The 113,581-nt window shown below is 43.8% G+C and carries 127 protein-coding genes, 4 pseudogenes and 2 riboswitches (1 of these 133 cut by a window edge); of the genes and pseudogenes, 10 read left to right on the forward strand and 121 right to left on the reverse strand.

The annotated features are described in order from the left end of the window. Positions 1 to 11: 11 nt before the first annotated feature. Both SC79_RS05915 and SC79_RS05920 read right to left on the reverse strand, forming a co-directional pair. The gene (locus SC79_RS05915) at positions 12 to 383 is read right to left on the reverse strand and encodes a YppE family protein (protein WP_039074542.1); all 372 of its coding nucleotides are present in this window, start codon (positions 381 to 383) and stop codon (positions 12 to 14) included. A 45-nt stretch (positions 384 to 428) separates the two neighbouring features. Further along, entirely contained in the window at positions 429 to 674 is a 246-nt protein-coding gene (locus tag SC79_RS05920) for a DUF5446 family protein (RefSeq protein ID WP_039074286.1), read from the reverse strand. A 198-nt stretch (positions 675 to 872) separates the two neighbouring features. On the opposite strand from SC79_RS05920, the gene sspM reads away from it, so the two are divergent. Next, entirely contained in the window at positions 873 to 977 is a 105-nt protein-coding gene (gene sspM, locus SC79_RS05925; protein WP_010330550.1) for an acid-soluble spore protein SspM, read from the forward strand. A 24-nt stretch (positions 978 to 1,001) separates the two neighbouring features. On the opposite strand, the gene SC79_RS05930 is transcribed toward sspM, so the two are convergent. Continuing rightward, a complete protein-coding gene (locus tag SC79_RS05930) occupies positions 1,002 to 1,964 on the reverse strand; it encodes a DUF2515 domain-containing protein (RefSeq protein WP_082022574.1) in 963 nt (320 codons plus the stop codon). Between the two features lie 40 nt (positions 1,965 to 2,004). On the opposite strand from SC79_RS05930, the gene recU reads away from it, so the two are divergent. Then, positions 2,005 to 2,625, forward strand: a complete 621-nt coding sequence (gene recU / locus SC79_RS05935; protein ID WP_010330548.1) for a Holliday junction resolvase RecU — start codon at positions 2,005 to 2,007, stop codon at positions 2,623 to 2,625. A 21-nt stretch (positions 2,626 to 2,646) separates the two neighbouring features. Continuing rightward, a complete protein-coding gene (locus SC79_RS05940; RefSeq protein ID WP_039074288.1) occupies positions 2,647 to 5,385 on the forward strand; it encodes a transglycosylase domain-containing protein in 2,739 nt (912 codons plus the stop codon). A 67-nt stretch (positions 5,386 to 5,452) separates the two neighbouring features. Here the strand turns inward: SC79_RS05940 and SC79_RS05945 are convergent, their stop codons facing one another. The 18 genes from SC79_RS05945 to SC79_RS06025 form a co-directional block, all read right to left on the reverse strand. Next, entirely contained in the window at positions 5,453 to 5,947 is a 495-nt protein-coding gene (locus SC79_RS05945) for a YpoC family protein (RefSeq protein ID WP_039074289.1), read from the reverse strand. Next, on the reverse strand, positions 5,944 to 6,603 hold the full coding sequence (gene nth, locus SC79_RS05950) for an endonuclease III (protein ID WP_039074290.1): 660 nt from the start codon (positions 6,601 to 6,603) through the stop codon (positions 5,944 to 5,946). The genes SC79_RS05945 and nth overlap by 4 nt, the downstream gene beginning before the upstream one ends. A gap of 18 nt (positions 6,604 to 6,621) precedes the next feature. Next, positions 6,622 to 7,320 (reverse strand): DNA replication protein DnaD, encoded by a 699-nt coding sequence (gene dnaD, locus SC79_RS05955; protein WP_039074291.1) that lies wholly within the window; start codon positions 7,318 to 7,320, stop codon positions 6,622 to 6,624. 94 nt (positions 7,321 to 7,414) lie between these two features. After that, positions 7,415 to 8,707 carry an asparagine--tRNA ligase gene (gene asnS / locus SC79_RS05960; protein ID WP_039074543.1) on the reverse strand — a complete coding sequence of 431 codons (1,293 nt, stop codon included), beginning with the start codon at positions 8,705 to 8,707 and terminating at the stop codon, positions 7,415 to 7,417. 143 nt (positions 8,708 to 8,850) lie between these two features. Then, the gene (aspB, locus tag SC79_RS05965) at positions 8,851 to 10,032 is read right to left on the reverse strand and encodes an aspartate transaminase AspB (protein ID WP_039074292.1); all 1,182 of its coding nucleotides are present in this window, start codon (positions 10,030 to 10,032) and stop codon (positions 8,851 to 8,853) included. A 23-nt stretch (positions 10,033 to 10,055) separates the two neighbouring features. Next, on the reverse strand, positions 10,056 to 10,541 hold the full coding sequence (gene tseB / locus SC79_RS05970; RefSeq protein WP_039074293.1) for a cell wall elongation/penicillin-binding protein regulator TseB: 486 nt from the start codon (positions 10,539 to 10,541) through the stop codon (positions 10,056 to 10,058). A gap of 8 nt (positions 10,542 to 10,549) precedes the next feature. Then, positions 10,550 to 10,720, reverse strand: a complete 171-nt coding sequence (locus SC79_RS19885) for a YpmA family protein (protein ID WP_010330540.1) — start codon at positions 10,718 to 10,720, stop codon at positions 10,550 to 10,552. 143 nt (positions 10,721 to 10,863) lie between these two features. Further along, complete coding sequence (dinG, locus tag SC79_RS05975; protein ID WP_039074294.1) at positions 10,864 to 13,659, reverse strand: ATP-dependent DNA helicase DinG; 2,796 nt, start codon at positions 13,657 to 13,659, stop codon at positions 10,864 to 10,866. A gap of 125 nt (positions 13,660 to 13,784) precedes the next feature. Further along, the gene (gene panD / locus SC79_RS05980; RefSeq protein WP_039074295.1) at positions 13,785 to 14,168 is read right to left on the reverse strand and encodes an aspartate 1-decarboxylase; all 384 of its coding nucleotides are present in this window, start codon (positions 14,166 to 14,168) and stop codon (positions 13,785 to 13,787) included. A 1-nt stretch (position 14,169) separates the two neighbouring features. After that, positions 14,170 to 15,030 (reverse strand): pantoate--beta-alanine ligase, encoded by an 861-nt coding sequence (gene panC, locus SC79_RS05985; RefSeq protein ID WP_010330538.1) that lies wholly within the window; start codon positions 15,028 to 15,030, stop codon positions 14,170 to 14,172. A gap of 1 nt (position 15,031) precedes the next feature. Further along, entirely contained in the window at positions 15,032 to 15,865 is an 834-nt protein-coding gene (gene panB, locus SC79_RS05990; RefSeq protein WP_039074296.1) for a 3-methyl-2-oxobutanoate hydroxymethyltransferase, read from the reverse strand. A gap of 243 nt (positions 15,866 to 16,108) precedes the next feature. Then, complete coding sequence (locus SC79_RS05995; RefSeq protein ID WP_039074297.1) at positions 16,109 to 17,086, reverse strand: bifunctional biotin--[acetyl-CoA-carboxylase] synthetase/biotin operon repressor; 978 nt, start codon at positions 17,084 to 17,086, stop codon at positions 16,109 to 16,111. After that, positions 17,071 to 18,264: a CCA tRNA nucleotidyltransferase gene (locus SC79_RS06000; RefSeq protein ID WP_039074298.1), complete on the reverse strand. Its 1,194-nt coding sequence runs from the start codon at positions 18,262 to 18,264 to the stop codon at positions 17,071 to 17,073. The genes SC79_RS05995 and SC79_RS06000 overlap by 16 nt, the downstream gene beginning before the upstream one ends. A 4-nt stretch (positions 18,265 to 18,268) precedes the next feature. Beyond that, positions 18,269 to 19,402: an N-acetyl-alpha-D-glucosaminyl L-malate synthase BshA gene (gene bshA, locus SC79_RS06005; protein ID WP_039074299.1), complete on the reverse strand. Its 1,134-nt coding sequence runs from the start codon at positions 19,400 to 19,402 to the stop codon at positions 18,269 to 18,271. Then, positions 19,399 to 20,109: a bacillithiol biosynthesis deacetylase BshB1 gene (bshB1, locus tag SC79_RS06010; protein WP_039074300.1), complete on the reverse strand. Its 711-nt coding sequence runs from the start codon at positions 20,107 to 20,109 to the stop codon at positions 19,399 to 19,401. Before bshB1 ends, bshA begins: the two co-directional genes overlap by 4 nt. Next, a complete protein-coding gene (mgsA, locus tag SC79_RS06015) occupies positions 20,102 to 20,515 on the reverse strand; it encodes a methylglyoxal synthase (RefSeq protein WP_039074301.1) in 414 nt (137 codons plus the stop codon). The genes bshB1 and mgsA overlap by 8 nt, the downstream gene beginning before the upstream one ends. A 15-nt stretch (positions 20,516 to 20,530) precedes the next feature. Then, positions 20,531 to 21,334 (reverse strand): 4-hydroxy-tetrahydrodipicolinate reductase, encoded by an 804-nt coding sequence (dapB, locus tag SC79_RS06020; protein ID WP_039074302.1) that lies wholly within the window; start codon positions 21,332 to 21,334, stop codon positions 20,531 to 20,533. A gap of 11 nt (positions 21,335 to 21,345) precedes the next feature. After that, positions 21,346 to 21,681, reverse strand: coding sequence for a nucleotide pyrophosphohydrolase (locus SC79_RS06025; RefSeq protein ID WP_039074303.1), 336 nt, complete (start codon positions 21,679 to 21,681; stop codon positions 21,346 to 21,348). Between the two features lie 139 nt (positions 21,682 to 21,820). Here SC79_RS06025 and SC79_RS06030 point away from each other — a divergent pair, with 139 nt between their 5' ends. Further along, positions 21,821 to 22,693 (forward strand): YitT family protein, encoded by an 873-nt coding sequence (locus tag SC79_RS06030; protein ID WP_039074304.1) that lies wholly within the window; start codon positions 21,821 to 21,823, stop codon positions 22,691 to 22,693. A gap of 231 nt (positions 22,694 to 22,924) precedes the next feature. Here SC79_RS06030 and ypjB read toward each other — a convergent pair whose 3' ends face one another. The 36 genes from ypjB to SC79_RS06210 all read right to left on the reverse strand — a co-directional run bounded on the left by ypjB (position 22,925) and on the right by SC79_RS06210 (position 54,739). Further along, on the reverse strand, positions 22,925 to 23,719 hold the full coding sequence (gene ypjB, locus SC79_RS06035) for a sporulation protein YpjB (protein WP_039074305.1): 795 nt from the start codon (positions 23,717 to 23,719) through the stop codon (positions 22,925 to 22,927). Between the two features lie 68 nt (positions 23,720 to 23,787). Next, positions 23,788 to 24,381, reverse strand: coding sequence for a DUF1405 domain-containing protein (locus tag SC79_RS06040; RefSeq protein ID WP_039074306.1), 594 nt, complete (start codon positions 24,379 to 24,381; stop codon positions 23,788 to 23,790). A gap of 111 nt (positions 24,382 to 24,492) precedes the next feature. Then, positions 24,493 to 25,260, reverse strand: a complete 768-nt coding sequence (locus SC79_RS06045) for a menaquinol-cytochrome c reductase cytochrome b/c subunit (RefSeq protein WP_010330526.1) — start codon at positions 25,258 to 25,260, stop codon at positions 24,493 to 24,495. Positions 25,261 to 25,294: 34 nt separating this feature from the next. After that, positions 25,295 to 25,969: a menaquinol-cytochrome c reductase cytochrome b subunit gene (gene qcrB, locus SC79_RS06050; RefSeq protein ID WP_003225560.1), complete on the reverse strand. Its 675-nt coding sequence runs from the start codon at positions 25,967 to 25,969 to the stop codon at positions 25,295 to 25,297. A 1-nt stretch (position 25,970) separates the two neighbouring features. Further along, positions 25,971 to 26,474 (reverse strand): ubiquinol-cytochrome c reductase iron-sulfur subunit, encoded by a 504-nt coding sequence (locus SC79_RS06055; protein WP_039074307.1) that lies wholly within the window; start codon positions 26,472 to 26,474, stop codon positions 25,971 to 25,973. Positions 26,475 to 26,616: 142 nt separating this feature from the next. Continuing rightward, positions 26,617 to 27,063: a YpiF family protein gene (locus SC79_RS06060; RefSeq protein WP_010330525.1), complete on the reverse strand. Its 447-nt coding sequence runs from the start codon at positions 27,061 to 27,063 to the stop codon at positions 26,617 to 26,619. A gap of 54 nt (positions 27,064 to 27,117) precedes the next feature. Next, positions 27,118 to 27,657, reverse strand: a complete 540-nt coding sequence (locus tag SC79_RS06065; protein WP_010330524.1) for a ReoY family proteolytic degradation factor — start codon at positions 27,655 to 27,657, stop codon at positions 27,118 to 27,120. Positions 27,658 to 27,728: 71 nt separating this feature from the next. Then, positions 27,729 to 29,000 carry a tetratricopeptide repeat protein gene (locus SC79_RS06070; RefSeq protein ID WP_039074308.1) on the reverse strand — a complete coding sequence of 424 codons (1,272 nt, stop codon included), beginning with the start codon at positions 28,998 to 29,000 and terminating at the stop codon, positions 27,729 to 27,731. Between the two features lie 349 nt (positions 29,001 to 29,349). Then, positions 29,350 to 30,636, reverse strand: a complete 1,287-nt coding sequence (aroA, locus tag SC79_RS06075) for a 3-phosphoshikimate 1-carboxyvinyltransferase (protein ID WP_039074544.1) — start codon at positions 30,634 to 30,636, stop codon at positions 29,350 to 29,352. Positions 30,637 to 30,646: 10 nt separating this feature from the next. Beyond that, positions 30,647 to 31,762, reverse strand: coding sequence for a prephenate dehydrogenase (locus SC79_RS06080; RefSeq protein WP_039074309.1), 1,116 nt, complete (start codon positions 31,760 to 31,762; stop codon positions 30,647 to 30,649). A gap of 48 nt (positions 31,763 to 31,810) precedes the next feature. Continuing rightward, positions 31,811 to 32,893: a histidinol-phosphate transaminase gene (gene hisC / locus SC79_RS06085; protein WP_039074310.1), complete on the reverse strand. Its 1,083-nt coding sequence runs from the start codon at positions 32,891 to 32,893 to the stop codon at positions 31,811 to 31,813. 11 nt (positions 32,894 to 32,904) lie between these two features. Next, a complete protein-coding gene (gene trpA, locus SC79_RS06090) occupies positions 32,905 to 33,708 on the reverse strand; it encodes a tryptophan synthase subunit alpha (protein WP_039074311.1) in 804 nt (267 codons plus the stop codon). After that, positions 33,701 to 34,903, reverse strand: a complete 1,203-nt coding sequence (trpB, locus tag SC79_RS06095) for a tryptophan synthase subunit beta (RefSeq protein ID WP_039074312.1) — start codon at positions 34,901 to 34,903, stop codon at positions 33,701 to 33,703. The genes trpA and trpB overlap by 8 nt, the downstream gene beginning before the upstream one ends. Continuing rightward, a complete protein-coding gene (locus SC79_RS06100; protein WP_039074313.1) occupies positions 34,884 to 35,531 on the reverse strand; it encodes a phosphoribosylanthranilate isomerase in 648 nt (215 codons plus the stop codon). Before SC79_RS06100 ends, trpB begins: the two co-directional genes overlap by 20 nt. Before the next feature lie 4 nt (positions 35,532 to 35,535). Beyond that, entirely contained in the window at positions 35,536 to 36,288 is a 753-nt protein-coding gene (trpC, locus tag SC79_RS06105) for an indole-3-glycerol phosphate synthase TrpC (protein ID WP_039074314.1), read from the reverse strand. Beyond that, positions 36,281 to 37,297 (reverse strand): anthranilate phosphoribosyltransferase, encoded by a 1,017-nt coding sequence (trpD, locus tag SC79_RS06110; protein WP_039074315.1) that lies wholly within the window; start codon positions 37,295 to 37,297, stop codon positions 36,281 to 36,283. The genes trpC and trpD overlap by 8 nt, the downstream gene beginning before the upstream one ends. Continuing rightward, positions 37,269 to 38,816, reverse strand: coding sequence for an anthranilate synthase component I (trpE, locus tag SC79_RS06115; RefSeq protein ID WP_039074316.1), 1,548 nt, complete (start codon positions 38,814 to 38,816; stop codon positions 37,269 to 37,271). Before trpE ends, trpD begins: the two co-directional genes overlap by 29 nt. Before the next feature lie 213 nt (positions 38,817 to 39,029). Next, positions 39,030 to 39,413: a chorismate mutase gene (aroH, locus tag SC79_RS06120; protein ID WP_039074317.1), complete on the reverse strand. Its 384-nt coding sequence runs from the start codon at positions 39,411 to 39,413 to the stop codon at positions 39,030 to 39,032. Next, on the reverse strand, positions 39,410 to 40,498 hold the full coding sequence (gene aroB / locus SC79_RS06125; RefSeq protein ID WP_039074318.1) for a 3-dehydroquinate synthase: 1,089 nt from the start codon (positions 40,496 to 40,498) through the stop codon (positions 39,410 to 39,412). The genes aroH and aroB overlap by 4 nt, the downstream gene beginning before the upstream one ends. Continuing rightward, on the reverse strand, positions 40,498 to 41,670 hold the full coding sequence (aroC, locus tag SC79_RS06130; protein ID WP_010330511.1) for a chorismate synthase: 1,173 nt from the start codon (positions 41,668 to 41,670) through the stop codon (positions 40,498 to 40,500). Before aroC ends, aroB begins: the two co-directional genes overlap by 1 nt. 74 nt (positions 41,671 to 41,744) lie before the next feature. Continuing rightward, positions 41,745 to 42,515: a protein-glutamate O-methyltransferase gene (locus tag SC79_RS06135; protein WP_039074319.1), complete on the reverse strand. Its 771-nt coding sequence runs from the start codon at positions 42,513 to 42,515 to the stop codon at positions 41,745 to 41,747. Positions 42,516 to 42,749: 234 nt separating this feature from the next. Then, positions 42,750 to 43,199 (reverse strand): nucleoside-diphosphate kinase, encoded by a 450-nt coding sequence (gene ndk / locus SC79_RS06140; protein ID WP_082022576.1) that lies wholly within the window; start codon positions 43,197 to 43,199, stop codon positions 42,750 to 42,752. A 110-nt stretch (positions 43,200 to 43,309) separates the two neighbouring features. Further along, positions 43,310 to 44,272: a heptaprenyl diphosphate synthase component II gene (hepT, locus tag SC79_RS06145; protein ID WP_010330508.1), complete on the reverse strand. Its 963-nt coding sequence runs from the start codon at positions 44,270 to 44,272 to the stop codon at positions 43,310 to 43,312. Between the two features lie 25 nt (positions 44,273 to 44,297). After that, complete coding sequence (gene menG, locus SC79_RS06150; protein ID WP_039074321.1) at positions 44,298 to 44,999, reverse strand: demethylmenaquinone methyltransferase; 702 nt, start codon at positions 44,997 to 44,999, stop codon at positions 44,298 to 44,300. A gap of 6 nt (positions 45,000 to 45,005) precedes the next feature. Then, positions 45,006 to 45,758, reverse strand: coding sequence for a heptaprenyl diphosphate synthase component 1 (gene hepS, locus SC79_RS06155; protein ID WP_039074322.1), 753 nt, complete (start codon positions 45,756 to 45,758; stop codon positions 45,006 to 45,008). A gap of 163 nt (positions 45,759 to 45,921) precedes the next feature. Further along, positions 45,922 to 46,149, reverse strand: a complete 228-nt coding sequence (gene mtrB, locus SC79_RS06160; RefSeq protein WP_010330505.1) for a trp RNA-binding attenuation protein MtrB — start codon at positions 46,147 to 46,149, stop codon at positions 45,922 to 45,924. Positions 46,150 to 46,170: 21 nt separating this feature from the next. Continuing rightward, on the reverse strand, positions 46,171 to 46,743 hold the full coding sequence (gene folE / locus SC79_RS06165; protein ID WP_010330504.1) for a GTP cyclohydrolase I FolE: 573 nt from the start codon (positions 46,741 to 46,743) through the stop codon (positions 46,171 to 46,173). A 187-nt stretch (positions 46,744 to 46,930) separates the two neighbouring features. Next, positions 46,931 to 47,209 (reverse strand): non-specific DNA-binding protein Hbs, encoded by a 279-nt coding sequence (gene hbs, locus SC79_RS06170; protein WP_003153447.1) that lies wholly within the window; start codon positions 47,207 to 47,209, stop codon positions 46,931 to 46,933. 372 nt (positions 47,210 to 47,581) lie between these two features. After that, positions 47,582 to 49,060: a stage IV sporulation protein A gene (spoIVA, locus tag SC79_RS06175; protein WP_010330503.1), complete on the reverse strand. Its 1,479-nt coding sequence runs from the start codon at positions 49,058 to 49,060 to the stop codon at positions 47,582 to 47,584. Between the two features lie 182 nt (positions 49,061 to 49,242). Continuing rightward, on the reverse strand, positions 49,243 to 49,977 hold the full coding sequence (locus tag SC79_RS06180; protein ID WP_039074323.1) for a hypothetical protein: 735 nt from the start codon (positions 49,975 to 49,977) through the stop codon (positions 49,243 to 49,245). A gap of 21 nt (positions 49,978 to 49,998) precedes the next feature. Then, positions 49,999 to 50,202, reverse strand: coding sequence for a DUF2768 domain-containing protein (locus SC79_RS06185; RefSeq protein ID WP_039074324.1), 204 nt, complete (start codon positions 50,200 to 50,202; stop codon positions 49,999 to 50,001). A 337-nt stretch (positions 50,203 to 50,539) separates the two neighbouring features. Continuing rightward, the gene (locus tag SC79_RS06190; RefSeq protein WP_039074325.1) at positions 50,540 to 51,577 is read right to left on the reverse strand and encodes an NAD(P)H-dependent glycerol-3-phosphate dehydrogenase; all 1,038 of its coding nucleotides are present in this window, start codon (positions 51,575 to 51,577) and stop codon (positions 50,540 to 50,542) included. 17 nt (positions 51,578 to 51,594) lie between these two features. Beyond that, a complete protein-coding gene (der, locus tag SC79_RS06195) occupies positions 51,595 to 52,905 on the reverse strand; it encodes a ribosome biogenesis GTPase Der (protein WP_039074326.1) in 1,311 nt (436 codons plus the stop codon). Positions 52,906 to 53,058: 153 nt separating this feature from the next. Beyond that, positions 53,059 to 53,253, reverse strand: a complete 195-nt coding sequence (locus SC79_RS06200) for a capping complex subunit for YIEGIA (protein WP_010330498.1) — start codon at positions 53,251 to 53,253, stop codon at positions 53,059 to 53,061. Beyond that, positions 53,250 to 54,143: a YIEGIA family protein gene (locus SC79_RS06205; RefSeq protein ID WP_039074327.1), complete on the reverse strand. Its 894-nt coding sequence runs from the start codon at positions 54,141 to 54,143 to the stop codon at positions 53,250 to 53,252. Before SC79_RS06205 ends, SC79_RS06200 begins: the two co-directional genes overlap by 4 nt. After that, positions 54,140 to 54,739, reverse strand: coding sequence for a YphA family membrane protein (locus SC79_RS06210; protein WP_039074328.1), 600 nt, complete (start codon positions 54,737 to 54,739; stop codon positions 54,140 to 54,142). The genes SC79_RS06205 and SC79_RS06210 overlap by 4 nt, the downstream gene beginning before the upstream one ends. 77 nt (positions 54,740 to 54,816) lie before the next feature. Here SC79_RS06210 and SC79_RS19890 point away from each other — a divergent pair, with 77 nt between their 5' ends. Continuing rightward, on the forward strand, positions 54,817 to 54,948 hold the full coding sequence (locus SC79_RS19890; protein WP_010330496.1) for a YpzI family protein: 132 nt from the start codon (positions 54,817 to 54,819) through the stop codon (positions 54,946 to 54,948). Between the two features lie 42 nt (positions 54,949 to 54,990). On the opposite strand, the gene fni is transcribed toward SC79_RS19890, so the two are convergent. From fni to SC79_RS06290, 17 genes and pseudogenes are all read right to left on the reverse strand, one after another. Next, complete coding sequence (gene fni / locus SC79_RS06215) at positions 54,991 to 56,040, reverse strand: type 2 isopentenyl-diphosphate Delta-isomerase (RefSeq protein WP_039074545.1); 1,050 nt, start codon at positions 56,038 to 56,040, stop codon at positions 54,991 to 54,993. A 12-nt stretch (positions 56,041 to 56,052) separates the two neighbouring features. Continuing rightward, positions 56,053 to 57,201 (reverse strand): 30S ribosomal protein S1, encoded by a 1,149-nt coding sequence (rpsA, locus tag SC79_RS06220; RefSeq protein ID WP_039074329.1) that lies wholly within the window; start codon positions 57,199 to 57,201, stop codon positions 56,053 to 56,055. Between the two features lie 232 nt (positions 57,202 to 57,433). Continuing rightward, positions 57,434 to 58,111, reverse strand: coding sequence for a (d)CMP kinase (gene cmk, locus SC79_RS06225; RefSeq protein ID WP_039074330.1), 678 nt, complete (start codon positions 58,109 to 58,111; stop codon positions 57,434 to 57,436). A gap of 79 nt (positions 58,112 to 58,190) precedes the next feature. Beyond that, on the reverse strand, positions 58,191 to 58,367 hold the full coding sequence (locus tag SC79_RS19895) for a YpfB family protein (protein ID WP_052245575.1): 177 nt from the start codon (positions 58,365 to 58,367) through the stop codon (positions 58,191 to 58,193). Positions 58,368 to 58,411: 44 nt separating this feature from the next. Beyond that, on the reverse strand, positions 58,412 to 59,065 hold the full coding sequence (locus SC79_RS06230) for a flagellar brake protein (RefSeq protein WP_039074331.1): 654 nt from the start codon (positions 59,063 to 59,065) through the stop codon (positions 58,412 to 58,414). 93 nt (positions 59,066 to 59,158) lie between these two features. Then, positions 59,159 to 60,511: a germination protein YpeB gene (gene ypeB, locus SC79_RS06235; RefSeq protein WP_039074332.1), complete on the reverse strand. Its 1,353-nt coding sequence runs from the start codon at positions 60,509 to 60,511 to the stop codon at positions 59,159 to 59,161. A 36-nt stretch (positions 60,512 to 60,547) separates the two neighbouring features. After that, positions 60,548 to 61,459 carry a spore cortex-lytic enzyme gene (gene sleB / locus SC79_RS06240; protein WP_039074333.1) on the reverse strand — a complete coding sequence of 304 codons (912 nt, stop codon included), beginning with the start codon at positions 61,457 to 61,459 and terminating at the stop codon, positions 60,548 to 60,550. 152 nt (positions 61,460 to 61,611) lie between these two features. After that, on the reverse strand, positions 61,612 to 62,268 hold the full coding sequence (prsW, locus tag SC79_RS06245) for a glutamic-type intramembrane protease PrsW (RefSeq protein WP_039074334.1): 657 nt from the start codon (positions 62,266 to 62,268) through the stop codon (positions 61,612 to 61,614). Positions 62,269 to 62,386: 118 nt separating this feature from the next. Then, on the reverse strand, positions 62,387 to 63,361 hold the full coding sequence (locus tag SC79_RS06250) for a YpdA family putative bacillithiol disulfide reductase (RefSeq protein WP_039074335.1): 975 nt from the start codon (positions 63,359 to 63,361) through the stop codon (positions 62,387 to 62,389). Between the two features lie 109 nt (positions 63,362 to 63,470). Beyond that, on the reverse strand, positions 63,471 to 64,745 hold the full coding sequence (gudB, locus tag SC79_RS06255) for an NAD-specific glutamate dehydrogenase (protein WP_039074336.1): 1,275 nt from the start codon (positions 64,743 to 64,745) through the stop codon (positions 63,471 to 63,473). A 147-nt stretch (positions 64,746 to 64,892) separates the two neighbouring features. After that, on the reverse strand, positions 64,893 to 65,477 hold the full coding sequence (locus SC79_RS06260) for a genetic competence negative regulator (RefSeq protein ID WP_039074337.1): 585 nt from the start codon (positions 65,475 to 65,477) through the stop codon (positions 64,893 to 64,895). 158 nt (positions 65,478 to 65,635) lie between these two features. Then, positions 65,636 to 66,415 (reverse strand): metallophosphoesterase, encoded by a 780-nt coding sequence (locus SC79_RS06265; protein WP_039074338.1) that lies wholly within the window; start codon positions 66,413 to 66,415, stop codon positions 65,636 to 65,638. Positions 66,416 to 66,499: 84 nt separating this feature from the next. Beyond that, the gene (locus SC79_RS06270; protein WP_010330483.1) at positions 66,500 to 66,943 is read right to left on the reverse strand and encodes a YpbF family protein; all 444 of its coding nucleotides are present in this window, start codon (positions 66,941 to 66,943) and stop codon (positions 66,500 to 66,502) included. 66 nt (positions 66,944 to 67,009) lie between these two features. Further along, a pseudogene (locus tag SC79_RS06275) lies at positions 67,010 to 67,737 on the reverse strand (LysM peptidoglycan-binding domain-containing protein). Then, the gene (locus SC79_RS06280; RefSeq protein ID WP_039074339.1) at positions 67,688 to 68,290 is read right to left on the reverse strand and encodes a CPBP family intramembrane glutamic endopeptidase; all 603 of its coding nucleotides are present in this window, start codon (positions 68,288 to 68,290) and stop codon (positions 67,688 to 67,690) included. Before SC79_RS06280 ends, SC79_RS06275 begins: the two are co-directional and overlap by 50 nt. A gap of 26 nt (positions 68,291 to 68,316) precedes the next feature. After that, positions 68,317 to 69,807 (reverse strand): RecQ family ATP-dependent DNA helicase, encoded by a 1,491-nt coding sequence (locus SC79_RS06285; protein WP_039074340.1) that lies wholly within the window; start codon positions 69,805 to 69,807, stop codon positions 68,317 to 68,319. Beyond that, positions 69,800 to 70,858 carry a helix-turn-helix domain-containing protein gene (locus SC79_RS06290; RefSeq protein ID WP_039074546.1) on the reverse strand — a complete coding sequence of 353 codons (1,059 nt, stop codon included), beginning with the start codon at positions 70,856 to 70,858 and terminating at the stop codon, positions 69,800 to 69,802. The genes SC79_RS06285 and SC79_RS06290 overlap by 8 nt, the downstream gene beginning before the upstream one ends. Positions 70,859 to 71,123: 265 nt before the next feature. On the opposite strand from SC79_RS06290, the gene SC79_RS06295 reads away from it, so the two are divergent. Further along, a complete protein-coding gene (locus tag SC79_RS06295; RefSeq protein WP_039074341.1) occupies positions 71,124 to 71,372 on the forward strand; it encodes a ferredoxin in 249 nt (82 codons plus the stop codon). Positions 71,373 to 71,670: 298 nt separating this feature from the next. Here SC79_RS06295 and fmnP read toward each other — a convergent pair whose 3' ends face one another. Continuing rightward, positions 71,671 to 72,243: a riboflavin transporter FmnP gene (gene fmnP, locus SC79_RS06300; RefSeq protein ID WP_010328399.1), complete on the reverse strand. Its 573-nt coding sequence runs from the start codon at positions 72,241 to 72,243 to the stop codon at positions 71,671 to 71,673. 153 nt (positions 72,244 to 72,396) lie between these two features. Then, a riboswitch (FMN riboswitch) is annotated at positions 72,397 to 72,530 on the reverse strand. A gap of 206 nt (positions 72,531 to 72,736) precedes the next feature. Between fmnP and serA the strand changes: the two genes are divergently transcribed. Beyond that, positions 72,737 to 74,314: a phosphoglycerate dehydrogenase gene (serA, locus tag SC79_RS06305; protein ID WP_039074342.1), complete on the forward strand. Its 1,578-nt coding sequence runs from the start codon at positions 72,737 to 72,739 to the stop codon at positions 74,312 to 74,314. A gap of 42 nt (positions 74,315 to 74,356) precedes the next feature. Here serA and aroD read toward each other — a convergent pair whose 3' ends face one another. The 15 genes and pseudogenes from aroD to scpA all read right to left on the reverse strand — a co-directional run bounded on the left by aroD (position 74,357) and on the right by scpA (position 88,239). Continuing rightward, positions 74,357 to 75,124 (reverse strand): type I 3-dehydroquinate dehydratase, encoded by a 768-nt coding sequence (aroD, locus tag SC79_RS06310; RefSeq protein ID WP_039074343.1) that lies wholly within the window; start codon positions 75,122 to 75,124, stop codon positions 74,357 to 74,359. A 112-nt stretch (positions 75,125 to 75,236) separates the two neighbouring features. Further along, positions 75,237 to 76,342 (reverse strand): annotated as a pseudogene (locus SC79_RS06315) (sigma-X negative effector). After that, complete coding sequence (sigX, locus tag SC79_RS06320) at positions 76,278 to 76,862, reverse strand: RNA polymerase sigma factor SigX (protein WP_039074344.1); 585 nt, start codon at positions 76,860 to 76,862, stop codon at positions 76,278 to 76,280. The pseudogene SC79_RS06315 and the gene sigX overlap by 65 nt, the downstream one beginning before the upstream one ends. A gap of 204 nt (positions 76,863 to 77,066) precedes the next feature. Beyond that, on the reverse strand, positions 77,067 to 78,836 hold the full coding sequence (gene resE, locus SC79_RS06325; RefSeq protein ID WP_039074345.1) for a sensor histidine kinase ResE: 1,770 nt from the start codon (positions 78,834 to 78,836) through the stop codon (positions 77,067 to 77,069). Beyond that, positions 78,833 to 79,555 (reverse strand): DNA-binding response regulator ResD, encoded by a 723-nt coding sequence (gene resD, locus SC79_RS06330; protein WP_039074346.1) that lies wholly within the window; start codon positions 79,553 to 79,555, stop codon positions 78,833 to 78,835. Before resD ends, resE begins: the two co-directional genes overlap by 4 nt. A gap of 81 nt (positions 79,556 to 79,636) precedes the next feature. Continuing rightward, entirely contained in the window at positions 79,637 to 80,812 is a 1,176-nt protein-coding gene (resC, locus tag SC79_RS06335; RefSeq protein WP_039074347.1) for a cytochrome c biogenesis protein ResC, read from the reverse strand. 37 nt (positions 80,813 to 80,849) lie between these two features. Further along, a pseudogene (gene resB / locus SC79_RS06340) lies at positions 80,850 to 82,459 on the reverse strand (cytochrome c biogenesis protein ResB). Further along, entirely contained in the window at positions 82,456 to 82,995 is a 540-nt protein-coding gene (resA, locus tag SC79_RS06345; protein WP_039074348.1) for a thiol-disulfide oxidoreductase ResA, read from the reverse strand. Before resA ends, resB begins: the two are co-directional and overlap by 4 nt. A gap of 93 nt (positions 82,996 to 83,088) precedes the next feature. Beyond that, positions 83,089 to 83,823, reverse strand: coding sequence for a 23S rRNA pseudouridine(2605) synthase RluB (gene rluB, locus SC79_RS06350; protein WP_010328152.1), 735 nt, complete (start codon positions 83,821 to 83,823; stop codon positions 83,089 to 83,091). A gap of 91 nt (positions 83,824 to 83,914) precedes the next feature. Next, positions 83,915 to 84,451, reverse strand: coding sequence for a spore maturation protein SpmB (gene spmB / locus SC79_RS06355; RefSeq protein ID WP_039074349.1), 537 nt, complete (start codon positions 84,449 to 84,451; stop codon positions 83,915 to 83,917). Positions 84,452 to 84,455: 4 nt separating this feature from the next. Further along, a complete protein-coding gene (gene spmA, locus SC79_RS06360) occupies positions 84,456 to 85,046 on the reverse strand; it encodes a spore maturation protein SpmA (RefSeq protein ID WP_010328154.1) in 591 nt (196 codons plus the stop codon). Then, the gene (locus SC79_RS06365; protein WP_039074350.1) at positions 85,034 to 86,182 is read right to left on the reverse strand and encodes a D-alanyl-D-alanine carboxypeptidase family protein; all 1,149 of its coding nucleotides are present in this window, start codon (positions 86,180 to 86,182) and stop codon (positions 85,034 to 85,036) included. Before SC79_RS06365 ends, spmA begins: the two co-directional genes overlap by 13 nt. A 126-nt stretch (positions 86,183 to 86,308) precedes the next feature. Then, positions 86,309 to 86,845, reverse strand: coding sequence for a YpuI family protein (locus SC79_RS06370; RefSeq protein ID WP_039074351.1), 537 nt, complete (start codon positions 86,843 to 86,845; stop codon positions 86,309 to 86,311). Positions 86,846 to 86,900: 55 nt separating this feature from the next. Then, the gene (gene scpB / locus SC79_RS06375) at positions 86,901 to 87,494 is read right to left on the reverse strand and encodes an SMC-Scp complex subunit ScpB (RefSeq protein ID WP_039074352.1); all 594 of its coding nucleotides are present in this window, start codon (positions 87,492 to 87,494) and stop codon (positions 86,901 to 86,903) included. Further along, positions 87,484 to 88,239, reverse strand: coding sequence for a segregation/condensation protein A (gene scpA, locus SC79_RS06380; RefSeq protein ID WP_039074353.1), 756 nt, complete (start codon positions 88,237 to 88,239; stop codon positions 87,484 to 87,486). The genes scpB and scpA overlap by 11 nt, the downstream gene beginning before the upstream one ends. A 264-nt stretch (positions 88,240 to 88,503) precedes the next feature. Here scpA and SC79_RS06385 point away from each other — a divergent pair, with 264 nt between their 5' ends. Beyond that, complete coding sequence (locus SC79_RS06385; protein ID WP_039074547.1) at positions 88,504 to 89,028, forward strand: DUF309 domain-containing protein; 525 nt, start codon at positions 88,504 to 88,506, stop codon at positions 89,026 to 89,028. A 13-nt stretch (positions 89,029 to 89,041) separates the two neighbouring features. Here SC79_RS06385 and ribT read toward each other — a convergent pair whose 3' ends face one another. From ribT to SC79_RS20460, 8 genes are all read right to left on the reverse strand, one after another. Further along, positions 89,042 to 89,416, reverse strand: coding sequence for a GNAT family N-acetyltransferase RibT (gene ribT, locus SC79_RS06390; RefSeq protein WP_039074354.1), 375 nt, complete (start codon positions 89,414 to 89,416; stop codon positions 89,042 to 89,044). Positions 89,417 to 89,529: 113 nt separating this feature from the next. Beyond that, positions 89,530 to 89,994, reverse strand: a complete 465-nt coding sequence (gene ribH, locus SC79_RS06395) for a 6,7-dimethyl-8-ribityllumazine synthase (protein WP_003223915.1) — start codon at positions 89,992 to 89,994, stop codon at positions 89,530 to 89,532. A 32-nt stretch (positions 89,995 to 90,026) separates the two neighbouring features. Beyond that, positions 90,027 to 91,223 carry a bifunctional 3,4-dihydroxy-2-butanone-4-phosphate synthase/GTP cyclohydrolase II gene (locus SC79_RS06400; protein ID WP_039074355.1) on the reverse strand — a complete coding sequence of 399 codons (1,197 nt, stop codon included), beginning with the start codon at positions 91,221 to 91,223 and terminating at the stop codon, positions 90,027 to 90,029. Positions 91,224 to 91,237: 14 nt separating this feature from the next. Continuing rightward, a complete protein-coding gene (gene ribE / locus SC79_RS06405; protein WP_039074356.1) occupies positions 91,238 to 91,885 on the reverse strand; it encodes a riboflavin synthase subunit alpha in 648 nt (215 codons plus the stop codon). Between the two features lie 10 nt (positions 91,886 to 91,895). Next, entirely contained in the window at positions 91,896 to 92,981 is a 1,086-nt protein-coding gene (ribD, locus tag SC79_RS06410) for a bifunctional diaminohydroxyphosphoribosylaminopyrimidine deaminase/5-amino-6-(5-phosphoribosylamino)uracil reductase RibD (RefSeq protein ID WP_039074357.1), read from the reverse strand. Between the two features lie 130 nt (positions 92,982 to 93,111). After that, positions 93,112 to 93,256, reverse strand: a riboswitch (FMN riboswitch). Positions 93,257 to 93,376: 120 nt separating this feature from the next. Then, positions 93,377 to 93,721, reverse strand: coding sequence for a hypothetical protein (locus tag SC79_RS06415; protein ID WP_010328168.1), 345 nt, complete (start codon positions 93,719 to 93,721; stop codon positions 93,377 to 93,379). Positions 93,722 to 93,953: 232 nt separating this feature from the next. After that, a complete protein-coding gene (gene sipS, locus SC79_RS06420) occupies positions 93,954 to 94,505 on the reverse strand; it encodes a signal peptidase I sipS (protein ID WP_039074358.1) in 552 nt (183 codons plus the stop codon). A gap of 96 nt (positions 94,506 to 94,601) precedes the next feature. Then, positions 94,602 to 94,859: a hypothetical protein gene (locus SC79_RS20460; protein ID WP_082022582.1), complete on the reverse strand. Its 258-nt coding sequence runs from the start codon at positions 94,857 to 94,859 to the stop codon at positions 94,602 to 94,604. 15 nt (positions 94,860 to 94,874) lie between these two features. On the opposite strand from SC79_RS20460, the pseudogene SC79_RS20465 reads away from it, so the two are divergent. Next, positions 94,875 to 95,112 (forward strand): annotated as a pseudogene (locus tag SC79_RS20465) (hypothetical protein). Here the strand turns inward: SC79_RS20465 and SC79_RS06430 are convergent. Beyond that, positions 95,055 to 95,261, reverse strand: a complete 207-nt coding sequence (locus tag SC79_RS06430) for a zinc ribbon domain-containing protein (RefSeq protein ID WP_003236703.1) — start codon at positions 95,259 to 95,261, stop codon at positions 95,055 to 95,057. The pseudogene SC79_RS20465 and the gene SC79_RS06430 sit on opposite strands and share 58 nt — an antisense overlap. 269 nt (positions 95,262 to 95,530) lie before the next feature. Continuing rightward, positions 95,531 to 95,962 (reverse strand): peptidylprolyl isomerase, encoded by a 432-nt coding sequence (locus tag SC79_RS06435; RefSeq protein WP_039074548.1) that lies wholly within the window; start codon positions 95,960 to 95,962, stop codon positions 95,531 to 95,533. 258 nt (positions 95,963 to 96,220) lie between these two features. Between SC79_RS06435 and SC79_RS06445 the strand changes: the two genes are divergently transcribed. Further along, positions 96,221 to 97,093 (forward strand): DUF1002 domain-containing protein, encoded by an 873-nt coding sequence (locus tag SC79_RS06445; protein WP_039074360.1) that lies wholly within the window; start codon positions 96,221 to 96,223, stop codon positions 97,091 to 97,093. A 98-nt stretch (positions 97,094 to 97,191) separates the two neighbouring features. On the opposite strand, the gene lysA is transcribed toward SC79_RS06445, so the two are convergent. The 21 genes from lysA to nhaC all read right to left on the reverse strand — a co-directional run. Next, positions 97,192 to 98,511: a diaminopimelate decarboxylase gene (gene lysA / locus SC79_RS06450; RefSeq protein WP_039074549.1), complete on the reverse strand. Its 1,320-nt coding sequence runs from the start codon at positions 98,509 to 98,511 to the stop codon at positions 97,192 to 97,194. 106 nt (positions 98,512 to 98,617) lie between these two features. Beyond that, positions 98,618 to 100,099, reverse strand: coding sequence for a spore germination protein (locus tag SC79_RS06455; RefSeq protein ID WP_039074361.1), 1,482 nt, complete (start codon positions 100,097 to 100,099; stop codon positions 98,618 to 98,620). Then, positions 100,044 to 100,661, reverse strand: a complete 618-nt coding sequence (gene spoVAEA, locus SC79_RS06460; protein WP_039074362.1) for a stage V sporulation protein SpoVABEA — start codon at positions 100,659 to 100,661, stop codon at positions 100,044 to 100,046. The genes SC79_RS06455 and spoVAEA overlap by 56 nt, the downstream gene beginning before the upstream one ends. 7 nt (positions 100,662 to 100,668) lie before the next feature. Next, complete coding sequence (gene spoVAE / locus SC79_RS06465) at positions 100,669 to 101,019, reverse strand: stage V sporulation protein AE (RefSeq protein WP_010328177.1); 351 nt, start codon at positions 101,017 to 101,019, stop codon at positions 100,669 to 100,671. Position 101,020: 1 nt separating this feature from the next. Then, entirely contained in the window at positions 101,021 to 102,037 is a 1,017-nt protein-coding gene (gene spoVAD / locus SC79_RS06470; protein ID WP_039074363.1) for a stage V sporulation protein AD, read from the reverse strand. Positions 102,038 to 102,049: 12 nt separating this feature from the next. After that, complete coding sequence (spoVAC, locus tag SC79_RS06475) at positions 102,050 to 102,502, reverse strand: stage V sporulation protein AC (RefSeq protein ID WP_014114265.1); 453 nt, start codon at positions 102,500 to 102,502, stop codon at positions 102,050 to 102,052. 12 nt (positions 102,503 to 102,514) lie between these two features. After that, on the reverse strand, positions 102,515 to 102,940 hold the full coding sequence (spoVAB, locus tag SC79_RS06480) for a stage V sporulation protein SpoVAB (RefSeq protein ID WP_003223948.1): 426 nt from the start codon (positions 102,938 to 102,940) through the stop codon (positions 102,515 to 102,517). Continuing rightward, complete coding sequence (gene spoVAA, locus SC79_RS06485) at positions 102,930 to 103,550, reverse strand: stage V sporulation protein SpoVAA (protein WP_039074550.1); 621 nt, start codon at positions 103,548 to 103,550, stop codon at positions 102,930 to 102,932. The genes spoVAB and spoVAA overlap by 11 nt, the downstream gene beginning before the upstream one ends. A 125-nt stretch (positions 103,551 to 103,675) precedes the next feature. Beyond that, positions 103,676 to 104,443 (reverse strand): RNA polymerase sporulation sigma factor SigF, encoded by a 768-nt coding sequence (sigF, locus tag SC79_RS06490; protein ID WP_039074364.1) that lies wholly within the window; start codon positions 104,441 to 104,443, stop codon positions 103,676 to 103,678. Between the two features lie 11 nt (positions 104,444 to 104,454). Continuing rightward, positions 104,455 to 104,895 carry an anti-sigma F factor gene (gene spoIIAB, locus SC79_RS06495; protein ID WP_010328182.1) on the reverse strand — a complete coding sequence of 147 codons (441 nt, stop codon included), beginning with the start codon at positions 104,893 to 104,895 and terminating at the stop codon, positions 104,455 to 104,457. Beyond that, positions 104,892 to 105,245, reverse strand: coding sequence for an anti-sigma F factor antagonist (gene spoIIAA / locus SC79_RS06500; protein ID WP_010328183.1), 354 nt, complete (start codon positions 105,243 to 105,245; stop codon positions 104,892 to 104,894). Before spoIIAA ends, spoIIAB begins: the two co-directional genes overlap by 4 nt. A gap of 95 nt (positions 105,246 to 105,340) precedes the next feature. Beyond that, entirely contained in the window at positions 105,341 to 106,510 is a 1,170-nt protein-coding gene (dacF, locus tag SC79_RS06505) for a D-alanyl-D-alanine carboxypeptidase DacF (RefSeq protein WP_039074365.1), read from the reverse strand. 151 nt (positions 106,511 to 106,661) lie between these two features. Beyond that, positions 106,662 to 107,477, reverse strand: a complete 816-nt coding sequence (locus tag SC79_RS06510) for a purine nucleoside phosphorylase I, inosine and guanosine-specific (protein ID WP_039074366.1) — start codon at positions 107,475 to 107,477, stop codon at positions 106,662 to 106,664. Positions 107,478 to 107,489: 12 nt separating this feature from the next. Next, positions 107,490 to 108,674 (reverse strand): phosphopentomutase, encoded by a 1,185-nt coding sequence (gene deoB, locus SC79_RS06515; RefSeq protein ID WP_039074367.1) that lies wholly within the window; start codon positions 108,672 to 108,674, stop codon positions 107,490 to 107,492. 160 nt (positions 108,675 to 108,834) lie between these two features. Next, positions 108,835 to 109,725, reverse strand: a complete 891-nt coding sequence (gene xerD / locus SC79_RS06520; protein WP_039074368.1) for a site-specific tyrosine recombinase XerD — start codon at positions 109,723 to 109,725, stop codon at positions 108,835 to 108,837. Between the two features lie 7 nt (positions 109,726 to 109,732). Next, positions 109,733 to 109,960: a YqzK family protein gene (locus SC79_RS06525; protein WP_003223970.1), complete on the reverse strand. Its 228-nt coding sequence runs from the start codon at positions 109,958 to 109,960 to the stop codon at positions 109,733 to 109,735. Between the two features lie 123 nt (positions 109,961 to 110,083). Continuing rightward, positions 110,084 to 110,533, reverse strand: coding sequence for a ferric iron uptake transcriptional regulator (fur, locus tag SC79_RS06530; protein ID WP_010328189.1), 450 nt, complete (start codon positions 110,531 to 110,533; stop codon positions 110,084 to 110,086). Positions 110,534 to 110,645: 112 nt separating this feature from the next. Then, positions 110,646 to 111,290 (reverse strand): stage II sporulation protein M, encoded by a 645-nt coding sequence (gene spoIIM / locus SC79_RS06535; protein ID WP_039074369.1) that lies wholly within the window; start codon positions 111,288 to 111,290, stop codon positions 110,646 to 110,648. Positions 111,291 to 111,392: 102 nt separating this feature from the next. After that, positions 111,393 to 111,605, reverse strand: coding sequence for a hypothetical protein (locus tag SC79_RS06540; RefSeq protein WP_039074551.1), 213 nt, complete (start codon positions 111,603 to 111,605; stop codon positions 111,393 to 111,395). 93 nt (positions 111,606 to 111,698) lie between these two features. Next, the gene (locus SC79_RS06545; protein ID WP_039074370.1) at positions 111,699 to 113,027 is read right to left on the reverse strand and encodes an NAD-dependent malic enzyme; all 1,329 of its coding nucleotides are present in this window, start codon (positions 113,025 to 113,027) and stop codon (positions 111,699 to 111,701) included. A gap of 17 nt (positions 113,028 to 113,044) precedes the next feature. Then, on the reverse strand, positions 113,045 to 113,581 hold the 3' end of the coding sequence (nhaC, locus tag SC79_RS06550; protein WP_039074371.1) for a Na+/H+ antiporter NhaC. It continues 870 nt past the right edge of the window; the window shows 537 of its 1,407 coding nt (coding positions 871-1,407); the start codon falls outside the window, past its right edge — the gene reads right to left on this strand; its stop codon occupies positions 113,045 to 113,047.

Here is a 113,581-nt window from a genome sequence, read left to right on the forward strand (position 1 = left end):
GAAGACAGCCTTTACCGGCTGTCTTCTCTTGCTATTTCATCCTTTACTGCATGCAATGTATAAAGGACAGACTCAGTGATGTCCTTGAATCGTTTTTTATGAATATGGTGAACATAGGATTGAAGGACCATTTCCAGGAAATTATCCTTTACGGTCTCAATTTGTTCTTTATGCACATATTTCGGACGGCGGGCTTTTATCCATTCAAGTGCCCCTTTGGCCCAGCGAGCCGCCAGATCATCATTCTCTTCAACGGCAGGCTTTATCGTCTCAAAAAAATCATATGAAAGATCACTGTCTTTTCCTTTCTGGTATCGATCAGCGCCATTTTCAGCAGCTTCAATCATTTGCTCGGTCATTTCCAGCAATGTTTGTGATTGCAACATTCTTCACCTCAATGGATATCGTACCAAATTTCACACGCAAATTCAGCCGATACGGTATACCTTTTCAAATGCATACCTGTGTACAGGTGATTGATGCAGCTCGTCAATACAAATTTGAAGGTCCATGATTTCTTCTTCCAGCACACTCAGGCGACCGTTTTCCGTTTCCCGCATCTCAGCCTCACATGCGTTTAAGGAATGATTCAGGCTTTGCTCAGCTCGGGTCAATTCATCTTCTATATCAGAAAGCATACGGAGAATATCTGTCTTGCTTACGTAACCGGACATTCGTGTACCTCCCTTTCCTCATCTCTCCCGGTTAAGATTCTTTGCTCTTCAAGCTCTTTCCTTCCTCATGACAAAACTAGAAGCAAATCGCCAAACAAACAGGTATTCCACGAAAAGCTGAAGTTTTCGACAAAAACACCCGCAAAAATTGTATGATCCGCCCCCTTAATGCAAACGATATTTGTGAGGAGGTGCCGTATGAAAACCAGACCGAAAAAAGCCGGCCAGCAAAAAAAGAATGAATCAAAAGCAATCGATTCTTTAGATAAAAAATTAGGCGGTCCAAACCGTCCTTCTACGTAAGAAGCAAGGAAATTCCTTGCTTCTTTATTTTTTCAGCCAATGCTCCACCGCAAAAAGCGCATGAAGCTGGCGTTTTTTATGCAGATACCAGTCTGTCAATTCAATCTGCTTCGGCAATTCCTCACGCCTAAAGAACGCTTTCTTCATCTTTCCATGAAACCAATCCGTTTTCTTTCCGTCTAATGAGTGGATGAACTCAAGGTAGCATGTCCTTAACATAGGAGATGTTCTCTTTGTGATCCCAATCATTTTTTCCATATCAAAACGGGAGCCTGTGTGCGGCACTGTGTGCAAATAGTGATAAAAAGAAGAGAACAATTCCGGACTGAACAGCAATTCAGATAGCTGCTTTCCCAGCCGTATCCTTTCCGTTGTTTTAGAAAAGCGTTTTACTGAAATGCCGTAAAGAAACCCGTCTGAAGAAGGAAAAATAACAGTGTTAAAATGAAACCAGTCACTTAAATAAAAAGGAATCGTGTCAAAAACGTTCTTTTTAAACGAAGGATTTTGTATAATAGGTGTTTGGATAGTGTTTTGTTCATTTATAATGAGGGCATACATCAGCCGCTCCGTGTTTCTCTCATGCCAAAAACGGGCCCATTCTTCCGCCATAAATCGCGAGACGCCAAACACATGGAGATGATGGAACAGCGGTTTCCCAATATTTTTTGACCAGTGGTACAAAAGAAGCTGCGGATAGGCATCCGAAAAAATAAGCCAGTTCGCTCTTTCATAGGCTAAAAAAAACCACTTTTGCTGTCTCTCACGGAGTCCAAGCTGAAACAGGCTGCCTTTTAAGTCAGTCATTGACCAGCCGGCATTGCGAGAAACAAAAGATGCCAAGAGCGACCATTTGATTTCCGGATGACGGTCATAAAATGCTTTATATGCGTTCGTTCTTGAAATGTTATCTGCGTTTTTTGCTTTTGTCTGCCGCTCAATCCCGCTCAGAAGCTTTCTGATCGCCTGTTGTTCTTGCATGTTCATTCACTTCCGTCACGAATAGTTTAATAAGGAGGATGAGAAAATGATTCGGTATCCTAACGGAAAAACGTTTCAGCCGAAACATTCGGTTTCATCCCAAAACAGTCAGAAAAGGGCCCCGTCCTACAGTAATCGCGGAATGACCCTCGAAGATGACTTAAACGAAACGAATAAGTATTATCTGACAAACCAAATTGCCGTCATACACAAAAAGCCGACACCTGTTCAAATTGTAAATGTCCATTATCCAAAAAGAAGTGCCGCAGTGATAAAAGAAGCTTACTTCAAACAATCATCAACGACAGATTATAACGGGATTTACAAAGGGCGGTATATTGATTTTGAGGCGAAAGAAACAAAAAACAAGACCTCTTTCCCCTTGCAGAATTTTCATGATCATCAAATCGAACATATGAAGCAGGTAATGGCTCAAGACGGTATTTGTTTTGTTATTATATCCGCTTTCGACCAGGTTTATTTTTTGGAAGCCGATAAACTGTTTGATTTCTGGGAAAGAAAAGAAAAAAACGGCAGAAAATCAATTCGAAAAGATGAATTAGAGGAAGCGGCGTATCCGATTTCTCTTGGATACGCACCTAGAATTGATTATATTAGTATTATAGAACAGCTTTATTTTTCGCCGTCATCTAGTGCGAAAGGTTGATTAACGAAAGGTTGAGATGTTATGTCAGATCAATTTACCAGCCGTGAAGCTCGACGAAAAGCGAACAGCAAATCGAGTCCTTCACCGAAAAAAGGCAAGAAACGAAAAAAAGGCGGATTGTTTAAAAAGACCCTTTTTACTTTACTCATTCTATTTGTTTTAGGCGTAGTCGGTGGTGCCGTCACATTTGCCGTCATGGTTTCAGATGCGCCAAAGCTTGACGAAAATAAATTAAAGACGCCTTATTCTTCGACAATATATGATAGAAATGGAGAAGAAATCGCTGAGTACGGCTCCGAAAAACGGACCTATGTCTCGATAGATGAAATTCCCGATACTGTAAAAGAAGCCTTTATTGCGACAGAGGATGCCCGTTTTTATGAACACCACGGAATTGACCCTGTCCGTATCGGCGGCGCCTTAGTCGCCAATTTTACAGACGGATTCGGTGCTGAAGGCGGAAGTACGATCACCCAGCAGGTCGTCAAGAACTCCCTTCTTTCTCATCAGAAGACGCTGAAACGGAAGGTGCAGGAAGTATGGCTTTCGATTCAGCTGGAGCGCAATTACTCTAAAGATGAAATTTTAGAAATGTATTTAAACCGGATTTATTTTTCTCCTAGAGCATATGGAATCGGAAAAGCGGCGGAAGAATTTTTCGGCGTCACAGATTTAAGCAAATTGACTGTAGAACAAGCGGCAACACTTGCGGGCATGCCGCAAAGCCCGACAGCGTACAATCCCGTTAAAAACCCGGATAAAGCGGAAAAAAGACGGAACATCGTACTCAGTCTGATGAAAAAACAAAAATTTATTTCTGATTCTGAATATAATAAAGCCAAAAATGTGGCGATGAAAGACGAAGGCGTTGTATCACAACAGGAATATGAAAAAAACAATTCAAACAAATACAGCGCGTTTGTTGAAGAAGTCATGAAAGAAATTGAAGACAAATCTGATGTCAATCCAGGAACTGACGGATTAAAAATTTATACGACATTAGATACAAAAGCACAAGACAAACTAAATGAATTAATGGACGGAGACACCGTCGGATTTACTGAAGGCATGCAGGGCGGCGTTACTCTTCTCGATACAAAAAACGGAGAAGTCCGCGCGATTGGTGCTGGAAGAAATGCTACGGTTGGAGGCTACAATTTTGCGACTCAAGCTCAGCGACAGCCTGGTTCTACCATTAAGCCTATTCTCGACTACGGTCCAGTGATTGAAAATAAAAAATGGTCCACTTATGAACAAATTGATGACTCAGCTTATACGTATTCTGATGGAACACCGATCCGTGACTTTGACCGTTCTTATAAAGGTCCCATGTCTATGCGTCAAGCACTTGCGCAATCTCGAAACATCCCAGCTTTAAAAGCATACCAAGCAGTAGGTAGAGATGCGGCGGTAGACTTTGCCAATGGACTTGGGCTGGGATTAAACAAAGATACCGTATATGAATCCTATTCAATCGGAGGATTCGGAGATGGCAATGTTGGTGTCTCTTCACTGACGATGGCAGGCGCATATAGCGCGTTTGGAAATAACGGAACATATAACGAACCGCATTTTGTGAAGTCCATTGAATTCAACGATGGCACAAAGCTTGACTTAACACCGAAATCAAAATCAGCCATGAGCGATTATACTGCGTTTATGATTACAGATATGCTGAAAACAGCTGTTAAGGCAGGTACTGGACAGCTCGCTCAAGTCTCTGGAGTAGAGGTAGCCGGAAAAACTGGGACTACAAACTTTGATGAAAAAGAAGTCCAAAGGTACAATATCGCAAGCGGCGGTGCTCGAGATTCTTGGTTCGTCGGGTACACACCGCAATATACTGCAGCCGTCTGGACGGGTATGGAAGAAAACGAGGCTGGAAAGAAATCACTTTCTGCTGAAGAACAAAAGGTCGCAAAACGAATCTTCGCCCAGCTCATTGCCGATGTCGATGACGGAAGCGGGTCGTTTGAGAAGCCTGACAGCGTAGTCGAAGCCACTGTAGAAAAAGGTTCTAACCCGGCGAAATTGGCAGGGCCAAATACGCCGAGCGACAAAAAGCTTACGGAGTACTTTGTCAAAGGCACTGCCCCTTCTACTGTTTCTAAAACTTATGAAAAAGAAGAAACAGATAAACCGACTGGCTTAAGCGTGAAATATGACAAAGACAATCAATCTCTGACTTTAAGCTGGAAATATGACGGTGATGCCACCTTTGAAGTGAAGCAGTCTGTCGATGGCGGCAGCTATTCAGAGATTCAGAACAGTTCTGCAAAAGAAGCCGTCATATCCGGTGTACAGCCTGGATCTGTGTATAAATTTCAAGTAACAGCCATCAGTGACGATGTCCGCAGCGATACAGCTGCCACTTCTTATGAAGTGCCAAAGGATGAAGATGAAGAAGATAAAGACGACGAAGAGAAAACCGATGATGAAAAGCAAGATGAAGATAAATCTCAGGATGATACACAGACTGATGATTCGCAAACAGACGACAGTCAGACAAATCAAGATCAGACAGATGATTCAACGAACAATCAAGACAAAAAACAAGACAACACGAATACCAATCCGTCCGACAACAGCAATCAAGACCAAACCAATGATAACAGCAACAGCAACAACAATCAGGGTACGTCGGGTGGTGATTCAAACTCAGATACAAATGATTCATCAGGATCTGATACAAATAAAAACAAAACGAACACGTCTGACAAAAAACAAACAAATTCATCATCAACTGATAAATCAAATTAAACAAAAAGCCGTCACCTTGGGTGATGGCTTTTTTCATCATAAAAAAACCTCCCCTTGAAGGGAGGTTTCAGCGATTCATCGCAGCATATTTATAAAAATGCTTTTTCATTTCAGCAAACAGCTCATCAAGCTGTATAAAGCAATGGTATTGGGTCGGCTTTAGAAGAATAAATTCTACTCGTTCAGGCCAATTGATCGGCTTTACGGGAAATGATTTCTCTGTCAGTTCTGGCCAATCGAGCGATTTTACACGCTCACCCGCTGTCCAGTGGAACGAAGCCAGCAAACACACAATGCCCTTCAACATGTCGTTTTGGTCACATCTCGATTTTCGTGTTTGAAAGACTGGGAGAAGTGATTCCTTAATGTCTTCCCACACTTCAAATAAAATTGGAACGTATTTGCCGCTGTCTTCCCATGGAAAAACGTCTTGAGATTCCATGCAGAGGTCAACATACACGGGGTTGATTCGCAAGGCTTCTGTGATATCCAAGGCGTTCATCTGGTCAAGATTGCTCAAGTACTGCTCATAGGAAGCCAACACTTCTTTGGCTTGCGTCATCGTTTCACCAATCCTTTTTTATCTCTTTTCTGCCCTTCTCTGCACAGAGACAGCAGCGGACATTCCGCACAGCGCGGAGATTGGGCCTTACAGTGATATCTGCCAAAGAAAATAAGCCGGTGATGCGTAACAGACCAGTCTTCTTTTGGAACCTTGCGCATCAGCGTCTTTTCCACTTCCAGCACCGAGTCCTTCCATCGGCAGATTCCCAGACGTTTGCTGACTCTCTCCACATGGGTATCTACGGCAATGGCCGGCACGCCAAAAGCAACAGATACTACGACATTGGCGGTCTTTCTTCCGACACCAGGCAGTTTGACAAGCTCATCGCGGTCTTCCGGCACTTCCCCGCCGTAATCTTCAATAATCATTTTACTCAATTTTTGAATATTCTTGGCCTTATTGCGATACAAACCGATCGATTTAATATCTTGCTGAAGTTCTTCCAGCGAAACAGCCAGATAGTCTTCAGGCCGTTTATATTTTTGAAATAATGTTTTGGTCACCCTGTTTACAAGTGCATCTGTGCATTGCGCTGATAAAGCGACTGCCACCACTAATTCAAAAGGATTGGAATGAACCAGTTCACACTCTGCGTGGGGAAACATGTCGCCTATCTTGTCTAGACAGCATTCAATTTGTTTTAGATTTAACACGATTGTCACCTTTTCACTTTATTGTTCAAGCCAATTGTAAAAAGGAACCTGCCTTTTATACTCTTTTTGGGGTTCAGTCTGCTTTGTTTGTACCCGCCGGAATTTCTGGCTGTGGATTTTTGCCTGCTCCACAGTTTTCAGCCCGTTTTTCTTCCACTCAAACAAAATCCGGTCAATGTAACGGAAACTGAGTTTCCCTGACAGTACCGCCTCTTTTAAGGCGTGTTTGATCAGCTGTGCGTCATGCTGATCTTGATCCTGCCAAATGGCCAATGTTTCACACTCCAAAGGTGATAACGGCCTTGCGAACTCCTCCTCAAAAATCGTATAAAGGCTTTTTTGTTCCCCTTCTGCTTTTCTTTCCTGCGTTTGATTCTGTGCAAGCTGTATATACTCGTACAGCTTGGCCCATAAAGGCTGAAGAGAATATTTCTCAAATTTGATGCCGTTTTGGTCCTCGCATTCTTCAATAAACAGAAAACCTTTTTGAATAAACATCCGCAATCTGTTTGTGCATTCTTCAACAGAAATTGACATACCTTCCTGCAGCTGATTCGGTGTAGGAAAATAAGAACCTTTTTCTAAATGCATTTTAATTTTCAATAGCAGTATAAGTTCTGTTTCATTGAGCCCAAGCTGTTTATAATTCGTAAGCAGAAGATTGGGGATTGTTGAGGTTCCCTGTTCCTGCATATCAATAAATTGCTGTTTTTTCATCGTCACACCTCTTACTGTAAAGGATCGTGATGTCGCCTTTACTGTAAAAAGTCTCCCTTGCAGGAGACTCTTTTTCTTGTTTCATTTGAATGTATTATGGATATAGACGGTTTAACAGTCTTGGGAACGGAATGGTTTCACGAACGTGAGGCGCTCCGCTAATCCAAGCTACTGTCCGCTCTAATCCAAGGCCGAAGCCTGAATGAGGAACTGATCCATATTTTCTAAGTTCAGCATACCATTTATATGCGTCAGAATCCAGTCCATGTTCTTTAAGACGCGCTTCCAGAAGCTCCATATCATGAATCCGCTCAGATCCGCCGATAATTTCTCCATAGCCTTCCGGCGCAATCAGGTCAGCGCACAGCACGACATCGTCACGGTCAGGAGCCGGCTGCATATAGAATGGCTTTAAGGACGTCGGGTAGCGAGTGATGAACACCGGTTTGTCGTAGTGTTCGGCAATCGCTGTTTCATGAGGCGCCCCGAAGTCGTCTCCCCACTCGATATCGTCAAAGCCTTTTTCTTTAAGAAAATCAATTGCTTCATCATACGTAATTCTTGGGAACGGGGCTTTCATTTGCTCAAGTTTTGATGTGTCTCTTCCTAATGTGTTTAATTCAATTTTGCAATTCTTAAGAACCGATTGCACGATGAAAGAAACGTAATTTTCCTGTACTTGAAGGTTCTCTTCAAACTCCACAAACGCCATTTCCGGTTCGATCATCCAGAATTCGATCAAGTGGCGCTTTGTTTTAGACTTTTCCGCTCTGAATGTCGGCCCGAAGGAGAATACTTTTCCTAAAGCCATCGCCGCAGCTTCCATGTAGAGCTGACCGCTCTGGGACAGGTACGCATCTTCATCAAAGTACTTTGTCGCAAAAAGCTCTGTTGTTCCTTCAGGTGCGCTTCCAGTCAGAATCGGCGGATCCACTTTTACAAAGCCTTCGTTATTAAAGAATTCGTAAGTCGCGCGAATGATTTCATTACGGATTTTCATGATCGCGTGCTGGCGTTTTGAACGGAGCCATAAATGTCTGTGGTCCATCAAGAATTCTGTGCCGTGTTCTTTTGGCGTAATTGGATAATCAGTCGCTTCGTGAATGACTTCAATACCGGTTACAGCTAGTTCATAACCAAGCGGAGATCGCTCGTCCTCTTTTACAATCCCTTTTATATAGAGTGACGTTTCCTGTGTCACTGATTTAGCTGTTTGGAAAATGCTTTCTTCCACTTCCGCTTTGACTACGACACCTTGAATAAACCCGGTACCGTCCCGCAGCTGCAAAAACGCGATTTTCCCGCTTGAACGCTTATTAGCGACCCAAGCTCCGATCGTTACTTCCTCACCTACGTGCTTATACACTTGGTTGATTGTTGTTTTCAACATATTTCCCTCCAAAACAAGAAAGACATTCGGAAGCCCATTGCCCCGCGAACTCTTTTATCATCACTTTATTATACCCGCTCTTAACTAGCCGGGTCAATGCAGATAAAAAGCGGCTTCTCAGTCAGCCGCTTTTTGATCTGTTAGCTATGTTTTTCTACAAATCGTTTGATTCTTTCAACCGCTTTTTCAAGAAGCTCTAGCGATGTGGCATAAGAAAGACGGACATTATCAGGAGAGCCAAAACCGGATCCTGGAACAATCGCAACTTTCTCCTCCTCAAGAAGCGCTTTTACAAATTCATCTACATCATTGAAACCGCAAGATTGAGCCGCTTCTTTTGCATTCGGGAAAAGGTAAAAAGCACCTTCCGGCTTCACACAGCTGAATCCGGGGATTTCCGCAAGCTTCGGATAGATTGTATTTAATCTATGTTCAAATGCTTCTCTCATTTCTTCCAGCGGCTCAGCAGGCCCATTATAAGCAGCAATCGCTCCGTACTGTGCGATTGATGTCGGATTTGACGTGCTGTGGCTTGCGAGGTTCGTCATCGCTTTAATAATGTCTTCTGCCCCAGCCGCATACCCGATTCTCCAGCCCGTCATGCTGTGTGACTTCGACACGCCGTTAATAATAACCGTTTGCTCTTTCAGGCTGTCAGACAGCTCGGCAATGGAAACGTGTTTCTTTCCGCTGTATGTAAGTTTTTCATAAATTTCGTCAGACACAATCAGGATGTCATGTTCAAGGCATACTTCACCGAGCGCCGCCAGTTCGTCTTCCGTATACATAACACCAGTCGGGTTGCTTGGAGAATTAATGACGATCGCTTTTGTTTGATCCGTGATCGCATATTTCAGCTGTTCAGGAGAAATTTTGAAATGATTTTCCTCAAGCCCCTCTACATAAACAGGTTTTCCGCCAGCGAGTTTTACCTGTTCTGGATAGCTCACCCAGTAAGGCGTTGGTATAATGACTTCATCTCCTTCATCCAAAATCACTTGGAAAAGGGTGTACAGCGCATGTTTAGCACCAGTGCAGACAATGATTTGAGACGGTTTGTATTCAATATTCTGGTCACGTTTAAATTTCTCAGCAATGCTGTTTTTGAGTTCAGCCAGACCACCTGAAGGCGTGTATTTCGTATGGCCTTCATTCATAGAACGCAAAGCGGCATCAATAATGTGCTGCGGTGTATTGAAGTCAGGTTCGCCTGCTCCTAAGCCGATGACATCATGGCCTGCCGCTTTCAGTTCCTTCGCTTTTGCTGTGATAGCCAGTGTGGTAGACGGTGTTAATGCGGATACTCTTTTTGCCAGTTTCAACTTGAACTCCCCCTAATTCGTCTTTAAGGCGTCATATTCTTGAGAATCTTTCCAGTTGTAAAGTCCACATAACTTAAACTGTATTGGCCTTCCTTGTCTAAGTAAGTTACTTCCCAAAGCAGAACATTTTCCTCTCTTGCCAAATGAACCTCTTTTCGCTTTGAAACCAGCCCTTCATCCTGTATGATTTTCGCCGCTTTGTCTTCCGAGATTCCCTCTTTTGCTTCTTTTGAGAGAATTTTTGCTTTTTTATCAGCAGGAACCCAGACATAAAATTTGCTTCCTTTTTTGTCCGTTCCTTTTACAATATAATATTTTTCTTTTCCGACAAATGTTTCGACTTGATCAACGTTGGCGAGATCGGTTTCTTTTTTAGCTTCAGCAGCTGCTGCTTCGTGCCCCTCTTCCTTTTGTGCCATGGCTGATCTATAGATGCTTGCCGAGACAAGAAGTACTGCTAAAAAAATAATACCAAAAATGGCGGTAAATATTAATGCTTTTTTTCTCATCTTCTCACCTACGTACGATAAATGGTAAAAACGGCTTGGTTGTTGTTTTCCTCATCCAGTGCAAGGCCGAACATCAGATTATCTCTTTTCAGTGTCCGATTCAATGTGTCTACAATTTTATACAGGTCGTCAGAATGCTCTACATTAATTGTTGATAAAATCTCGATTTTGCTTTCCATTTTTTCATCCTCCAGTTTGAACAAATATTGTTAGTCATACTCCATTTCAGGACACGCCATACTAGTATCACAGAGCGGCAATACCCGCTTTTAAATAAAACACCATCCTACTCCCACACCGCCAAAGCCGCTTTATGCGGCTTTTATCCATTTTCCCCTGAAACATATGCCTCAAGCTCGCTGTCAGTCACTTCATGTACGGATGTTGTCGGCAAAGCCTCAAGGAACAGCCGGCCATAACCAGCCGTCTTAATTCGTCTGTCCAAGATGACAATCGTTCCTTTGTCTCCCGCTGCCCGGAGCAAGCGGCCGATTCCTTGTTTGAAGGTCAGCACAGCTTCCGGAAGTGATACGGTTTGAAACGGGTTTTGCCCTTGCTTTCGGGCAAGCTCGCATTTCGCAGCATGAAGCGGATGATCAGGGGAGCGGAATGGAAGCCTCACGATCATTACCGTTGTCAGCTCATCACCAGGAAAATCAACGCCTTCCCAAAAGTGATTTGTACCTAGCAGGATCGCCTGGTTTGATGTTTTAAAAGTTTTCATCAGTTTGCCGGGACTTCCGCCTGTAATCCCTTGCGCCAAGAGCTGAATGCCGGAAGCACTCATTGCGTGCTTAAGCTCCTGATGAACTTTTTTCAGCATATCATGGGATGTAAACAGCACAAGGATTTTAGGCTGTTTTTCCTTTGCCATCAGTTCGATGTAACGGGCTGTATCCTGTATAAATTCAGTTTGCCCCGTATCTTGGATTGATTTCATTTCTTTTGGAATCATCACCCGCATGCGGTCATCGTAAGAAAAAGGCGGCTCAATTCTCATGGTCCGCGGGAAAAAGTCATCCAGACCGAGACGTTCAATCATAAATTGAAAAGAATCTTCGACAGCAAGGGTTGCAGATGTCAGAACCACACTGTTTTTGCGAGCGAAAAACTGATCAGCAAGGAGTTCACCTGGTTCAAGCGGCTGTGCGTAAATGGCCACCGCATTTTTTGCTCCCTTTGCGTCTATTTCAATCCAAACGGCTTCATCGTCATCAGAGTCAAAGAACAGCTGCTGCAACGTTTGACAATAAAGCTGCAAGCCTTTCATGACCTTTTGGTATTCATCGGCTAAAAAGGCGGTTTTGCTCTTCATACTCGTCAGATGTTGTTGCATCAGGACCGACTGTGCCTCAAAAAGCTGGTGCAAATGTGTCAGCATGGAACAAAGCCTTTCAGCTCCATCCGTTAACATCAGCCAGCTGTTATCTTGGCTTTCTTTGTTCACCTTATAGACTAGACGGTTTAAGTCTTCTTTAGGTTTTCTTCGTTTGACAAAAGAATGCACAGAGCTGAAGAAAGCATCACTTTCTGCCTGGATATGCTGAATCCACTCTTCCAATTCGAAAAAAGAATCAACTGGCAGACTGTTTCGCTGGAATAGCTGTCTCAACTTTTTTAGAAGCCCCTGTTCCTTCAGGGTGCCGATTCGGTTCAATTTAGAATGTAATTCTATGTACGTGGCTCTTCTCCCTAAATGTTCGCTCGCCGCACGCTCAAAATGATGCGCTTCATCGATAATAAATGTGCCGCTTTCAGGGAGTCTTTTTTTCTGGCTGCCTTCATTGGTCAGCAGAAGGGAATGGTTGGTAATCACCAAATCGGACCGCATGGCAACCTGCTTGGCGCGCTCATAAAAGCCGGTTACACTCTCATGACGGCTTCTTTTATAGGAATCATCGTCATAAGCCAATCTGTCCCACAGCAATTTCCCGCCAGAAGGCAGATTCAGTTCAGCTACATCTCCTGTGTTTGTTTCTGTCAGCCAAACGAGGAGCTGTGCCTTTGTCAGTACGGCATCATAATTATCATCTTCTTCGTGAAGCACTTGCTCGAATTTATACAGGCATACATAATGCGATTGCCCTTTTAGGATCGCCGCTGTTACCGGAAATGGAAACAGCTCTTGGACTATCGGCAAATCCTTTGTCAAAATCTGCTGCTGTAAAAGCGTTGAATACGTGCTGATAATGACCGGCTTTTTTGATTTCTTGGCAAAAAGCGCAGCCGGAATAAGGTAGCCAATTGTTTTTCCGATCCCCGGAGGAGCTTCAATCAGCGCATGCTCACGATTGGCAAACGCTTCAGCCACCTCTTTCATCATCATCATTTGGCCTGCTCTTTTTTCATACCCGGGCATTAACTCTGACAGCGCTTTTTCATTGCCTGCTTCCCAATTTTCCAACTCAAATGAAAAATTCCCGTTCTCATCGGCACGTTCATCGATTGATTCTGGTTCTCTGACAGAAAAGGAAGAAAAGCGCGCATAGCCCGGTATTTGAGTATGTTTGTTTTCATAAATGAACATATCCAACAAATGCGTCAGATCACTGATAAAATGCTGCGAAAGCCTTCTTAACTGTTTTAACGTCGGATAAGGAAGCTGCCGCAGCTTTTCAAGGATTTTCAAAAAAATAAGCCCAGTTACTTCAGCGTCGCTGTCAGCCCGATGCGGCTGATCATGCCGCAGTTGAAGCTCCTCGCTTAATTCGGTTAGCTTATACCCTTCAAACCCAGGAAAAACAATACGGGAGAGCTCGACAGTATCCAGCACTTCACAATCTGGCAGCTGAAAGCCCGCTTTATGTAACTCATACTTGACAAACCCAAGATCGAAATGGATATTGTGGGCGACAAAATAAGAGCCGTCAAGCAAATGAAACACTTCCTCAGCGACAGCCTCAAACGGCTGTTCATGCTCTACCATTTGATTCGAGATTCCTGTAAGCTGCTCAATAAAAGCAGGAATGGATTTATTTGGATTGATGTATTTTGAAAACCGCTCAGTAATTTGTCCATTTTCGATTACAACCGCTGCGATTTGTATGATTTTATCGCCTTTTTTTGGCGAATTCCCTGTTGTTTCTACATCTATAACAACGAACCGTTGCTTATTCATTAAAATGGACACCTCAATTCTTGCATACGACAAAAGTGTAACACGTTTTGTACGGAAATGGAGCGGCAAAACCGTTTTACCCTTGAAATCTTAAAAGAAAACCCCCGATAAAGGGGGCTTTTCTTCTACAAAATTGTACGGGCCGGTTCGTTCCCCAGCATTTGTTCAATTTTGTTTTGATCATTCAAAACAGCCACTTTCGGCTCATGGCTTGCCGCTTCTTGATCAGACATCATTTTGTAGGAGATGATAATAACCTTATCTCCTTCCTGCACAAGGCGCGCGGCTGCACCATTTAAACAGATGACGCCGCTTCCGCGTTCACCAGGAATAATATACGTTTCCAAACGTGCTCCATTATTATTATTCACAATTTGCACTTTTTCATTAGGAAGCATTCCCACCGCATCAATGAGATCTTCATCAATTGTAATGCTTCCCACATAGTTCAGATTTGCTTCAGTAACGGTTGCCCTGTGAAGCTTGCCGTTCATCATCGTGCGATACATATTATATTCTCTCCATTTCTCGAATATCAATAATAATATTATCTATTAAACGCGCTTTTGAAAAAGCAACTGCAACTGCCAGAATGATCTTTCCTTCTATATTGTTCACAGGTTCAAGTTCCGGATAGGAATATAGCTCCACATAGTCAATGGTCCCGCTTGTCGTTTCAATGATTTCTTTCGCAGCTTTTATCACAGCTTCAGGGTCTCTTTCACCGGCTCTGATCAGTTCCGCACTTGTTTGAAGGGCCCGATATAGCTTAGGCGCTTCTTTTCTTTCCTCAGCTGTTAAGTATACATTGCGGGAGCTTTTGGCTAAGCCGTCTTCCTCTCTGACTGTATCAACAGCAACCAGTTCAATATTCATGAAGAAATCGCTGATTAAGCCATCAACAACTGCCACCTGCTGTGCATCCTTTAAACCGAAATAGGCGCGGGTCGGCTGCACAAGATTGAACAGCTTTGTCAATACAATTGCAACACCGTCAAAATGTCCTTCTCTTGAGCGTCCGCATAAAACGTCTGTGCGTCTTTCGACGTGAATCGTGACATTCTTTTCGCCGGGATACATATCATGAGCACTAGGCGTAAACAGAATATCGACTCCAGCGTTTTCTGCAAGGGCCGCATCACGCTCAATATCGCGCGGATATGCCTCAAAATCCTCATGAGGGCCGAATTGCGCGGGATTTACAAAAATACTCATAACGACGGCGTCATTTTCTTGTCTTGCTTTGTCTGCAAGGGTTAAATGCCCTTCATGCAGAAAGCCCATCGTCGGTACAAATCCGATTGACTTCCCCTCTGACTGATATTGTCTTATGGCTTCTTTGAGCTGTGAAATATCTGTAATCTGTCTCATCTTATTTTCCTCCGTACAAGCCGTCCAGCACTGTCTGATTCATTTGAAAGGAATGCTTTTGTTCAGGGAAAGCACGCTGTCTTACATCCTGGACATATCCGCTGATTGCGTTTTCGATTGTTTCGTCAATTTGCGTATATTGCTTTACAAATTTAGGTGTTCTCTCTACACCGTGGCCGATAATATCATGATAAACGAGAACTTGTCCGTCCGCTTTCACACCGGCCCCGATTCCGATGACAGGTATGCTTAGCATCTCTGTAATTTTGGCTGTGAGTTCTGCAGGGACACATTCCAGCACAAGCATCATGGCTCCCGCTTCTTCGCATTTTATACTGTCTTCTATTAATTTTTTAGCGCTTTGTTCATCTTTTCCCTGTACTTTATATCCGCCCAATACACCGACTGACTGTGGTGTGAGGCCTAAGTGACTGACTACCGGAATGCCCCCAAGCGTCAATGCGCGAATGGATTCAAATACGCCTTCTCCGCCCTCAAGCTTCAGTGCGTCAGCCCCGCTTTCCTGAACGATAGCGGTTGCATTTTTCAGCGTATCCTCCTTGGACAGGTGATAAGACATAAATGGCATATCCGTTACGATAAATGTATGTGGTGCGCCCCTTTTAACGGCTTTCGTATGATGGATCATGTCTTGAACCGTCACGCCGACAGTTGAATCAAGGCCAAGGACGACCATTCCGAGTGAATCACCGACTAAAATCATGTCAACTCCCGCTTGTTCAGCAAGCTTAGCTGCCGGATAATCATAAGCGGTCAGCATCACAATCGGTTCTTCAGTCTCCTTCATTTTTAGAAAATCGAGCTTTGTTTTCATGTTTTCTCCTCCTCATGTTTAGAGGAGATGAGCTGCCTACTTCTTATACAAGCCAAAAAACCTTCCGTTACACGAGAAGGATTCTTCACTTTCTAAAGTTCGGCGAGTTTCATCCCTCTGTCCCAGTCCTTTTTGGATCAAGGCAGACTGCTGCAATGACTATCTATTTTTATAATAGGTGCAGTTCGCAGGCGATACTGCCCAATGGAAGTATATCAAAATCAACGGGCTTCTACCAACACATTAACCCAATTCTATATCGGCAGAATAGATTTTTTTAATGCCTTCCGTCGTTTCTAGAAGGAGGACGCCTTCATCATCAATACCTAACGCCTTCCCATAAAAGGTTCCGTTTAACGTTCTTGCTCTCATATGTGTGCCGATTCCCAGCGCATAGCTCTCCCATAAAAGCTTAATCGGCGTAAAACCGTGTGTCATATAATCACGGTACCGTTTTTCGAAGGAAAGCAAAATATGCTGGATGACACCGGCCCGGTCAACTTTTTTTCCGGCGGCTTGGCTGAGGCTTGTCGCGATGTCCTTCAATTCATCCGGAAAGTCGGCTGGCTGCTGGTTCACGTTAATGCCGATCCCGATAATGACCGAACGCACGCGGTCTTCCTCAGCCTGCATTTCTGTTAAGATGCCGACAGTTTTTTTTCCGTTAATCAAAATATCATTAGGCCATTTTATATCCGTTTGGATGCCTGCTGCCTCTTCTATCCCTTGCACAACGGCTACTGCGGCTAACAGTGTGAGCTGCGGTGTTTTTTGGAGGGGAGTATCAGGCCGCAAAATCAGGCTCATCCAAACACCGTTTCCCTCTTGTGAATGCCATACCCTTGACATTCTCCCCCTGCCGGCTGTTTGTTTGTCAGCCACTACAAGAGTGCCCTCCGGTGCGTTATTATTCGCAAACTCATGCGCCGTTTTTTGCGTGCTTGCTAGAACGTCATGATAAATAAGATGCTGGCCCATCACTTCCGTTTTCAGACCGAAGCGAATTTCACTTTCACTGAGTTTCCCCGGCTTTTTGATGAGCCGATATCCTTTTCTTGTAACAGCTTCAACTTCATAGCCCTCTTTTCGAAGCTCTTCAATATGCTTCCACACAGCAGTCCTGGAACAGCCAAGGACATCACTGATTTTTTGGCCTGAAATAAATTCACTTCCTGCTTGAGAAAATAATTCAATAAGGTCTTTTCTTAATGTTGACCGCATGTCTTCAGCCACTCCTCTATGTGTTTCTTTTGATTGGAGAGCTTTCCTGTTACAACCGCCTGCTCGATCCGCTGTAATTCTTCCGACACCCATTTTCCGGCAGGCCGGTTTCGCAGCGCAAGCAAATCCTTACCTGTGAAATCAAGATCCTTAAGGCTTTTTATCGGCAGCCTTTGATAAGTCTCTTGAATGGCTTTCAATTTTTCTTTATCAAGTTTTCCGTTTTGCCGAAGCTGCGATATTTTGGCGGCTGAAAGAAGCGCTTTTTCCCCAGCCTTGTACATTGACATAGCGTTAAGGCGCTCGCCATATGTGTGCGCAATGTGAATAGCTTCCTTCATCACTTTTCCTGGAAGCTTCCAGGCTTTCAGGAAAAGCGGGGCATCTTTCCAGGCTATATCAAGGTCAATTAAAAGCGCAGCCCAGAGTTCCTCACGGGATGTTAAAGAGTAAAACGGAAACTGACTCGCTTCAATCAGATTCTCTCTTTTATGATATAGTCCAGGCAGTTCCTCATACAGCCCCGTTTGAACAAGTGTCTGAATCGCCCGGCGGGATGCACTTCCCTGCAACAGCTTCTCGAACTCTACTGTTTTTCGTTCGACTGAAATATGGGACAGCAGTGTTTTTTCCTTCGTGATTGCTTCTTCTGTATCAGGTGAAAGTGTGAAGCCGAGTTGGCTCATAAAACGCACAGCTCTCAGCATACGAAGCGCATCCTCTTGAAATCTGTCCTCAGGCTTTCCGACGGTTCGAATCAGTTTCTGATCAATATCTTTTTTGCCGCCAAAATAATCGAGCACCTGCGCTTCCGCAGTCATGGCCATCGCATTGATCGTCAAATCCCTGCGTTTTAAATCCTCTTCTAAAGATGTGATAAATTGCACGTCTGACGGCCGTCTATAATCTTCATACTCTGATTCAGTCCGGAATGTCGTGACTTCATAGGTTTCATTTTCCCAGAGCACAATAATGGTTCCGTGCTCTTTTCCTACATCAACGGTCCGCAGAAACAGCCGTTCTACTTGATCCGGTGCCGCATCGGTTGCGATATCGACATCCCCGATCTTTCGTCCCATATAGCTGTCTCGTACTGCGCCTCCGACAAAATAAGCTTGGTGCCCCGCTTCGATTAAGGTGCACAGCACGGGAAGCGCTTTGATAAAAACTTGTTCCATATGATCACTCCGGTTCTGCTAAATCGGCATAAATCTGTTCATACTGGCTGACAATTTTTCGTGAGGAAAATTCATTTTTCAGCATCTCCATTGCCGCCTTTGTAAAACAGGTGCTTAGCTGTTCATCCTCTAAAATTCGCAGCGCGCAGGCTGTTGCCGCTGCAACATCGCCGACATCTACCAAAAATCCGCTCACATTGTTCTTAATAACCTCCGGAATGCCGCCAATGTTCGTTCCGATACAAGGCACCCCGCAAGCCATCGCTTCAAGCAGCACAAGGCCGAAGCTTTCTTTTTCAGACAGCAGCAGTTTCAGGTCGCTAATAGAATAAAGCTCCTCAACACGGTCTTGATTTCCAAGCATTAAGACTTGGTTTTCCAATCCATATTTTCTGACAAGCTCACAGGCCGTCGACTTCTCCGGTCCATCCCCGACTAAAAGCAGCTTCGCTTTCGTTTTGCCGGCGATATTCCGGAACACACGGATGACATCCTGTACACGTTTGACCTTTCTGAAGTTGGACACATGGATGACGACTTTTTCGTCTGGTAAAATACCATGTTTCTCTTTAATCACCGCTGTGTTTTTCTTCAAATATACGCGCTCGTCTATAAAGTTATAAATCGTTTCTATTTTTTTCTCCGGCTTAATTAAATCGTACGTTTCGGCTGCAAGCGCTGAGGAGACAGCAGTCACCCTGTCTGATGCCTCAATGGCAAAACGGATAAGATCTTTTAGAGACGGATCATAGCCAAGCACCGTAATATCCGTGCCGTGCAATGTTGTCACAATACCAATGTTGCGTTTCAGCATCTGCTTTGCAAGATAGGCGCAAACCGCATGCGGCAAAGCGTAGTGAGCATGGATAATGTCTAAATTCTCCCGTTCCGCCACTTCGGCGATTTTGCTTGCCAATGTCAAATCATACGGTGGGTACTTAAAAACAGCATACTGATTAACCTCAACCTCATGAAAATGAATATTGGGGTGATATGTATTCAATCTAAACGGAATGCTTGACGTAATAAAATGGATTTCATGTCCTTTTTCAGCAAGCTGCTTCCCCAGTTCTGTCGCAATGATCCCTGAGCCTCCGACGCTCGGATAGCATGTGATCCCTATTTTCAGTTTTTTCATTGTTCGCCCCCAAGCACATCATGATCGAGCATCAGCATCCGTTTTGAAAAGAAACCTTCCGCATACCCCACACCCGCTTCTTTACCGTAAAGCTTTTCTCTGGCTTCAACGATCTCGATATAGCCATTGGTCAAAGGCGTTGAAACGGAATCCTCAGACGGCATAAACTGGCTTTTGTAGGCATTAAGGCTCTGTTTCTTGGCCTCTATTGTATCCGAAATATCAATGACAAAATCAGGCTGATGAAAACCATTTATCATATAGTAGTAAACCTTGCTTACTTTATGTGCGGGAAGGCTTTTTTCGTCTTTATATTTGTGGATTCCTGCGGAAAAGATTGCTTCTTCCACCAGTGCAGCGGCGTTGCCGTGATCCGGATGGCGATCCTTTTTATATGGCATAAAGACCGCTTTGGGCCGGCAGGTTCTGATCACACTGACAATCGCCCGAATGGCCTGGTCACTCATCATCAGGCCGCGGTCTGGAAACGTTAGTTGCATTCTTTTTTCTGCACCTAATATACGGGCTGCTTCAGCTGCTTCCTCTTTCCGCAAACTGACCGTTCCGTTTGAAGAGAGTTCCGCTTCAGTCAAATCGCATATCATTACTTTTTTTCCCTGTTTGACAAACTTTGCGATTGTGCCGCCCATTCCAATCTCGACATCATCACTGTGGGCGCCAAAAGCAAGAACGTCAGCATTATACATTCGGCTCTTCTCCCCTTAGAAGATTGCGGAATTCAAAAACACCTTCATCAAGTGTGCGGACTAGAATCTCCGCAGTACCCATATTAGTGGCGAGCGGAATGGAATACACGTCGCATAACCGGATTAATGCCGAGACATCCGGTTCATGCGGCTGCGCGGTCAGCGGGTCGCGCAAAAAGATGACAAGGTCGAGTGCGTTGGCCGCGATCAGTGCGCCGATTTGCTGGTCTCCCCCTAAAGGACCGGATTGAAAACGTTCAATTTGAAGTCCTGTCGCCTCTTGAATTTTCAACCCTGTTGTGCCGGTTGCGTATAGCTCGTGCTGCCTCAAAATATTGCGATAGGCAGTCGTAAATTGAACCATATCCTGTTTTTTCTTGTCATGCGCGATTAAAGCAATTTTCATCATTTATCCCCCTGTCTAATCCATGATATTTTCTAATCCGTACACAAGCTGGTCAATCTTCATGACTTGTTCGACTGACAGTTTAACCCCTGACATAAAAGAAGCGCGGTTATAGGAATCGTGGCGGATCTGAAGCGTTTGGCCATCCATGCCGAACATGACTTCCTGATGTGCGACCAGCCCCGGAAGACGGACACTGTGCAAGCGGATACCGTTTTGCTCCGCTCCTCTCGCTCCAGGGAGAATTTCTTTTTCATCAGGGTGTCCTTGCTGTTTTTCTTTTCGGACTTCTGAAATCATTTCCGCTGTTTTAAGCGCCGTTCCGCTTGGCGCGTCAAGCTTCTGGTCATGATGAAGCTCAATAATCTCAACATCCTCAAAGTAGTTGGCAGCCATTTTCGAAAATTTCATCATCAACACCGCACCAAGTGCGAAGTTTGGAGCAATGATGGCTCCGATTCCCTTCTCTTCTGTTAGAGACATCAGCTCTTTTACATCATCTTCTGAGAAACCGGTTGTTCCGACAACCGGACGAATTCCGTACTCTAACGCCATTTTTGTATGTACTTTCCCGATTTCAGGCGTTGTTAAATCAATTAAGACATCCGGCTGTGTTTGTGTAAAGCAGGCATGGATATCTGTGTAAATGAGAGCATCTGACTCAACAGACATCACATCAGATAATCTTTGCTGGTCGTATGTATGATCTATGGCCCCGACAAGGTCAAAATGAGGTGTGCGTTCCGCCAATTTAACAGCTTCCTGCCCCATTCTTCCACGCGGTCCTGCAATGACAACTTTAATTGTTTCGTTTGACATCTTGATCTCCTCTACTTTCCTTCTTCTATTCTAGTCCAGCGATCTTTATCTCTCGTATTAAATTTATACATGACTCGGTCGTGGGCTTCTTCTAATGAAATATCTAGTGAGTTGGCTAAACAAACCAACACAAACAGTACGTCGCCCATTTCCTCTTCCATGCTTTTATCATCTTCAGTCGCTTTTTTTGGTTTTTCTCCATAACGATGATTGACTTCTCTGGCAAGCTCGCCCAGTTCTTCGGTCAGCCTCGCCATCATGGCAAGCGGGCTGAAATATCCTTCTTTAAATTGGCCGATGTAACGGTCTACTTCAGCCTGTATGTCCTTCATTGTTTTCTCACTCACTGCACGAAACCTCCTATCATCCTCTTACATGTTAGCTAATTCAGATACGTTTGACAAATGTTTAAGCACGTTTGCTGTTTTCTTTTTCATCCACTATAATATAAACGCTATCCAATGGAAGGAAAAGGGGTTTTGTGTGATGCTTGGAGAAATTAGATTAAAAAACATATTTTTTATTTTAATCGGAGCGGCAATTTTTTCATTCGGCTTGGTTCATTTCAATATGCAGAACAATTTAGCTGAGGGCGGTTTTACAGGTATTACGCTTTTGCTTTATGCCCTTTTCCATATCAGCCCCTCTATCTCGAATTTGGTTTTAAACATCCCGATCTTTTTTATCGGCTGGCGTTTGCTCGGCAAAACAATGTTTGTTTATACCCTTGTCGGGACTGTCGCCTTATCTCTGTTCCTCAGTATTTTTCAGCGATATGAAATACATATGCCGCTTCAGCATGATTTAGCGCTCGCTGCTTTATTTGCCGGTGTGTTTATCGGAGCCGGATTAGGAATTATATTTAAGTTTGGCGGTACGACAGGCGGAGTTGATATCATCGCCCGATTGGTCAATAAGTATTTTGGGATTCCGATGGGCAGAACGATGTTTGCTTTTGATGCCTGTGTCATCATTTTGTCTTTGCTTACTTATCTCTCCTATAAAGAAGCGATGTATACCCTGGTGGCCGTATTTGTAGCGGCAAGACTCATTGATTTTATACAGGAAGGCGGATACACCGCTAAAGGCGCTACGATCATCTCAGCGAAAAACGATCTGATTCAAAAAAAGATTCTTGAAGAAATGGAACGAGGCGTCACCATTTTGAAAGGACAGGGTTCCTATACAAAAGAGGACATGGATGTTCTGTATTGTGTGGTGCCGAAAAACGAATTGGTGATGCTGAAAAGTGTAATAAACTCCCTTGATCCTCACGCCTTTGTGGCGGTAAGCGATGTTCATGATGTGCTCGGAGAAGGATTTACGCTTGATGAAAATAAAAATCCGCTTCCCCGTTGATATTTGATCAAAAAAAGGCGGCAGCAGCCGCCCCAGCGTGGCGACAAACCCTCGCATTCGTTGTCAGTCCTGCGCGTTGGTGTTCACGAATGATTACATTCGCTGCGCTCCAATGCTCGTTCTTTCTAGACTTCAAAGGTTTTCAATCACGCTGATAATGACAAAGTCATAAAACGAAAACCGTTTTATGACTTTGTCAACAATCTGAGGCGGCAAGAGCCGCCCCTCATATTATTTAGGGTAGTCCCGTTTTTTCAGCTTATTTTTCTCGGCTTTGTACTTTCTGTAGCCGACATAGGTGAGAGCAGTAATAATGATACTGCCGGTCGTGATGATCACCCATAATAAGGACGGGTCAGCATCATCCTCCTCAACCCTGTCAAATACGTTTTTTAGATCATGCTGAAGAAGGGATAGCCGTTCAAGCTTCGTACTCTCGGTCATCTGCTGAAATTCCTCTTGCTCAATGACATCTATATGTTTTCCCACTGTTTCAAGCTGATCCTCTGATACATCGATTGTTAGGCTGGGATAAATCAAATCATATAAACTGATAAATTCATTCCACTTTTCATGAAAGCTCGTACGCTCATTGCTTTGAACATCCTGCTTCAGTTCAGCAAAGGCTTCCATAATCGGTTTTTCCAATGAGCCCCAAAGCGGATCAGATCGATTCTCAACCGCATCCATCAGCATTCTGAATTGTGCGGCTGCCCTGAGTTTTTGCATATCTGATGTATCGGTCCGCTTTAAGCTCCGCAGCATATCGTTATAGCCCAGTGTAATTTGACGGATTTGGGCTCCGGTTAGCATGGGGTCTTGCTGTTTTTTTTCAGCGGATTTTAATGTTTTTTCGAAATAAGCAAGGACTTGCAGCGCCTCTTCATATTTTGACTGGCGGGTCATTTGAAAGACCGTATCGGATAAATCATTTAATTCTTCGAGACTTCCCCGCTCTGCAGCCTTGGCATTTCCACTATAAAAAATAAGAGCAAGCAACAAACAGATCGTCAGCTTTCGTTTCATGCAGGTCCCTCCCACTCTCTCTCCTTACAGATTATGAAGAAAGGGACAAGGATAGACCAACATTGTCTTTACATCAGCTCAAGCTTTCTTTGCTTTTTCGAAACCACTAAAAAGTAAGCCAGCCCGATTGAAAAGATGCTCAGCCAAAATGTTCCGTATCCTATATCTGTCATATAATCAGAAAGCATAGAGTATTGAGGCATCATGTCAAATAAGTAATCAATGACATCGTTATGCAGCGTCCAGACTGCAGCAATTGCAAGATGCCAAATAGAAAAGCGATAATACGGGCTGTACAACACGCCCTGGACTGCCATGGCAAAATGCGAGGCGATCAGCATATAACCCTCCCACGGCAAGTCGCCTGTTACAGCCAGCACAAGAAGATTCATCGCGACCGCCCACAGGCCGTACTTGACGAGGGTGACTAGCGCAAGCGCCTCAAAGAGCGGGGCGTTCCGTTTCATGATAAAGGCGAGCAGCACAAACAGAAAGAAAAACGTTGCTGTCGGACTGTCCGGAACAAAAATCAAGAAACGGGCCGGTGTCTCCATAAGCTGCGGCAAGTACCAATAGTACCCGTAAACCGTCCCCAGAAAATTAATGGCTAAGACAAGAATCAGCAGCGGTCGCTGTCCTAATACATATTGAAACCATTTCACATCATATCAACTCTCAGTCTGTAAAAAATAATGTGTCCATATAAAAAAGCTGACGCCCGGTCAGCTTCTGATAGTAAAAGTATATCCTTCCATTTGACAATTCACAATATGTTATTTAGCGGTTGTTTCCGAAATAAATTTCGCAAGTTCTTCGAGCTGCTTATCATTCCCTTTAAACACACCCGCCGGCATTTGGCCTTTCCCATCAACAGCGATTTTTTTGATTTCTTCCGGTTTCAGTCCAGTGTCCACCAATGAAGGCCCGGCCGCTCCCCCTTGAAGGTTATCCCCATGGCAAGAAATACAGCCCTGCTCCTTAAAAATCTTATATCCTTCTGCATTGGTGTCAATGTCGGCTTCTTTTGTGATTTTCCCCTGTTCTTCGGCCTTGGCCCAGTCATGAGTCGCGACTGACTGCCATGTCAAAAATACAGCCGCAGAAATGGCCAGAAGCATCATACCGACAGCAACAGGACGTTTCCATGGCCTTCTTTCCGTTCCTCTGTCAAGAAATGGCGCCAAAAGCAGGGCGCCGAAAGCAAGTCCCGGCATAATCATGGCGCCGACCACTGTAAAGCTCCCAGCGGCGTATTCATATTTCAACAGCTGGTATAAGAAAAGAAAATACCAATCCGGCAGCGGAATATAACCCGTATCAGTCGGGTCCGCCATCCGCTCCAAAGGCGGCTGATGCACAATTGTCAAAACAAGAAAACCGATGAGAAAGACAGCGCCAACCATCCATTCCTTCAACAAGAAATTTGGCCAGAAAGCCTCTGTTTTACCCGGATACTCCGAATAATCCTTCGGTATATTCGGTTTTTTTTCAGCCGGTATCCTTGAATCGCCTACAAATTTCATCCCTTTGCCCCGGTGCATGTCATCCCCTCCCTTTTATTCGCAGATCAACAGTTTAAAGCGGTCCTGAAATCCCCTGCTTCCGGATCATAATAAAGTGTGCGGCCATCAGCCCGAACAATGCGGCAGGAAGAAAGAATACATGGATCGCAAAAAACCTAGTCAGCGTTTGGGCGCCTACAATATCCGGGTGCCCCGCAAGGAGTGTTTTGACCTGCGTCCCGATCAAAGGCGTGGCTTCAGCGATCTGCAGCCCGACTTTTGTTGCAAACAAAGCCTTCATGTCCCACGGAAGCAAATAGCCTGTAAAGCCAAGTCCGAGCATGACAAAAAAGATCAGCACACCGACAATCCAGTTCAGCTCGCGCGGCTTTTTATAAGCCCCTTGAAAAAAGACCCTCAGTGTATGTAAAAACATCATCACAATGACCAGGCTCGCACCCCAGTGGTGCATTCCCCTGACAATCTGGCCGAATGCCACTTCATTTTGCAAATAATATACCGATTCCCATGCATTTTTAATATCAGGTACATAGTACATGGTTAAAAACATTCCAGATAACACTTGGATAACGGTTACAAAAAACGTCAGTCCCCCAAAGCAATACACAAACGCAGAGAAATGATGGGCGGGATTCACATGTTCCGGTACTTCGTGATCGGCAATATCCCTCCACATCGGTGTAATATCAAGCCGTTCATCTACCCAGTCATAAATTTTGTTCAGCATGTCACCCTTCCCCCTTAGGCTTTGCTTTTCCAAGATACAGGAAGCCGTCTTTTACTTCTTGCTCATAATGATCAAGAGGCGCAAGCGGCGGCGTGCCCGGGACATTGGTGCCGTCCTTTTCATAGAGTCCGTAATGGCATGGACAAAAGAATTTATTCGGATTTTTAGGATCGCTATTCCAGTTCACCGTACATCCTAAATGTTTACAAATCGGCGATAGCGCTACAATTTCGTCCCCGTTTTTAAAGACCCAGGCTGATCTTGACTCTTCTGACTCATACCAGGCATCGACTTGATTAATTTTGAAATCAAAGCGCTGCGGCTCTTCTGTCAGCTCATCTACGCTGACAACCTGAACCATGTCTTGCTTTCCTGTCGATTTTAATACCGGGTCGAGTGCAAAGCGAACCATAGGCATGAGCATACTAGCCGCCATAAAACCCCCTACGCCCGTAAGCGTATAATTTAAAAATTGACGTCTGGATATATCATGTTTTCCGCCCATCTTTTCTCCCCCCTCTAGGTCACCCCTGCAAACTGACTAAAATAGAAAATATTGCAATAACTCTAGACACCCTCATAATATATGAATCTCTCAGCAAGGTCAATATAGCCAAAATATTGTTCATAAGGAAATGTAAGTGTTTTTATGAAACGCTCCACATCTGTAACAAAACGTTCAAAATTTCAGCGGTGCGTTCATCTAATATTTTTCTTTTTAAAGAATCCTTCAAATGCTCTAGCGGAACAGACGGTGTGACAATGATGTTGCCTAATGCATTCTCACTTTTCCAATTTTCGTCAGACGTGAGCAGCACAACGTGCGGGAATTCTGATAAGAGCTCTTCCCGCAACTCCTGAAGCCCTTGAACGGTTTTTTCATTTCTATCAACATATGTATAAGGGGGCAATAAATATACCCGTCCCTTTAACTGCCTTTCCAGTTCCTCTGACAAAAGCTGCGTGAATTCGCCTTTTTCGGCCGCCATTTTGAAATGAACGCCTACCCTTATGTTAATTAGTGGAATGACAGCGGTGTCAATGTAGTCTTTAGCTTGTAAGTAGTCCTTGGCATCAGTGATTCTCCACCTCATCGTTCTCCCCCTTTACGACAACAAGCCCTGCAGTACGCTGCAAGGCTGGTCATATTATGTGAGCTGATTCAATTGGCGCGATAATTGTTCAAATGCTTCTTTATCATGACGATCGAGCGCGTCGTCAATATCTTTTAATAATTTTTCTCTTTGGAACGTAGAAATAGCGTGCTCCAAAATTTGTTCAGCCAACCCCTGATCTTTTTTGTTCCCAAACAGATCCTTCGGAATATGCGGATTGGACTCCAGCACCGCCGCATACTCAGGTGAGCTGTAAGCTGAACGGAAATTAAGCTGGATAAACAAATCCTGCTGTTTATTTAATCTAATATCATGAAAAGATTTTTCCGCGTCGGTTGTCATGACACTCTCTTTATAGAACCGAAACGGAACTTCTTCAACACAATGCGTTGACATGATAATGCCTCTCGGGCAAAATTCTGCCTGCTCTACAAAATGAACCTTCTCCATGAGAGAATCATGGCTCATTAAGTAGTTCAAGATCCAAACGCACTCTCGGCGCTTTAACTGATAATGGTTTAAAAACCAACGGATAAAATCTTTTTTCTCATTGACAGAAACAGGGGTCTGCATGTAATTCCCTCCTCTATCGTTCGTATAATCTATATACTTATATGTTCCACATGAATGGTGAACATTCCTGCTTATCTAGAAAATTCATCTTCGATTCGCAAAATCGTTTCCTCAAGCTCTTCATTGGTTCCATCAATTTCAAGAACCTTTTTCAAAAGCGGCAGCGCTTCTTTTTGAAGGCCTTCTTCTAACAAGAAGCTTCCGTATTCATCTAAGAAATCTCTGTCCTCCCGATAGTGAAGAAAGGCAGCCTCAAAGGATTGTTTTGCTTTCTCGTACTGCTCCAATTCGGTATACGCGCTTGCAAGATACCAGTTGTATTTCGGATCTTCTTCTCCGTAGCCGCGCACCTCTTGAATAAGATCAATGATTTGTTCAAAATCCTCTTCTTTATGATACACGGCAAGAAGTGTATGAAGTGCTTCGACGAAGCCCGGATCAAGCGCAAGCGCCTCCTGAAGCAGCTTTTTTCCATCTTCTGACTTCCCGATTTTCAAGGCCATTTTTGCAGCATAGAGGAAAAGTTCTTTGTTGTATTCATCATATCTGATACCCTCTTTTGCCGTTTTTAATGCCTCTTCATACATTCCTTCAGCCTCATAGCTTTTCGAAAGCGGCATATAAAGTGAAGAATAAGACGGATCTAACCCCTTCAAATCAGACAGCTGTTTAATCGCTGTTTTAACAAACCCAGCCTGTAACGCTGTAAACCCATAGCCGAAAATTGTATTAGGATCAGGATTCTCATCAGCAGCTTTCTCGTACCATGGAATGGCATCCTCAAATTCACCTGAGGCACTTAACGATTCTGCCAATCTTTGATGGACATTAACGCCCCCGATCTCACTCTGCTCCTCAGCCGTTGTTTTAAAATAGTGAACCGCTTTTGCATAGGCTCCCTGAGTAAAGTAAAGTTCACCCAGTGCAAAATCAATGACGGGTTCATTAGCCAGAATGGACTTTGCTTGTAAAAGCTTTTGTTCACTGACTTCAAATAACCCCTGCATCTGATAAAGATCGGCCATGAGCAGCAAACTTTCCGGGTATGATGGATCTGTTTCCGGAATCGTTTCCAGCACAGCAAGAGCTTTTTCTTCTTCGTCAATATCTATTAAAAGTTCAGCATAAAAATTCGTCAGTTCTGTTTCATTTGGATATAAATCATGTAAGTCACTGATGAGTGAAATCGCTTTTTCTACATTGCCCCACTCGTAATACAGCTGGGCTGCGATGGCTTTTTCTTCATCATGGAGCTGTTTTTCGGCTTTCGAGAGCGTGTTGAGGCCTTTTTCTGTTTCACCTGCTTCAACTAATTTTATGGCTTCTTGAATCAATGTATTCAAATCGGACCGGTCCTTTCTTTTCCTTTACAACATCAACCATACAAAATACTTTATTTGTTCGGGTTAACCTTATCATAATTCAGACGAAGTCACCCCGCAAATAAGATGCTTATTGTACGGCAGGGAATGATTGAGTCTTATTAGTTTACCAAAAGTTCTTGCGATAGAAAATCAAAAAAGGAAGATTGCCCTCTGTACAGGTAAGCAGTTCTCTGACCTGCTGGCTTGTAAGTAAAGCAAATCCCCCCTTTTCGTTTTTCTTTACCCTCTTTAAGACAAGCTATGTTTTTTTCCCTTGAATTATGATTTCTCACAGTCAATCCGCACAAAAAATCCTGAAGCAAGAACTTCAGGATTTGTTTGAAAGCATCGTTAAATGCTCGAAGAAGGTTGGATAAGAGACATGAATGGCATCTATCTGCTCGATTTCAATCGGCTCCTCCGTTATACAGGAAGCGATGCCAAGCATCATTCCGATCCGATGGTCTCCATGGCTTGACACTGTTGCGCCGCCTTTCAGCGTTTGTCTGCCATGAACCTTCATTCCATCTGCTGTCGGTTCAATCTCAGCACCCAGCTTACGAAGCTCGGAAACCACAGTGTCGATACGGTTTGTTTCTTTTACTTTAAGCTCTGCCGCATCCTTAATAACGGTGGTTCCTTCCGCCTGAGTCGCAAGAAGCGCGATGATAGGGATTTCATCAATTAAACGCGGAATGATATCTCCCCCGATTTCAACCGCTTTTAGAGATGATGTTTCTATGATTAAATCTCCGTAAGGCTCTGCACTGCTGTCCGCAGACGGTTTGATGTCAAGTTTTGCCCCCATGTTTTCAAGGACGTCAATGATACCCGTCCGAGTCGGATTTAACCCTACGTTTTTCAGTACTATGCTGCTGGTCGGAACCATTGCACCCGCAGCAAGGAAAAACGCCGCTGAAGAAATGTCTCCGGGAACAAAAATATCTGTTGCTGTCAGTTTCTGGCCTCCAGAAATGGAAACACTCGTTTGATCTTCAGATAGATTAACTCCAAAAGCAGATAGCATCCGCTCAGTGTGGTCCCGAGATTTATGAGGCTCTGTGACGGTTGTTGTACCCTCAGCCTGTAATCCGGCCAACAAAACAGCCGATTTAATTTGTGCGCTTGCAACGGGCGAGACAAAATCAATGCCTTTTAAAGAAGAGCCGCTTACTGACAGCGGTGTAAATTCCCCGCCAGATCTGCCGTCGATTTTAGCCCCCATTTGTTTCAAAGGCTCAGTTACACGTTTCATCGGGCGCTTGGCAATACTTTCATCTCCAGCTACCGCGCTATAAAATGGGCGGCCCGCCAAAATGCCGAGCATCAGGCGAATCGTTGTGCCTGAATTCCCGACATCTAAAAGGCTTTCCGGTTCGCTTAGGGAATCGATACCTTTTCCGTGAATCACTACATCGCTGCCGTTTTGCTCGATTTGAACACCCATTTTTCTAAAACAATCGATCGTGCTCAGACAATCCGCTCCAGGCAGAAAGTTTTTAACTGTTGTTGTGCCTTTCGCCAGCGCGCCAAACATGACGGAGCGGTGAGAAATGGATTTATCACCTGGAATGTGTATTTCTCCGTTTAAAGCCTGCACCTTGTCTCTTTTCATATTTTCCACCTCAATCAGCATAAAAAGTTTCATATTCCGCTCGGGCTTCAATGCATTGTTCAGCCCGTTTGCGGTCGTCATCAGACTGAAAACTGATTCTTAAAATCCCATTAATGTCTTCTCTTGTTTCAATAATGCGGATATTCGTGATGCTGATGCGCTCCGCAGCTAAGATTGCCGTTATCTCGGAAATCACACCCGGATGATCGGGAACATCCACGTATAAATCGTAAAATGCAGGAATTGCGCCCTTTTGCCGAAGCGGCAGCCCGTCGCGATAATCCTTAGCGTTTTTAAAATATTGAAATAGATTTTCGGCATCTTCATGTTCTACATATGTCCGGATCGTCTCGATTTCACGCATCCACTCATCAAAACGGTCCAAGATTTTATCTTTATTATGTAATAGAATATCCCGCCACATTGCCGGGCTGCTTGATGCAATCCTCGTAATGTCCCTGAACCCGCCGGCAGCAAAACGCTTAACAAACGGATAGAGTTTTTCCGACTGATGGGTTTGGTGAACGAGACTTGCTGCGACAATATGCGGAAAATGACTGATCATGCTTGTAACGCCATCATGCTCTTCAGGTGACATTTCTACAAAATGGGCATTTGTCCCCTTCAGCAAATTTTTCAACTGTTCTACCGCTTGTCTTTCCGTTTTATCCCCTGGCGTTAAAATATAAAATGCATTCTCAAACAGGAACTCCTTCGCAGCGGCCACACCTGATTTGTGTGACCCCGCCATAGGATGTCCTCCGACAAATTGGTATCTAGTAGGCAGCACTTGATCAGCATAATGAACCACTTTTTGTTTTGTGCTTCCTACGTCAGTAATCAAAAGCTCATGTTCAATACCTGAATGAGCCAGTTCATCAAGCATAAGCAGCGTTTGCGCGACAGGTGTCGCAATGATCACTGTAGCTGCCTCTTTCGCACCATCAATAAATGAATTAGCACGCTCATCAATCACACCTAATTTTAAAGCGGCAACCACCTGTTCATCAGAAATATCGATTCCGATAATCCGTTTGCCGGGATGCTTTTTTTTGATCGCTAACGCAATCGAACCGCCTATCAATCCGAGACCGGCGAGCAATATTGTGTCTTTCATTCGATTCATACGTCATCACCTGGTTTATAGACTAAAGAGGTGATATCTGATCACCTCTTATAAAATTTCAGCTAAAATGGCTAGAATTTCTTCATTTTGCTCTTTTGTACCGATCGTAATCCGGAGTGATGTCGGGAAACCTAATGCATTTCCTGACCGCACAATATAGCCTTTTTCCAGAAGAGCCTGAAACAGATCATCGGAAGGACGGTTACAGTCAATCAACACAAAATTTGTCTCTGAAGGGTAGCACTTTAAACCATGAGTCTGAGCAAAATCATAATATTGCTGAAGGCCTGCTTTATTTTGCTCGACACAGGACGCGATAAACGCTTGGTCATCAAGCGCTGCGATCGCTGCAGCCTGGCCTAGACGGCTCGTGTTAAACGGCTCTCTTGCCGGCTCAATCAGGCGAATCAGATTCTCATCGGCAATTCCGTATCCGACTCTGAGCGCCGCCAGCCCGTAAGCCTTTGAAAATGTGCGCAATATCATTAAATTGGAATACTTCTTTAAGAGCGGGACAGTTTCCGGGTAATCCTCTGCTGTTACATATTCATAATATGCTTCGTCAAGAACAACGAGGACACGGGAAGGCACGCGCTCCAGAAAAGCGAGTAACTCTCTTTCTGATGTATATGTGCCAGTCGGGTTATTCGGGCTGCATATCCAAACGACTTGTGTCTGTTCATCAATCGCTTCAAGCATAGCGTCTAAATGATGGGATCCGTCAGGGCGAAGTGCGATTTCACGAACTTCAGCACCTTCAATGACCGCATTATGTTTATATTGCGGAAAAGTCGGAGCGGCAGTAATCGTGTTGGATTTATCGTTTAAAAATGCCCGACAGATGATCTGAATGATTTCATCTGAACCGTTTCCGAAAATAAGTGATGTCTCGCTGACATTGAGGTGCTCACTGAGCCTTGTCCGCAACGCGGCGCTATAACCATCCGGATAAAGGGCAAGCTGTTGAATCTCATGATGAAGCGCCTCTTTTGCCGCTTCTGAACAGCCGTACGGATTCTCGTTTGAAGCAAGCTTCACGACTTTATCCAAGCCATATTCTGATTTCACTGCTTCTATCGGCTTTCCAGGCTGATAAGGCTTCAGCTGTTTTAAATGTTCTTTGATACGCAAATCCAGTCACCTCATTTTAAACTGTACAAGCCGCCAAACGCCGTTGCGTAATCTTCAAACTCCTGCAGCGCTTGATCTCTCGTTTCAGCGCTGATGAGCCGGTCCTTTACTTCTTCTATTTTTCTGACGAGCGCACTTCCCACTACGACACCGTCACAAATTTCATTCATCTTCATGACCTGTTCACGGTTCGATATGCCGAACCCTACAGCAACCGGAATCGTGCTGAGATCCTTTACTGTCCGAATGAACGGGTATACGGATGAATTGAACTCATTGCGGACACCGGTCACACCTAGAGAAGATACACAGTAGACGAAGCCCTCGGCTTGTTCAATAATGGTTTTCAAACGGCTTTCGCTTGTCGGCGCCACCAAAGAAATATACGTCACCCCATGGCTTTTGCATTCCGCTTGTAGGCTGGCACTTTCTTCTAATGGCAGATCCGGAACAAGCAGGCCGTCAATGTGATTTTCCCGCAGTAAAGCGAAAAAGTATTCTTTGTTCAATTGTAACACAGGATTATAATACGTAAAGAGGATAATCGGAATATTCACTCCGTTTTTTTTCATTTTGCCGCCTAATTCGATTGCCTTTACGATATTCATTCCATGAGCAAGCGCCCGCTTTGAAGCCCGCTGGATCACCGGACCATCTGCAAGCGGGTCTGAGTATGCAACGCCAAGCTCCAACGCCGTGGCACCCGCTTTTTGGAGAGATTTCGCCAATTCAACCGAAACATCGGGCGATGGGTCCCCCGCCGTAATAAACGGGATAAACAGTTTTTCTGGCGCTTGAAGGTTTAATTTAAACATGCTTTTTCACCTCTTCTTCCAAGACATTCATCAATGTGTTAACATCCTTATCTCCCCGTCCTGATAAACAGACGAGAATGATTTGATCGCGATCCATTTCTTTGGCGAGTTTGAATGCTTTCGCTAATGCATGGGCAGATTCAATTGCCGGCAAAATCCCCTCTTTTTCTGATAAGAGCTTTAATGCATCCACCGCTTCATCATCTGTGATACTGTCATAAGTGACACGTCCGCTCTTATGCAAATGTGCGTGCTCCGGGCCTATCCCAGGATAGTCGAGTCCTGCTGAAATGGAGTAAGGCTCAATGATTTGCCCGAACTCATCTTGAATGAGATAAGTCAATGAACCGTGAATGACACCTATGGTTCCTTTCGAAATAGTTGCGGCATGAAGAGGAGTGTTCATTCCTTTTCCGGCTGCTTCAGCACCGATCAGTTCAACGTCTTCATCTAAAAACGCTTGAAACATGCCCATCGCATTGCTTCCTCCGCCTACACACGCCACCACTTTATCAGGCAGAGCACCCTCAATGCGTTTTAGCTGCTCTTTCGCTTCCTCACCGATCATGTTTTGAAATTCACGGACGACTTGCGGATAAGGGTGCGGCCCGACAACTGATCCAATCATGTAAAAATGATCCTCACAATGCTGAACCCAGTATCGGATCGCCTCATTTGTGGCATCCTTCAATGTGCCGTTTCCGCTTGATACAGGCACAACCTCCGCTCCAAGAAGCTTCATGCGGAAAACATTTAGAGACTGGCGGGCAACGTCTTCCTCACCCATAAATACAGTACAGGAAAAGCCGAATTTGGCTGCGACTGTTGCAGCGGCAACACCGTGCTGCCCGGCACCTGTTTCAGCAATGATTTTCGTTTTGCCCATTTTTTTGGCAAGCAGCGCTTGCCCTAACGCATTATTGATTTTATGAGAACCTGTGTGGTTTAAATCTTCTCGTTTCAAATAGATTTTCGCGCCGCCTACATATTCAGTAACTCGATCAGCGTATGTTAGGGCGGTCGGCCTTCCGGAATAATCATGTAACAGCTTGTAATATTCATTACGAAAAACAGGATCATCCTTGATCTCTTTAAATGCGGTTTCAATTTCTTCTAACGGCTGCATCAGTGTTTCCGGAACAAACTTTCCGCCGAAATCACCGTATCTGCCTATTTCATTCGGATATGGGTACATATCGTTTCATCCTTTCTTCTAAAAGCCTCATCAGATTCTGATCTTTTCGTCCGTTTTTTTCGATTCCGCTGGCAAGGTCAATTCCTGCCGGCTGCCATTTCAATAAGTCTGTAATGGTATCCGGATTCACACCGCCTGCGATGAAGCAGCGTTTGCCAATAGCCGCCTGATTGTATTCCGGCACACAGTCCCACGAAAAAGCAATACCAGTGCCGCCTCTTGCGCCTTTTACAGATGAATCAATTACAAAGCCGTCCACATCATCTTTAAAGCGTGCTATTTCTTCAGTTGTCTTTTCATAATGGTGAAGCGCCTTCCATATTTCACAATTTGTCAGCATGCGAAGCGCATTGGCATCCGCCGGCTTCTCATCGCCGTGAAGCTGAATAACATCCAGTTTCAATTCGTTTGCAATACAGGATATTGTCTCTACCGACTCATTAACAAAAACACCTGCAACTTGTTTTTCAACACGCACTTGTTCCAGCCACTTTTTCACCTCTTGCGGAGATACTTTTCGTTTGCTTTCAGCAAAAATAAAACCCAGATAATCAGCCTGTGAGTCCGCTGCAAGCTGCAAATCCTGCAATGACCGTATGCCGCAATATTTTAATGCCGGCTTCTTCACATCCTCACTCTCCAAACAAATCATAGATTGCTTTTTGCTGTGATGTTTGTCTCATCAATGATTCACCGATCAGCACAGCTCGCGCTCCATGTTCTTTGACAAAAGTTAAGTGTTCTAAAGCACCGATCCCGCTTTCGCTGACAAGCAGTGATTCTTTCGGAACAAGAGATGCGATTTGTTCTGTCTGTTTTATAGAGGTTTCAAATGTTTTTAGATTTCGATTGTTGATGCCGAGAATATCAGGTGTGAACACTTTCAATATTTGTTCAAGCGTTTGTGCATCATGAACCTCCACTAACACGTCCAACTGCTTTTCACCTGCTTCCAGATACAGTTCATGAAGTTGGATAGGGTCAAGCACCTCACCGATTAATAATATGGCATCCGCTCCGATTCTTCTTGATTCCTCCACTTGCAAAGAATCAATAATAAAATCTTTCCTCAGTACAGGAATCGAAACAGCGTGCTTTACGTCTGATAAATAGCTGTTTTCCCCTTGAAAAAACGGGGTGTCAGTTAAAACGGAAAGCGCATCTGCTTCCGCAGTTTCATAGTCTTTTGCAATCCGCTCTGGGGCAAAATCCTTTTTAATAAGCCCTTTTGATGGCGATGCTTTCTTCACTTCGGCAATCAGCCCGATAAAACGATTCGGGCGTGCCAGCGCCTCTTTAAATGATCGTTTTTCGAAACACTGCTCTTCCGGCAGGATCAGTGTTTTTACTTCTTCTTTCTTTTGTTTGATGATGTTTTCAAGCATAGATCTCTTCCTCTTTCTGCTTTAGTCGTTCGAGCTGCGCGGCTGCGCCTCCGCTTGTAATCGTCTCTAACGCGAGCTCGGTTCCTTCCTTCAATGAGGCGGTGATCCCCGCCGTGTATATCGCAGCGCCTGCATTAAAAGCAGTAATAGATAAAGCGGAACTGCTGCTTTTATTTTCAAAAATATTCTGAATGAGAGAGGCGCTCTCTTTCGGTGACTGTACCTGTAACTCTTCAAGTCTGCCATTTGTGAAACCGAAATTTTCGGGTGAAACGGTATATTCCCGGCGCTCCCCGCCCTTTAATTCAATCACGTCGGTGGGTGCTGTAATGGAAAGCTCATCTAAACCGTCATGGCCGGATACAAACAGGACGTGCTCCGGCTGAAACGGCTCGAGCGCGCTTGCCATTAGCGCCGCTTTTTCTGCGGAATAAACACCGATCACTTGACGTTTCGCCTGTAAAGGATTGCTGAGCGGTCCGAGCAGATTAAATACCGTTCTAAAACCTAGTTCTTTTCTTGTACCGGCTACATGTTTCATAGACGAATGATAAAGCGGCGCAAAGAGAAATCCCATATTGTTTGTTTCAATGCTGTTTTTTACCTTTTCGGGAGTGGTTTGAATTGAAACCCCTAACTCCTCTAATACATCAGCGCTCCCGCTTTTAGAAGAGACAGAGCGATTGCCGTGCTTTGCGATTTTCGCCCCGGCTGCTGAGGCAACAATTGCTGATGCCGTTGAGATATTAAAAGTGGAAACACCATCTCCCCCGGTTCCGCATGTATCAACCACATCAGGAAGTCCATCGACTTTAAGAGCGCGCGCCCGCATCGCCTTCATAAAACCCGTAAGCTCTGCTGGCGTTTCTCCCCGATGGGCAAGAAGACACAATATACCGCCCATTTCAGAAGGAGCCATTTCCGCGGTGATCATCATAGTCATCAGCGCTTCAGCCTCATCGGCAGTAAGTGTTTTTCCGTCAACGCACAATTGTAGAAATTTGTTCATCGGCTTTATCCTCCTTGCTATGGAACATGTCTTCTGCAATATGAATTGTTTTCAGCAGCGCCCCCGCTTTATTGCAGCTTTCTTCATATTCAGCTTCCGGAACAGAATCCGCAACAACGCCAGCTCCTGCCTGTATAGATGCAACACCGTTCTTTACACTCATCGTGCGAATCGTAATACACGAGTCGATATTCCCGTCAAATCCGATGTAAGCGATACAGCCGCCGTATGTCTCCCTCGGTGTTGGCTCAAGCTCTTGCAAAAGCTGCATGGCACGGATTTTTGGAGCGCCTGTTAACGTTCCCGCCGGGAAAGCGGACATCAGTGCATCGACAGGATGAACCCCTTTTTTCAATCGGCCTGTAACCACTGAGATGATGTGCATAACATGCGAAAAAGAGACGATTTTGGTGAACTCCGGCACAGAAACAGATCCATATTCCGCTACTCTGCCGACATCGTTCCGGGCAAGATCAACGAGCATGTAGTGCTCCGCTTTTTCTTTTTCATCCTTCATCAGCTCAACTTTGAGGTTTTCATCCTCCTCTTTTTCAGCGCCTCTTTTTCTCGTCCCGGCAATCGGATGGATTTCCAAGTGCCCGTCCTGAACGTGGATTAACCGTTCTGGAGAACTGCCGACTATTTCTCTGTCTTGGAGTTTCATATAATACATATACGGAGAAGGATTGACGATCCTAAGCACTCGGTATAACTCAAAGGCCTCTGCTTTTATCGGAACCTCAAATTTTTGTGACAAAACGCCTTGAAAAATATCGCCCGCTTTTATATATTCTTTGATTTTCTCTACATCAGCCATAAAAGCCGATTTTTCATAATTAGAAGACACGGTTTCAAAGCTGGGTGTCTGATATGAATCAGCAGATAGAAACAACTCTTTTATATGTTTTTGATTCATCATTTTTTCAATGAGATCTTGGAGCTCCTGATGATGTTGATGAAACACATCGATTTTTTCGTTTTCTGTTTCTTGCCCATTGAGTCTCGCATATTGGATAAAGTGGACATTTTTGGTTTCATGATCATACGCAATTATGGTCTGGCAAACAAACAGCATACACTTTTCCATTCCAGTTTCTTTTGCATGCGGAGAAACAGAAGGCTCAATCAGCGGGATCATATCATAGCTTAAGTATCCGACAGCTCCGCCTACAAAAGGAATACCCAGATCCGGCGTTTTGATTTTGTACGTGGCATTCATCCAGTTCAGCACTTTTTTTAGTTCGTTTCCTGTGTAGAGAGATCTGCCGTCCTGATCAACAGCTGTAAAACGGTTCTGCTCTTCTTTCAGCGTAAGAAATGGATTCAGGCCGATAAATGAATATCTTGACCAACTGGATGTATCATCTTTGCTTTCAAGAAGATATGTAATCTCCCTGTCGAGCTTCTCTATCATTTGAATGGGTGTCAGCGTATCGACTGTGAAGGTCTCCACAATCGGTATCGTGTGGCAGGACAAACTGTCCTCTAAAAATGCAGAAATGTTTGATTGGAAATTCATTACTCTCACTCCTTTTGGCAAGGAGAATGAGAAGATGGCATGAGGGGATAAAACGATATAACAAATAAACCCAAAAGAAAGGCTTCTTTTGGGTAGAATAAACATACATGTCTCAGCTCAACTAGACTCATTCTCTGCTACCCTATTCTCTAACTCAACTCATTTCATCGCTTTATACACACTGTTGTGTATTTCTAAGCTGTTCCTATCGTATTACAATTCAGTATTTTTTGTCAATGATAAATCGGGTCTTAATACGACGGCTTTTTCTAAATACACATGTCTGATCTGATCCTGAGGAACATCTGTCTGGACGGTCATCATGACTCTTATGCACTTTTTCAGACCGCCGGTTACATCCATTTCCTGCATACATGTCACCGGCACATACTGCCAGCCTGAAAGCTCGCGAACAGCTTTTGCCGGAAAAACGGAGTGCAAATCAGGTGTCGCCGATAGAAGCATTTGAACAACATCTTCAGGATTTGTATCGTTTTCTTCTATCATTTTTTCCAACAGCTGTTTTGTTTTTTGTAAAATGTCTTCTTCAGTATCCCGTTCGACTGTAGTTGCTCCGCGAATTCCGCGAATCATCATGATGTCTCCTCCAATCGCCATTTGTTCAGCCAGCTCTCAAGTTCATGTTTGGAAAATGTGTGGTCAGCAACTTTTCCTAATTCGTTGAGCACGATAAACTGAATCATCCCGCCGCGGGTTTTCTTATCATTCATCATACGTTCTAAGAGAACCGATGTTTCCGCTTCTTTTTTGATTCTAGTTGGATACCCCAAGCCTTTTAGCCAGCTGACCAAACGGTTCCTGTCCATTTTACAGCCCGCTGTCTTTTCGCTTATATATAAAGCAAACTGCATCCCGAGAGCTACGGCATCACCGTGTGTGATCTGCCCGTATCCATATTCAGCCTCAACGGCATGGCCGAGCGTATGTCCGAAGTTTAAGTAAGCTCTGATTCCCTCTTCTTTTTCATCCTTCTGAACGACAGACGCTTTAATTGAAATGCCTTTAAAAATCATCTCATTCAGTTGGCTACTTGTGATATCGTGCAGTGAATGAATATGCAGCAGTTCTTCCAGAAACGCTTTGTCATAGATAAAAGCGTGCTTGATCACTTCAGCCATTCCGGACCGAAGCTCCTTTTCGGACAGAGAACGAAGGAAGTCTGTATCGTAGAGCACGGCTTTGGGCTGATAAAATGCACCGATTAGATTTTTTCCGAGCCGATGATTCACGGCCACTTTTCCTCCGACGGCGCTGTCATGCGCCAAAAGCGTCGTAGGCATTTGAATGAAATCAATGCCGCGCATAAATGTGGCAGCCACAAAACCGGCAAGATCCCCTACGACACCGCCACCGAATGCGATGATGCATGAGGAGCGATCCATATGAAAACGAATCGCTTCACTCTGCAGTTTTGTGTACATGTCCATAGATTTCGCCTGCTCTCCGCTCGGCACCGTCACTTTTTTCACAGGCCATTTTTCTTCAAGCAAATGAAGCATTTCATCGCCATACAGGCGATCCACCTCTTCATCCGTGACCAGCATAATCCGTGTTAAAGGCCTTTTTAAAGAGGTTAATAGTTTACAAGCCTCTTTTCTGATCCCTTGTCCGATAAAAACAGGATACGACGAGGCAGCGGTTTGAACATGCAGTGTTTTCATTAAAATTCCCTCGACAGCTTTCTCATATTTTCCACATTTTCTCTAATGCGGTCGATTTGATCGAAGCCGAATTGTTCAACGACTGCGTTCGCAATTTCCCATGCGACAGCAGCTTCAGCTACTACACTTGCCGCAGGCACTGCACAGCTGTCTGAACGTTCAATGCTGGCAGAAAACGGCTCTTTCGTTTCAATATCCACGCTTTTCAGCGGTTTATACAGAGTCGGAATCGGCTTCATGACCCCGCGGACAACAATCGGCATTCCTGTTGTCATGCCGCCTTCCAGTCCACCGAGTCTGTTTGTAGCGCGAGTATATCCCTTTTCCTCGTCCCACATGATCTCGTCATGGACTTCGCTTCCATTTCTGCCGGCCGCTTCAAAGCCGATACCGAATTCAACACCTTTAAATGCGTTAATTGACAGTACAGCAGCAGCAAGTTTGCTGTCCAGCTTGCGATCATAATGGACGTAGCTGCCCACGCCTACCGGCATTCCCTCGACAACGACTTCTACAATTCCCCCGATGGAATCGCCGTTTGCTTTCGCTTCGTCAATGGCAGCCATCATTTTTTTGCCCGCTTCTTCATCGTAGCATCTGACCGGGGATTCCTCCGTGACACGCTGCAGGTCATCAATTGACGTATATTCTGTTTTCTCGGCTTTAACTGCGCCGATTTGCAATACGTGGCCCGCCACCTTAATGCCCAGTTCAGAAAGAATCTTTTTAGCGACAGCTCCTGCCGCCACTCTGACAGTTGTTTCCCTTGCTGAAGAGCGCTCCAGTACATTTCTCATATCACGATGATTATATTTAATCGCACCGTTTAAGTCAGCATGCCCCGGTCTCGGTCTGGAAATTTGCCGCTTCATTTCCTTTTCTTCTTCCTCTGTAATCGGAGCCGCACCCATGATTTTCGTCCAGTGTTTCCAATCGTTGTTTTCTACTACGAGAGCAATTGGTGAACCGAGCGTGCGGGCATGGCGAACCCCGCTCATAATTTTTGCCTGGTCTTTTTCAATCTGCATGCGGCGGCCGCGGCCGTGGCCTTTTTGGCGTCTGGCAAGCTCAAAATTGATATCTTCCTCCGTTATGTAAAGCCCGGCAGGCACACCTTCAATAATGGTTGTCAGTTGGGGGCCGTGTGATTCTCCGGCTGTTAAATATCTCATGACTTCTTCTCCCTTCATCGCATTAACGCTTTTAAGTAAAACTACTATAACATATTTTTCAGCAAAAAGTCAGTCTATCTTTTTTGATAAAAGAATGTATCGGCTGAAATCAGGCCGAATTTCTCAGGATTGAAGATTTGTTCGGTGCTTCCGACAAAGAGAACCCCATTCTTTTTCAAGCTCTGTGCCATTTTTAAATAAAGCCCTTCCTTTGCGCTTTCTGTAAAATAAATCAGTACATTGCGGCATACGATTAAGTCAAAGTCTTGTTCATAACGGTCCGCCAGCAGATTGTGCTTTTTAAAGGTAATATTTTTTTTGATTTCTGGTTTTACTTCATAGCTTCTGTTTGCATGCTGAGTAAAATAACGATCTTTCACAGAAGATGGCACTTCCTGTAAAGACCGCTCCTGATAGACGCCTTTTTTCGCCTTATCCAATGCTTTTTCATCAATATCAGTCGCCAATATCTGAAAGCCGGAAAGGTCTTTTTGCTGATTCAACAGCATGGCAAGCGTATAAGGTTCCTCACCCGTTGAGCAGGCGGCACTCCATATCTTCAAAGGCTTAGAGCTCTTGATTAACGGCAGAATAGCAGTCTCTAGCACTTCCCATCTTTTATAATTACGATAAAATTCTGAAACATTAATTGTCATTCTGTCCAATGTTTCAGTTAAAAGAGCCTGATCCTTTTCCAAGGCCGCCGCAAAATCCTTAAAGCTTTGAAACCCCTTTTTCTCATAAAGCGACGTCAGCCTTCTCTTCATTTGTGCTTCTTTATATAATGTCAAATCGACTCCTGTTAATTGTTTCCACTTTGTGATAAATACGCTGTATGTGTCCATCTCTACTCTCCCAGTCTCGCTGTCTTTTTGTCCTAGTATAGCTTGTTTTCTCAGGAAATTGTATGGTTTCAATAAAAAAATCAGCTTTTCAGCTGATTTTAAATCGCAGGGCAAGGCAGGAGTATGATAAACGCTGCCAGTTCACCCTTTATTCACTTCATGTAAACCTTTACAAAAAAACCGAAAACCGGCGGAATTACAGCGTGCCGGCCCTGTTGTATGTTTTCATCATAATTAATAGATCCAGCCTGCCATGAGCTGTTGATATGATACTAATTCTTCATTCTTAAAGAAAATATTAATCTCGCGTTCAGCGCTTTCGAGAGAATCAGAGCCGTGGATGATGTTTTTTCCGACAAACATGCCATAGTCTCCACGAATCGTACCAGGTAAAGCTTCTTTTGGGTTAGTCTTTCCGATCAGCTGTCTTGTCACTTCAATGACATTTTCGCCTTCCCAAACCATTGCGAATACAGGTCCTGAAGTAATAAACTCAACGAGCTCTCCGAAGAAAGGCTTACTTTGATGTTCGGCGTAGTGTTGCTCAGCCATTTGTTCAGTCACTCTCATTAGCTTGGCTCCAGATAATTGTAAACCCTTGCGTTCGAACCTGGATAAAATATCACCAATGAGCTGGCGTTGCACACCGTCTGGTTTCACCATGATAAAAGTCTTTTCCATCACATTCTCCACCCCATCATTATGTATAGGCTTTCACACTGCACACCGAAATCGTAACATCTTTCTGACAATTAATCAATCCGGGGCGGAGAAATTTCTTAATATCTACAAAATTAGAATTTTCTTTTGCCGATATATTTTGCAATAGCCGCAAGAGATGAGCGTGCGCGCCCTCTCGGAAGCGTGTTTAATTTTTGGAACGCTTTTTGCAGATACATTTCGCTTACTGCCATAGATGCTTCAATTGCATCTGTTTTTTTTATTTCTTCAATGATCGGTTCAAGCTGTTCCTGTGTTGTCTCACTGTTAATCAATTTAAGCTGATTTTTCAACGCTGGATTTTTCAGGGCATACAGCACTGGCAATGTGACATTTCCTTGAAGCAAATCTCCTCCAACAGGTTTGCCCAGCTCTTCTTCCGATGAAGTAAAATCAAGAATATCGTCAATGATTTGATATGACATGCCGACGTAATACCCAAACCAGTACAGCGCCTTATGAATCTTTTCATCAGCGCCGGACGCAATGGCACCGAGCTGGCAGCTGACCGCAATCAGAAGCGCCGTTTTTCTTTTGATGCGGCGGAGATATGTTCTGAGATTCTGTTCCATATTGTATTTGTCTTTGATCTGCTCAATTTCCCCGAGACAAACTTCAACAATCGTCTGTGACAAAATCCTATGGGCTTTCGGTTCGTTGATTCTTGTCATCATTTCAAGAGAACCCGCAAGCATATAATCACCTGTGTACATTGCAATACGATTGTCCCACTTTGCTTTGATTGTCGGCTTCCCTCTGCGAAGCTCCGCATCGTCAATGACATCGTCATGAACCAAAGATGCCATGTGAATCATTTCCAAAGTGACGGCGACATATTTTATCCTATTGATATCATAATCGCCAAACATGCCGGAAAGCAGCACGAAAACAGGGCGAATACGTTTCCCTCCCGCCTGCAGCAGATGAAGACCCGCCTCGCTTAAAAGCGGGTAATCGGAACGTACGGTTTGTTCAAGTTCTCTTTCGATTACATCAATATCGTCATTTAAAAAAGAGTAGGCCATTTTAAATTTCATATCATTCACCCAAACATCTATGTTTTCATTTCCATCCGATATGCGTGGCAGCGACTCCGCCAGTAAACGAATGATATTTGACATTTTTTAAGCCCGCCTCTTCAAACAGGCCTGCCAGTTCTTTCATACCAGGGAATTCTCTGGCTGATTCTTGAAGCCAAGAATATTCTTTGTAGCTCTTTGCAAACAATTTCCCGAAAAACGGCATCATATACTTAAAGTACATAAAGTAAGCCTGTCTGAATCCGAACGTTTCCGGCTGGGACGTTTCCAGACATACCACCTGGCCGCCCGGCTTCACCACACGTCTCATCTCTTTCAGGACGGTCAAGTAATCGGGAACATTGCGCAGTCCGAAGCCAATGGTGACATAGTCAAATGTATCATCATCAAAAGGAAGCTCCATCGCATTTCCGTGCAGCAGTTCGATTTGGCTGAATCCGCCTTCTTTTACTTTCTGCTGGCCGACACTCAGCATATTTTCACTGAAATCCAAGCCCTTGACCTCACCGCTTTTACCAGCTGCTTTTGCAAGAGCAATCGTCCAGTCAGCCGTTCCGCAGCAGACATCAAGTGCATTGGCGCCTTCTTTTACATTCATGATGCGCATCGTTTTATCGCGCCATTTTTTATGCTGCTGAAAACTGATGACAGAGTTCATTTGGTCGTAGTTTTTATATATTTTTTCAAATACCCCGTGTACGCGCTGTTCTTTCGAGTCCTGCATAATGGTCTACCCTTCTTCCACTTTCTGATAGGTTTGATCCTGGCTGATCGTCTTCAGACGGTTTAATAAAATATGCTGAATAGGTGAATTTAGAGGCAAAAGTGACTCAATGCTGTTTTTCGCTTTTTCAAAACAATCTTCTAATATCTCTTCTTTTGTTTTTCCCAGCTGTATAAAACTGCCGATCACATCCAGAAAAGAATCATTTCCGTTCATAAGCCGCTTAAATACAAAAAAATCACTCGACAGCTTTTTCCAGCGCGGAAGGTTAAAGTGTTCCGCCACCCGATGGAATAAAGCTGATTCAACAATGCCGACACTTTCGAAAAAATCATGTTCATCCTTGAAAGAACGGTCATATAGCCGAATTTTATGTTCATTGATTTCTTTGATAGCTGTAGCAAGCGTCCGAATCATGTAGATGTCCTTCATTTCAGATAGTAAAGAGTAGTACAGCCCGCTGAAATAATCACCTGCGAGAACAGTCAATTGGCGGTTTTTGTTTTCATCTCGTTTTATGACTCTGGCTGTTGTCACTTCATCATGGGTATCAAGGGCGCTTTGTACAAGCATCGCTGTTACAATATAATTTTCTCTGTCATTGTTTTTTATGTCGGCTTCCTCAAATAAAGCATGAAAAAGAAGAAGCTTATCCTCATCAATTTTTGGCGCAGAAATATGCTTCGCTAAATAAGGATGAGACAGCTTTTGTTTTAATGTCGTGTTCAGATTGGCTAAAGTTCCGTAGATGTCTTGCAAAAATATCACCCTTGTCCCCAAATTCACATTTATTTCTTAATCTATGTATGAGTTTTATCTTTTCATTCACTTACGCACGTATTATTATAGCATAAAAAAAAGAAATTGGCTGTATCCTCCCGCTGTTTGCGAGCATTTGCTTTTAACAGCGGGGACAGCCAGCTTATTTTTTTTCGCTTTTCATTTCTCCGTATGCGGTTTGAATGAGTGCCTCTCCTCTGACTTTAATGGCCGAAGTATGCTCTGTAAACTGAGCGATGATCACTTCTCCCTTGTCGAGTTTCTCTGAATGGTGAAACTTTGTATCGGTTCCTCTTGTCAGGCCGATCACATTCACTCCGTCTTCAACCGCTTTAATGATGACATAATCACTTGAATGCTTTTCGTTCATTTATAGCACCCTCTATCTTTATTAGTCCTGGCGTTTAATATGCTCCAATACTTCGGCACGGGCAGCTGCGTCATCTTTAAAAATGCCTCTGACCGCTGAAGTGACAGTTTTTGCACCTGGTTTTCTTACACCGCGCATCGTCATGCACATGTGTTCTGCTTCCACCACTACCATTACGCCATACGGGTCAAGCGTTTCTTCAATGCTTTCCGCAATTGTAGAAGTGATGCGCTCCTGAAGCTGAGGACGCTTTGCAACGGCTTCGACGGCACGCGCCAATTTACTGAGCCCTGTAACTTTTCCGCCTCGCGGTATATATGCAACGTGTGCTTTTCCATAAAAGGGAACAAGGTGATGCTCACACATAGAATGAAACGCGATATCTTTTACAAGAACAAGCTCCTCATGGTTTTCACCGAAGATAGTCTGGAAATGTTCTTTTGGATCTTCATTTAAGCCGGAGAATACTTCGGCGTACATCTTTGCGACTCGTTTCGGAGTATCAAGAAGCCCTTCTCTATTCGGGTCTTCTCCGATCGCTTCTAAAATTTGACGAACAGCTTGTTCGATTTGCTCTTTATTAACTTCTTTCATGTTCTATGTCCTCCACCAATGAATACATTTAATTTCGATTCTAGCACACATGCCCCGCTAAAAGCAAAGTGAATGCCCTGTCAGGAAGCCCATGCCCTTGAAATATGAAAAGCCCCTTGGAAAGGGGCTTTTCTGTGAAGAAATAAAGTGTATGTAAGCTAGATGCATACACGATCTATATTCACGATTATTTTCCGGCAACTGCGTCTTTAAGCGCTTTACCTGGTTTGAAAGCAGGTACTTTGCTTGCTGGAATTTCGATTTCTTCACCTGTTTGAGGGTTGCGTCCTTTACGTGCAGAACGTTCACGCACCTCAAAGTTACCAAAACCGATCAGTTGGATTTTATCACCGTTTTTAAGTGCATCTAAGATCGTATCAAAAACAGAGTCAACTGCTTTTGTAGCGTCTTTTTTAGACAATTCGCTTGCTTCTGCAACCGCATTGATAAGTTCTGTTTTGTTCATGCCTTTCACCTCCTCCCAAAAGGAATTCATTCAGTTCGTTTATTATCATTTCTTCACAGTTCAGTCTGATTCTAAACCTAGCTCAGAAAAAAATCAGAGCAGGCAAGAGAAAGACAATTAAACGGCTTTTTAAGAAAAACTGCACTCTGAGGAATGTTTGTCCAACAAAGTGAAGAATTTCTGTATGTAGAGTAACACATATAAAAAGTCATATCAAGCATTTTAAAGCGTCAATCCCTTGCTCGTCAAGGATTTAACGTGATTTACCGAACAAATATTCCTTTTTTCCTTTTTTCATCCTATTCCTTGATCCTTTTCCATTATTAAGAGCATAGAAAAAAGACCTCTATTCTATAAAGAGGTCTTCCGATATTACAGGATGATGGCGATTAAACCGCCAGAGCCTTCGTTTATAATTCTTTCTAACGTTTCTTTTAATTTGTATCGTGCGTTTTCAGGCATTAATGACAGCTTGGCCTGAATCCCTTCTCTCACAATTGAGCTCAGTGACCTGCCGAAGATATCGGAATTCCAGATGGAGAGCGGGTCATCCTCAAAGTCCTGCATTAAATAGCGCACAAGCTCTTCACTTTGTTTTTCCGTTCCGATAATGGGCGCGAATTCGCTTTCGACGTCTACTTTGATCATATGGATCGATGGCGCGACAGCCTTCAGCCTCACACCGAATCGTGAGCCCTGCCGTATAATTTCCGGCTCATCGAGACTCATATCAGTTAAGGCAGGCGCTGCAATGCCGTATCCAGTCTGTTTGACCATTTTTAAAGCATCGGACACTTGATCATATTCTGTTTTTGCATGGGCAAAGTCTTGCATGAGTTCAAGTAGATGGTCTCTGCCTCTGATTTCAACACCCACCACTTCTTTCAGGATTTGGTCATATAAGTGGTCCGGCGCGTACAAATCGATTTCTGCCACCCCTTGGCCCAGCTCAATTCCTGCCAGCCCTGCACTTTCAATGAATTCAAACTCGCTGAATTGGCCGACAACCCGGTCTACATCCCGGAGCCGTTTAATATCCTTAACAGTTTCCTTCACGGATTCCTGATAGCTTTCACGCAGCCAATGGTTTTCTTTCAGCACCATGACCCAACTTGGGAGATTGACATTTACTTCAAGCACCGGAAACTCATAGAGGGCCTCTCTGAGCACGCTCAGCACATCTGACTCCCGCATGCTTTCCACGCTCATTGCCAATACCGGGATATCATATTTTTCGCTTAAATCCTGACGCATGGCTTCTGTTTCCGGATGATACGGCCTCACTGAGTTGATGACCATAATAAAGGGTTTCCCAACCTCTTTCAGCTCTTCAATGACTCTTTCTTCAGCCTCTATATAGTCACTTCTGGCGATATCTCCAATGGTGCCGTCTGTCGTAATGACAACTCCGATGGTCGAGTGTTCTTGAATGACTTTTCGTGTGCCAATTTCGGCAGCCTCATGAAATGGGATCGGTTCTTCGTACCAAGGCGTGTTAATCATCCGCGGCCCGTTTTCATCTTCATACCCTTTGGCGCCAGGTACTGTGTAGCCAACACAATCTACTAATCTTATATTGACATCGAGTCCGTCTGACACGTGAACAGACATCGCCTGATTTGGAACAAATTTAGGCTCTGTAGTCATAATCGTTTTGCCGGCCGCGCTCTGCGGCAGCTCATCCTGCGCGCGGGCCCGGTCTGCTTCGTTACTGATATTCGGGAGCACCACAAGCTCCATAAATTTTTTGATGAACGTGGATTTACCTGTACGGACAGCACCTACGACTCCTAAGTATATATCGCCTCCTGTTCGTTCAGCGATATCCTTGAAAATATCGACCTTTTCCAAGTGATCCCCTCCCGGACTTCCTATCCTTATCAATTTTATTAAGCTCTTTCATTCAAACACAGGACACTATATGTGTATGACGTTGTCCTATTTCAATATGACATCTTTAGAAAATTTCCCATCCTCAATCTATTAAAGTTTAAAAAAACCTTTCCCCCTATTTCTATGCAAGGGAGAAAGGTTCATTCCTTTTTCGTGTCATTTTCTAAAAAAACAGGTTCCTGTTGGTCATTTACCGTGTATTTCACAGAAAACGCAGGGACGAAGGGGGTTTCTTGCCAAATGATATCCTGAATTTCAGATCCGGGTTGAAACGTTTTTTTGCTTTTTTTGAGCCAAGAAGCCAGCTCAGTCCGGTAATCGGCATATATTTCTCCCTCTCCGTCAATCATAAGGGGCAGGGAGTTTCCTGATATTGGGCTTGTCACTGTAAGAGAACTTCCAACCCCCAGCTTCTTCTCATCGAGTGTAAATAAATCACGTGACAGCACATCCTGATAAGGCGGATATTGATGCTCCTGCCGGTACATTTGCACACGCAATGTCACTTCGCGGATTTTTTCAGCCATTTTCAGATCAATCAATTTAACAGTCGGATCGTTCTCTACGTCAACAAGCACGTATTGATAGTCTCCTCCGCTTTCATATGCCGTGCTTGGGGGTTCAGCCATATACCTTGGCGCTAAACGGTTAAAGTCTATCGGATATTTTTGATACAGCGGTGTCGACATATCTTTGGTTTGAATGGGGAGCAGCCCTCCATTTGCCTTTTGAAATTGATCAACAGCAGACTGGACCTGCTTTAACTGATCCTGATAAGGGATGGCATGTACACTGCTTTTCCGCTCATTTGGATATAAACAGCCCGATAACAACACGACGGCCGCAAAAATCATAGCGCACTTCAGTTTACCCATACAGCACTTCCTTTTACAGCTTTATTCATTGACAGGACCGCTGAACACCACGACAAGCACAATCATTCCTGATATGAGCATACACATGAAAGCAAACGATGAAACCACAATCTTCAGAAAACGGTTCCGAAGTCTAAACCGGCTTAAATAGATGGACGCTACAGCCAGAAACATCAGACCCATGGACCCAAGTGCAAACCACATTTTCATCAATGCCAGACTCAATGACCTGCGCCTCCCTAATATGTATGATGTAAGCGTTATATTTCATTTTAATATACAGCGCCGGGAGAGATCAACCAGATTTTCCATCCTTTGATAGAATAAAAAAACTGAAGCAAAGAGGGGGACCTTCGCTTCAGTCAAATTGACTATATTCACCTGAACGTTTATGAAACACTCTCTTGGACTTCGATGCTATAGTATGCGACGTGGCATACAGATGCATCCTCTATTGCCTAAATCAGCAAAATGTTTCAGGAGATCCCAAGACTTGGGTGTTCTACTGTTTTTCGGGCTTTCGTTCAATTAAGATATGCGGCTGACAATACGATTGACACTTTTACTTCGCTTGATTTTCAAACGTATTGACCAGACCCTCCATCTCGTGGGTTTTCCCTCTCGCCATTAAAGACTCGACAGCAGTTTCCACTTTTTGGCCGTTAAATAGAACTTGATGGAGTGCTTCTGTAATTGGCATCTTCACATCATATTTCTCCGAAAGCTGGTAAGCCGCTTTTGTCGTGCGGACGCCTTCGACTACCATCCCCATCTCTTCAAGAACGTCTTTGAGCTTGTACCCTTTTCCAAGCAAATTCCCGGCACGCCAGTTTCTGGAATGCACACTTGTACACGTCACAATCAGATCGCCCACTCCTGTCAATCCAGAAAACGTTAGGGGATTCCCGCCCATTTTCGTTCCGAGTCTCGCGATTTCGGCAAGTCCGCGTGTAATCAAGGCAGCTTTGGCATTATCGCCATACCCTAAACCGTCTGTAATTCCTGCGGCAAGCGCAATGATATTTTTTAAAGCTCCGCCGATCTCGACTCCGATAATGTCAGGGTTTGTGTACACCCGGAAATTGTGATTAATAAATAAATCCTGCACCTCTTCTGCCGCCCGCATACTCTTTGAAGAAGAAGTAACGGTCGTCGGATGGCGCAGCCCCACTTCTTCCGCATGACTCGGTCCGGAAAGGACAACAATATCTTTTCTGACATCGCCAGGAAGCTCGCCTTCCATAATCTCAGAAATGCGCAGGAGCGAATCAGGCTCTATTCCCTTGCTGACATGAACAAAAACTGCCTTTTTCGCAATAAAAGGCACAGCCTGTCCCAGGACTTCCCGAATCGCTTTTGTCGGAACCGCAACAATAATGAAATCCGCGTCCGAAACAGCTTTCTTCATGTCCGTTGTTGCCTTTATTGATTCCGGCAGTTTGACGTTCGGCAAATAATCCTTATTTTCATGCTGCTCATTGATTTGATCAATCAGATCTGCACGGTGCGCCCACATGGTTACATCGTGATGATTATCGGCTAGCACTAAAGCCAGTGCCGTTCCCCAGCTCCCCGCTCCGAGCATCGTGACTCTTTTCATATTTGCTTCACACCTTTTTATTTTCTAGCTCTTGCAAATATTTTAATTGGTGTCCCTTCAAAATCGAAGGCATCTCTGATTCGGTTTTCTAAAAAGCGTTCGTACGAAAAATGCATTAACTCCGGATCGTTTACAAACACAACGAAACTCGGCGGTTTTACCGACACTTGCGTTGCATAATAAATCTTTAAACGAGAACCGTTATGAGTCGGCGTCGGGTTCATTGCCACAGCATCCATGATGACATCATTTAAGACATTCGTTTGAACGCGCAGTGAATGGTTTTCACTCGCTTTGATAATCGCAGGCATCAGCGTATGAATCCGTTTTTTCGTTAAGGCTGACATGAATAGGATTGGCGCATAACTCAGAAATTGAAAATGGTCACGGATATTTTCTTCGAATTCTTTCATCGTGCTTTCATCTTTGTCGACAGCGTCCCATTTGTTTACGACGATTACGACAGCTTTGCCCGCTTCGTGTGCGTAACCGGCGATGCGCTTATCCTGTTCAATAATGCCTTCTTCGCCATCCAGCACAACCGCAACGACTTCTGAGCGGTCGATTGCTTTCAGAGCCCGCAGCACACTGTACTTTTCAGTCGTTTCATATACTTTCCCTTTTTTTCGCATACCGGCAGTATCGACAATAACAAACTCCTGCTGGTTGTACGTAAATGACGTATCAACAGCATCTCGTGTCGTTCCTGCCACGTTGCTCACAATGACGCGTTCCTCGCCGAGCATCGCGTTCACAAGTGACGATTTTCCGACGTTCGGGCGTCCGATCAGGCAGAATTGAACCACTTCTTCATCATATTTGGTCTCTGGAATGTTTTTGAAATGCTCTGCCGCTGCATCCAGCAAATCACCCAGTCCGAGTCCGTGTGTTCCCGAAATGGGATACGGCTCACCAAAGCCAAGCGAATAAAAATCATAAATATTCGCTCTCATTTCTGTGTTATCCAGTTTATTGACTGCCAAAACAACTGGCTTTTTCGTGCGGTACAAAATTTTCGCAACTTCTTCATCGGCAGCAGTCACGCCTTCACGTCCGTTCACCATAAAAATGATCACGTCCGCTTCATCCATGGCGATTTCAGCCTGCTGGCGAATTTGCGCTAAGAACGGCTCATCACCGATATCAATACCGCCAGTATCAATCAAATGAAAATCATAATTCAGCCACTCAGCCGAGCTGTATATCCGATCCCTTGTCACACCAGGGGTATCTTCTACTATTGAAATTCTTTCTCCCGCAATCCGATTAAAGATTGTGGATTTTCCTACATTTGGTCTCCCGACAATGGCTACGACAGGTTTACCCATAGTACCCTTCCTTTCGATCCAGCCGCTTTCATTTTTACATAAATTTTCAACCGGTTATTAAAATCATTTCATTCACTTTTATGAAAAGAAACCCTTCAGAGGAAGGGCTTAACTCATTTATTATATCAGTTTTTACTCGGATCACAACTATTCTTAAAAATGTTTCACGATCAAATACACGTCATCTCCAATTTTATGCGCGATTCCATCAAGGATCGCCTCTAGATTTGTAGCGAAAAGCTCCATTTCCTTTCGGTCATTGCAAAAAAAGACAGGAGCTCCCCCTGCAGCCCGATTGCGGTTTGTCGTGATCACAGACAAAATCATTTTCGTGAGAGATTCGCTCATTCTATCACCTTATCCTGGTTCTTGATAAATTCCGTCGGCATTCTGATCGCATTTTCTAAAGTCGGGACATTGCTGATAATCTGAACAGCTGTGTCAGGGTGGTTTATTTGCGGCAGAACAAAGACCGCCACTCTCCCGTCATTCAGGTCGCGTTTTGCAATTGGAGTCAAAGACGGTTCACCCGAGTCCCGATAAACCCCGAGCACATTGGAAACATCAAATAAAATGGCCTGGCGCTGCCCTAAGTTGGCAATCGTCGCTGCTGAATTAAAGTTTTTTGGCGTTAAAATAAATCCCATGCCGTGCTTTAAAATCAGCTCCTGTTTTTCGGGAAGCCCAATATTCATCATATAAATATTATCAACAAACAGTCCCGGACCGTCAAAGTGCGGCTTTATGTACTCGATCGTTACGATATCTTTCAACACACTGCCCGACATAAATTTCATTGCCAGCAGGAAACAAACAACAGCCGCTATGATAGCAGCCCAAATGGAAAAAAACACATACGCGGAGGTTGTCAAAAGAGCTGTAAAGATCACGATATAATTTCTGCTTTCAAACGCAATGGCAATGCCCTCAATATATGTGCTTCCCCTTGAGACAAGCTCATATGAATCCATTTGCGTCAGCGTGTTCCGCTCCATGTTTCGGACATCTCTAAATTGGGTCGCTGCCAGCGTTAAAAATGTGATGGCCGTAAATTCCTCCTGCAAAAGCGCCGGCAAAACAATTGCCCCTAAACCAGCCGCTATCAGCCCTAGTGCAATGTGAATCACTTTCCCATGAACATAGGTCGGATACTGACGGTAATCCGTTTTAAGCATATAAAGCCTTGTCGCGACTCCGGAAATGACCCCTGCAATAATCGGATAAATGTAATCACTCATGACATTTTGGTAGCTCCTTTGTTTGATCTTTTGCTTTTTTGACCAATCTGGCTTGCGAGCTGCTCGTATTTGGCTATGCCAAACAGTAATATTACGCCTCCGGAACACGCATTCAGCCATTGAAATCCGCCGACAGCCAAAGCCATGGCCAACTTCTGAATCAAGAATGAATAGACCAGTTCGCCTTGGCACATCCCTAGGATAAATAAAGCAAGCTGCTTCTGGAAATCCCTTTCAACCGAAGCTGTCAAAAGCACTAGTAAAATTACAGCAACCCACTCAGGGTTTATGATGAACCAAACCGGATCATATAATGCAAAAAGATACACAAACGCATACCCGGCAACAAGCGTCAGATAGACCATGATATAGCGGAAACGATACATTCCCAAATACCCTGCATAGACACTCCCGCAGACGAAAAACATCATATAAGCAGCATTCAGGGAAAAATATAACGTGATGTCATGTATGCTTAGGATCATATTAGTCAAAATAAAGACAGAGACGGCAAACCGTCTTTTCGTCTTTGCAAAAATAAAGGTTGTCAAGACCCACAAAAACCACATTGACCAATAGTAATAAAATTGTTCCATTTCTCTTCCTCCATACTCCCAGTATGGAGCCCAAGCGCTTTTTTTAAACAATCCATCTTACATGAAGGAGCATGATCATGGGAAAAGACAGACAAGAAAAAATACTGAAAGCTTCTGGCAGAGTCGAATCAGACCGCGATCAGTCCATTCACTATGACGGAGCAACAAGCCTTGAACAAAACGGAAAATTTAAAAAGCGAAAATCATAACACAAAGAGCCCAAAACTTATAAGGTTTTGGGCTCTTATCATTTATCGCATACTATAGCCGGATGGGTCAATCCCTCTCTCTGTGAGCCAGTGATGGGTTTCACCTTTGATCACAAGAGGCGCCTTTTGCAAATCTAAAATCGTTCTGGCGCCCAGCACGGTCATAATCATTTTTAATTCGTCAAGGACCAGCTGAATCTCTTCAAGCAATCCTTCCTCTCCGCTTTCAGTCAGCGCTTTCAAAAAGTGCCCTGCCATTCCGGTGCTAGAGGCCCCGAGCGCTATTGCCTTTGCTACATCATGAGCATCCTGCAGGCCTCCGGACGCAATCACGGCGCTTGCGGGAAACGCAGAGCGGATTTCCGCCAAACTTGCGGCTGTCGAAATGCCCCACGAGTTAAAAAAAGAGATTTGACGCTTTCTTCGGAGATTTTCAATTTCCGAGAAATTGGTGCCTCCGTAACCGCCGGTGTCAACAGCTGCAGCACCTGCTTCATACAGCTTCCCTGCTGATTCCTTGCTCATACCGAAGCCGACTTCTTTTACAATGACTGGCACACTGATCTGGCTGCAAATTTGTCCAATACGGTCAAGAGCGCCACTGAAGTTTCTGTCCCCTTCAGGCATCACAATTTCCTGAATTACATTCAAGTGAATCTGCAGCGCGTCTGCTTCAATCATGTCAACTGCTTCCTTTGCCTGATCAGCTGTCACCTCGCTTCCCAGGTTGGCAAAAATCAGTCCGTTGGGGTTTTCCTTTCGAACGATTTCATAAGAAAAACGCTCTGAGGGATCTTTTAACGCAGACATTTGCGATCCAACAGCAAGAGGCACTCCAGCCTGACGAGCTGCTCGCGCAAGCGATTTATTGATTTCATATGTAAGTTGTCCGCCGCCGCCAGTCATTGCATTGATAAAAATCGGCGAACTGCTAGAAAGTTCGCCGATTTTCGTGGAAATATCTACTTGTTCTAATGCAAGATCGGGCAGACTGGCATGAACAAACGTAATATCATCAAGACCCGTGTCCCGCTTTTGTCCGATGGACAGGGCATGATTGATGTGTTGTCTTTTCCGTTCTGCTCGAGTCACGTTTATCACCAATTATTTTAGTTTATTCAGCTTATCTCCAATCAGATCTCCAAGCTGGAAGCCAGTGCTTGTTTCTTCCTTCGCCTGATATTGACGGTAATCTTCCTGATCGGCTTTAGGCGCTTCTTCAAGTTCACGCATACTTAATGAAATGCGCTCCTCATTTTCATTCACATCAAGAACCTTCACTTTTACAGTCTGTCCTTCTTCAAGGACTTCATGCGGCGTGCCGATGTGTTTATTGGAAATTTGAGAAATATGAACGAGACCTTCAACACCCGGAAGGATTTCAACAAAGGCACCGAAGCTAACAAGACGCTGTACAGTTCCTTCGAGCACATCGCCTGAGTTCACTTTCTCGCCGATTTGGCTCCACGGTCCAGGCAGTGTATCTTTGATAGATAAAGAAATACGTTCATTATCACGGTCAACCGATAATACTTTCACTTTTACTTCCTGTCCTTCTTCAACAACGTCAGACGGCTTTTCCACATGGGAGTGGGAAAGCTGTGAAATGTGTACAAGTCCGTCGATACCGCCGATATCAACAAACGCGCCAAAATCAGTCAGGCGCTGCACTTTGCCATCAAGTACACTTCCAACTTCGAGAGACTGAAGAAGTTCTTGTTTTTTATTTGTTTGTTCACTTTCAACAACGGCACGGTGTGAAAGGATCACACGGTTTTTATCACGGTCAAGCTCTACAACGAGCAGTGACAGTGTTTTCCCTTTATAATCAGTAAAATCTTCAACGAAATGCGCTTCAACAAGTGATGCCGGAATAAAACCGCGAACGCCGATATCAACGACAAGGCCGCCTTTCACGACATCTTTTACTTCAGCTTCAAACACTTCTTTTGTTTCAAATTTTTTCTCAAGGTCTTCCCAAGCGCGGTCTGCATCAACAGCACGTTTAGATAAAATCAAAGCATCGTCTTCCACTTTTGTTACTTTCAGGTCAAGCTCGTCGTCTACTTTTACAACATCCGATGCTTTCTCTACATGAAGACTTGATAATTCACTGATTGGAATAATGCCGGACTGTTTGACATTGATAATTTCAACATCCACATGCTTATCCTCTACCTTTGTCACAATCCCTTTAACTACCTCTCCAACCTCTGGCACTTGAACATCAATTTGATTCATTTCCTCTGTCATTTGAATAACCTCCTTGGTCCAAACCTACACAGCTTAATTAAAACGGTTTGAAAGCTGAACATATAACATGTCCGCTTTTAGCCGAATATGTATTAAAGAATCATCCAAAAAAGTTTTTTGAATGATCAATAAAAAGTTTTATTAGTATTAACTTCTAATAAAAGAACAGGTTTGTCAAGTAATAACATTCTTTCTTCGTTGAAAAAATCAAAAAAAGTGGCATTCGCCATCATCAGTGGCGGGACTTTTGCTCCACTGCCTCAAGGATTTTATCAGCTACCTCTTGAATGGAAAGAGATGTCGTGTCGATTTCAAGCGCGTCTTCTGCTTTGCGCAGCGGAGATACTTCGCGCTCTGAATCAAGCTTGTCTCTTCTTGCAATTTCCTCAATCAATGTTTCGTAGTTGACATTGTAGCCTTTTTTCACGTTTTCTTCATAACGGCGTTTCGCTCTCTCTTCAACAGAAGCCAGAAGAAAGATTTTCACTTCGGCATTCGGCAGCACATGAGTCCCAATATCTCGTCCATCCATGACAACGCCGCCTTTTTCTCCAAGCTGCTGCTGGCGCTTCACCATTTCTTCCCTGACGCTTCTGTGTTTAGCTGCTATAGAAACTTGGTTGCTGACTTCGTCTGTTCGGATCGCATCAGTTACATCGGTGCCGTTAACAAGCACTTTTTGCCCTTCTTCTGTTGTCACCAGTTCAATGTTTGTCCGCTTTAGCAGCTCAGCGAGTTTTTCTTCATTTCCCAGGTCAATGTTTTCTTGTAAAGCCGTGAACGTTATCGCCCGATACATCGCTCCTGTATCAATATATATGTACGATTTTTTCTCTGCCACAATTTTGGCAACGGTGCTTTTCCCCGCAGCTGCCGGGCCGTCAATCGCAATCGATAATTTCTTTTCCATAATTCCCTCTCCTTGCTCTTTTCTCCTCTATGGATTGTATCATGAACTTTATGAAAAAGGGTGGAAAATTGATGAATAATTACTGTTTGAAGGTTTCAACCCTTTTGTTCTTCTCCATTTTATCCACCCCTTCATATTGAATCACTTTTGATACATAAGGCTCAATATGCTCATAGTGAAAAAGAAACTGAACACCAAGTAAAATGATAACCTGTATGAATAATAATTTGATCAGCAGCCGTTCAAATGTTCTCATCGGAGCACCTCCATCACAAATAGTATGGAAGTGTTTGCCGATGTTTATTCCATCCGTGCCTTTCTTCTCTTATTTAACTGGCGCCGGATGCAATATTGAAGCAGGAACTGCTGGTCACTCGCTGAGATTCCATTATACTCAAGGGTCATTTTATGTTTCCCTGATTTCGGATCATCAAAGACTCGTCTGACAATGGCATCTGTTTCAATTTGACGCGTGTTTTCATCTTCAGAAAGACTGATAATCAAGCGCAGTGATTCCCCGGATTGGAAGGAACGGCCATCAGCCAAAACTAACGCGATGCCGCCTGCGCTGATATTATAGGAAAGTGTGCTGAACTCTTCCTTATCCGCCGGCTGAATTTGCACATCCAATACCGCATCAGTTCTCACATACTGGCGGCGCTGAATCCGTTTCATTTTTTCACGGGGAGGCACTTCAAGACAGATCATTTGAAGTTTGTCCTTCACTTTACCTTTTATACGGCTTGTAAAGCGGTAAGGAACTTCATCTTTGCCCACAAACTCTACCGTTACCTCCATATCATTATGCAAAATCACTGTTCGCCCTGTAACGACATCGACAGGGTACGCGATCAAAAGTTCATTGTTGTCGATGCTTACAGCTTTGCTCTTCGCTTTTTTCAATTCGTTTTCTTCTATATATTCTAATTGTACATTTTCCCCAATCTCTATCATTGACTTCACTCTTTCGTATTCAATATGCTCACATTTTTATTAAAGCACGTAATGAAAAAAAGGAAAAGACATTTAGTCCTTTCCTCCCGTTTTTTATAGGTCTTTATATATAGGTTCGGCATTTTTTAGTTTTTCAACCTTTTCTTCCGAACCGTCACTGGCATTGATAAACATTCTGAATGTGTCATTTTCAATCGTTCCGAGCATTTCATAGCATAACACTTCTTGGCCCATTTCATTTGTAATTAAAGCAAGCCTCGTTTCTCTCACTTGTACATTTTGATTTAATTTTGATTTTGCTTCTGCTTCAGTAATGGCCGGCTTAGGTATATTTCTTTTCCTATGGGATGTTAGGAAGTCTCTTGCTGAAAAGCCGACTACCTCACCGTCATCCAAAGCCACTTTCATACGAATGGCTTCAGGGTACATCCGGATTTTATTTTCAACAGGAACATATGAGAATACGCCGATTTTATCATACTGGGCACTTTCATCAATTTCCAAGCCATCTGTTTCATATCCATTTTTCTTTAAAAAGGCGAGCGCTCGGTTCGATCCATCATTCAAACTGAATTTCTGGTCTTTCACTTTTCTGTTTTGGATCAAATAAACCGGATGCCCTCCCTTTCTCGTAATATCCATATAAATCGCTGCTTTATGGTCTGGGTCTTTCATGCTGACGCTATATACATCGCGATTTGTTTTTTTTCCGCTCTTTGCCACTTTAATTGAATAATTGTCATCCGGGGCAAAGCGCTCAGCAATTTGCTTTGCTTCTTGTTCGGAAATTTGTTTTCCCTTCAGATGGCTGAAACCCTTCTCCTCTTTTTTGGTGCTGGTGAAACTCGGGCCAAGGTCAGTGCCAGTGGAGAATGCACCAACGTTTTTTTCGACGGTTTTAAAGCTGTTGATAATCGTATTATCGCTTTGTTTTTCGTCAGAAGCCAATGCCATTTCCACATCCATCCAGCGAAGGTTTTTGCTCATGACAAGGTGCTGAACATGACGCAATTCATTTTGAATATCCTCGGATTGCTGATATAGCTTATTTAGTGATGTATACTCTTTTTTATCCAGCGGTTTTTGCTCCAAATCTCTAACCGACGTCTTATAACTAAAATCGCCGATCTTTGATAGTAACTCTTCTGTCTTGTTAAACGGCATTAATGTAAGCGGCAGCTGACTGACACTGTTATGGGCTTCAGATGTAATCCTCCACACATCTATCAAAGCAGGTGACAGGGATTTTTGGCTGTTCATGGCGAGTGTTGTTCCGATTTTATCATGAAGCTGATCCATCTGATAGGTAAGTTCATGAAACGCCCGCTGATAGTTATTTTCAGCATGAAGAAGAACTGCGTCTTTTTCCTGGTGCTCTTTGTAACCCCAGTAGCTTGTACCGACTATCACAATACCGAGCAACGCGATTAAAATACCTCTGATCATTTATCACACCTCATTTTTATGCTTTCTTATGTCCTGCTACTCACAGAAAACGTGTTTTCCGATTCTTTTAATCTGCGGGCGTCCCCAAATCCATGCGCTGGTCGCTGTATCCGGATTAAAGTAATACAGGGCTTCCTCAGTTGGATCCCAGCCGTTAATGGCATCCAGCACCGCTTCTCTTGCTGTTTCATTCGGCTGCATATAAATCTGTCCGTCTGCCACCGCTGTAAAAGCAAGCGGTTCGAAAATAATGCCAGCTACTGAATTGGGAAATAACGGGCTGTTCAAACGGTTCAAAATAACTGCTGCGACTGCAACCTGACCCTCATACGGTTCTCCTCGCGCTTCCCCGTAAACCGCTTGAGAAAGCAGCCTAATATCATTGTTGGAAAATCCGCCAGGCATGTTAGCTGCGACCGCGTCCTGTTTTTTTGTTTTTGCAGGTGTGTTGTTTTGCTGCTTATTTGCTTTAGGCTGCTGCGTTGTTTTTTCCGCAGGCTGTTTCTGCCGCGCTTCTGCTTGCTGTCTTGCTTTTTGGGTTGCTGCTTTTGACGGTTTCGTCTGATACTTCAGCGCAATTTTTCCGTAATGCGTGAATGTATTCCCTTTGCGAAGCTGTTCCATAACATATTCACGATAGTATTTAGATTTAGATATCAAGGTTTGCTTTGTTTTAGCCCCGACAAGGCCGTCAACCTCTTTTAGCCCGAATTGATCCTGAAAGTTACGTACTGCCCAGTATGTTCCCCATCCATAAACCCCATCAATTTTTCCGTTATAGTACCCGTTATATTGAAGGCGCGCCTGGAGTTCAATCACATCGTCCCCTGTTGCCCCTCTCTGAATAACCTGATTGGAAAAGGCAGAGATGGTTTCAGTATTGATAAACATCGTTATTGTAAAGGAAAAAAGGATGAGACATGCCATAATCGATCCTTTGGACTTCATCTTTTCAAGCCTCCTACAGCAAATTTTTGAGTGTAATCGTATTTTCTGTAACGAGGTTATTTTTATACACTCTTTCCTTGTTATCCCTCAGAACATAAAATCTCATTTGATAAATCGGCACACAAAAAAAGCCCCACAGCTTCTGTGCGGCTCTATACTTGCATCATATTGACGGAACGGGCTTTTTTCGCTTTGCGCAAACCAAACCACCATAAAAATAACATAAATGGAAACATATAATAAATCCAATTACTTAGTGCTATTAGAATGAAATCATACGATCCATGCAAAAGTGACGGTAAAACTAATGAAAGAATAAGCCACTTCACACGCGCTTTATGTGCGGAAAAACGGGCTTTCCCAAGATAAAATCCCATAATAACGCCTATTAAGGCATGGCAAGAAACAGGAAGCAACGCCCTGACAAACGCATGCTCCACACCGTGGCCGATTAAGTAAAGAATATTTTCCAGAGTCGCAAAACCGAGCGATACACTGGCCCCGTACACAATCCCATCATAATGCTCATCAAAATGGGCGTGCGGGTATACACTGACCATCAAGATAAACCATTTTAATGATTCCTCCAAAAATCCTGAAGACAAAAAAGATACGAAAAAGCTTCCGCCTCCCACATTCTCTTTTTCAAGCACGTACTGGATAAACATCGTGGGAAATACAAGAACAACTCCTAAAAAAAACGACCGGAGCACCATATGTACAGGTTCATTATCATACTGGTCTTTTAAATAAAAATAACTTAACAGCGCGATGCCGGGAGCAATTCCTGCAGAGATGATTGCAAACATCAGGCAACCTCTTTCCTTTATATTCCTAAGTCTATCCTACCATGTTGTTTATAAATTTACATCTGTCTGACCTTAAAAAAACAGAGAGAGCATACGAATTTATCATATGCTCTCCTCTTTACAGATTTTCTCTTTTTGCGATTTCCGCTGCGATATGTCCCCCGTGAAATCTGCCATTTTCAATAAATATTTCATTTGCATTGTTTCCAGCGGCAATGACCCCGGCAATAAAAATACCTTCAACGTTTGTTTCCATCGTTTCTTCATTAAAAAATGGACGTCCTGTTTCTTGATCAATTTCAACACCCATTTTTCCAAGAAATTGATGATCGGGATGATAGCCTGTCATGGCAAATACAAAATCATTTTTAATGGTCATGAGTTCCTTCTCACCGGAGCGGAATATCACTTCATCCTCGTTGATTTTTTCGACACAAGCCCCAAATTCCATGCGGATTGTTCCGTTTCTGACGAGCGATTCAAACTCAGGCAGAATCCATGGCTTAATGCTTGACGAATACTCATTGCCCCTGTATAAAACTGTGACACGCGCTCCGGATTTCACAAGTTCAAGCGCAGCGTCTACACTTGAATTTTTCCCACCGATGACGACCACATCTTTATCAAAGTACGGATGGCCTTCTTTAAAATAATGGAATACTTTTGGCAAATCCTCTCCGGGTACGTTCATATAGTTTGGATGATCATAATAGCCTGTTGCAATAATACAATATGGTGTCGTGTAAGTCCCTTTTGATGTCTCTATAACAAATGAATTGTTTTCCGCTTTCGTGACTTTGTGCACCATTTCAAACGCATTTACACGGATGTTTTTCCGTTTGACGACTTCCCGGTAATACGACAAAGCCTGAATTCTGACAGGCTTTCTGTTTTCCGTAATAAATGCCACGTCCCCAATTTCAAGCTTTTCACTTGAGCTAAAAAAGGTTTGATGCGTCGGATAATTGTAAATGCTGTTAACGACATTGCCTTTTTCGATGACGAGGGCATCAATGCCAATTTGTTTTAGGTGAATGGCGGCAGATAGTCCACAAGGCCCTCCGCCTATAATTATTGCTTTTTCTTGAATCATTTCCGTCAACTCCTGCGATTGGCATTTCACTTCATATTTTTCTATTTCCGAATAAAAAAAACTCCTATTTTATCATAGGAGATTTTTTATTTTTATGCAAATCATCAACTTATATCCAGCCTCTAAAGCGCGAAGCTTCAGCCATTTTGCGAACGCCGACCATGTAAGCAGCGAGCCTCATGTCAATTCTTCGGTTTTTAGCCATTTCGTAAATATTATTAAATGATTTAACCATCATTTTTTCTAATTTTTCTTCCACCTCTTCTTCACTCCAGTAGAAGCCTTGGTTATTCTGAACCCATTCAAAATATGAAACCGTTACGCCGCCGGCACTTGCCAGTACGTCTGGAACAAGCAGAATGTCCCGGTCTGAAAGAATTTTGGTTCCTTCAAGCGTTGTTGGCCCATTTGCCGCTTCGACGACAATTTTAGCCTGAATATGATGGGCATTTTCTTCTGTAATTTGATTTTCAATCGCAGCAGGAACAAGGATATCACAATCCAGCTCCAGCAGTTCTTGGTTCGTAATGGTATCGTTGAAAAGCTTTGTTACGGTACCGAAGCTGTCCCGGCGGTCGAGTAAGTAATCGATATCGAGGCCTTCCGGATCATAAAGACCACCATACGCATCTGAGATGCCGACAACTTTTGCTCCCGCATCATGCATAAATTTCGCTAAATAGCTTCCGGCGTTTCCGAATCCTTGAACAACGACACGCGCACCATTAATATCAATGCCTTTTTTCTTTGCCGCTTCTTTAATACAGATCGTCACACCTTTTGCTGTCGCAGATTCTCTCCCATGAGATCCTCCAAGCACAAGCGGCTTGCCCGTAATAAATCCAGGAGAATTAAATTCATCAATTCTTGAATACTCATCCATCATCCAAGCCATGATTTGTGAGTTTGTAAATACATCCGGTGCCGGCACGTCTTTCGTCGGGCCGACGATTTGGCTGATAGCTCTGACATATCCTCGGCTCAGACGCTCCAGCTCTCTAAACGACATATCCCTTGGATCACAAACAATCCCGCCTTTACCACCGCCATATGGAAGATCAATTATGCCGCATTTTAAACTCATCCAAATAGAAAGCGCCTTCACCTCTTTTTCTGTTACGTTCGGGTGAAAACGTATCCCGCCTTTCGTCGGACCGACAGAGTCATTGTGCTGCGCACGATAACCTGTAAAAATCTTTACTGATCCGTCGTCCATACGAACAGGTATTTTTACCGTTAATAATCTCATCGGCTCCTTTAACAGTTCGTAGACTTCTTCGGGATATCCCAATTTTTCCAGAGCCTTATGTATAACGGTTTGGGTTGATTTTAATACATCAAGTTTGTCTTCTTCTGTATGACCGGTGTTTCGATCGGCTGCCATTTGAGTTAACCTCCTAGAATCTTCTGTTTCTCACATGCTCCCTTTCAGAGAATAGTATACACCTTCATATGATCTATGCATAGAATAAACGTTATGTTTTTTAACGAAAAAAAACTGCTGTGAAATCAGCAGTTTTCCGTTGCATTATTATAAAAAATGAGTCTGTATCGTTTCAACGGCATTGCCGTCCATAATGAGCTTACCATACTCTTGCAAGCGATAAATCGTTAAAGTTGTCGGATTGCCGTACTCAGCCAGGACCGACACAACCCCCTCAGCTGTATGTGAGCCCAGGTCTTCAAGGCTTAAAAAGTACTGTCCCTCATAGTGATAGACAGTCCCCCCTGTGATACCGATTCGCTGTAAGCTGTCTGAAAGCTGGATGATATCCTCAAAGGAATGGAATTGATAAATGATGTCCGCGCTTTCGTCAAGCTTGACTTGCATTTCGATGTAATCATCATCATACTCATCGTCTTCAGAATCGGCTTCTTGGTTCTTTGTTACGATCACAACCATCCCTTGTGCTTGGAGAGAATATACTTCCACTGCAATCGGTCCATTCGCTTCAAAGCCGAGCTCTGTATTCGCTTCATTCATCATATCTTTAAATAACTGGTGGACTTTAAATGAGTCCTTCCAGAGGTCTTCTTTTGTCAATCCCCGGTCTGTCAAATCATCGAGGGTTAAAAAGATTTTAATCTTATTATAATTCAGACGCTCAAGCCGCATAACGTTCCCTCCTGCCTCTACTTGCACACAAATCATATAACACATTATATGAGATGATGAGTCATAGGTTCTTAATTGTTATCAGTTTACACTGAGTTCACTAGTAAGACAAGCACAATGCAGTTTTTATTGCCTTATGGCGTTTTGCTACCAAGAAGTTATTCCGGCTCACAAAGAGTTACAATATGTGTTTCCGGCTTAGCGCCTAAACGAAAAGGCACTTTTGTGGTGCCATATCCGTTGCTGATCAGATACTTCGATTGTTTAACACAACCTGTTTTTCCAAGTTCATACGGTCCGAATTTCCCAAATCTAATCTGACCGCCATGGGTATGTCCGCTAAATATCGCATCAATACCGTCAGTTTCGTGGATTTGTTCATGGATTTCCGGGTTATGGCAAACGAGAATATTCAGCTGGCTTTTGTCAAGCTCTTTAATGGCTTCCTCATAATGATCCATCTCCATCTTGATATCATCAACTCCGGCAATCCCAATCGTATGTCCACTGTGCGAAAACGAAACTGATTCATTCCTCATGCTGATGACACCGTGCGCTTTGAATATGGAATACAGCCTATGCTGCCTGATTTCATAATCATTATTTCCCCACACAAACAAGACAGGGACCCCAAAGCTCACAAGCCTTTTGATGTTTTCCTCAATTCTTGTACTAGGCACCCCGCCCTCGGCTAAATCACCGCCGATGATAACCAGATGCGGGGCATGGCTGCGCGCTTTTTGTAAAAGATCTTGATCGATGAGACGTTTATGAATGTCCGAAATAAAGAATATTGTGAGAGGCGGCTTATCTTTCATTTTCGATAAAGAAAACGTATGTGTTTTCAAATGGTTTCCTTTAGCTGTTGAATACATTTTTGCCGTCATAGCCGCTGCGGCAACAGTTAGCACACCGGCAATTTTCACTGATAGCTTCATAAAAACTCTCCATTCTTTTTAGAACTTATCAATAAGACGGACAATAAAAAAAGACGTTTCTATCGTTTAAGAAAACGCCCCGATTTATTTACTTTCAAAATATAGATTAATATCGTATTTGTGCTTCATCATTTGAAAAACAGACTCTCTCGCCTTCCATTTATCCGGCTGCGGCCAAAGATCAGTGCTTTTCTGAATAATTTCGCATCTCAGTTTATGGAAATCACCCTCAGCTTTATCTTCCTTTTTCTTAAAATAATATGAAGTGCAGTATGCAAAAGCGGTTGCCATCATCCAAAATAAATAAAAGGTACGGCTGAGCATTTCTTGAAGAACGAGCTGAGGCGCCGGGCTTTTGATCATAATCATAAGACATAATAGCCCTAAGCAAATGAGGGACGTCCACCGCCATCTGCGGCATTGCGCTGCATATTGTTCAAATTTTTGTTTTCGTTTCACCAGCGCTTGGAGCATCTGTTTGGTCGGCGCGTCTGTAAACTGGTCCAACTGATTCCATAAGGATTCCATCCGCTTCACACCTTGTCCTTTTTCATTGCTACATGATATGAGCGGAACATAAAAAAGATGCCTTATTCATCCATCAAGGGGGATGTTCAATACTTGTCCAGTGTAAACATCATTTCCATTCAGATGATTATACACACGGATTTTTTCTTCTCCCGACCGGTTTTTATAATACTTCATTGAAATGCGGTACAGCGTTTCTTTTTTTGGACGGTGTGCTTGACCACTCGTTTCGCCTCAGTTTGAACTTGTTCAGCCGGCTGCTGTTCTTCTCGTGCTGCTGTTTGTTGGGAAGAGGAAGCAGCCGTTGCTTCCTCTTGATTTACCGAGTCTTTTTTTTGCTCAGCAGCAGGCTGCTTTTTAGCAGTTGCTGTGTTTGACGGCTCTTTAGCCTTTGCCATCTCAGACTTTTTTTTGGACGCTTGCTGCAGTGCAGTGTCTTTGGTCTTTTCTTTGTTGTCTTTTTTGCCCTCTGATTTCGGCACAACCTCGTATTTGCTTTGGCTGCTGTCGATAAAAACATCTTCATAATCATCACGATGATCCGGATGGCTTTTTAGATAAAATAAGCTCACCAAAACAATAACCGGCACAAAAACAAATAATACAGCGAGTACAGTGAATAATGGCGTTTTTGTTTTCACTTGCTTTTTTTTCTGTTCTCTCTGATTTTTTACAGATTGTCTTGTCGGAAGGCTTTCTTCATCATCATCGAAAAAATCGTCCGCCAATGCGGCGTTTTGATCTTCATAACGATTCTGGGCTTTTCTTCTCTCTACTCTCGACATGTTCGTCATGTTTATCCCTCCTCACATGTTCAAAACGAATCTGGCAGGCAAACACGGCATCAATGATAAAATGCGCCGTCACCGGAACAAATAAGTTACCGGTCCATTCATACATCAGTCCGAGCAAAAAGCTGATTGCTGTCACCATGATAAATAACAGCCATTTTGACAAATACCGAAAATGAAGAACGGCAAATATAAGGCTGGCCGCCCATAAACCGATATGAGTCTGCAGCACTCCTCTGAATAACATTTCTTCCGCGAAAGCAATCAGAAGCGTTAAAAGTATAATATGAGGGATCGACCTCTTACTGAATATTTTTTTATTGATGCCCCCGTCATCATATAGATGGGGCGGGCACCATTTCATCACCGCCATATCGGCTAAAATCACAATAATAGCAATGGAAACACCATACCATATGATACGCATATCGCGAATATCCCAGAGCTTTTGTACGTCTCTGACATCCTCAAAAAAGAACAATCCTGCTGCAGCTGCGGCGATGAGGATCAAAAGCTGCGTTACATATAACTGCTTCAGCATATCACGGTCTGACATTTGCTGAATGAGATCCTTTTGCTGTTTCAGTTCCGTTCACCTACAGTCTCCAAGCTGAATATCCGTTTCAATTCCATACTCCAGCTGTCCAATGGCGCCATTTTATTCCGTTCTCCTTTTTGTTCATACAAGGATAGATCAAAACCGCAATGTGAACAGCATGGGAGGTTTCCATCATCAGGCTCATATGATTCATCAAAATAGGTTAACAACGATTGTCTTATGCAGCCATCACGCTGAAGCAGAAAAGATACACGGCGCATTTTTTCCAGCTTCAGTTCCATGCGATATGAAATCTCTTGCTTCATCAGTTCAATTGATGTTTTGCCCTGCATAAAGAGGTGTATCATCATACGGCTTTGGGTCTCTCCGATACCATACTGCATTACTAAATCCCGCAGCCGTCTCTCATCCCGCTCCTCCGTCTTTTCAAGCACACGGATCACATTGGCGATTTCTTCAGCTGTGACATTCTCCATTTGGATAATCTGCTCCTGCAATTCAAAATCCCCTGGCGCCCGCAGCAAAATGCTGACACTTGGTTTTCCATCGCGTCCCGCTCTGCCAATTTCCTGCATGAATGCTTCAGCTGTCTGGGGGAGATGAAAATGAATCACATATCTGATATCAGGTTTATCGACACCCATGCCAAACGCATTTGTACAACATATCACATCAAGCTGGTTATGAATAAACTGCTGTTGGATTAAAATTCTGTCGCCAGACTCCATACCGCCATGGTAAAAGTCGGCTCTGCTGCTTGTTTTGCTTTTAATTTCACCCGCTAATTCCTCAGCCCATTTCCTTGTCGGACAATAAACAATTCCCGGACCTTGAAGGTTTTCAACCAGCTGAATGACCCTATCTATTTTTTCGGCAGTATGCGCCGCTTGTTCAACCCTGAGCGCGATGTTTGGCCGATTGACTGAGTTGAGATGTTGTTCAGCATGTTGCAGCTCAAGCAGGTTCGTGACATCTTGCAATGTATCCTTTGTAGCTGTAGCGGTCAATGCCAGAACCGGCGGGTGCCCAAGTTGTTTTCTCAGCTGTCCCAGCTTTGAATAATCAGGCCTGAAGTCATGCCCCCATTCAGATATGCAATGCGCCTCATCAATAACGAATAGGCTGATCGGGACGCTTTTTAATTTTTCCAATACATAAGGAGACTGCAAAGCCTCTGGAGATAAGTACAAAAATTTATAGCGGTGAATATGATCTAAAACAAATTGTCTCTCCTGCTTGCTAAGCATGCTGTTCAAAGCCGCCGCACGCTTTTCGCCCCGCGCCTTCAGCTGCTGCACCTGATCCTCCATCAAAGAAAGCAGTGGAGAAACGATTAACACCATGCCGTTAAGCATATAGCCAGGCAGCTGGTAGCAAAGCGATTTTCCACCCCCAGTCGGCAGCATCGCAATGGTATCCCTCCCGCTAAGTATGCTTCTAATAATGTCCTCCTGCCCTTTTTTAAAGGAAGTAAAACCAAAAAACTGATGTAACGTTTGCTGTAAATTAGTCATATTGCTGCACCTGCTTTGTCAATGCCAGTCTGATTTGAAAATAGCTGAACCGCTGCTGTAGGCCGTCGCGAATTTGTTTGATTTTGTTTGTCCGTATCCGCTTGGAAAACTCTGCAATTTCAAGCTGGTCTTCCGCTGATACATAGTCATCTATGTGAAACGCAGGCTCGTGGAGAGAAATCTCAACAATATGGTCTTCGATCGTCGCTGTTTTCAGCTTTCTGATGTCGGCGATTCTCTGTATCGGGATCCCTCGTTTGACCATCTGCCATGTTTTTCTTGTGGACTCTGTCAGAGCATTCTCCACATGAACATCAGAGAGGATATCCTTTAACAGAGAATGTTCACACTCCGATAGTGAATGAATAAAATAATGTACCGAAGCCCAAAACAAGATATAAACATACCATTCATCTTCATTCAGCATGTCAGCAAGCTGTCTGCTCGTCAAGCCAATCCTATCGTGCGAGGTTAAAGAGTAGACAAAAATTTGCGCCGCTTTGTCATCAATCTGGCGTAAATGCGCCTCCAGCATAGCAAAAAGGCTGCTTGCCATCTCTATATGATCCGTATACCTGAAGAAGTATTTCTTTACCCATTGAAGTGTCTTATAATCCTTTGTGACAGGGATATACTGCCTGCTCCCCTGCTGTTTATTTGATAAGACCTGCACCAGCAGAGAAAGCCTTTTCCAAAGTACGCCGGCAGCCTGCTGGTAATAAGCGCCTTGGCAGTGAACGGGCCAAGGCCGTTCACTGAATGCGTGCCTCAATGAAGCTGCGCCGCTGGCTGTCACTTTATATGTATCTGTTTCAGCCAATGGTTCGAGATAAGAATGCTGTTCAAGCTTGGTGAGCGACGCTGAAATATCGCTTCTCGAACATTTCGGTGCCATTCCAAAATATTTTGCTGTCTGAAATAAGCCGGCATCTTGAATGGTTTGTGACGACCTTTTGCCTTTAAATAAGTGAAAAACAGCGCTTCCTGACCGTTCTCCGTTTATTTTGCAAAGGCAATCGAGAACCATAATATCGAAATAATTTAATGACAACCTATCCACCCACATTCTTCCTGACAAAAATCGCTGATTTGCTCTCTTTATTTTAACAGATTTTAAACAGAAATCGACGTTTAAAGTCATCATCAAGGGGGATGTTATGTAGATAACCCCTTATGTGATAAGCATTCTCAATCATTTTTCTGTTGAAATGTGGCAGCAACATCATTACAATAAGTAAGAGGAATAGGTGTTAAATTGATTATATATAAAGATTGATCCATTTGTTCCACCAAGAACAATCTGGGAGGTTTTATTCATGGCAAAGTACACAATCGTAGACAAAGATACATGTATTGCATGCGGTGCTTGCGGAGCTGCTGCACCGGACATTTACGATTACGATGATGAAGGCATCGCGTTCGTAACGCTTGATGAAAACAAAGGCGTTGTCGAAGTTCCTGAGGTACTGGAAGAAGATATGATTGATGCATTTGAAGGATGCCCTACTGATTCCATCAAAGTGGCGGATGAGCCATTTGAAGGCGACGCGCTTAAATTTGAATAGAAGTATGGAAAAAGCTCCCCTGCGGGAGCTTTTTAGATTGTTGACAAAGTCATAAAACGGTTTTCGTTTTATGACTTTATCATCTTTTCAGCGTGATTGAAAACCCTTGAAGTCTAGGAAGGGCGAGCATCGGAGCAGACTTTCACAGGATGTGATGGCGGCGGTGTTTAGGCAGGACGCCTAAGCATTTAGCCGCCGTTCCTTTCGTAACCCGTGAGCACCGACGCGCAAGCCTGACAACGAATGCGAGGGTTTGTCGACACGCTGAAAGCTCCCCTGCGGGAGCTTTTTTTACTTTTTAATGGATATGCACGCTTCTCTGCTGTTCAATCCATGGCTTCAGCTTGATGAAAATTAGTGAGAATACAATCGTAATCACAATGCCTTTTATGATGTTAAACGGCAGGATACCAGCGACGACCGCTGTTTTCAGCGCGCTGTCGGATAATGCCGGTGAATGTAAAAACCACGTGTAAGCAGGAAGAATCAGTACATAATTTAAAATACTCATCAAGATGGTCATTGCTGCAGTTCCCAGAAGCAGACTGACAGCCAGCCCCTTTGCTGAGTTCAGCTTTTTAAATAAGAAAGCAGTCGGCAAGATAAAAAGTGTTCCTGCGATAAAATTTGCAATTTGCCCGACAGGAACCCCGGCCATGCTTCCCTGAATAATATATTGGAGAACGTTTTTTATCGCCTCTACTGTAATTCCTGCCAAAGGTCCATAAATCAAAATGGCAATAATAGCGGGCACATCGCTAAAATCAATTTTTAAATAATCCGGAAGCCCCGGAAACGGGAAATTTAACAGCATCAAAACAAATGCAATACTGCTCAGCATACTGACCACTACTAATTTTTTTACTTTCACTTCACTCTCTCCTTTTCGATCACATCTTACTCGAAAACGGAAAGGTTCTTTTTCCAGCCAATAAAAAAACCGCTTCATCAAAAAAAGCGGGGTTTTCGAAAATTAGGCTAGGCAAAGAAACGTTTGAAAAGGAATTTCAAAACGCTTATGAACCTCCATCTTCTCCCATCCAGACTGTACTGTCGGCTCCGGAATTTCACCGAATCCTGCTGTAAAACAGCTCGCGGGCTTAGAGCCATGGGCTCATCACCGCCGGTAGGGAATTTCACCCTGCCCCGAAGATTGATCATATGAATTTAGTTCCATTATAAACGATAACTGGTTGGCTGTATAGAGAATTGCTTCAAATTATATATAATACCCGAAAGCTTTGAAAACATTGATTTTTAGGCTTTCCTTTCATCCTTTACTGCGTCAATACACGTTGACACTCTATTGAGAATATGTTAAATTATCAGATATTTAGTTTGTCAATTTAGGAGGAAATCTAACGATGTTTCGAGTATTGGTCTCAGACAAAATGAGCAACGACGGCTTACAGCCGCTTATTGAATCAGATTTTATTGAAATCGTTCAAAAAAACGCAGCAGATGCAGAGGATGAATTACATACTTTTGATGCTCTTTTGGTGCGAAGTGCGACAAAAGTAACAGAAGACCTTTTCAACAAAATGACTTCTTTAAAAATTGTCGGAAGAGCCGGTGTCGGTGTAGATAATATCGATATTGATGAAGCGACTAAACATGGGGTAATCGTGATTAACGCTCCAAACGGCAACACCATTTCGACAGCTGAGCATACATTTGCGATGATCTCTTCTTTAATGAGGCACATTCCTCAGGCTAATATCTCTGTGAAATCAAGAGAGTGGAACCGCACGGCTTATGTCGGTGCCGAGCTTTATGGGAAAACGCTTGGAATTGTAGGATTAGGCCGAATCGGAAGCGAAATCGCACAACGTGCGAGAGCGTTCGGAATGACCGTTCATGTTTTTGACCCTTTCTTAACTGAAGAGAGAGCGAAAAAAATTGGCGTAAACAGCCGCACATTTGAAGAAGTGCTTGAAAGTGCGGATATTATTACTGTTCACACGCCTTTAACAAAAGAAACAAAAGGCTTATTGAATAAAGAAACGATTGCAAAAACGAAAAAAGGTGTCCGCTTAATTAACTGTGCACGAGGCGGTATTATTGATGAAGCTGCACTTCTTGAGGCTTTGGAAAGCGGGCACGTTGCCGGAGCGGCGCTTGACGTCTTTGAAGTTGAACCGCCTGTTGACAATAAACTTGTTGATCATCCATTAGTCATTGCCACTCCTCACTTAGGGGCATCGACGAAAGAAGCGCAGCTGAATGTCGCGGCTCAAGTGTCAGAAGAAGTTCTCCAGTTCGCAAAAGGTCTTCCTGTCATGTCTGCTATCAACCTGCCAGCCATGACAAAAGATGAATTCACTAAGGTTAAGCCTTACCATCAAATCGCAGGAAAAATAGGCAGTTTAGTATCCCAATGCATGAAAGAGCCGGTTAAGGATGTTGCCATTCAATATGAAGGCACAATTGCTAAACTTGAAACATCGTTCATTACAAAAAGCCTTCTGTCAGGCTTTTTGAAACCGCGCGTTGACTCAACTGTTAACGAAGTCAATGCCGGTGGTGTCGCAAAAGAACGCGGCATCAGCTTCAGTGAAAAAATTTCCTCTTCTGAATCTGGATACGATAACTGCATCAGCGTAAAAGTAACAGGAGACCGCAACACCTTTACTGTGACGGCTACGTATATCCCTCATTTTGGAGAGCGTATTGTCGAGATCAACGGCTTTAATATCGATTTTTATCCAACAGGTCACTTGGTATATATCCAGCATCAGGATACAACAGGTGTCATCGGCCGAGTAGGACGAATTCTCGGAGATAACGATATTAACATTGCAACCATGCAGGTTGGCCGTAAAGAAAAAGGCGGAGAAGCCATCATGATGCTTTCCTTTGACAGACATTTGGAAGATAAGATCGTGAAAGAACTAACAGAAGTTCCTGATATTGTGTCTGTTAAGCTCATTGATCTTCCATAATCAAAAAAACTCAAGCTGTAATAGGCTTGAGTTTTTTATTTTTTATTCTCGTATGTGTTTGTGCAAAATGCCTAAGACACTCCTCAGCTCAGAAACAGGTATTTGACCAGGTGCCGACGCTTCTTCTCCGGCGCCAAAAGTACAGGCTGATCCAAAAACCTCGCCGCTCAGTCTGCTAATCAGTCCTGTTGCAGCCATAGACATTGTAATGAATGGACGGTTTGCATATTTTGTTTTCATCGTATACGTCGCGTCAAGCAACGTTAAGAGATCTCCTGCATCATTCGGCATGACAGCCATTTTTGGAATATGCGCCCCTAGATCCTGCATTTTTCGAAGTCTCGATAGAATCTCATCTTTCGCAGGCGTTTTCTCAAAATCATGATTTGACATCACCACATAGACATTATGTTCTTCTGCCAGCGTTACTAACGCTTTCACATTTGTATCTCCCGAAAATAATTCAATGTCAATAAGGTCAATGCCTTTTGTCCGGACTGCTGCTTCTAGCAAGGCAATATAGGAGCTTTCATCCATCTCCATGCTCCCGCCTTCTTTATGGGTTCTGAATGTAAATAAAAACAGCTTGTCCGCTAAAGACTCCCGAAGCTTAGAAATCATCTTTGTGACGGCTTCTCTGTCATTTGATTTTTCAAATAGGTCGACTCTCCACTCCACAATGTCCGGCTCCAGTAATTTTACAGCTTCTGCTTCGTTCATAATTTGTTTCTCCGTTTTTCCCATCAGCGGAACGATGATTTTCGGCAATCCTTCTCCAATGGAAACTCCTTTGATTGTCAACACGTTCACTCGGCTCAAATCCTTTCAATCTTTACCTTGTTTTATTATACACGGACAACGATTTTTTGAACATTTCTATTACACGAAAGGCAACCAAAAGAAGAGCCTAAAAAGGCCCTAATTAATCTAAGGAAATCGGATTTGGAGCAGCAGGTACCGGAATGGCATCTGATACGTCATATTTGCCGATTTTTTTTGTTCTGGTTTCCGTAAAGGTCACATCTGTAAAACCAAACTCCTTTGCTGTTAAAAGAAGTCCCTCAAGCATTAAAATACCGGCAATAGAATTGTCAACTGCTGAGTCTTTTGAGAAGTGGATATATAAGTGCTTCTGTTTCTTCGTTACAGATTTGACAGTTCTTGCTTGAAAAAGAGGTGTTGCCTCTTGTTGGATGTCCGATCCCATTTCCTTTATCGCTTCTTTTACGGTATCAAATGTTTTTTCCGATGGAACGAGAAAGTCTTGTCCTTGTTTATTTTGATACAAGTAGTAAGCTCTTTTTGACTGTTTTGTAATTGCAATTTCCGTAAAAGTGCCATATGAGCCAATACGGATGCCACTCTTGTTTTGCTCCGATAAAAATTTGATATTTTCATAAGGACTCCATTTTAAGGATTCTTTCAGCAATTTTTTTAACAGTGTATCGTCTTTTACAGCAAAATCTGCGATAGGCTGATGGACTCGTATACTTAATTCCTTCTTGTTTGGGTTTTCTTTTACCTCCACTTCATCTATGAAGGATGGGATCGTAATGGCATGGTCAAGGATACCCAGCTCACTGCTTTCAAACAACATATCCTGTATCGTTTGGTCTGCGTTTGTTTTTTTGATGCTGAGAGGTATGATTGCGGATGTATCGGCATCGGCAATCGCAACAGTGATGTAATTTTTCTGTTCCTTTTCAGAAACAACATACGATGTCTGATCCAGGGATGATGCAGCCTTTGGGCTGTCTGCTGTCTCAGTTTTCGTCACAGCGTTCTCTTGGGACGCTTCTTTTTGTTGAGGTTGTGCCTGATCAAAGAATTGAGGAGAAATAATGAAGGCGATATAAACCGCAATTGCAGTGGCGCACGCGGGGCCAATCCACCTAACAGCGGGCTTTTTTTGGTTTTTGCCATCGTCAGCCGCTTATAAATATCTTGAGGCGAACGATGGTCTTTAACTGCCGGAAGTTGACTTAACAACTCCTTTATCTGTTCTTCGTTCCAATCTGACTTCATCATCCATTAGCTCCTCCCTCAAAAGCTCCATATGTTTCCGAAGTACTTTGAGCCCTCTGTGTTGGGTCGTTTTGACTTTGCTTTCCGAGAAGCGCAGAGCGTTGGCTGTTTCCTGAATTGAATACCCCTGAATAAACCGCAAGATAATCACAGCTCTTTGGTCGATCGTGCATTGATCAAGCGCAGTATAAATTTCCCGGACATTTTCGTGTTGAATCGCAAGCTCGTCCGGAAGCAACTGCTGATCTCTGACATCCTGTGTATCCCAATCAAACGTGCCGAGTATACGCTGTCTGATCGTCTGCTGTTTACGGAACCAGTCGATCGCAACATGGCGTGCTATCGACAAAAGCCATGTTTTTTCACTGCTTCTTCCTTCAAACGTATGATAAGAATGTAAGACCCGGATATAAACCTCCTGCAGAAGATCTTCTGCCTGGTTTTTATCCTTTACCATATAAAATAAAAATTGGTACAAATCTTGATGATATGTATCATATAACAATTGAAAGGTTTCTTCCATTTGAAACCCCTCCGTTCACTTTTTTGTCGTATTAATAGCTTGAAAAGTTACATTACAACTATATTACGAGAAACTGGAATTTGGAAGGGAATTTATATTAACATATCCTTAAAATTTTGTTCATATTGGCTTTAAAAAAACACCCGCTAAGGTCAGCGGGTGTTTCTTATGGAACAAGATTCTTCGGCAAATTCAGACTCTATTTTATGCTTTTGTCGGAATATAAAATGTAAATGTCGTTCCTTTATCTATTCTGCTGTGCACTGTTATTGATCCGTTGTGGGCTTCCACGATATTTTTCACAATAGCCAGCCCAAGCCCGGTTCCTGCTCTGCCTCTTGTCCGCGCTTTATCGGCCTTATAGAACCGCTCAAAGATAAATGGCAGATCTTCTTCCGGTATACCGGATCCAGAGTCTTTGATATCAATTTTCAATCCATCCTTTACAGAATGGACCTCAATAGAAACACTGCCGCCGGATGAGGTATGCCGCAGCGCGTTATCTATCAAATTGGTAAATACCTGCTCCATCTTGTCTTCGTCAAACATCATTTCCTCTTCTGTGAGAGAAACGTCTTGATGTAAAGCAATATTTTTTTCTTTCGCAACGCCGAAAAATTTCCTTATGATCTTCTCTAAAAATTCATTCACATTGATATGTTCATAATGCAAGCCTGTATGGCCTGACTCCATTCGGGCTAAATCAAGCAGATCATTGACTAAGCGACCCATTCGCAGCGATTCGTCATATATGATTTGAGCAATTTCTTTTCGGTCTTCTTCAGAGCTTGCAATGTCATCGACAATCGCTTCACTGTATCCCTGAAGCATAGAAATCGGTGTCCTCAACTCATGACTGACATTTGCGATAAAATCCTCACGCAGCTTATCAAGGCGGCGTTCTTCCGTCATATCGCGCAGTACGGCAACCGCTCCTCTGACATGCGACTCCGCGTAAAGCGGCGACATCAAAAGCACCCATGACCTGCCTTGCAGCATCATTTCTATCATTTGCTCTTTTTCAGTGCTGACAGCGCTTTGGAACAGTTCTTTTGCTTCTGGCGGAAGATTATCCCCTTCTTTGATATTCATGTTTTGCTCATAATACCAAGCCTGAAGAAAACGTTCAGCAGGCGGATTTGTCACAAGAATCGCACCGTCAATATTAATGGTAATCACTCCGTCAGCCATACTGCTCAAAATGTTAGAAAGCTGCTCTTTTTCTTGATTAAGCGCATTAATATGAAAGTTAAGCTGCCGCCCCATTTGATTAAAAGCAGTTGCCAGTTCACCGATTTCATCCTGGGTTAAAATCGGTATTTTGGTATCGAACTTGCCCTTCGCCAAGTCCTGTGCGCCCTCTCTCATTTTTCGAAGCGGATATGTGACCCTGCTTGATAAGAAGAAAGCGAAAAACGTGGTCAGTACAATCGCAATCCCTGCGGCCAGAAAAATATAGCGGGTCGTGTGTTTTGTTGTATCTTTCACCGCAAGCAAAGACTGTGATAAAAAGACCATGCCTTTCTTTCCGTCTTTTTCATATGGGACACCTACAATCAGACGTTCATTATCCGTGTCTGTATCGCTCAGCCCCGTTCGTTTGCTTACTTTTTTATGATCTTGGAGAGCTTTATTTAAGGCTTTGTCATGTTGTATTTGCTCAACCGTTATGGATGATAGGCGGTTTTTATCATTCGGGGAATACCAGTACTTTTTCTCATCCTGAATGATAGCAATGCTTGTTAAGTTATCAGCGAGCTCCCAAGTGATTGATCTTGCCAGTGTCTGGTCCTCATGATTTTCTATGATGACAGCAACTTTATTCGCAAGCTGTGTTAAATCATTCTCGGCTTCTTCCACATGGTAATTTTCAATAAATTCAAGCAAGAGAACCGTCAAAATGAATAATACGATCAAGACGAGTGAAAGGATCGTAAACCACAGCTTGCCTACTACGCTTTTCCAAAATTTCATTCAGCGCCAACCTCAAATTTATAGCCTACACCCCATACGGTGACAATTTTTTTCGCGGCTTCCGGAGAAACCTTATTCAGCTTCTCTCTCAGGCGTTTGACATGGGTGTCTACTGTACGCAGATCACCAAAAAACTCATATTGCCACACTTCTTTCAGAAGCTTTTCCCGATCATACACTTTGTCAGGCGTTTTCGCTAAGAAGTATAGAAGTTCATACTCTTTCGGCGTCAGGCTTACTTCTGTTCCATCAGCCGTTACGCGGTGAGCATCATGGTCAATGGACAGATGTGAAAACACGATCACATTTTTCGTCGGTGTATTGGCATTGAGATAAGAGGTTTGGGATGCTCTTCTCAAAAGGGCTTTTACCCGCAGCACGACTTCTCTCGGACTGAACGGCTTGACAATATAATCATCTGTTCCCGCTTCAAATCCCTGCACCCTGTTTGCTTCTTCTCCTTTTGCAGTCAGCATGATAATTGGTGTCGCTTTTTTTTCACGAACTTGCCGGCACACTTCAATTCCGTCAGTACCCGGCATCATTAGATCAAGCAAAATTAAGTCATAATTGGCTTCAAGCCCTTTGGCAATGGCTTCATCACCATTTTCCGCTTCGTCTATGACATAATTTTCACGTTCAAGATACATTCTTAAAAGGCGGCGAATTCTGGCTTCGTCATCAACTACTAGTATTTTGGTTTCGTTCGTTTGGTCCATCGTTTTCCCCCTGCTTTCCTTCTGTTACTTTCATTTTATCAAATCGTGAGAAAGTTTGAGAACTGTGTCGCTTTCTAAGGACTATGCATAAGAATGAAGTCCGGCAAGCACAAGATTTACGAATATTAAATTAAACATAATAATAGCAAAACCGATTACGGCCAGCCATGCTGACTTCTCACCGTGCCAGCCTCTTGACAGTCTTACATGCAAATACGCGGCGTAGAACAAAAACGTGATCAGCGCCCATACTTCCTTCGGGTCCCATCCCCAAAATCTGGTCCAAGCGAGCTGAGCCCAAATCATCGCAAAGATCAGCGCGCCGAGCGTAAAGATCGGAAACCCGATTGAAACGGCCCTGTAGCCAATTTCATCCACGAGGTCAAGATTGACGTTTTTCACCAGCGGATGTAATAGGGCGCTGATTCTTTTTCTAAAGATCAGACGAAGAGCGCCGTACAAAATGAACCCTGCTCCAAATGACCAAATGACAGTGTTCACCTTTCTGCCTGAGAAAAGAGCAGGAAGCTCCACAAGCGGATCCATTTTCCCCTCGGTCAAGAGCTCTCCTTGATGCGGGCCGACAAGCGCAGGCATTTCGTACACCATCACGCTTGTTTCTTTATTTTTATCCACCCAGTTGAACTCCGCCTCATAGCCCGCAAAACGAAATGCCGATGTAACCACAATAAACGCGAGGGTTGTGACCAAGATAAACATAATCGCCTCGAGCCAGAAGGTTTTTTTGCTTCGTTTTGTCTGATCTACGTGCTTCAAAAGAAAGATGACCCCTGCGACAAAGCTGATCGCAAGTATAGCTTGCCCAAGCGCGGCTGTTGTTACGTGAATATACAGCCAATTGCTCTGCAGTGACGGAATTAAGGGCGAGATATCAGTCGGAAACATGCTGGCGTATACAATCAGCAATAAAGCGATGGACAGCGTAAACAAGCCTAGTGAAGGCAATCTATAAATAAAATATAGAATAACAAACGCTAAAACGAGCATCATGCCAAAAGCGGTGGTGAATTCAAACATATTGCTGACAGGCGCATGGCCGCTCGCAGCCCACCTCGTGATGAAATATCCCAGATGGCAGAGAAAACCGATGATAGAAAGAGTGATTCCAATGTTGGCCCATCGGTTCGGCTTGCCCTTTTTATCTTTATTCCCCCGTATGGCCCCGCCGAAAATCGGGACAGCGATTAAATACACAAGAAAGGCCGCATAAAGAAAATTTCCGCTCAGTTCCGCCATGACATCACTCCCTTTTCGCCTATTTCTGTGTTTTGATTCATTCTTTTTGGTCCGCCGGTTCAGTCAATCCGGAATCGGCCAATACAAATGCTAAGTCCTTCTTTAAGCCATACCAGTTTTTATTCGTATGCCCTGCCACCATGACCGCGCCGTCCTGTGAGTGCAGCCAGATTCTTCGGTGCTGCCAGTACATCCCTTGAATGACACCGATCATAAAAATGGCTCCGCCGACGGCAAGCACCCAGAGCGTCAAATCCTTTCTGACTGTGAGTCCGGTAATGTTTTTCGTTTCGACATGGTCAAATTTCAGCTTGTATTTATTGCTGTCAGAGCCTTCGATTGTTTCTTGGATGGCGACAAAGCTTTTTTCACCCTTGGGTTTGTCCGGCGTTATGACATTAAAGACAAAGGCCGGGTTGTTAGGGATTTTTGTTTTTGTGCTCGGCTCTCCATCCTGATTAAAATAGAAGTCTGGAAGGTAGCTGGCAATTTCAACTTTGTAACCGTTGCCAAGATCATAAACCGATTCTGGATCCAGAAGGTTGATCTTCAAGCTCCCAAAGGATTTTTTGTTTTTTTGTCTATCAGCTGGAATACCATTTGATCAAGCTGATTCTCTTTATAATCCACCTGGTAAACGGAAAAAGAATCAAAACGCAGCGGCTGATTGACACGGATGTCCTCTTCTGTTATTTTTTTCAGCTTCGGTTTCTCGCCATAAACAATTTTTCCTTCTCTCTTGTAGAGTACGGCATCTGTTTGAAAGTTCTTTGCCACTTTCCCGTCCCCGACTCTGTCAATGGCATCTGCGAATACTTTTTTTTCTGTATTGCTGTTATAGGTCTCTACGCTGAATTGATTGTTTTTCAAATAATATTTTCCGTCTGTCCCCGGAATTGCTGCTGTTTCGCCTTCTCTAATCCAAAGCGTCTCGTCAACGTACATGCCAGGCACAAATCTCAGCATCGCACCAATCAGAAAGATAATCAATCCAATGTGGTTGACATACGGGCCCCAGCGGGAAAAACGTCCTTTTTCGGCAAGAATGCTGCTCTCTTGTTCTCTGATTCTATAATGCTTCTTCTTTAAGAGCGTTACAATCTTTTCTTTTGCTTTCCCATCCAATACAGTGTCTGTTTCACTGAATAGGCGCTGCCTTCTCAAAAAAGCAGGACTCCTTCTGACACCCTGTTTTTTTAATGCCCTGTACAACGGAATGACCCGGTCGAGGCTGCAAATCACGAGTGAAATGCCGATCGAGGCAATAAGCAGCAAATACCACCAAGAGCCATATAAATGATGAAACCCGAGCAAATAATAAAGCTGGCCGAACGTGCCATACTGCTCTTTGTAATAAGTATCAGCCTGTGCGCCCGGAGGCAAATAGGCTTCTTGGGGGAAAATGGTGCCGAACGCTGATGCGGCAAGGGTGATGACGATAAGCCATATTCCAACCTTAACCGAAGAAAAGAAATTCCAAATTTTATCGATGATCGTTTTATTATAGGTTTGTGAACGCCTTGCGCTTCCGTCATATCTCATATCAGCAAGCGGAGGCTGCGTGTTCTGAAGAGCTCTTCCGCAAGATTCACATAGAACGGTTCCGACCGGGTTTACATGTCCGCATTCACATTTGACTCGCTTCATCCCGAAGTCTCTCCGGGTTTTATCAGATTCATATAATCATGGATCATGCTTTCTGTCATAGTGCCGGTCACCACCTTGACAACTTTTCCTTCCGGATTGATTAAAAAGGTTGTCGGAAGTGGAGATACGTCATAGGCATCAAGCACTTGGCGATCTGTATCCAGAACAACCGGGAAATTGACTCCGTAGGATTTCATAAAATTATGTACTGCTATCTTTGACTCCCCAACATTTACCGCGACAACTTCGATGCCTTTGTCTTTAAAATGCTTATATTGGTTCGCCATATAAGGAAATTCTTTTTTGCACGGTTCACACCATGTACCCCAGAAATTCAAAAAAACACCTTTCCCTTTTAAATCACTGAGCTCGATACGCTTCCCATTCGTATCTTCAAGGACAAAATTAGGTGCGTCGGACCCTTCGGATATGCTCTCTTTGCCGGCAAATACGGCATTGTAAATCGTATAGCCAAGCGCGCTGATTAAAATGAGAAGGATGCCGGTCCGAATGAATAAACGCCTATTTCTCTTCATTGTCCACTGCCCCCTTCCCCTATTGCAGATCCATTCAATTATATCATTGCACATTCATTTCACATTTCTCACTTTTTGAAGGTTATGTGAAATTTAGAAAGCGTTTTTACCGTGCTCCGCCAGCGCTCTGAGTCTTTTGACTTCATGCGGCGTAAGCTCTCTGGCATCTCCCGTGTGCAAGCCTCGCAGGTTTAAAAACGCGTATTCTTCACGCTTCAGCTTGATCACCTCATGCCCGATCGCTTCGAACATGCGCCGCACTTGTCTGTTTCGTCCTTCATGAATCGTCAGCTGAATAATGCTTGTCTGCTTTCTCTTATCCAAAGACAGAAGCTTCGCTTTAGCAGGCGCCGTTTTGCCTTCCTCCAGCATAATTCCGCGCTCCAGCTTTCTAAGCAGCTCTTTAGGGGGAATGCCTTTCACCTTCGCCACGTATGTTTTGTCTATTTCATACTTAGGGTGCATCAGCTTATTGGCAAATTCGCCGTCATTGGTTAAAAGCAAAAGACCGCTCGTATCATAATCCAGACGTCCGATCGGATAAATGCGCTGCGGGACTTCTTTAAAAAAGTCCGTCACGACTTTGCGCCCTTTGTCATCCTGGGCTGCGGAAATAACGCCTCTTGGTTTATATAAGAGAAAGTAAACCGGCTCTTCGCGTTCAACCTTTAACCCGTTTACCTCAATCTGATCAGAACCGGTGACCTTAACACCCAGCTCTGTTACTACTTTGCCGTTCACCTTTACTTTTCCTTCTTTAATCAGCTCTTCTGCCTTTCTGCGCGATGCAAATCCGGCATGAGCAATCACTTTTTGCAGTCTTTCCATGTCTTTCACCTCAAGTATTATCTTACTTTTTTCAACCTGAACAAACAAGCTTTTTCAGACTGTAAGCGCCCAATCTAAAAAAACGCCGTTTTCAGGCGCTCCCAAATAATAACGTAACGATGATGATAGATGCAACTACGCCGATCAAATCAGCAAGAAGTCCCACCTTTAATGCATCACCCATTTTTTTAATGCCAACGGCTCCAAAATACACTGTCAGGACGTAAAGCGTTGTATCCGTTGACCCCTGCATAACGGATGCCAGTCTGCCGATGAAGGAGTCCGGCCCGTATACTGCAATTAAATCGGTTGTCATACCGAGTGCAGCCGTACCGGAGATCGGGCGAATCAGGGCAAGCGGAACCACTTCAGCAGGAATGCCGATAGCGGCGAATAACGGTTTTAAAAGGTCCATGATAAAGTCAAGCGCGCCAGATGACCTGAAAACAGTAATGGCGACAAGCATTCCGACTAAATATGGGATAATGGAAAAGGCGATCTCTATCCCTTCTTTTCCGCCTTCGACAAACGATTCATAGGTGGGAACCTTTTTCATTGTTCCATAAAGAAGAACGCCGGCAATAATGATCGGAATCATGGCTAATGACAGCCAATTAATGATTTCCATCCGCTCACCTTCCCTTCTTTTTGCGGCGGTAATAAAAATACCGGTCAATCATAATGGCACCGATTCCAGAGATGAGTGTCGCCAAAATACTTGGCCCGACAATATCTGTCGGCGTTTTGGAGGAATAGGCCATTCGGACAGCGATTACGGTTGTCGGAATGAGGGTGATGCAGGACGTATTGACAGCTAAAAAAGTAATCATCGACCGGCTTGCTTCCGTTCGGTTTCCATTCAGCTTTTTCATTTGCTCCATTGCTTTAATGCCGAGAGGGGTTGCCGCATTCCCGAGGCCGAAGAAGTTCGCCATGAGATTAGATAAAATGTAGCCCATCGCTGGGTGATCCGGAGGTATATCCGGGAACAGCTTAGATATAAATGGCCTGCACATTCGGCTGAAAATATCCAAAAGCCCTGACTGCTCGGCTATTTTCATTAAGCCGAGCCAGAAAACAAGCACGCTCATCAGCCCGAATGAGATCGTCACGGCTTCTTTTGCCCCCTTAAACACAGCTTCATTTACATCTTGCAAGGTTCCGTTGCACATCGCAAAAACAAGTCCGATCACAGTTAAGCTGACCCATATTATATTGACCATTTTGCCCCGCCAGCCGCATTCAGAAAGATTGATTTGAACGTTTCAAAAAATTGTTTCTTTGGTTTTTGATGTCGTTCATTTTCATAATAGATTGGCACTTTTGCAATGGTTTTATCGTTAAACATGATCTTCATGTACCCTACGATGTCTGGAATCTTTGAGGCGTCTTTTTCCCAGGCTTTTTTCGGTTTAAGCAGCGTGGTTTGAATGTTGACATCTTCTTTCTCTTCTTCGGTTAACAAATAGGTGATGTCACGTTTGATAAAAGCCTTCGATTCATAAAAAGTGCCTCTCAGTTTTGGAATGTCCCCTTTTTTCGCGATTAAATAGGTTTGATAATGATCAAACACATAGTTAAACATATTCATATGATCATCCCAATCGTCAGGGTCATTTATCGTGACGGCTATCAAGTCAATGCCGTCCTTTGAAGCTGTCGAGACCAGTGTCCGTTTTGCGAGTTTTGTATAGCCTGTTTTTCCTCCTGTGCTGTACCGGTAAAGCATCGTAAGCAGTTTGTTTTTGTTTTTCCAAACGCTTTCCATTGTTTCTGCTTTGTATATTTTTGTGCCTGAAATTTTTTGATAGTCTTTCAGTTTCATAGCGTATTTGGTTAAAATGGCCATATCATAGGCTGATGAATAATGGTTTTTGTGATCGTCCAATCCATGCGGGTTTTGGAAACGGGTATTCTCCATACCAAGCTGCTCAGCTTTTTGATTCATCATATAAACAAATCCATCGAGGCTCCCCCCCACATGCTCAGCAATCGCAACAGCGGCGTCGTTTCCTGATCTCAGCATTAAGCCGTACACAAGATCTTTTAATTTCACTTTTTGCCCTTCTCTTAAATAAATAGCAGAGCCTTCTGTTCTGACAGCATTTGCCGAAACCGTCACCGTTTCATCCATTTTGCCTGATTCGATAGCGAGCACAGCCGTCATGATTTTTGTGATGCTCGCAATCCGCCTTTTTTCATGCTCGCCCTTGGCAAACAACACTCTGCCTGACGCTCCATCAATCACTATCGCGCTTTTAGCACTGACATCTATAGCAGCATGGGCTGGGTTTAGATTTACATTTGCAAGAAGAAAAGAAATCATGACCATGAATACTGCTTTTTTGAAAAAACGCATGTTTGCTCACGTCCTTGTGGTGGTTTGTACAAGTTTATGCGCATGTCCATCAGTTATGAATATCAATTATAGATCTTCCGGCAAACATAAAAAAACCCTCCCTGAAAAAGGGAGAGTAAATGTTATCTAAATTGGCGCCATGCTTGATCCAGACGCTTCGTAATGAGTCAGCTCTTCTCTCATTTTCAGAAAGGCTGCGCTCAGCGGCAATAATAATTGCTCAAGCGACGCAGGAACAGCATGGTAAAACTCAATTGCGCTGACTCCGGTATAAGACGCCCGGCTATTTTCACACCACGTGTCTTTTTTGGGCATAAAGAACTCTTCAATGCATTGGTGATATACATTGTAAAGTGTTTTTTCCGCTCTGGCTTCTTGAAAAGGCTCCTGCATCAGGAGACGGCGGCACGCTTCAGCGCCACTTTCACAAGATACTGTCATTCTTCTCAGAGTGCTCAGCAGATCACAGCAGTATCCTTTCTCAATAGGCAATTCAGCCTGCAAGGAGGCAAGCGTGGTTTGATTTAGGTAATCGTTAACGGTATTGACAACCATTGATAAGAATTCGCCTGTTTTTTGAGTCTGCGCTCGCACAATCGAATGTCCCATTTCGTTTGGTATCTTCCCCTCATGTCTTTGTCTCTCACATTTTGCTTCTTTCATAATAGCTTCTTTCCTTATATCTTATGATGATGAAAAAACGCGATTCATTAAACTTCTATTTTATATCTTCGAAGGTTTGGTTAAAGTTTTCAAAAAATAAATCAGCTTCTTCTTGAAGAACGTCTTCTTCCGCATTTTCAGGCAGCGGCGGAAGCTCGTCCAGCGTTTTCAGGCCGAATTGTTCAAGAAAAGTCGGCGTGGTGCCGTATAAAATGGCCCGTCCCGGACCGTCAGCCCGTCCGACTTCACACAATAGCGCCTTCGCGACGAGGCTGTGTAAAATCCGTTCTGATTTCACGCCTCTGATTTCTTCAATTTCCGCTCTCGTAATCGGCTGTTTATAAGATACAATGGCCAGTACTTCTAATGAAGCTTGAGAAAGGCCCTTTGACGGCACTTCTATCAGTTTTTTCAAGTACGGCGCAAAGGCTTTTTTCGTAGAGAGCATGTACGTATCTGCATATTCAATCAGTTCAATGCCTCTTGTATCCCCGCGGTATTCGTCCGCCACATCCGCCATGATGGCGTTCAGTTCAGGCTCTTCGATTTCAAGCACTGTTAACAGCTGCTTTTTTGTGAGCCCTTCATCGCCTGCTGCGTAAAGAAGGGCTTCCACTATAGCTTTCCAATTCACGATATCAAGCCCCATGAATGGATTCACTCCCCGTAATGTAAATATCTGAAAAATTGTGCTCCTGTTCTATGAGAACCAGCTGATTCTTCATCAGTTCGAGAACCGCCAGAAAAGTCACAACCAAATGGTCTTTTTGCTCATAAGGAAACAGCTCCATAAAGTTGATTCTCGTTCCTCTTGATTTCAGGCTGTGCACGATTTCGTTCATTCTGTCTTCGATTGGTATTTCCTGTCTGGTAATTGTTGTTTCCATCGGCCTTGTTATTTTTTTGCGTTTCAGCACTTTTTGAAAAGCCCCGATCATATCATAAACCGTGACGGAGAGCTTATGCTCAGACTGTTTGACTTCTTTTGCATATTCGCTCAAATCACTCGGCGGTTTCGTGAACGATTTTTGTCTTTCTTCTTCCCGTTCTTTTAAATCCTTCGCCGCATCTTTATATTTTCTATACTCAATCAGCTTTTCAATCAATTCTTCCCGCGGATCTTCTTCTTCAAGCAATTCATCATCAAAAAGCTCCTCCTCTTGCTTCGGGAGCAGCATTCTGCTTTTTATGCTGAGCAGCGTGGCAGCCATGACCAAATACTCGCTGGCAATATCGAGCTCAAGCACTCGCATCGTATGTACATATAATAAATATTGTTCAGTGATCTTCGCCACAGGTATATCATATATGTCAATTTCAAGACGATTGATTAAATGAAGCAGCAGGTCCAATGGGCCCTCAAACGTATCGATTTTCACTTGATATTCTTCCATCATCTCACCATTTTCAAGTATCACTCTCATTGCCGGATAAACTGGCTATCCTTTAGTATAAGGCACCAAAAAGCTCTCGTCCAATACTATTTCATTTCCTGTTTCGAAGCAATTTGTACAGAATATTCAAAACAACAATGGAGGTGTGAGGAAAGTCGTGTTCGCTTATTTGTCGTAATAAAGAAGAAGCGATCCGGGATGAGCGTTCTTTTTTCTTTTATTCTTCCTATGTTACACTTAAAGCAGATTAAAGGAGGAAACATCGTGTACCCGAAAGCTTATATCGATTATCTCGTTGAGTTTCACGCAACACGGGATTATTTTGAATGCCATGAAATTTTAGAAGAATATTGGAAGGAAGATCCTCCAAATAAACGAAAAATGTATTGGGTCGGCTTTATTCAGCTTGCGGTTGCTTTGTATCATCATAGAAGGCAGAATACAGCCGGTGCCAAACGACTGATGGCGAACAGCATCCGGATTCTTCAAGCCGAAAAACAAGCGGTTGAAGACTTGGGACTCGATCATAGCCGTTTACTCGAGCTTATGCAGACGGTTGACGAACAAATTGAAATGGGGTCTCCCTACAAAAGCATCATGCTGCCGATCAAAGATGAGAAGCTAGAGGAAGCATGCCGCATTGAATGTAAGAAAAAAAAGTGCACATGGGGGCAGCACAGCACACTCACCGATACTTTTCTAATCGACAAACACCGGTTGCGGGATCGGACAGACGTCATCCTTGAGCGTGAAAAAGAGATAGAGCGGAGAAAAAAAAGCAGGGGCTAATGACAGCCTCTGCTTAATTATTGTATGAAATGTCTTGATCCTGCTGATCTTGACAACGTTCGAAAAAGCTTTGCGTTAATTCATTCGGAACCAGTATCTGCGTTTTGAATAAATGCTTTAAAGCATCCATCATCTGTTTTCCGATTCCTTGATGGCGATGAGAAGGATTCACACTGATATGCCGGATCTCAACCTCAGAATCCTTTTTTTCGACTCCGATTGCTCCGACAATATCCTCGTCCTCTTTCCAAAGAAAGAGCTGGCGGTCTGTATCCGTTTCGTAGTCCTTAATTGTCTGCTGAAGCTGCTTAAGGTCTTTTTCACTCGGCATGAACGAAAGAAGCCCCATCGCAATCTTTTCAAACGATTTTTTATAACGAATTAACATAAAAACCCCTCTATATCCAAAATGTCCAGCCTGGCTATTAACGGATACGAATAGGTGATCCGTTTTCTCACATTATATCATTTTCGCCATATTTTTAAACTGTTTTCAACAAATTATTCAAATGAACGGTTTAAATTTGCCATTTCTATGGCAGAAACAGCGCAATCTACACCTTTGTTGCCCGCTTTCGTGCCGGCACGCTCAATCGCCTGTTCGATGTTTTCTGTTGTCACAATCCCAAAGATGACCGGTACGCCCGTCGTGTTTGCTGCTTGCGCGATGCCTTTTGCGGCTTCATTGCAGACATAATCGTAATGTGTCGTCGCGCCTCTGATGACAGTGCCCAATGTAATAATCGCGTCATATTTTTTTGTTTCGGCCATTTTTTTTGCGGCAAACGGAATTTCAAATGCGCCTGGAACCCAAGCCACATCGATATCATTTGTGTCTACGCCGTGTCTGAGTAACGCATCTTCTGCACCACTTAGCAGCTTGCTTGTAATAAAATCATTAAATCTTCCTACTACGATTCCGATTTTCAGACCTGTACCAACTAAATTTCCTTGTATGATATTCATATGATTCCCATCCTTTTTTGTGATATTTGTGATTAAAAATGAAGTAAATGACCCAGTTTGTTCATTTTGGTTTGCAAATATTTTTTGTTATGCTCTTTTGCCTCCATTTGAAGCTGCACTCTTTCTGAAATGCTGAGTCCATAGCCTTCAAGGCCGGCGATTTTTCGCGGGTTATTCGTCAAAAGCTTCATATTCCGCACACCGAGGTCGCGTAACATTTGTGCCCCGATGCCATAGTTGCGAAGATCAGGCAAGAATCCGAGCGCTTCGTTGGCTTCTACGGTATCATAGCCTTCTTCCTGAAGCTTATAAGCTTTTAATTTATTGATCAAACCGATGCCTCGGCCTTCTTGGCGCAGATACAAGAGCACTCCCCGCCCTTCAGCGGCAATTTGCGTCAAGGCAGCGTGCAGCTGCGGACCGCAGTCACAGCGATGAGATCCAAATACGTCGCCTGTGAGACATTCTGAATGCACCCGGACTAATACCGGTTCTTCACCGAACGGCACATCTCCCATTACAAATGCGACATGCTCTTTTCCGTCTACCTCGTTTGTGTATCCGTAAACCTTGAATGTGCCAAAATCAGTGGGCAGCGTAATGTCAACTTCGCGCTCGACAAGTGATGTCAGGTTGTAACGGTATTGAATCAAATCTTTAATGGTGATCATTTTTAATTGATGCTTTTTCGCTATTTCAATGAGCTCAGGCACTCTTGCCATCGTTCCGTCTTCATTCATAATCTCACATATGACTCCGGCTCCTTGAGATCCGCAGGCTTCAGCAAGGTCAACAGCGGCTTCTGTATGGCCTGCTCTTTTCAGCACTCCCCCTTTTTTCGCAATGAGCGGAAAAATGTGCCCCGGACGCTGGAAATCAGACGGCACGGATTTGCTGTCCAGCAATGCTTGAACGGTAAAAGATCTTTCTTGGGCGCTGATACCTGTTTTCGTTTTGCGGTGGTCAATGCTTACCGTAAATGCAGTATGGTGAGAATCTGTATTATGCTCAACCATTGGGTGCAGATCAAGCTTGTCTGCGATGTCCTCACTAAGCGGCGTGCAAATCAATCCTCTTCCGTGTGTTGCCATGAAGTTAATGACTTCTGGGGTTGCATGCTCGGCAAGAGCGACAAAGTCTCCTTCATTTTCTCTGTCTTCATCATCTACAACGATGATGACTTCGCCTTTTTTTAAAGCGTCTAGCGCTTCTTCTATTGGATGAAACATACGAATCTTCCTCTCTAAAAGCCGTTTTCGCTTAAGAAGGCTTTTGTAATGGTTTGTTTGGTCTTATTTTCACTGGCTTTATGCAGAAATCGATACATATATTTTCCGATCATATCGCATTCGATATTCACTGTAGAGCCAATCGTTTTATGTGAAAAAATCGTTTCGCTGATGGTATGCGGTATTAAAGAAATCGTCACTGTATCCTCTGACAGGCCGAATATGGTCAAACTTACGCCATCCACGGTAATGGATCCCTTTAAAACCAATGTTTTTGTTAAAGACGGATCCATTTTTAAATCATAGTAAACAGCGTTGCTTTTCTCTTCAATTCGTGTAATTTCAGCAGTTCCGTCGACATGTCCTGAGACAAAATGGCCACCGAATCGGCCGTTTGCCGCCATCGCTCTTTCCAGATTCACTTTGCTTCCTTTTGATAATTCATTCAGTGATGTCGCTTTGACTGTTTCAGGCATTACATCTACTGTGAATTGGTTTTTTGTAAAATCGGTGACAGTCAAGCAAATGCCGTTCACCGCAATGCTGTCGCCCAGATGAACATCCTCCAGTATCTTGGAGCATTTGATTGTCAAGGCCATTGAATGCCCTGCTTTTTTCATGGATTCGATTGTGCCTGTTTCTTCTATAATTCCTGTAAACATGGTCACCATCCTACTCGTTTATCGGTTTTGCCGTCAATTTGATATCACGGCCGATTTGGGTTATATCAGTGAATTGTAATAAGGGGACATCTTTCATTGATTGAAAACCTTCACCGGAGATTAAGCCGGGAGCATGCGTTCCTCCGATTAGTTTAGGGGCAAAATAGAAGATGATTTCTTGAAAACAGCCTTCTTTGACAAAGCTTCCGTGAACAGCTGAACCGCCTTCCACATACACGGACATGATGCCTTCTTCAGCAAGGATGTGCAGGATATCGGGAATTTGAATGCGCTCAGTTTCTAGCGTAAATACGTTCACTCCGAAGTCTGAAAGCCGTTTTTTCTTTTCCTCGTCTGCGCGTGCCGTTGTGAAAATCCATGTCGGCGCTGCCTGATCGCAAATCACTCGGGCATTCTCAGGGATCGAGAGTTCGGTATCAAGTATCACCCGTACCGGCTGTTTCGCCACATTCGGCAGCCTGCAGGTTAAACTCGGATCATCGGCTTTCACGGTCCCAACTCCGACCAATATGCTTTGGTGTGTTTTCCTGTATTGCTGAGCATCCTGTCTGGCAGCCTCTGACGTGATCCATTTGCTGTCGCCCGTAATGGTGGCTGTCTTTCCATCAAGACTGGCGGCAGCTTTTAGTGTGACGTAAGGGAGGCCTGTCCTCATAAAGTGCAGAAATTTTTCATTCAGCTTCTCCGCCTGATCAGCCAGGATGCCTTCCTTGACTTCAATACCGGCTTCTTCCATCATGCTGATCCCTCTTCCAGCGACAAGCGGGTTAGGGTCTCTCATCGACACAAACACGCGTTTGATGCCAGAGTTGATAATCAGTTCTGCACATGGCGGTGTTTTTCCGTAATGGCTGCAAGGCTCGAGGGTCACGTAAATATCAGCACCCTTTGCATGGGAGCCGGCCATCTGGATCGCATGGACTTCTGCATGAGCTTCACCATATTTTAAATGGGCACCCATTCCGACAATTTGTCCGTCCTTTACCACAACAGCGCCAACGAGCGGATTGGATTCGGTCTGTCCTTCACCCTGCTTCGCGAGATCTAATGCCAGCTTCATATAAGACTCTTCCATTTGTTTCCCTCCCCTCTGTTATGATTTACCGTCAAAAAAAGCCCCGAATTTATGAAAAATCCGGGGCTTTAGGTATTTTACGCAATAGGAAATAACACTATGCATTTTTGAATGTTTTGCATAGCGGCTCATCATCCTTCTCCCATCCAGACTTTCACTGTCGGCTTCAGCTTAAACTGAATCCACCGCGTGCATATGCACACGGGTCACGGGCTCTAAAGCGCATTCGCTTTACCACCGCCGGTCGGGATTTCCACCCTGCCCCGAAGGATACAATCTTTATTCATTTGTCCTTATTGGCTATTATAGCGATCCTTAAGAAAGTACGCAATGAAATAAACTTACAATTTGAGAAAAACAAAGCATCACCCTTCAATCTGAAAGGTGATGCTTTGTTAATCATTCACTTTGGCAACCTTGATTAATCCATCGATCCGCTTTGATTTGCTGAAGTATGCCTTAATCTTGTCACCTTCTTTTATATCAGACAAATCCTGATGTAGCTTTTTTCCGTTGAAGATGATTTTCGTGCCGTTTTCGGCCTCTCCTTGATACTCAGAGCCATCAATTTTCGTCACTTTATACTCCTGAATGGTGTATTCCTCTTCCTCCGAGGACAAGGTTTGTCCAATTGCTGTCGGGACATCCTTCAGCTCAACGCCATTTATGTACATATAACCGCCTGCAAGTAAAAGCAAAAGCACTAACAGAATGGTAATCTTCGTTTTTATTCTTCCCATTATTAGACCTCCAGCCAATATGAATCTATTCATTCATATGAGTTATTCCTCTTTTTCATGAATAAAAAACTGTAATTTCTCGTAAATTATTAATATAACGATGCATAACGGGAATATGTTTCACCTTTCTGCAATTTCTTTTCTATAGGTATACGAATTTATGTTCTGGTTTTGGGGGATGGATGAAAAAAAGATAAAAAAAAGCAGTCCCCTGTTCAGGAGCTGCTTGATTCTACTTTGTTTTGCGTATTTCGTTAAACGGGAAGAAAACAAACTTAGACGTACCCGCAATTTGTTTTTTTGTGAAGAGTCCAAGCCCGTTTCGGCTGTCCATTGAATTCCGCCGGTTATCACCCATGACAAAATACTTGTCATCAGGCACTTTAACCGGTCCGAAATCATCGGTCAAATGTTTACCTTTCTGTTTCGCTCTTTTTTTATTGGCTGCCAAATAAGGCTCGGCCACCTTTTTTCCATTGATGTAGAGCTGGTCGTTCTTCATTTGGACTGTATCACCGGGCAAACCGATCAGCCGCTTGACATAGTGGACGTCATCTCCGTTTAGCACGATGATATCCCCTCTCTTAAACTCACCTATGTACTTGACTGTCATATTGACAAATACCCTTTCATGGTCATGAAGGGTGGGCTCCATGGACTCGCCATCTACGACATACGGCGCAAAAATAAAATGGCGGATGAGCAAAGCGAGAACAACCGCAATCACAATTGCTTTTGCCCATTCTAACATTGTTTTTTTCTTTGAAACATGTTCTGATTTCAACTGATTTCCTCCAATAAACAACGGTCTGCAAGTTAATGTTACCACGAATCGAAAAGAAATCCCATCAGGACCATTGACATGATTTTACACTCTCTATTAATCTTCATCTTCTACCCAAATCAAGCCTATCTTTTTCTTGTCAACCACAACCACCCCTGCATCAAATGTCGCTTGTGTAATAGGACTCCAACTGCTTAATCTAACATCACCGGACTGAACATCAACATCAGCATTCGTAACATACACAGGATCATCCGAAAAGTAATGAAAGAAATAATCGCTTAATTCAAAAGCGATGGGCTCGGAAGATAGAGAGATCTCGTATGCTAAATCTTTAGATAATATATAAGTCATGAGATGACGGGCGGTCTGTTCATCTATTGCGTTCCATTGATCGTCAAGTCCATGATACCCATGGTTCTTGACGAAATGATTCACGTCACGAAGGATACTGGAATGTTTGCGGCAGCCTATTTCACAGGTGACATAACCAGCATCCCGTTTTGATTTCATCATATGTTTGAAATCATCAAAGCTCGAAAACATGGATCAGCCTCCAAAAAACAAATCCAATATGTTGCCGGCTGTTGAGGATTCTTTGTTATAAAACTCTGAATATCCGCAATTCTTACAGTACACCACGAGAAAACGGTTATTCTGAACATCAAACAATTTCGACAATCCCGTGCCGGTTGTGGCGATTTCTTTTTGTCCCGCTTCAGTACTTCCGCATTTTATACAGCCTTTGTTGTTCATACGCCAAGCTCCTTTTTAACATCACGTTTGTTTTGATTCATTTTACTACAAAATCCCATTTTCAATGAACGATGTTACTTTAAAGTTTTCTTAATTCTTTCAGATGAGATGAACGCGAGTCTCGGGAATGATTAAAGAATCAATCCGCTTTTGCGGCATATACAAGATTTAGTATTAGCAATGTTACATTTTCGTCAGGCGATGCTCTACTGGAACATTTTCGCCAATAAAAAAAGCTCCCCCAATCGAGGAAGCTTACCATCTGCCTATTATCCTTCTACACGAACTTCTTTCATAACATCGCCGTTAGACATGTTTTTCGCGAATTCTAATCCGCTTGTTACTTTGCCGAATACAGTGTGAACCCCGTTCAAATGAGGCTGTGGCTCATGAACGATGAAAAATTGGCTGCCGCCAGTGTCTTTTCCGGCATGCGCCATCGAAAGAGATCCCGCTTCATGTGTGTGCGGGTTTCCTTCTGTTTCACATTTGATTGTGTACCCTGGACCGCCTGTTCCAGTTCCGTTCGGGCAGCCTCCTTGGCTGACGAAGCCTGGAATCACTCGGTGAAATGTAAGACCGTCATAGAAGCCTTCATTCGCAAGCTTTTCAAAGTTTGCGACAGTGCCCGGTGCAGCTTCAGGGTAAAGTTCAAATTCAATTTTGTTGCCGTCTTCTAATAAAAAGTAACCTGTTTTCAATTGTATGCCCACTTTCTTTATTTTAATTTTCAAAGGAGATTATGTATGATAGGGTATAGCCTGTCTCTCCTTGTCGCGGCTATTATACCACACCTTTCGGGGGAAAACGAATTAACCGTCTTTGTAAAAAAACAAAAATGAAACCTGGATCTCTTTAGCTCCGTCTAACCTAACGGAACTGTATTTTTTATCATGATTCAGGTCCTCGCAAAGCAGCTCTATCCAGCTGCTTGTGAAATTGAAGGAGGTCAAACTGCTTTGAAAAAAATATGGATTGGAATGCTGGCAGCGGCCGTTTTGCTGCTGATGGTTCCGAAAATCAGTCTGGCGGATGCCGCAGTCGGAGATGTTATTGTCACACTGGGTGCTGATTTATCAGAATCTGATAAACAAAAAGTGCTTAACGAAATGAATGTCCCTGACAATGCCACAACGATAACGGTGACCAATAAGGAAGAACATGAATATTTAGGAAAATATATCCCAAGCGCTCAAATTGGATCCAGAGCGATTTCGTCATCATCGATAACCATTGCCAAAAAAGGCTCTGGACTGAATGTTGAGACCCATAATATCAGCGGCATCACAGATGAAATGTATCTAAATGCGCTGATGACAGCCGGTGTGAAAGATGCCAAGGTGTATGTGACAGCCCCGTTTGAAGTATCCGGGACTGCGGCTTTAACTGGATTGATTAAAGCGTATGAGGTTTCGTCTGATGAAGCGATCTCAGAGGATGTTAAGCAAGTAGCCAATCAAGAGCTTGTCACGACATCTGAGCTCGGAGACAAAATCGGTAAGGAAAATGCGGCTGCACTGATTGCAAAAATCAAAGAAGAGTTTGCCAAAAACGGTGTGCCTGACAATAAGGCTGACATTGAAAAACAAGTGGACGAAGCGGCTTCTGACTTAAACGTCACACTTACAGACAGCCAAAAGGATCAGCTTGTCTCCCTATTCAATAAAATGAAAAATGTTGACATCGACTGGGGGCAGGTCGGTGACCAGCTTGATAAAGCAAAAGATAAGATAACGAAGTTCATAGAATCAGATGAGGGCAAAAACTTCATCCAGAAAGTCATTGATTTCTTCGTATCGATCTGGAATGCAATTGTTTCTATTTTCAAATAAAAAACAGCATCAAAAAATAAGAAGATGGGGATTTTTGATTTTCAATCTTCAAAAATCCCCACCTTCTCTTTAGTCTAAGCGCCGAGGAATCGGCGCTTTTATTGCTTTACACTCGTTTTAAAGGGCAGGTCAAGTTTGACAATATCCTCGTATGTTTCTCTCTTTACGACCAGATGATCCTCGCCATTTTCTACAAATACAACAGCAGGTCTCGGGATTCGATTGTAATTGTTGGCCATGCTATATCCGTAAGCGCCTGTACAGAAAACGGCAAGCAAATCGCCTTCTTTTACTTCTGGCAGGTCAATATCCCAAATCAGCATATCACCGCTTTCACAGCACTTTCCGGCAATCGAGACCGTATTGTCGTGCGCCTCTCCGATACGGTTGGCTGTCGCAGCTTCATATTTAGCCTGATAGAGCGCGGGACGAATATTGTCGTTCATTCCTCCGTCTACAGCTACATATTGGCGGACACCCGGCACTTCTTTTTGAGAGCCAACCGTATAAAGGGTTGTGCCTGCGTCTCCTACGAGAGAACGGCCCGGTTCAATCCATATTTCCGGAATGTGAAAACCGTAACGGGCAGCATTTTCTTTCACAGCTTCGATAATGCTTTCAACGTATTCAGTAGCGTGAAGCGGTTCATCGTCTTCTGTATAACGGATGCCAAAACCTCCACCAAGATTCAACACCTTGGATACAAACGAGTAAGACTCCCTCCACTCGTCCAGTTTTTTGAAGATTTTTTCCGCCGCTAACACAAAACCAGCCGTATCAAAAATTTGTGAGCCAATATGGCAATGGACACCCAGAAGCTGAATGTGTTCTGATTGTAACACTTGCGCAATTGCCCGTTCAGTTTGTCCGTTATGAAGATCGAAACCGAACTTTGAATCTTCCTGACCTGTTGTAATGTAATCATGCGTATGCGCTTCTACCCCCGGCGTAATCCGAAGAAGGACATCAACGGAGTGGCCCGTTTCTTTACATAGGTCTTCCAGAAGCGACATTTCATAGAAATTATCCACCACAATGCAGCCGATGCGGTGTTCAAGTGCCATCCGCAGTTCTTCCCTGCTCTTGTTATTCCCATGAAAGTGAATGCGTTCTGCCGGAAAGCCGGCCGCAACAGCTGTATAAAGCTCTCCTCCAGACACGACATCTAAAGAGAGTCCCTCTTCCTCTGCGAGCTGAATCATCGCGACGGATGAGAACGCTTTGCTCGCATACGCTACCTGAGCTTTCAGCCCTGCAGCAATAAATGCCTGCTTAAAGCTTTTAGCACGCTCACGTATTAAAGCCACATCATATACATAAAGAGGTGTTCCATATTTTTCCGCTAAATAAAGAGCGTCCACACCTCCGATTTCTAAATGCCCATGTTGATTTTGCCTGCTTGTGCCGTGTAAGAACAATGTCATTCCCTCTTTCTCCGCTTATGGATGAAAAGGACAGTTTTATGGACTGTCCCTTCACAATTAAGACATACATTATCATACTCTTCAGTCAGTTTCAATGCGATTATGAATCGGTAGGCTGTCTTAAGCGATTTCTCGGGTGAACGATACTAGGTCTTACTTTCGCGCCAGGTTTTGCTGTGCGGATCAGTATCTGCCATAATGCCTTGCCATTAAAGGGAATCAGCGGCCATAAGTACGGTGTCTGAAGTGATTTGATGCTGGCCATGGCGATAATGAGTACTGTGAATCCGATAACGAGCCCTTTCACATGAAATATGGCAACGAGTATCATGAGAGTCAGGCGGCCCATTTTGTTTGCCAAGCTTAATTCATAACTAGGCGTCGCAAAGGTTCCGATGGCCGCAAGTGAGACGTACAAAATCACCTCTGGCGAAAACAGGCCGACTTCAATAGCAATTTGTCCGATCAGCACAGCAGCGATGATACCCATTGCTGTCGACAGAGCTGTCGGTGTATGAATGGCCGCCATTCTGAGAAACTCGATTCCTAAGTCAGCTAAGAATATTTGCAGGATGACCGGGATATGCGTATCTTTATTTAAACCGATAAATTTCATATTCTCGGGCAACAGATCCGGCTGCAGCACAAAGAGAAACCAGATCGGGAGAAGGAGAGTGGATGCAATGATGCCGATAAATCTTACCCATCGTAAAAAAGTACCGACTGCAGGCGCTTGCCTGTACTCTTCAGCATGCTGGACATGGTGAAATAAAGTCGTCGGTGTGATAATCACACTCGGCGATGTATCAACCATGATGACGACATGGCCTTCAAGCACGTGATTGGCAGCCACATCGGGTCTTTCCGTATAGCGGACGAGCGGATACGGGTTGTAGCCTTGTTTAATGATGAATTCCTCTACTGTTTTATCAGCCATCGTTAAGCCGTCAACGTCAATGGCAGCAATTTCTTTTTCCACGATGTCAACCAGATCTGGATCTGCAATATCTTCTATATAAATAATGCTCATATCCGTTTTAGATCGCTCGCCGACCTTTGTCATCTTGATGCGAAGCCGTTCGTCTCTGATCCGCCTTCTGAGAAGGGCCGTATTGACGACGATATTTTCAACAAATCCGTCTCTTGCTCCCCTGACCACCTTTTCCGTATCAGGTTCTTCCGGATTTCTGCCCGGATAGCTTCTGACATCAATAATAAACGCGAAGCCCGTGTCTTCAACAATGACTGCGACTAATCCAGACAGCAACTGGTCAGTCGTTTCATCCAGCGTTTTTACTTTTTCGACCTGGGCGTTAAGAAGCCTATTTTCGACAATATCGACCAGCTGATCCGGGTCCTCATCACGATTGTTAATGGCTACGAGCTCTCGCATTAAATGAATGATAAAGGCCGTATCACATAATCCATTCAAATAGTAAAGATGAATTTCTTTGTCTAAAATCGTGAGCTTGCGAACCCCTACATCGTAGCTTGTTCCCATCCCGACACGTTTTTTGAAGTATGCTTCATTTTTGTCTGGATTCCGATAAACCTTGATTTTCTCTTGCTTTTGGTCCGGCATGATACCCGCTCCTTTCTAAAATAAACTCGACCGCTTTCATGGTGATTGGCGATCCTTTTGAGATATCGTCTTTTCTGCCCATTTTGCCAATATCCCCGATACCGACAATAAGCGGGAGATCAAGTTTATCAAGGCAATAGACTGTATCTCCGTTCATTCTGTGTTCATCAAATTCCTGCTCTCCGATTTTATCTACACCGTATTCAGTTATTTCTCCATTGCGGTCAATGCTTACGTCAACTCTGGTCCACTCAGCCTGATGGGTTTTTGATGCGACCGCAATCACTCCGAGCACTTCAATTGACGGATGGGTGGCGACATAGCTGAGAGCAGCTTCTCCCGGCCCCTCTCCTTGAAGGCCCGAGTCGTCAAACATGACAAATACGGGATCATACGGTGCTAGGGTGATCAGCTTGACAAGCTCCGCGCCGCTGCGGATAGAAGGGTTGCCTTTTGATTGTGAAATACATCGTCCTCCCACTTTGTTTGCGGCGTATTCAATTGTTTTAGCGGCATACACATCCCCGTCTGTTACCAGTATGACCTTGCGTTTTGTCGTCATGTCGGCATTATCCTTTCGGTTTAAAAATAACAGCTACGATAAAGGCGAAGAGAATAGCGGCTGAGATACCGGCGGACGTCAGTTCGAAAATCCCCATGCCGATTCCAATAAATCCGTGTATATGCGCCTGATGCATGGCACCGTGCAGAAGACTGTGGCCGAAGCTGACGATCGGAACGGTGGCGCCTCCTCCGGCAAATTCAATAAATTTATCGTAAATGCCGAAACCATCTAAAATCGCGCCAGTCACCACAAAAGATGTCATGACGTGGGCGGGTGTCAATTTAAAAATGTCCAAGAGCAGCTGCCCGACAATACAGATGGCCCCGCCGCATACAAAAGCCAAAAGGTAGTCCATATTAAGATGCACCTCCTGCACGCTCAAATACAACCCCGTGGGCAATAGTCGGGATGGTTTCTTTTTGCTGGATCATTGTCGGGCTTAACAGCGCTCCGGTCGCCACGACGAATACGCGGTTTAATTTTCCTTCTTTCAGCTGCTTAAAAATGTGAGAGTAAGCAACAAGCGCTGAACAAGCGCAGCCGCTTCCTCCGGCAAAGACCTGCTGATCCGGCGTGTAAACCAAAAGCCCGCAATCATCATGCTTTGTGCCGACCGGATAGCCATCTTCTTTTAAGATGTCTTTTACGATGGGAGATCCGACACCGGATAGGTCACCTGTCAGGATCAGATCATAGTCATCCGCTGTCCGATTGAGATCTTTAAAGTGCTGCTTAATCGTATCAGCTGCAGCTGGAGCCATGGCTGATCCCATATCAAACGGATCGGTAATTCCTAAGTCGGAGACTTTTCCGACAGTCGCGCTAGTGATTTGGATATCACCCGGTGTCTGGCTGATGACCACAGCTCCGCTTCCTGTAACAGTTGAGGTGGCTGTGTCCGGTTTTTGGCCTCCGTATTCCGTCGGATAACGAAACTGTCTTTCCGCAGTAGCATTATGACTGCTGGTGGCAGCAAGCGCCCTCTTGGCGAACCCGCCGTCAACTAGGGCTGATGCGACAGCCACTGTTTCCATTGATGTTGAACAGGCGCCAAACATACAAAGAAACGGGATGTTCAAGTGTCTTGCCACATAGTTGGCCGTTACATTTTGATTCAGCAAGTCGCCTGCCAACAATAGATCAATATCATCTTTTGTGAGATCACTTTTTTGAAGCGCTGAAGTAATCGCATCTTCCATCAGCTGGCGTTCTGCCATTTCCCAGCTTTTTTGATTACAGTGCATCTCGTCATAGGTTTTATCATACAAAGAGCCAAGCGGCCCATCCTTTTCCTTTGGTCCGGCTGCCGTTCCCGCCGAGTTGACAAATATGGGATGTTCGAATACCCAGGTTTGCTTTCCGGTTAATTTCATTTTCTTTTCCTCCTATGACATCAGTTTCTCAAAAGCAAACCGAATCATTCCGACGATGTAAGCAGCCACAACACCGAAAACAATAACATTTCCTGCCAGTTTAAACATATTTGTCGCTACTCCAAGCACGAACCCTTCACTTTTATATTCCAGCGCCGCGCTTGCCATGCTGTTGGCAAAACCTGTGACTGGGACAGCTGAACCGGCGCCTGCAAACTGTCCGATTCTGTCATAGATGCCAAACCCGGTTAAAAGGGCTGAAATTAATATCAGTGTTGCTGCCGTTGGATTTCCCGCTGTTTTTTCATTAAAATCAAAAAAATGGATATAGAAATTCTGCAGACCTTGCCCGATCGCACAGATCAGACCGCCTACCAGAAAGGCTTTGACACAGTTCCAAACGTAAGGCGGCTTAGGCTGATATGTTTTTACTTTTGATTTGTAGTTTTCTTTTATGTTTGTCATCTTAAAACCTCCTTATGAATGATCAATAAAATACAGCCAGTGAAATAAAGATCCCGCGATTTTCCCAATCACGATCGCCATTAATAGAATAATGATTTTACTTCTGAGACCGATTCGTTTTGCTAAAATCGGCAGCACATTTAAAACCTCTGTAAGGGCAGCTGCAAGCATCCCGACAAATACACCCGCCAGCAGCCCGACCGGTACAGCAATCCATTTTGTTAAAAAAAGATGGTTCATATGAAGCGTCTCCCACCCCCCGCATACCGCGCCAAGAATAACAGCCGCTTCATAAGCCTGTACAAATCTCATCGTTTTGGTAAGCTGCATCAGCCTCGGGATGATTCCCATTACGGTTAAAAAAGCAACGAAGCCAGCCCCCACCGTGATGCCTCCGCCGAGCCCGACAAAAATAATGAACAATACACTAACGATCATGCAGATCCTTTATTGTTTCTTGATTCTCATGCATGGCCACATATTGATCGAGATCAAGCTGATAGTTAAACATCTCAACCTCCAGCGGGCTAGGCTCTTCATTAAGACGCTTTTTAAAGATGTGGTTAAAAAACACGATCATTCCCAGTCCCAAACCGATGCTGTATGGGATTTGAAGCAAGTATGGATAGTCATTCCTCTCTCCGGTTATGATTTCATATAGTGCAATATGAACATCTCTCATGCTGACATCCTCATGAAAGTTCATAATGGCAAGACACGATCCGATAAACAGAAGCAGCCAGACACCGATAAACAGAACCGTTGATAAATGCCGTTTCCGATACTGAATTTCAACAATGGTTTCTGCTCCGCCTACTGTTTGAACATCAAGGGCCGGATCTTGTAAATGAATGGCTTTAAGGACTTGTATGATATCCAGAATTACGATATTTTTATCTTTTTCGCTCACCTGATAAAGCGGCATAGCCGAAAGTTTCTTTTTCAGCTGGTGCTGTCCTTCAATTTGCGCGGCATCTCCGACCGTGATGATATCTCCCGGATGGGCCAGCACCCTGTGGCGAAGTCGGATAAATATACGTCGTTCCATCATCGATCACCATCTTTCGGTGGTTATATATGTAGTATGTGGTTCGATTTTGTTCTCATTCATCCGCTTGTAAAGACCATAAATTACCACGCTTTCGCACAAAAAAAGCCAGCCTGCATGGCAGGCTAGCTATCCGGATGATCCATTTGAACCTTGATCTGTTTTAATATTTTCTTTTCCAGCCTGGAAACCTGAACTTGAGAAATCCCAAGCCGCTCAGCCACCTCGGACTGTGTCTGGTCTTTATAATATCTGAGATAGACGATTAGTTTTTCCCTTTCTTCCAAATCGCTGATCGCTTCTTTCAGCGCAATTTTGTCAAACCACTTTTCTTCAGAATTGTCAGCGATTTGATCAAGCAGGGTAATTGGATCTCCGTCATTCTCATATACCGTTTCGTGAATCGAAGACGGCGCTCTTACCGCCTCTTGAGCGAGTACGACATCTTCTGCTTCAATCTCCAAATGGTCGGCGATCTCCTGCACTGTCGGCACTCTGCCCAGAGTTTTTGAAAGCTCATCTTTCGCGCGCCGTATTTTGTTTCCGAGCTCTTTTAATGACCTTGACACCTTTACCGTTCCGTCATCACGGATAAAACGCTGGATTTCTCCGATAATCATCGGCACTGCATACGTTGAAAAACGCACATCATAGGTTAAATCAAATTTGTCAACAGATTTTAACAACCCGATGCAGCCGATCTGGAAAAGATCGTCAGGTTCATATCCTCTGTTTAAAAACCGCTGTACGACAGACCAAACAAGACGCATGTTTTTTTCTATGAGGAGGTCTCTTGCCTGCTGGTCGCCATTTTGGCTTTGTTTGATTAATTCCTTTACTTCATGATCCTTCAGCTGAGCGTTTTTGCCGTTTTTCTTAACCTCCACATCCATAACAAATCTCCTTAATTACAAAGCGCTTTGCTTTTTGATAAGTGCTTTGTTAAGCGAATCGTTGTGCCCATCTCAGGCGATGAATCGATCCTGACATCATCCATGAAATTTTCCATAATGGTAAAGCCCATTCCAGAGCGTTCAAGCTCAGGCTTCGTCGTGAATAAAGGCTGGCGGGCTTCTTCAAGATCTGTAATGCCCCTGCCTTCATCGCGAATGGTCATATATACGACATGATCTTCCAGCGTCACTGAAATATAAACTTTTCCGTCACAGTTCTCTTCATATCCGTGGATAATGGCATTGGTCACAGCTTCTGACACGACTGTTTTGATTTCGGTCAGTTCGTCCATTGTCGGGTCAAGCTGGGCAATAAACGAAGCAACTGTCACGCGGGCGAACGACTCATTCTGGCTGAGGGCAGAAAATTCAAGATGCATTTCATTTTTCATGATGCCACCCCCAGCGTCAGCAGCGCCTGCTGCTCGGATTGTTCAAAACGGATAATTTTAAACAGACCCGACATATCAAACAGCCGCTTCACTGCAGGAGAGATCGCGCAAACGACCATTTCCCCGCCAATTTGCTTAATTTGCTTATATCTTCCTAAAATGACACCAAGCCCCGAACTGTCCATAAAGGAAAGGTCCTCCAAATTCAGCACAATATGACGAATATCATCCTTTTCTAATGCTTGAGTCACTTTTTGTTTCAGGGTTTCAGCCGTATGGTGATCGAGTTCGCCTGTTAATCGAATACAAAGCACAGATTCTTTGACATGCATGTCAATTCCAAGGCTCATGCTCATTCCTCCTTGATATGATCGGATAATGAGTGTTTCGATTTCGATGGAATGAATTCCTTCACCGTGACAAAACTAGTGATCATTCGGCATAATTACTTAAATTTTGTCCAGTCTCCCATTGTCCGCTTTAAGAACGTTAAGAACCCGGCTTTCTTCATATCTTCTTTTGCAGCAACGGGACTTTCAGCGAGCACTTCTCCATCCTTTTTCAGAACGAGTGTGCCAAGCTCTTGGCCTTTTTGAATAGGAGCGCTTACATTGTCATTCAATTTAATTTCTTTTTTTACATGTTTCATATCCTCGCCTTTTTTCGTCAATATTGAAATCGGCTCAGAAGTCGTGAGTTCGATAAAAGTTTGTTTTCCTTTTTTGACCTTCACTTTTGCTACTGTTTCATTCCGTTTATATAAAGGATGCGTTTCATATTGACTAAAAGCGAAATCAAGCATCTTTGTCACTTGAGCGTTTCTATCTTTAGGTGTGCTCGCCCCGAACACAACCGCAATGGCCCGCATGTTTCCTTTTTTAGCCGAAGCTGTCAAACAATATTTCGCTTCACCTGTATAGCCTGTTTTTACGCCATCTACGCCGGGATAAAACTTAATCAGCCGATTCGTATTCACAAGCCAAAACTTTTTATCTGTATTTTCGCGCAGGTAATCCTCATACGTGCCGGTGAATTTCGTGATTGATTCATATTTCAATAATTCCTTAGCCATGATTGCCATGTCATAAGCAGAACTATAATGGCCCTCTTCGGTCAGTCCGGTCGGATTTTTAAAGGTTGTGTTTTTCAAACCCAGCTCTTTTGCTTTTTTGTTCATTTTCTTCACAAATTCTTCTTCTGAGCCGGAAATGAATTCTGCCATCGCTACAGAAGCGTCATTTCCCGATGCGATTGCGATGCCTTTCAGCATTTCTTTGACCGTCATTTCCTCACCCGGCTCAAGGAAAATCTGTGAGCCGCCCATTGAAGCGGCATGCTCGCTCGTACGGACCTTATCACCCATTTTGATATTGCCTTCATCTAAAGCTTCCATAATTAAAAGCATCGTCATAATTTTCGTCATGCTTGCAGGCGCCAATCTCTCATTGCTGTTCTTGTTGTAAAGCACTTTTCCCGTGTCACGTTCAATCAGCACCGCAGACTTTGCTTCATGAGCAAGCTCTGAAGTGCCTTTTCCGTCTTGTTTTGCAAATGCAGACGGTGCAAATGTAAGCAGCATGATACCAATCAACAAAGTGGATAAAAGACGTTTCATCTCATAAGCCCTCCATTTCATAATCCTTTTTATTTTTTCCAAGGGGGATGGATTTATACGCCACTGATGGAAAATGTTTCGTATTTTTTGGGCATAGAAAAAGACAGCTGCGTATATTTAACACAGCTGTCTTTTGATCTTTGTATCATTTTTATTCGTACTTCGAGACTACCGCTTTCACAAGCTGCAAAAATCCCGCTTTTACTTTTTCAGTCTCTTCCATTACTTCATCATGGCTTAAAGGCTGATCCAGAATTCCGGCTGCCGCGTTAGAGATGCAGGAAATGCCAAGGACACGCATTCCGGCGTGGTTTGCCACAATCACTTCCGGCACAGTAGACATGCCGACTGCGTCAGAGCCCATTGTTCTTAAAAAACGGACTTCTGCCGGTGTTTCGTAAGAAGGTCCTGTCACAGCGGTATACACGCCTTTTTGGATCGGAATGTTAAGGTCTTTGGCAATCTTTTCAGCCAGGCCTGATAGATCTTTGTCATAGGCTGAAGACATATCTGGAAATCTGACGCCGAAATCGGCTTCGTTTGGACCGATTAACGGATTTGTTCCCATAAAGTTGATATGATCGGTAATGATCATTAAGTCTCCCGCTCGGAATTCAGTGTTGACGCCGCCAGCGGCGTTTGTCACAATCAAAGCTTCCACGCCGAGCGCTTTCATCACACGTACAGGGAAAGTGACTTTCTCCATTGAATAGCCTTCATAAAAATGAAAACGGCCCTGCATCGCAATGACGGAAACTCCTTCAAGGGTGCCAAGCACAAGCTGTCCGGCATGTCCTTCAACAGTAGATACCGGAAATTCAGGTATGTCTTCATATTTCAGCTTGATTGGATTTTCGATTTCATCCGCCAAAATGCCAAGACCAGATCCTAAAATAAGGCCGATCTTCGGAGATTCCGGCAGGTTTTGTTTAATAAAAGCGGCTGCGCGTTCGATTCTGTTTTTCAAGAAACAGTCCCCCTATTGTAATAAAGATAAAAAGCTTTTCCCGTATTTCGGTTGATTCGTTTGAAAGTTATCAGCGATCGTTGCGCCGATATCAGCAAATGTGTCTGCAAGCGGCAGCATTTGCCCGTTCTCATGTTTTTTGCTGTAAGCGAGAATCGGCACAAACTCGCGTGTGTGGTCGGTTCCGTGATGAATCGGATCATTGCCGTGGTCGGCTGTAATGATTAGCAAATCATCTTCTTTCATTTTCTCAAACACTTCCGGAAGCCGCGCATCAAATTCTTCAAGCGCGCGTCCGTAGCCTTCCGGGTCGCGGCGGTGTCCGAATAAGGCGTCGAAATCAACAAGGTTCGCAAAGCTCAGACCAGTAAAGTCCTCTCCCAGCGTATCGATCACCTTGTCCATTCCGTCCATATTGGAAACCGTTCTCCGGGAAGAAGTAATGCCTTCTCCATCATAAATATCAGAGATTTTTCCGATTGAGATGACATCTAAGCCGCTGTCTTTCAATTCATTCATGACAGTGCGGTCAAACGGCTTAAGCGCATAGTCATGGCGGTTTGGCGTCCGTTTGAATTGTCCAGGCTCTCCGACGAACGGCCGTGCGATAATGCGGCCTACCATATACTTCGGATCAAGCGTAAGCTCTCTTGCCGTTTCACAAATGCGGTACAGCTCTTCAAGCGGCACAACCTCTTCGTGAGCGGCAATCTGCAAAACAGAGTCAGCAGATGTGTATACAATTAAAGCCCCTGTTTCCATGTGCTCTTGGCCAAGTTCATCCAAAATTGCTGTGCCGGAAGCCGGCTTGTTTCCGATAATTTTGCGTCCAGATCTCTTTTCCAGCTCCTGAAGCAGTTCATCAGGAAACCCTTCCGGAAACACTTTAAACGGTTTATCAATGTATAAACCCATGATCTCCCAATGGCCTGTCATGGTATCTTTGCCGTTGGACGCTTCTTGCATTTTTCCATAATACGCAAGCGGATGTTCTGTTTTTTCGACACCTTTGATATCTCCGATGAGACCAAGGCCAAGTTTTGCCATATTCGGCATATGTAATCCATTCATATGCTCGGCTATATGCCCGAGCGTATTGGCGCCTTCGTCATTAAAGTCTGCGGCATCCGGCGCTTCGCCGATTCCGACTGAGTCCATTACAATTAAAAACACACGATTATATTTGTATGCAGGCATCTTGAAAGCCTCCTTTTTTTCTATACGTCTATTGTATCGCTAAGAGGTCTGACAACTCAAGTATAAACCGTTTTCATTCCCATTGACAATGCATTTGGAAATAATGAGAAACTTCAATATTTTCTGGCGCATTAACCAAAAAAGCCGCAGCCACCTGCGGCTAGGCGCGCGGATGAAACTGCTTGTACACATCCTTCAGCCTTGTTTTCGTCACATGCGTATAAATTTGCGTCGTGGATATATCCGCATGGCCGAGCATTTCCTGCACCGCTCTTAAATCAGCTCCATTCTCAAGCAGATGGGTCGCAAAGGAATGCCTGAGAGTATGCGGGGTCAGCTCTTTTTTAATTCCGGCTTCAAGCGCGATTTTCTTTAGGTTTTTCCAAAACCCTTGGCGGCTGATTTGCTTGCCGTGATGATTCAAAAAGAGAGCGTCAGACACTTTGTTCTTTAGTAGTTTCCCCCTGGCTTTCGTCATATATTCCTCAATCGCGGAAGCGGCGGCTTCACCAATTGGCACAATCCGTTCTTTTCTTCCCTTCCCGAAGCAGCGAACAAAACCCATGGATAAATGAACATCTGCCGTTTTCAATTCTATCATTTCACTGACTCGTATGCCTGTCGCATAAAGCAGCTCCAGCATCGCTTTATCCCGATAGCCAAAAGGGCTCGTCAGCTTAGGCGTGTCCAATAATCGCTCGACTTCATTGAGCGCGAGCACCTTCGGAAGCGCCCGTTCGGTCTTTTGTGTCTCGATATGAACGGAAGGATCCTTGTCCGTTACCTTTTCCCTGAGCAGAAATTGGTGAAAAGATCGAATGGATGCCAAATGCCTCGCTGATGTCTTGCCGGATTTCCCCGCGTCCTTCAAATGCTTTAAGTATTGGATAATATGTATGCGGGTTACGTGATCCCAATCAGTAAGATGAAGGGTTTCTGTTAAATAGAGAGAATAGCTTTTCAGGTCGCGTTCATAGGATACCACCGTGTTGTGAGAAAGCCCTCTCTCTACCATGACGTAGTGGATGAAATCCTTGATTTGATCTTTCACTCTTGATCTACTCCCCGTTTTGGTAAAAAAAGATCAACCGGTCGAACCATCCGCCTTTTTCATCCTGATCCATTTCAACAACTTTTACAGCGGAGCCTTCCGGTTTATCGTACCGATGATAGTTTTCATACTCTTGATTCACCCATATCATAGCATAATAGAACAGAGCGGTAAAACCGGTAAACAGGATGAAAACTTTTAATGCATCGAGGGCTGTTTTTAGGAATCTTCCCATGTCCTAATCGATCCTTTCCTATGGTTCCAGTTATTTAAACCATATGCCAAATCAGAAAGGTTTTATACATAGAAACAGCAAAAAACCCTTTCCCCATGAGAAAAGGTTCGCGCTCGGCACCGTCTATTCAGTTTCCGTTCCGTTACAGCGGTGGCAAATGCCGTGAAACGTCAATCTATGATCTTTAATCTTAAATTTCCAATCACGTTCAATGATTTCTTCCACGTCTTCAAGCAGATCTTCTTCAATTTCATCAACGGCTCCGCACTCCATGCACACTAAGTGATGATGAAAGTGAGCTGCGCCCTCTTTCCGAAGGTCGTAACGGGACACGCCGTCACCAAAGTTAATTTTATCAACGACTTTTAATTCAGTTAATAATTCAAGCGTACGGTATACTGTTGCGAGACCGATCTCAGGAGATTTCTCTTTTACGAGGAGGTATACATCTTCTGCGCTTAAATGGTCTTCTTCGTTTTCAAGCAGCACTCTTACTGTCGCTTCACGCTGAGGCGTAAGTTTGTAGCTGGATGAGTGCAGCTGTTTCTTAATTCGATCAATACGGTTTTCCATGTCTTTCCCTCCTACGCCGCATTCCATGACTCATTATAACAAAATACGCGCAGAGTTCCAACTATAATTATTATAAACTGATAAATAAAATGTTTTTCTTTTAATAATCATTTTAAAAAAGTCTCGATGTGAGCTTTTCCATTAAAACAGGTGATAAATAGGCTTCAAAGAGTGATGAGATCAGCGCTAAAAACAAAATGACCAGAAGTACGAAAGCATACCGGCCGAACCACTGAATCGGCGCATCATGCAGACTCCGTTTAACAAACAGCTGCCTGATTAACTTTAGAGAAAACGCAATCGCACACGTGCCCATAATGAGATAAGCCGGAATCAGCAGCACATTTTGGGGCAAAACGGAGACAAAGGATAAGAAAAAACCGCTGATTCCCATTTGATTGACGAGGAATCCGACAGTAAAGCCGACGACGATTCCTTTCAGAAAGATCATGATGAATATAATCGGCATCCCAATGACGGAAATTCCTAATATCCATATGAGTCCTAAATATTTTACATTATGAAAGATACTTTGCCAAAACATATCAGATGACTTTGCCTGTTTATCCTCTGAAAGCTGGCCGAAAAATTGGCTTAAATAGTAATATAAATCTTCTTTCTGGCTGATGGTCATGCTGTTGACAATAATCGCGCCGAATATGACACCCATGAAAAATAGGACTGAGACAAATATATAAAGAGAGAGATGATCTTTGACATGTCTGAGAAACATATCCTTATAAGAGATTTTTCGCATTCCGTTTCCCCCCGCCCGTTCTAGTGATTTGATTTAATAGATTGTATGAAAGAAACGGAAAAACATGCCCTTTTTCAAAAAAAGAAACGATAGTGAAGAATGCTAGGCGGCTTTTTCGGGCACAAAAAAATCCTTATCATCAACCGCTGTATGATCATAAGGATTCTTATTTTGTTTATTCAACATGTCTTTTTTGCTTTTTGTCTTTCTTTCATGTGTGCTGAACGATGGTGTGCTGCCTCTTGATAATAAGACGTCACGTCCGCCGTTTCTCAGCAGATGCTCCCGCTTCTTTTTCGCTCGGCTTTTTGGCATAATGATCACTCCCTTATTTGTTTTCACACATATTATAGCAAAATGAACTCCTCATGAGAAAAAACAGCACCTGGCGTAACAGGTGCTGCTGTTTTACTTTATTGAATTCACTGCTGTAAGGGCCGCGCGCTCGACTGCGGCTGCTACCTCATGATGGACTTTTGAATCAAGCGGCTGCGGGACCACATCGCCTTGCTTCGTGCAGGCTGCGATGGCCTCTGCTGCTGCGACAAGCATATCATGATTGATCTCCTTGCTTTTTGCGTTGAGCGCTCCTCTGAAAATACCCGGGAAGCCAAGCACATTATTAACAGAACGGCCATCAGCTGCATATGCGGCGCCGGCCTGCAGCGCGGCTTCCGGCTCAATTTCCGGCTTCGGGTTCGATAACGCCAAAATCACCTGGCCAGACCGTACAAATGCTGGTTTAATTAACCCGGGAACTCCCGTTGTGGCAATGATAATGTCACATGTTTCCATGAGCTCCTCGATGCCGGCAACTGCCTGTCCGCCATACTGTTCTAGACGGTTCATCGCTTCCTCTGATTTGTCTGTTCCGTACACAGCTTTTACGCCATAGGCCATAAACATCCGGCAGATAGCGACGCCTGCTGCGCCCAGTCCGATTTGCCCAACCTTCGCTTCTTTCAGGTCAACACCTGCACTCCTGCATGCCGAGATGGCAGCTGCCAGCGTTACAACAGCTGTACCGTGCTGATCATCGTGCATAACAGGGATGTTCAGCTCCTCTTTTAGGCGGTCCTCGATTTCGAAGCAATGCGGCGAGCCGATATCCTCAAGCAAGATGCCGTTAAAGCCCGGAGAAATATGCTTTACCGTTTTGATGATTTCTTCAGGATCACTCGTATCAAGCAAAATCGGAATGCCGCTGATACCCGCCAGCTGATCAAACAGAGCAGCCTTTCCTTCCATGACAGGCATGCCTGCCACAGAGCCGATATTGCCAAGGCCCAGAATTGCCGTTCCATCCGTTACAATTGCGACAGAATTGCTGATCGTAGTATAAATAGACGCTTTTTCAGGTTCTTTTTCAATCAGCCTGCACACGTCTGCAACACCTGGTGTATAGACACGACCAAGCTCTGCCAGAGAGCGAATTGGCATTTTGCTTTTCATCTGGATTTTTCCGCCTTCATGTGCGGACAGGACTTCATCAGATACGGTGTGAAGCCTGATCCCTTCTCCCAAGCCCTGTACAGCCTCGATCACTTCCTGAAGCTGTTCTTCATTCTCCACTTGAACGGTAATATTCCGCATTGTGTAATTGGGGCCGACTTTCACTGTCTCCACTTCACCAATATCCCCGCCCAGAAGGCCGATTGCCGAAGCCACCCTTCCAAGATTTCCGGGAACCGAGGGTGTTTCGATCATCAGTGTTCGAATCATGTGTTTCGCTATCATTCAGTGATCCTCCCCTATTAGCCTAGTTTTTCAGCTTTAGCTGTATTGTTTTTCGTATACCATATAAATTTTCCTGTATAACCATAGATAATAGCAAGACCTATTGCAACAAAACTGAGCCACATAAACGGCAGATAGGCGAAGGTTGAAACCCCTAAAATACCAGCCATGTAAATACCGTTATCAGACCAAGGAACCATACCTGAGGTTAAGGTTCCCCCCACCTCCGAGTTACGAGACAGCACCCTTCTGTCGAGATTCAATCGATCGTAGCTGTTTTCCATAATCTTCGGTGTCAAAATAAGAGATACATACATCGCACAGCCGAAGATGTTTGCTAAAAACGCTACAATCAGCGTAGAAACAGTGACGTTGCCCGGTGATGTTAATTTCTTTTCAAACATAGAGACGATCACTTTTAAGACGCCAAGCTTTTCAAGCAGCCCGCCGAATCCGAGACCAAAGATAATAACGACAAGCGAACCGAGCATTCCGACAATGCCTCCGCGATTTAACAGGCCGTTCAAGAATTCAACATCTGTTTTAATAGAGAA

The organism is Bacillus sp. MSP13 (assembly GCF_000815295.1).
Lineage (GTDB): Bacteria > Bacillota > Bacilli > Bacillales > Bacillaceae > Bacillus > Bacillus vallismortis.

What these genes read in the sequence shown, in the direction of transcription:
- SC79_RS05995 (WP_039074297.1), bottom strand. Translation starts at nt 17,086, where the DNA reads ATGCGGTCAACATTAAGAAAAGACCTTATTGAATTATTTTCTCAAGCA.
- recU (WP_010330548.1), top strand. Translation starts at nt 2,005, where the DNA reads ATGATTCGGTATCCTAACGGAAAAACGTTTCAGCCGAAACATTCGGTT.
- SC79_RS06280 (WP_039074339.1), bottom strand. Translation starts at nt 68,290, where the DNA reads ATGTCAGACCGTGATATGCTGAAGCAGTTATATGTAACGCAGCTTTTG.
- SC79_RS06135 (WP_039074319.1), bottom strand. Translation starts at nt 42,515, where the DNA reads ATGGACACATACAGCGTATTTATCACAAAGTGGAAACAATTAACAGGA.
- SC79_RS06055 (WP_039074307.1), bottom strand. Translation starts at nt 26,474, where the DNA reads ATGGGCGGAAAACATGATATATCCAGACGTCAATTTTTAAATTATACG.
- SC79_RS06270 (WP_010330483.1), bottom strand. Translation starts at nt 66,943, where the DNA reads ATGGAATCCTTATGGAATCAGTTGGACCAGTTTACAGACGCGCCGACC.
- scpA (WP_039074353.1), bottom strand. Translation starts at nt 88,239, where the DNA reads ATGGAAGAATATCAAGTGAAAATCGATACGTTTGAGGGCCCATTGGAC.
- SC79_RS06230 (WP_039074331.1), bottom strand. Translation starts at nt 59,065, where the DNA reads ATGATAGAGATTGGGGAAAATGTACAATTAGAATATATAGAAGAAAAC.
- spoVAC (WP_014114265.1), bottom strand. Translation starts at nt 102,502, where the DNA reads ATGACAAACATAAAAGAAAACTACAAATCAAAAGTAAAAACATATCAG.
- SC79_RS05920 (WP_039074286.1), bottom strand. Translation starts at nt 674, where the DNA reads ATGTCCGGTTACGTAAGCAAGACAGATATTCTCCGTATGCTTTCTGAT.
- SC79_RS06065 (WP_010330524.1), bottom strand. Translation starts at nt 27,657, where the DNA reads ATGCAGACCCCTGTTTCTGTCAATGAGAAAAAAGATTTTATCCGTTGG.
- SC79_RS06295 (WP_039074341.1), top strand. Translation starts at nt 71,124, where the DNA reads ATGGCAAAGTACACAATCGTAGACAAAGATACATGTATTGCATGCGGT.
- dinG (WP_039074294.1), bottom strand. Translation starts at nt 13,659, where the DNA reads ATGAATAAGCAACGGTTCGTTGTTATAGATGTAGAAACAACAGGGAAT.
- SC79_RS20460 (WP_082022582.1), bottom strand. Translation starts at nt 94,859, where the DNA reads ATGACTTATATATTATCTAAAGATTTAGCATACGAGATCTCTCTATCT.
- SC79_RS06030 (WP_039074304.1), top strand. Translation starts at nt 21,821, where the DNA reads ATGCTTGGAGAAATTAGATTAAAAAACATATTTTTTATTTTAATCGGA.
- der (WP_039074326.1), bottom strand. Translation starts at nt 52,905, where the DNA reads ATGGGTAAACCTGTCGTAGCCATTGTCGGGAGACCAAATGTAGGAAAA.
- sigF (WP_039074364.1), bottom strand. Translation starts at nt 104,443, where the DNA reads ATGGATGTGGAGGTTAAGAAAAACGGCAAAAACGCTCAGCTGAAGGAT.
- qcrB (WP_003225560.1), bottom strand. Translation starts at nt 25,969, where the DNA reads ATGCTGAACAAAATTTATGACTGGGTAGATGAACGGCTTGATATTACA.
- ribT (WP_039074354.1), bottom strand. Translation starts at nt 89,416, where the DNA reads ATGTTAATTCGTTATAAAAAATCGTTTGAAAAGATTGCGATGGGGCTT.
- ribE (WP_039074356.1), bottom strand. Translation starts at nt 91,885, where the DNA reads ATGTTTACAGGAATTATAGAAGAAACAGGCACAATCGAATCCATGAAA.
- spoIIM (WP_039074369.1), bottom strand. Translation starts at nt 111,290, where the DNA reads ATGCGAAAAATCTCTTATAAGGATATGTTTCTCAGACATGTCAAAGAT.
- SC79_RS06045 (WP_010330526.1), bottom strand. Translation starts at nt 25,260, where the DNA reads ATGCACCGGGGCAAAGGGATGAAATTTGTAGGCGATTCAAGGATACCG.
- panB (WP_039074296.1), bottom strand. Translation starts at nt 15,865, where the DNA reads ATGAAAACAAAGCTCGATTTTCTAAAAATGAAGGAGACTGAAGAACCG.
- rluB (WP_010328152.1), bottom strand. Translation starts at nt 83,823, where the DNA reads ATGGAAAGACTGCAAAAAGTGATTGCTCATGCCGGATTTGCATCGCGC.
- menG (WP_039074321.1), bottom strand. Translation starts at nt 44,999, where the DNA reads ATGCAGGACTCGAAAGAACAGCGCGTACACGGGGTATTTGAAAAAATA.
- trpD (WP_039074315.1), bottom strand. Translation starts at nt 37,297, where the DNA reads ATGAACAAATTTCTACAATTGTGCGTTGACGGAAAAACACTTACTGCC.
- spoVAB (WP_003223948.1), bottom strand. Translation starts at nt 102,940, where the DNA reads ATGATCGTTAGTGTATTGTTCATTATTTTTGTCGGGCTCGGCGGAGGC.
- bshA (WP_039074299.1), bottom strand. Translation starts at nt 19,402, where the DNA reads ATGAAAAAACTGAAAATAGGGATCACATGCTATCCGAGCGTCGGAGGC.
- spmB (WP_039074349.1), bottom strand. Translation starts at nt 84,451, where the DNA reads ATGGAAATCATTAATTGGCTGTCATTAGCCATGATTCCGATCATTATT.
- SC79_RS06190 (WP_039074325.1), bottom strand. Translation starts at nt 51,577, where the DNA reads ATGAAAAGAGTCACGATGCTCGGAGCGGGGAGCTGGGGAACGGCACTG.
- hbs (WP_003153447.1), bottom strand. Translation starts at nt 47,209, where the DNA reads ATGAACAAAACAGAACTTATCAATGCGGTTGCAGAAGCAAGCGAATTG.
- prsW (WP_039074334.1), bottom strand. Translation starts at nt 62,268, where the DNA reads ATGTTTGCAATCATCTCTGCAGGAATTGCTCCCGGCATCGCGCTGTTA.
- SC79_RS05940 (WP_039074288.1), top strand. Translation starts at nt 2,647, where the DNA reads ATGTCAGATCAATTTACCAGCCGTGAAGCTCGACGAAAAGCGAACAGC.
- bshB1 (WP_039074300.1), bottom strand. Translation starts at nt 20,109, where the DNA reads ATGTATAATGCTGACGTTCTTGCTTTTGGCGCCCACAGTGATGATGTC.
- SC79_RS19890 (WP_010330496.1), top strand. Translation starts at nt 54,817, where the DNA reads ATGGGAAAAGACAGACAAGAAAAAATACTGAAAGCTTCTGGCAGAGTC.
- hepT (WP_010330508.1), bottom strand. Translation starts at nt 44,272, where the DNA reads ATGAAATTTAAAATGGCCTACTCTTTTTTAAATGACGATATTGATGTA.
- dapB (WP_039074302.1), bottom strand. Translation starts at nt 21,334, where the DNA reads ATGTCAAACGAAACAATTAAAGTTGTCATTGCAGGACCGCGTGGAAGA.
- SC79_RS06210 (WP_039074328.1), bottom strand. Translation starts at nt 54,739, where the DNA reads ATGGAACAATTTTATTACTATTGGTCAATGTGGTTTTTGTGGGTCTTG.
- trpC (WP_039074314.1), bottom strand. Translation starts at nt 36,288, where the DNA reads ATGCTTGAAAACATCATCAAACAAAAGAAAGAAGAAGTAAAAACACTG.
- SC79_RS06180 (WP_039074323.1), bottom strand. Translation starts at nt 49,977, where the DNA reads ATGGGTAAACTGAAGTGCGCTATGATTTTTGCGGCCGTCGTGTTGTTA.
- resA (WP_039074348.1), bottom strand. Translation starts at nt 82,995, where the DNA reads ATGAAGAGAAATAGGCGTTTATTCATTCGGACCGGCATCCTTCTCATT.
- SC79_RS06000 (WP_039074298.1), bottom strand. Translation starts at nt 18,264, where the DNA reads ATGGAACAAGTTTTTATCAAAGCGCTTCCCGTGCTGTGCACCTTAATC.
- ypjB (WP_039074305.1), bottom strand. Translation starts at nt 23,719, where the DNA reads ATGAAACGAAAGCTGACGATCTGTTTGTTGCTTGCTCTTATTTTTTAT.
- mtrB (WP_010330505.1), bottom strand. Translation starts at nt 46,149, where the DNA reads ATGAACGAAAAGCATTCAAGTGATTATGTCATCATTAAAGCGGTTGAA.
- SC79_RS06540 (WP_039074551.1), bottom strand. Translation starts at nt 111,605, where the DNA reads ATGCCAAAAAGCCGAGCGAAAAAGAAGCGGGAGCATCTGCTGAGAAAC.
- aroA (WP_039074544.1), bottom strand. Translation starts at nt 30,636, where the DNA reads ATGAAAAGAGACAAGGTGCAGGCTTTAAACGGAGAAATACACATTCCA.
- aroB (WP_039074318.1), bottom strand. Translation starts at nt 40,498, where the DNA reads ATGAAAACACTGCATGTTCAAACCGCTGCCTCGTCGTATCCTGTTTTT.
- SC79_RS06200 (WP_010330498.1), bottom strand. Translation starts at nt 53,253, where the DNA reads ATGAGCGAATCTCTCACGAAAATGATTTTGTCTGTGATCACGACAAAC.
- sigX (WP_039074344.1), bottom strand. Translation starts at nt 76,862, where the DNA reads ATGGAAGAAACCTTTCAATTGTTATATGATACATATCATCAAGATTTG.
- rpsA (WP_039074329.1), bottom strand. Translation starts at nt 57,201, where the DNA reads ATGACAGAGGAAATGAATCAAATTGATGTTCAAGTGCCAGAGGTTGGA.
- SC79_RS06545 (WP_039074370.1), bottom strand. Translation starts at nt 113,027, where the DNA reads ATGATAGCGAAACACATGATTCGAACACTGATGATCGAAACACCCTCG.
- aroH (WP_039074317.1), bottom strand. Translation starts at nt 39,413, where the DNA reads ATGATGATTCGCGGAATTCGCGGAGCAACTACAGTCGAACGGGATACT.
- SC79_RS06260 (WP_039074337.1), bottom strand. Translation starts at nt 65,477, where the DNA reads ATGCGGCTTGAGCGTCTGAATTATAATAAGATTAAAATCTTTTTAACC.
- folE (WP_010330504.1), bottom strand. Translation starts at nt 46,743, where the DNA reads ATGAAAGAAGTTAATAAAGAGCAAATCGAACAAGCTGTTCGTCAAATT.
- SC79_RS06205 (WP_039074327.1), bottom strand. Translation starts at nt 54,143, where the DNA reads ATGAGTGATTACATTTATCCGATTATTGCAGGGGTCATTTCCGGAGTC.
- trpA (WP_039074311.1), bottom strand. Translation starts at nt 33,708, where the DNA reads ATGTTTAAATTAAACCTTCAAGCGCCAGAAAAACTGTTTATCCCGTTT.
- SC79_RS06080 (WP_039074309.1), bottom strand. Translation starts at nt 31,762, where the DNA reads ATGAATCGAATGAAAGACACAATATTGCTCGCCGGTCTCGGATTGATA.
- spoVAD (WP_039074363.1), bottom strand. Translation starts at nt 102,037, where the DNA reads ATGAAATTAACCGGAAAGCAAACCTGGGTATTCGAACATCCCATATTT.
- sspM (WP_010330550.1), top strand. Translation starts at nt 873, where the DNA reads ATGAAAACCAGACCGAAAAAAGCCGGCCAGCAAAAAAAGAATGAATCA.
- SC79_RS06430 (WP_003236703.1), bottom strand. Translation starts at nt 95,261, where the DNA reads ATGAACAACAAAGGCTGTATAAAATGCGGAAGTACTGAAGCGGGACAA.
- SC79_RS06370 (WP_039074351.1), bottom strand. Translation starts at nt 86,845, where the DNA reads ATGAAAGAAGCAAAATGTGAGAGACAAAGACATGAGGGGAAGATACCA.
- sleB (WP_039074333.1), bottom strand. Translation starts at nt 61,459, where the DNA reads ATGAAGTCCAAAGGATCGATTATGGCATGTCTCATCCTTTTTTCCTTT.
- SC79_RS06525 (WP_003223970.1), bottom strand. Translation starts at nt 109,960, where the DNA reads ATGGGAAGATTCCTAAAAACAGCCCTCGATGCATTAAAAGTTTTCATC.
- serA (WP_039074342.1), top strand. Translation starts at nt 72,737, where the DNA reads ATGTTTCGAGTATTGGTCTCAGACAAAATGAGCAACGACGGCTTACAG.
- aroC (WP_010330511.1), bottom strand. Translation starts at nt 41,670, where the DNA reads ATGAGATATTTAACAGCCGGAGAATCACACGGCCCCCAACTGACAACC.
- resD (WP_039074346.1), bottom strand. Translation starts at nt 79,555, where the DNA reads ATGGACCAAACGAACGAAACCAAAATACTAGTAGTTGATGACGAAGCC.
- dacF (WP_039074365.1), bottom strand. Translation starts at nt 106,510, where the DNA reads ATGAAACGTCTTTTATCCACTTTGTTGATTGGTATCATGCTGCTTACA.
- trpB (WP_039074312.1), bottom strand. Translation starts at nt 34,903, where the DNA reads ATGTACCCATATCCGAATGAAATAGGCAGATACGGTGATTTCGGCGGA.
- mgsA (WP_039074301.1), bottom strand. Translation starts at nt 20,515, where the DNA reads ATGAAAATTGCTTTAATCGCGCATGACAAGAAAAAACAGGATATGGTT.
- SC79_RS06400 (WP_039074355.1), bottom strand. Translation starts at nt 91,223, where the DNA reads ATGTTTCATCCAATAGAAGAAGCGCTAGACGCTTTAAAAAAAGGCGAA.
- fur (WP_010328189.1), bottom strand. Translation starts at nt 110,533, where the DNA reads ATGGAAAACCGTATTGATCGAATTAAGAAACAGCTGCACTCATCCAGC.
- resC (WP_039074347.1), bottom strand. Translation starts at nt 80,812, where the DNA reads ATGGCGGAACTGAGCGGAAATTTTCTTTATGCGGCCTTTCTTGTGTAT.
- SC79_RS06415 (WP_010328168.1), bottom strand. Translation starts at nt 93,721, where the DNA reads ATGGGAAGAATAAAAACGAAGATTACCATTCTGTTAGTGCTTTTGCTT.
- SC79_RS06285 (WP_039074340.1), bottom strand. Translation starts at nt 69,807, where the DNA reads ATGACTAATTTACAGCAAACGTTACATCAGTTTTTTGGTTTTACTTCC.
- SC79_RS19885 (WP_010330540.1), bottom strand. Translation starts at nt 10,720, where the DNA reads ATGGAAAGCAAAATCGAGATTTTATCAACAATTAATGTAGAGCATTCT.
- ypeB (WP_039074332.1), bottom strand. Translation starts at nt 60,511, where the DNA reads ATGATCAGAGGTATTTTAATCGCGTTGCTCGGTATTGTGATAGTCGGT.
- panC (WP_010330538.1), bottom strand. Translation starts at nt 15,030, where the DNA reads ATGAGACAGATTACAGATATTTCACAGCTCAAAGAAGCCATAAGACAA.
- SC79_RS05945 (WP_039074289.1), bottom strand. Translation starts at nt 5,947, where the DNA reads ATGACGCAAGCCAAAGAAGTGTTGGCTTCCTATGAGCAGTACTTGAGC.
- tseB (WP_039074293.1), bottom strand. Translation starts at nt 10,541, where the DNA reads ATGAGAAAAAAAGCATTAATATTTACCGCCATTTTTGGTATTATTTTT.
- SC79_RS19895 (WP_052245575.1), bottom strand. Translation starts at nt 58,367, where the DNA reads ATGAGAACATTTGAACGGCTGCTGATCAAATTATTATTCATACAGGTT.
- cmk (WP_039074330.1), bottom strand. Translation starts at nt 58,111, where the DNA reads ATGGAAAAGAAATTATCGATTGCGATTGACGGCCCGGCAGCTGCGGGG.
- spmA (WP_010328154.1), bottom strand. Translation starts at nt 85,046, where the DNA reads ATGGTCAATATAATATGGGTCAGCTTAACTGTGATCGGACTTGTTTTT.
- SC79_RS06455 (WP_039074361.1), bottom strand. Translation starts at nt 100,099, where the DNA reads ATGCCGGACCAAAAGCAAGAGAAAATCAAGGTTTATCGGAATCCAGAC.
- panD (WP_039074295.1), bottom strand. Translation starts at nt 14,168, where the DNA reads ATGTATCGCACGATGATGAACGGCAAGCTTCACAGGGCAACCGTTACT.
- spoIIAB (WP_010328182.1), bottom strand. Translation starts at nt 104,895, where the DNA reads ATGAAAAATGAAATGCATCTTGAATTTTCTGCCCTCAGCCAGAATGAG.
- gudB (WP_039074336.1), bottom strand. Translation starts at nt 64,745, where the DNA reads ATGGCAGCCGATCGAAACACCGGTCATACAGAAGAAGACAAACTTGAT.
- SC79_RS05930 (WP_082022574.1), bottom strand. Translation starts at nt 1,964, where the DNA reads ATGAACATGCAAGAACAACAGGCGATCAGAAAGCTTCTGAGCGGGATT.
- SC79_RS06265 (WP_039074338.1), bottom strand. Translation starts at nt 66,415, where the DNA reads ATGAAGCTATCAGTGAAAATTGCCGGTGTGCTAACTGTTGCCGCAGCG.
- trpE (WP_039074316.1), bottom strand. Translation starts at nt 38,816, where the DNA reads ATGAATTTCCAATCAAACATTTCTGCATTTTTAGAGGACAGTTTGTCC.
- resE (WP_039074345.1), bottom strand. Translation starts at nt 78,836, where the DNA reads ATGAAATTTTGGAAAAGCGTAGTAGGCAAGCTGTGGTTTACGATCCTT.
- SC79_RS06365 (WP_039074350.1), bottom strand. Translation starts at nt 86,182, where the DNA reads ATGCGTTTTTTCAAAAAAGCAGTATTCATGGTCATGATTTCTTTTCTT.
- dnaD (WP_039074291.1), bottom strand. Translation starts at nt 7,320, where the DNA reads ATGAAAAAACAGCAATTTATTGATATGCAGGAACAGGGAACCTCAACA.
- SC79_RS06060 (WP_010330525.1), bottom strand. Translation starts at nt 27,063, where the DNA reads ATGAGGTGGAGAATCACTGATGCCAAGGACTACTTACAAGCTAAAGAC.
- ribD (WP_039074357.1), bottom strand. Translation starts at nt 92,981, where the DNA reads ATGGAAGAGTCTTATATGAAGCTGGCATTAGATCTCGCGAAGCAGGGT.
- SC79_RS06250 (WP_039074335.1), bottom strand. Translation starts at nt 63,361, where the DNA reads ATGATTCAAGAAAAAGCAATAATTATAGGCGGAGGGCCTTGTGGACTA.
- ribH (WP_003223915.1), bottom strand. Translation starts at nt 89,994, where the DNA reads ATGAATATCATACAAGGAAATTTAGTTGGTACAGGTCTGAAAATCGGA.
- spoVAE (WP_010328177.1), bottom strand. Translation starts at nt 101,019, where the DNA reads ATGGACTACCTTTTGGCTTTTGTATGCGGCGGGGCCATCTGTATTGTC.
- scpB (WP_039074352.1), bottom strand. Translation starts at nt 87,494, where the DNA reads ATGGGGCTTGATATCGTGAATTGGAAAGCTATAGTGGAAGCCCTTCTT.
- spoVAA (WP_039074550.1), bottom strand. Translation starts at nt 103,550, where the DNA reads ATGGAACGACGTATATTTATCCGACTTCGCCACAGGGTGCTGGCCCAT.
- deoB (WP_039074367.1), bottom strand. Translation starts at nt 108,674, where the DNA reads ATGCCTGCATACAAATATAATCGTGTGTTTTTAATTGTAATGGACTCA.
- spoIIAA (WP_010328183.1), bottom strand. Translation starts at nt 105,245, where the DNA reads ATGAGCCTTGGAATTGACATGCATGTCAAAGAATCTGTGCTTTGTATT.
- spoVAEA (WP_039074362.1), bottom strand. Translation starts at nt 100,661, where the DNA reads ATGACGACAAAACGCAAGGTCATACTGGTAACAGACGGGGATGTGTAT.